Below are 111,760 nucleotides of genomic sequence, written 5' to 3' on the forward strand. Positions count from 1 at the left end.
CTTTCAGATGGATGGCGTCTTCATCGGGGCAACCTGGTCGGGGACGATGCGCAACATGATGCTGCTGTCCCTCGCCGTGTTCATAGCGGCCTATTATGTGCTCTTCCCGATCCTGGGAAATCACGGACTGTGGATCGCGCTGGAGCTCTTTCTGGGACTGCGTGGCATAAGCCTGCTTGCAGCCTGCCGGAAACGTGCTGACCGGACCTTTGCCGCTGCCTAGAAAGCAGCTGCCACCACTTGTCGGATTGGACACCCACCGCCCTTCCCGGTGCAATCCGGACAGGGTTGATGCATGGCCATCTTCTGGTGCTTCAACAGCGCTAAACTGCCTCGGATGCCCACGCTTCGACATTGACGTCCCGCGCCTCGCGCAAAGAACCCAGGCCGTGTTCGTCAAGTTTCGATGCCAATCCGGTAACAATCTCTTCGATTAAGGCCGGACCCTTGAAAACGAGTGACGAATAGAGCTGAAGCAGATCCGCGCCGGCCGTGATCTTGGTCCAGGCCGTTTCGGCACTATCGATGCCGCCCACTCCGATTATCGGCAAGTCCGGCCCGGCAAGCTTTCGGGCACGTGCCAGCATGATTGTCGACTTGCGGAACAAAGGGCGTCCTGACAATCCACCTGCTTCGGAAGCAGGTCCGGCCCCACTCAGACCTTCCCGGTCGATTGTCGTATTGGAAACGATCAGACCCTCGACATTCTTGGCGAGGACTTCCTCGACTATGTCATTCAGATCTTCATCCGCCACATCCGGCGCAATCTTCAACAAAACCGGCACGTGGCGGCCAAGCTTGCGGGTGCATTCGTCCCTGGCGGTGATTACTCCGGTGAGCAGTTCCGCAAGTGCCGACCGCCCCTGCAGATCTCTCAACCCGGGCGTGTTCGGTGATGAGATATTGACCGTGAAATACGACGCCATGTCGGCAAATTCATAGATACCGGAAACATAATCGGCCACCCGATCTTCCGCATCCTTGTTGGCCCCGACATTGATCCCAACGATACCAGTCAATCTGGCGCGAGCGTTCAGGCGGCGGCGCAGGGCCGCGTGCCCTTCATTGTTGAAACCGTATCGATTGATAACACCCTGATCGGCGGGAAGGCGAAACACGCGTGGTTTGGGGTTTCCGGGTTGGGGTCTTGGTGTCACTGACCCAACTTCTGTAAATCCAAATCCAAGATTGAGAAGCGCATCGGGAACTTCGCCATTTTTGTCGAACCCGGCAGCCATGCCGACGGGATTTGGAAATGTCAGGTCCCAGAGCTTGATCGAAAGGCGCGGATCTACCCCAGTTCCACTCCCAGGAAGCAGACCGGACTTCAGCGCCAGAACAGTCATTCGGTGCGCGGTTTCCGCATCCAGTTTCTGAAGACCCTTCAGGGCTGCGTTTTCAAGCCAGCGCAGTGTCATTGACCGAGCTCCGGAAAGAGGTGAGTTCCATCGCCGGATAACGGCAGGTCCTTCACCCATAATGCAGAGGCCGGATCCAGGTCGGCATATAAATGAGGAAACAGCGCGCCACCGCGAGATGGTTCCCACTTGAGCTGGTCTCCAAGGGCGCTGTCATCAAAAGCCGCAATCAGGAGGTCGGGAATGTTGGCAAAGTGCTTTGAGGCCGTCTCGCGCACCTGTTCAGCGCTGGAAAAATGAATGAACCCGTCTGCCAGATCGACCGGCGCTCCCTTGAACACACCTGCTTCAACAGCCTCCTGCCAGAGGGACCGTGGGACAATCTTAAAAATCAGGGTCATGTGTGCACTCAGTTCCAATCACTCGTCTATCCCGACCGACTGCTATTGATGCAGCCAGCGCCGAACTTGCGCGCTCACTACTACCCAAGAGGGTCACGTGGAACAAGTTGAGCAGCGCTTCTTTTGCGGAAGATTGACGATTTGGCAGGGAAAAATCGGCACAGCTTTGAATTGAACTCTCGGAATTCCAAACAACAGCCCGTATTATGTCGAAGAGCCAGCAAAGACGAGTGACCCCGCAATGAAGCTCCGGCCGCTTTTGGTGCCCGTAATTCTACTGACCGTCTCCTGCGGTCTTGTTGCCTGGCTGTTGCTGAGCGATCCACCTGAGCCCACCGATGAGAGCATCGCACAGGCAAAGCAGCCGGGAACGTTCGCGGAAACTGCGGTAGACGAAGAGGTACCCCACCCACCCAAATCCCAGAACCAGGAAACAGCCTCCGCTGCGCCCCTGCCCGGCAACATCCGCAATGTCTCGCCGGACGGTGTTTCGGCACCCAGGGTCACCGGCAACCTGAAGCGCATCGAACCTTCCAAGCGATACCAGGAACTGAAGGATCCACCCGTTGAGCCTATCCCGGACGGACCGCTTCACCTGCGCCGCGTGCAGGTTCTGGACAGTGGACACATAAAATCTGACAAACTGACGGTAACACTTGCCCATATCGTGCCGCTGGCACGTGAAGAAACCTGCGTTTCCCGGCTGGGCGGAACCTGGCCCTGTGGCGCGCGAGCGCAAACGTTTCTCAGAGGCCTGATCAGACAGTTCAAGGTGACCTGCAAGAAGATCGAGGAACTGGGTCCGCAGCACATACTTGCATCTTGCTGGAGAGGCAAATTCGACCTGAGCTCGCGACTGATCCGCTATGGCTGGGCCGATCCGACAGCTGACGCGCCTCAGGAGTTGGTAGAATTGGCGCTTGCCGCCAGGGAAAAGAAAATCGGCAAGTGGCAGTCAGAATGGCTCACGGAACTTCCTTCCTCCAGCTGGGACAGCGATCCCAACGCTCCCTTGCCAGGTCTTGAAGAGCTCGCTCCGGAGATCGTCGAATGGAGTCTGCAGACCGATCCCGAGCAGCCATCCGACGACGGGCTCAGCACAGATCCGGGGCTACTGCCCGGCTCACCGCTTCAATAGATCCGCGGCATTTGTAAGCTCAAAGCATCGTGCAATGGCAGCAACCTGACTGCTTTTGCACGTTGTTACGGCTTGCCCCTGCCACCACCAATACCAAAGTATACTAGGATTTATACGTATGAGTTTACTCAACTATTATTAGAAGTTTATTTACACAGCAGGCTCAAATTCAATCCACACCCCCCCACCCGCCTCACGAGCCACCCAAAATGCACGCAACTTATAATAAAAAAACAGTAGAAACCGACAATATTACAAAATATATCAAGTTTATGTCGGCAACTGGAAGTAATACCACGTCCGCACAGAAGGCCTGGAAGTCCCTGCAGCCCGCGCTTCCTGAAATTCTCAACCGCTTTTACGACGACCTTCTTTCGCTGGACGAGCTTCGTGAGAAGATGGGTCGCAACAGCCAAAATACTTCTCCGCTCAAAGGCGCCCAGACAAAGCATTGGGACTATATCTTCAACAACGAACCTGATCTGGAGTTCGTCGGACAGGCTGCTCGCATCGGACAGGCGCATGTTCGTATAGGACTGAAAGCGGAATGGCTGATGTCCGCTTTTGGCAGACTGCTGAACGAAGCCATCCCGGTGATCGTCAAGAAGCACCGGTTCTCTCAATCGGCGATGATCGACACGCTTCAGGCAGTTGTCACGCGTTTTTTCCTGGACATGATCCTGGCGCAACGGGCCTTTGAATCCGAGCAACGTCAGATCGAGGAAGTGGAAGAGCGCGAGACAGTCGGCCTGATCAATCTGCGCACCACCGCAAACACCATATGTGAGCTCAACGAGCTGGTCATGGCCATGGCACTGCTGTCCCGCAACACGAAGGAAGCCAACGCCAACAGCCAGTCGATCTCAACGGCGGCAGACGAGCTTGTGGCATCGATCGGACAGATTTCGGAAAACAGTGAAGGCGCTGCAGAGGAAGCGAATTCCACCAACGGCGCAGCCAAGGATGGGCTGACCAAGATGGCAGCCGTCTCCGAAGCGATCGGGGACATTGCGTCCACATCGCAGCAGACCTCCAGGAGCCTGACTGACCTGAACGCGGCTGCCTCGCAGATCAGCGAATTTCTCTCGGTCATCCAGTCCATCGCCGACCAGACCAATCTCCTGGCGCTGAACGCCACGATCGAGGCGGCGCGCGCGGGGGAAGCGGGCAAGGGATTTGCCGTCGTTGCCTCGGAAGTCAAGACGCTGGCATCGCAGACCGGCAAGGCTACGGAAGACATCGCGAAACGGATCGAAGCTTTGACCGAGGGCATGCAGACCATTCAGTCTGCGATCCACAGTTCGGAAAGTGCGATCAAGAACGGCGAAGATGCCATCGGGTCCGCCAACGAAATCATGCAGTCGATCGACGGCATGGTTGGCAACGTTTCGGAACGCGTGACCCAGATTACCGAGATCCTGCACCAGCAGAAGGAAGCCAGTCACGAAATTGCACAAAACGTGTCCAACGTGGCTGAATCCAACCGGAACACAGATCTCCAGCTCACCGACATGCAGAGAATTCTGCGTGAAAGCAACAACCATTTCGGCGAGAACGCAAAGACGTTCTACGACGAAGACTCCGACAAATCGCTGGTTGAGATGGCCCGGATCGACCACGTTCTGTTCAAGAAGCGAGTTGTCGATACCGTGACAGGCCACGATGACTGGACGTCGTCCGCCATGCCTGACCACCATCACTGCCGCCTCGGCAAGTGGTATGATGGTATCAAGAACGACAAGATCCGCTCTCACCCCGCATTCAAGAGCCTCGTTCAACCGCACAAGACGGTCCACGACGCCGGACACCGCGCCTTGAGCGCCGCAGAAGACGGCAGGCTGTCGGACGCGTTTGAAGCTCTCGCGGAGCTCGACAAGGCAAGCAACGTGGTCGTGGAAGGCCTCAAGCAGCTTTCTGTCGCGATGGACGAAGAACTCAAAGACGCGGAGCCCCGCCAGTCCCCAAGACATTCTGCTTCCGGCGCGGCGGAAGTGCACCTCAATGGCAGTTGCCAGACCGTGGAAGTGGAAAACGTGTCCCGAACCGGCATTGGTGTGAAGGGGCTGGAAGGCAGCGAACCGGGCAAGACCGTCAGCGTGAACTTTCAAGGCAAAGAGCGTCTTGGCCGTACGGTCTGGTCAGACGGTGACACCACCGGCGTTCAGTTCTTCGGCGACAGCAAATAGACCAAATCTGAACGCCACAAGGTGAATAAAGACCGCGTCCAATCGGATGCGGTCTTTTTTGCGTACCCAAGACAGCTTTTGGGTCCCGTCATTGTGACCGTTTGGAAATGACGAGACGGCGCCGATTGATCGGTTGCCTTTCCTGCCGAACCACATGTTTCATATCCCCGTAAAGCGGGATCGTCTAACGTTGCCTCGGGATGGTTGAAATCGGAGCAGGCTATGTCTGAAAATCTAAAGGTTGGAATTGTCGGTGGCACAGGTCAGCTTGGAAGCGCCTTGGCTCTCTGCTGGCTCGAGAGCGGCATCCTGGCGCAGGCAAACCTTTGGATTTCCAACAGATCGGGTCGGACGTCTGTCTTTGAAAAATGGCCCGAGGTGAATTGCACGTCGTCAAATCAAAAACTGGCAGACAACTGCGACGTGATCATTCTTTCTGTTCCACCGGCACTCTCCGGTTCTATTGGAATTACTGTTCCCGACAAACTCGTAATTTCAGTTATGGCCGGAGTTTCGCACGAGCAGATATCGGTATTGACGGGATCTCGGAAAGTGGTCAGAGCAATGTCCAGCCCTGCTGCCCGTAGGCGGCTGGCCTATTCTCCCTGGTTCTCACGATCTGAACTGTCCTTTGGGGACCGCGAACACGTTCGGTCATTGTTGTCAGCGGTGGGAGCCTCGGACGAGGTTCCGGAGGAAGATCAGATTGAAACCTTCACTGTTCTAACCGGTCCGGTTCCCGGATTCGCTGCTTTCTTTGCTGACTGCATGGTTCAATACGCGATCACACACAGCATAACTCCAGAAATTGCAGAAAAAGCCGTCAATCAGCTCCTTTTTGCAAGCAGCCAAATCATGTCGGCGGAAGAGCGGTCACCCGCCACATATGTTCAGGAAATGGTCGACTACAAGGGAACGACTGCAGCAGGACTGCTAAAGCTGAAGGATCTGGGTGTCGCCCAACTCATTGCCGAGGGACTCGAAGCCAGCGCCGACCGTGTACGCACCATCGCTTCAGATAACTGAACTGAAGCCGATAAAAAAATGAAGGCAGGGGCCTGCCCTGCCTTCATTCATTCGCATGAATGCGAGTTTCAGACAGCCAGCTCGCCGGCCAGAGCCTTGCGGATCATCTCGCGGGTCTCGGCGATGCCGTAGAGCGCAACGAAGGAACCGAAACGCGGTCCTTTTTCCTGACCGAGCAGCAGCTGATAGAGAGCGGAGAACCAGGCTACGGAAACACCCGGACCGCCGTCCGGACCCTTCTTTTTCGGGTCCTGATACCGTTCGATCGCGCGGGCAACGTCGAGGACGGCGTCCTGAATGGTCGCACCGTCCGCGTCCGCAGGCAGTTCCGCAAGCTTCGCATCAAGCTGTTCCAGAGCTGTCCGCTCGACATCGTCCGGCGTCTTGAAGGACTTCATCGGCTTGACGAAATCGTCGAAGTAGCGGATCGCATAGCCTACCAGCGCATCCAGTTCCGGATGGGTTTCAGCAGTTACACCCGGTGCATAGCGGGAAATGAACGCCCACAGAACGTCCTTGTTTTCCGCGTTCGACGCCGACACCAGGTTCAACAACATGGCAAACGGCACAGGCATATCGATCTTCGGAATGTTACCGGAGTGGATATGCCAGGCCGGGTTCTGCAGCTTCTGCTCAATCGGCATCTGATCGTATTTCTGGACAAAGGTGTAATATTCGTCCACCGCCTTCGGGATGACGTCGAAATAGAGCTTCTTGGCTGTTTTCGGCTTCTGGTAGTTATAAAGCGCGAGGCTCTCCGGCGCGGCATAGGTCAACCACTCATCGATGGTCAGGCCATTGCCTTTCGACTTGGAGATCTTCTCACCCTTCTCGTCCAGGAATAGCTCATAGACGTAGTGCTCCGGAGCCTTGCCGCCCAGAATGTTGCAGATCTTGTCGTAGATCGGCGCATTGGTCATGTGATCCTTGCCGAACATCTCGAAATCGACGTCAAGTGCAGCCCAACGCATGCCGAAATCCGGCTTCCACTGCAGCTTCACCTTGCCGCCGGTCACCGGCACCGTGATGTCCTCGCCAGTCTCATCCTCGAAGGTGATCGTTCCGTCCTTGGCATTCACATCCTTCATCGGCACGTAGAGCACACGTCCGGATGCCGGCGAGATCGGCAGGAACGGCGAATAGGTTGCCTGGCGCTCTTCCCCGAGGGTCGGCAGCATCACGTCCATGATCTTCTGGTACTTCTCGGTCGCCCGGATCAGCACATCATCGAATTTGCCGGACTTGTAGTACTCAGTTGCACTGGCAAACTCGTATTCGAAGCCAAACGTGTCCAGGAACCGGCGCAGCATGGCGTTGTTGTGCGCGGCAAAGCTGTCATAGTCGCCGCCGAACGGGTTCGGTACAGCGCTCAGCGGCATTTGCAGATAAGGCTCAAGCGCCGCGCGATCCGGAACGTTCTCCGGGATCTTGCGCATGCCGTCCATGTCGTCGGAGAAGCAGAGCAACCGGGTCGGGATTTTGTCTTCTGTCAGCAGGCGAAAGGCTGTCCGCACCATGGTCGTGCGCAGCACTTCGCCGAACGTGCCGATGTGCGGCAGGCCGGACGGCCCATAACCCGTTTCGAACAATACCGGTTTGCCCGGATCCCGTTTTTCGATCCGTTTGACCAGTTTTCGCGCTTCTTCAAACGGCCACGCTTTCGATTTTGTGGCCGCCTCGACAAAGTCTTGCGAAAGGTCAAGCGGAGGCAGGGATTGATCGGTCATGTTCGAATATCGTTCTGTTGATTTGAATGGAAACGAAGCAACACCGGCAGGTTTTCATGCCATTTGGCCGTATGCTGCGGCGCGACACTAGAAAAGCCGGAGCCCGCAGTCAATAAATTGTCGCAAGTCCGTGACTTGAAGCTTCAGCGTCAACCCTTTACACCGTTCGTTCAAATTGCCTTGAAACCGGCATAACTGGAGTTTGAATAGTGTCTAACAATGAGCCGATCAGCGTTCAGGAAGCGCTCATCTATGTCATGGTCATCGTATCTGCATCCGACAATTCAATGACCGACAACGAACTGGCCACTATCGGCGACATGATCAAGATGCTGCCTGTTTTCCAGAACTATGACGGCAACAAGATCATTCCGGCGGCCCAGCGCTGCGGCGACATCCTCCAGGAAGACAACGGTCTTTCCCTGGTGCTGGAGCTGGTTGGTGACGTCCTTCCGACGAAGCTTTACGACACGGCCTACGCGCTTGCGGTCGAGGTCGCTGCAGCGGACCTGCATGTCGAACAGGAAGAGCTTCGTATTCTTCAGTTGTTGCGCGACCGCTTCAGTCTCGACAAGCTGACGGTGGCTGCCATCGAGCGCGGTGCTATCGCACGTCACCGGACGGTTTGAACGAAATCCTGGGTGCCCTGCAGGCATCCGCAGGTTGAAGAAATCAGGCGGAGTTCGAGTTGAACTCCGCCTGATTTGCATTAGCGGAAGGTCATGCGGCTCATGACATCGTGGCCGTCGACCCATTTGTGCTTCACAACCGCTGCGATATGAACGACCGCCACGAACAGCATCAGGTATGCAAACAGTTCATGCAGAAGCTCTGATGCATCCTCGACGTTCAGTGTTCCCAACATTTCCATGGTTGGGAAGATCTTGGGCATTGCCACTCCAAACCAGTGCACGCCGTGGCCACCAAAGTCACTTTCCGCCCATCCGACGAGGATCACGAGGGCTGGCAGGAGATAGAGTGCAAAGTGCCCCAGATGCGCGCCAAGTTTTTCCCAAGCCGGAAACTCTGCCGGCAGCGCGGGCGGCGTGTTGAGCAACCTGATTCCGATCCGCAGGATCAGGAGAAACAAGAGCGTCACACCGATGGAAATATGCAGCCCGAACAGCTGCTCTTCCAGGGCAGTGTCTTCCGGGACGATATTGGCCATTGCAAAGCCACTCACCCACATGAACAAAAAGCCTACGGCCATAAGCCAGTGCAACACACGGGCCGAGAAAACGTAGCGATCCATTTGACCTCCAGTTGGTCGGTTGATTTTGAGCGAGAACTGGAGACTGCGTCTTGAAATGGCCACTCAAAATACGCCAAAGATCGGGCTACCGCGTGAGCGGAAGGTTTCAATTCGCGAATGGTCGCAGGTCGACCGTTCGCGAAGATGCTGGTAACTTCGAAAAATGATGACGAGCGATCCTTCATCAACCGGCCTTCACCGGCTGGCAGTGGTCAAAAACATTGCTCTGACGGCACTCGTCGGCACCTGTATCGCGATGGTGCTGGAGCCCGATCACACGGCCGGGCTGCCGATCCTCGTGGCTTTCGGATTGTGGTTCACACATTTCTTCTTTGCAGCCGGGCTTTATCTCGTCTCGGTGACGCTGGCCATGAAAGCGGGACTTACCGAGTTACGTGCGCTGATCGTGTCAGTACCGCTGTTGCCATTCCTGTTTGCTCCATTCTCCCTTCTCCTGGATCATGGTTTCGGGAATCCCGACGAAGAAGCTCTCACCTTGTCCAGCTTCCCGGCGCTTTATCTGGATGAAGTGGTTGCGATTGCTCCGCTGATCTTGCTGCTGGCGGTCATCGTGGCTTTCCTCTTCCGCCGGGAGGCCAGGCAAAATCCGGAAACCGTAAACGACGTCTCTGGAGCTTCCACCAACACAGTTCATCCGGCTCCGCCGAAACTGAGCGATCTGATGGAAGGTGTTTCAGCAGATCTTGGCGAGGACCTCATCAGGATGGCCGCGCAAGATCACTATGTTGAAATCGTCACTAGCCAGGGCCGCGCTCTCATAACCGAAAGATTTTCAGATTGCGTTGAAAAGCTTGAACATCTCAACGGTTTGCAGTGCCACCGTTCCCACTGGATCAATCTTTCGCACGTCAAGAATGTCGAGCGTTCGGGCAGTGCCTACAGCTGCCTGATGACCAACGGAGACCGGATACCGGTCAGCCGCCGTCGGTGGTCGGACCTGAAGAAGCAACGCGCAGCCGACAGCTTTTCTACGCCTCCAGCAAACCTGACGACAAATGCTGCACCAATTCGTTAAAATTTGAGTAACCTTTTTTCCGCTCCGTAAAGATTTGCCGCCCTATGACCATGCCGGGGAGCAGCGTCTCCAAAACTATCGAGTGTCGCAAACGCCGAACCTGGCGCTGCGGGGTGTGGAGACCGGGAATGAGCAATTCCTCTTTCGGAAGTCACGTCAGTGTGCGTTACCCGCTGAGGCGGCATCGACAGCAAGTCGCCATTCAGCAAAGGGCTGCGCAACGCGCCCGGCGCGTTATCAATGCCCCACAGCAGAAACCGGTGAATTGGGGTTTCCGCATGCTGATCGCACTCAGTGGATGGATGTTTGGCGTAATGGCCGATTCGCTCGTGATGTTTGCCGAGGATCATTTTCACCTCGCCAAGGACCGCGACCCTGATCTTTTTGCATGGGTGCTTGGTACGGGATTTGCCGGACACGCGATCTACGTGCTCTTTGCAGCGCTCTTTGTGACACTGCTTACGGCCTTTAATCGCCAGAAGTGGATTCTCTGGCTTCTCATTGGATTTGTCGGCGGCCTCGCGAGTATCTAAAGGCCCGCCGGCACTCTCAGTTCAGGCTGCGGATAGCATCCGGCAGATCAAGGGAAAAAGCCGGGATCATCACTTCGAAAAGCGTTCCGTCGGGCCGCTCCATGGAATAAGAGCCGGCCATGATGCCGTTGTCGGTTGAAAGCGGACAATGCGAAGAATATTCGTAAGTCTCGCCGGGCTCGATCACAGGCTGTTCACCGACGACCCCTTCCCCGCTCACGACTTCCGAGCGGCCGAGACCGTCGGTAATCTGCCAGTAGCGCGATTTCAGCTGCACAGGCTCGGAAGTGCCGTTATGGATCTCCACCATGTAGGCCCAAATGAACTCGCTTTCCTCCGGCTTCGATTCATCGTCCAGATAAAACGGTTCAACAGAGACTTCGATCCCATCGGTAGTGGCGCTATAACTGCCGGACACGGTTGTTCCTTTGCTTTCAGGCTGGAGCTTGTACGCTTCGATCCTGTTCTTTCAGGTGGGGCTTATAGGGCGAATGACGTAAGCGTGAAAGAGACTTACTTGTGATTTCCGGAAGGATTTTGCATGTACAGCGCTGAAATTTACCAGAACCAAGTGTCCAATCCATGCTCGATGCCTGTCTGCGCCCTCTGATAGACCCACCTTTGAACCGGATGGGGCGGCACCTGGCAAATGCCGGCATAAGCCCCAATAGTGTCACTCTGGTAGGATTTGTACTTGGTCTGGGAGCTGCAATCTCAATTGCCCTTGGTGAATTTCTGCTCGGATTTTTTCTGATTGCGCTGAACCGATTTGCGGACGGGCTGGACGGAGCGGTCGCAAGAGCCGTCGGGAAAACCGATCTCGGTGGCTACCTGGACATCACGCTCGACTTCTTCTTCTATGGTGCCATCCCGCTTGCCTTTGCAATCCAGAACCCGGAAGCCAATGCGCTGCCGGCAGCAGCGCTTCTTTGCAGTTTTTATGCAAACGGCTCCGCCTTCCTGGCCTTTGCGATCATGGCTGAAAGACGTGGCCTTTCCACTGACAGGCAAGGCAAGAAATCGCTCTACTATCTCGGCGGTCTTGCTGAGGGTACCGAGACCATTACCCTGTTTCTGCTGATGGCACTGTTTCCGGACTGGTTCGCGGTTCTTGCGTGGGTGTTCACTGTCGTCTGTCTGATTTCCGCCGCCTCGCGAGTGCTGATTGGCGTGAAATCTCTCGACCGGAACGACGGCTGATTTGAGAAAGCGCTAATAGTCGAAACGTGAGCAGAATTTCCAGAACCTATCCACTGCGGTTGACCTTGCGGATTTCTCCTTGCGAACAAACCCGATAGACCTCGGCGCTTCAGGGTGCAGCGGCAGGGCGCGATAGTTGCCCGACCCTTCCGGCAGAGCCAATTCCGCAATGACTGAAACGCCCAGTCCGGCCTCAACCAGCGCCAAAATCGAATTTATCTGAAGAACCGTGTGCACCGTTCGTGGTGCCTGACCTGCAGCGGCGAACCAACGTTCCACCAGCGGACCGCTGCCTCCCTTGGTGAGAATAAACGGATGAGCAGCCAATTCGGCAGCGCTTACGCTCGGTTTTTCAGCCAGTGGATGGCCGGTCTCCAGGATCGCGACAAGCTTGTCAGTCGCGACCGGAATGATGTCGAGCCCATCGTCCTGCGGAACCGTCATGATCGCCATATCGACAATTCCGTCCTCCAGCATCTGTTGCAACTCCCCATCGGGAAATTCAAGAATTTCAACCGAAATGCCCGGGTACCTCCGAGCGAACGCGGCCAACGTTTTCGGCAGAATCTGGAAGCTTGCGGAAGAGCCAAAGGACCCGAGGCGGACGGCGCCCAAACGGTTGTTTGCAGCTTCATCCAGGTTCTGGAGAACCTGTTTTTGCAACAATCCGGCTCGTTCGGCATAGTCGGCAAGCATTTGCCCTTCGTCCGTGAGGTTCAACGGTCTCGCCCCCCGCTGTAACAACGGCATTCCAAATCGTCTTTCCAACTGGGAAATCCCTTTGCTGATGGCAGGTTGGCTCACGTTGAGCGAACGCGCAGCCTCGGAAACGCTGCCCGTTTCCAGGATCAATTTGAGAGCGCGGGCGATTGTCAGGGGAATGTCGGTCTCATTCATGAAAGAACTCAACGTTATAACTTCAGGTTATTTTTTTATGTAACACATGTCTGAGAATTATCGCGCATCTTAATTCCCTCTCCTTCCGGATTCGCTTCATGTCTCTTGAAATCTGGCTCGCCTTCGTCGCAGCTTCCCTGATCCTGACCGTCACTCCCGGCCCCAGCATTCTTCTGGGGGTCGTTCACTCGCTCAACTACGGCACAAGGAAAACGCTGTTTACAGCTCTTGGCGACATCTTCGCCAACATGCTTCAGATGCTGCTCGTCGCAGTGGGGCTCGGTATCGTGATCGCCAGTTCCGAACTTGCATTTCAGGTGATCAAATGGGCAGGCGTTCTGACCCTGATCGACATGAGCCTACGCCTTTGGCGCTCGGAACCACGGCTGGATGGCTTGCAGACTGGCGCTGCAAATGCACGCCCGGTACGTTTATTCGCATCCGGTTTTCTCGTAGCATTCGGCAACCCTAAGGCACTGATTTTCTTTACTGCGTTTTTTCCGCAGTTTATCGATCCCTCAGCCAACCTCACGCATCAGTTGATGGTCATGTGTCCGACCATGGCCGTGCTGGATTTCACCTTCGTCATGCTTTACGCGGTCGGCGCCAAGCGGCTGCTCGGCTTTCTGCGCAGTCATCCCAAGGTCCTGAACAGATTGAGTGGCGCGGCCTTGATGAGTGCCGCCGGTTTCATGGGCACACTTGCCAGAGGCGGGTGACCGCCTGTCCGTTAAACGTTGCCTTCACGCAGCTCCATTGCAAACCTGTCAATCCACTCCCGGTTGGTCGCATCAGACAGTCTGGCCACAGGAGGCGCAATTCCCTGCGCCGCCTCGTGTTCAAAGCCAAGAGCATCGAAAATGCGTATCAGAACGGCTTCCGGGTCTGAAGAGAGTTCGTCATAGGTTATTCGCAAGGGATCAATCCGCTCTGCGGAAAACCAACGCGCCCACTCTTCTTCATAAGTGTTCATTTGCCGGAAGTGGCTGGCTATCTGCTCTGCGTCATAGACGGGATCCCGGGGCTCGGAAAGCCGTTCCAGTTCCGTGCCGTCGGCGGACCTGTGCCAAAGGCCGGATTGAGTGGCCTTCACAAAGGAGACTGCCTGGGCAATCTTGTCTTTGCGCGTCAGGTGAATGAACAGGGTCCTGCCAAAGGCCGCTTCGATCCGGGCACGATCGGTCGACAGTCCAGGATGCAGGATTTCCAGTTGCCTGGAAAAGAAGTCAAAGCTCTTTCTTTGCATCCTAAGGGCGAACATGCCCGTTCCGTTGGTTCCCAGCTCTTTCGCAGCCTTGAAGACCGCTTCCAACCGCTGAAGGTCACTGGAAAATTCCTCGGCAGAAAGGTCGTACGACTTCAGCCATTTGTCGAGCGAAGGTTCATGAAAATGAGAGTTCGGATTTCCCGCTTTTCCTGTTGCTGCAAGAAGCTTGCACAACAAGGTGCTGCCACTGCGCGGCGAAGTGCAGATCACCAATGACTGATAATTCGTCTCTGGTCCGGTCGAACTCACACCTTCTCTCCATCACCTATGGAAGCATAGGCTCTGTTTACAGAAACCATGCAGGCGAAATTCGAATGGCACAGCATTTTAGGGTTGCATAGCTTTAATCCGCGAACTCGACACATCAATGGGCGCTGAGTGGCGCAGGAGCAACAGTTCCGCGCCTCACCCGAAGGCCTGGACGTTGGTGCAGCGATGGTTCATCAAAGCAGAAACCCCGGCCACAGGGACCGGGGTTTGAGCTGCAATATTTCTGATTGATCAGATTGCGCTGAGTGCTTTTTCGACGTCTTCCAGAAGATCCTGCGGGTCTTCCAGGCCGACTGAGAGGCGCAGAATGCCATCGGAGATGCCGAGTTCTTCACGCGCTTCTTCGCCAATCGACTGGTGCGTTGTGGTTGCCGGATGGGTGATCAGGCTTTTCGCGTCACCGAGATTGTTGGAAATCCGGATGATTTCCAACGCGTTGGTGAAGCGGAAAGCAGCCTCCTTGCCCCCCTGCATTTCAAAGGCGACCATGGTGGACCCGCCGCACATCTGGCGTTTGGCGACGTCTGCCTGCGGATGATCGTCCCGCCCCGGATAGATCAAACGGGAGACTTTGGACTGGCCTGCCAGGAAGTCGGCAATCTGACCAGCGCTTTCGGTTTGGCGCGCGACACGTAGCGGCAGGGTTTCAAGGCCTTTCAACAGCACCCATGCACTGAAGGGGCTCATGTGGGGACCGGTGTGTTTGACGAAAGGCATGACTTCGTCTGTGATCCACTCTTCATCGGACAGCACGACGCCGCCGAGACATCTGCCCTGCCCGTCAATGTGCTTGGTGGCCGAGTAGACGACCACGTCGGCACCGAGCTCCAGCGGCGACTGATACAGTGGAGTGGCGAAGACATTGTCGATGATCAGGCGCGCGCCGATATTCCTGGAGATTTCGGCAACGGCCGCGATGTCGATAACCTCCAGCGTCGGGTTGGTCGGGCTTTCCAGGAACAGGGCCTTGGTGTTCGGCCGAACGGCTGCCTTCCACTGTTCGATGTCCGTGCCATCAACAAGGGTGCTTTCAACACCGAAGCGCGGCAGCAGTGTTTCGCAGATGTAGCGGCACGACCCGAACAGTGCCTTGGCGGCGATAACATGGTCACCGGCTTTCACGGAGGCCATAAGCGCAAGGTTGACGGCGGCCATGCCGCTGGCTGTCCCGCGCGCAGCTTCCGCGCCCTCAAGCGCTTTTATGCGGTCCTCGAACATGGCCACGGTCGGGTTGGCGTAACGGGAATAGACAAATCCCGGGTCCTCACCGTTGAAGCGGGCCTCAGCGGCTTCAGCGCCGTTATAGACGAAGCCCTGAGTAAGATAGAGTGCTTCCGAGGTCTCACCAAAGGGCGACCGCGTTGTGCCGCCATGGACCAATGTGGTTGCAGGGCGCCAGTTTTTGTTACCGGTCTTGGTGTTCTCAGTCATGTCTCGTTCGCTCCAAACGCAAAAAACCCCAGCCTGAAGACCGGGGTTCGCACCTCCGGCCTTTTTAGCAACTTGTTTAACGTGGCTGCAAGCCGGCCGGCCCAAATCACCACGAAGTGCGTTTCTCCTACGTGAAAACACCTCCAAGGTCAATTCATTTGGTGCTGATCGTCCTTCACAAAAGAACTTTGCGAACGAGAATGCCTGTTGGCTGGAGCCCCTGCATCCGTTAAGGACTTTATCTGAACAATTTGCAGGTTAACTCCATGAACGTGGCAGCGGGTCAGGTCTTGAACGGAAGCGCAACTCTTTCAGCCAGCGGCATCTTGCCGGAACGGATCATTCAGGCGATGTTCGCCGCCGGAGAGATTTCGGCCGCAGAACCACCTGTCACCGGCCAGATTCAACCCGCCAGCCTCGATCTGCGTCTCGGGCAGGTTGCCTATCGCGTGCGCGCCAGTTTTCTTCCCGGCCCCGACATCAAGGTTGCCGACCGGCTGGAGCAGCTGAAGCTGCACACGGTTGATCTGAAGGACGGCGCAGTTCTGGAGACCGGCTGTGTCTACATTGTTCCACTACAGGAAAGCCTTGCACTCGCGCCGGATATTTCGGCAACCGCGAACCCGAAAAGTTCAACGGGCCGCCTTGATGTCTTTACCCGCGTCATCACCGACAACGGCCTCGCCTTCGACACGGTTCCGGCGGGCTATACCGGACCGCTTTACGCAGAAATTTCGCCGCTGACCTTCCCGATCCTGGTGCGGACCGGTTCCCGGCTCAGCCAGATCCGCTTCCGCCGCGGGCAGTCCCTGATACCGGACAACGAGCTGGAGCACGTTCACAAGACACATACCTTGATGAGCGGTGGCAATGAGCGGATCGGAGGCGGTGTGCAGCTGTCTATCGACCTGGAGGGCGATGGCCCCGGCAGTCTGATCGGATATCGCGCCAAGCAGCATTCCGGCCTGATTGATGTCGACCTGGTCGGTGCGCAGGACCCGCTTGATTTCTGGGAGCCGATCTACCGGAGGCAGTCAGCGGAACTGATCCTTGATCCGGACGATTTCTACATCCTTGTCAGTCAGGAGGCGGTGCATGTACCGCCCGACTATGCTGCCGAGATGGTTCCGTTCGATCCGCTCGTCGGCGAATTCCGGGTGCATTACGCTGGCTTCTTCGATCCCGGCTTTGGGCATGTCGGCGCCGGTGGTGTCGGCTCGCGTGCCGTGCTGGAAGTCCGCTCACATGACGTTCCGTTCATCGTGGAACACGGACAGACCATCGGCCGTCTCGTCTACGAACATATGGCGGAGCGACCGGCGACGCTTTACGGCGAAGGGATCGGATCCAACTATCAGGGTCAAGCCCTGAAACTGTCCAAGCACTTCAAGGTTCCGTCCTGAAATCCGCATGGCCTTCAAGACAGTCACGCGTGAATTCGAAGGATATCTGGAAGACCGGAAGTCCCGCTTCCTCGCGTTTCTCGTACCGGTAAACGCCTTTGAAGGCCGGCTTGAAGAGCTGCGCAAAGAGCATCGAAAAGCAAATCACGTCGTCACGGCGCATCGAAGACTGCTGGAAGACGGGCGGATTGAAGAAAGCGGCAAGGATGACGGCGAGCCCGCAGGAACGTCCGGCATGCCGACCTTGCGCGTACTGCAAGGTGCAGAGCTGATCAACTGCGCTGTTTTGATCGTGCGCTATTTCGGCGGCACCAAGCTGGGTGGTGGAGGTCTGGCGCGCGCTTACTCGGGCGCCGCACAGGATGCCATCAACAATGCCGAACTGGTTCTCTTCCAGAAAATTTTGACCAAAAAGGTCAGCGCGGCATTTGCTTTGAGCTCGGATCTTGAGAGGCGTGTGGAAAGTTTGGGCCTGAAGGTCATTTCCCGGGATTACAATGAGACCGGGGTCGACCTGATTGTTGAAGGGCCGGAAGAGGTGCTTTCAGAGCTTTGAGCTGCGATCTCGACCGGTTTCAACGTCATCACTCAACGATCACCGCTGAACCTTCACGGCGATCATCTCCAATACTTGAAAATTGACCTGCACTGTCGACAGATACGGCATGCACACCACCGAAGAACATATTCTTTTCCGGCCAGATGCGATGGTCGGGGAACAGGCTCTTCAACTTCGTGATCCCGCCGTCGTTATCGGGCACCTCTACGTCCAGGTGACCGTTCTCGATGTGGAGCCGAGGCGCACGGACGGCTTCTTCAAGTTCGACCTGTTCCAGGCACATGTGCGCGACAACCTGAAAGATTGCCGAGCGGATCCGGTTGGAGCCGCCTGAACCGAGGGCAATCAAACGTCCGCCCGGTGCGTCGATCAAAGTCGGACACATCATGGACGCAAGTCTTGTATCCGTCGGCCAGTCTGCCGAACCGTGCGGATTTACGTCCTCTTCTCCGAGTATGTTGTTCAGCATGAAACCGTACCCGCCGACGATCTCACCGTTCCCCGTCCCGTTGGAAACGGTGACCGAACAGGCATTGCCCTGAGCGTCGACCACGGAAATATGGGTTGTCCCCTTCTGGCGCATTGGTCGATCCAGCAACTTGGCAAGGTCTCCACGCGCAGACAATCGTGCCTGATCAGTCAGGTGGAGCGCCTTGGCCATACCGGGCATATCGCAGCTGTCCAAATGTGTGAGCGCGTAGCGGATCAGCGTTCCGCAGGCAGCCGGCGGCGGGTTGAGGAACACTGACGCCCCGCCAAGGGTGACAAAAAGCGGCTCTCTCACCTCAACTTCGTAGCCTTCCAGGTCTTCGCGGGTGAGATGGCCGTCAACGCTCTGCTCGGCCAGCAGCTGGTCCGCTATTTCGGTCTGCAGCCAGTCCGCGCGGGCCAATTCGCAGTACATGTCGGCAAGTTCGGGATTGTAGAATGTCGATCCGACGGCAGGCAATTCGCCGGAAGGTGCGAACAGGTTTTTTGCGGGCCTGGTTGCCGTCAGGATCGGCCGGACCACCGTCGACAGATAATGCTGGTAACCGGTGACCCGGTGCCCGTTTCTACCGATATTGATCGCTGGAGCAAAAAGATCTGCAAGGGGCAATGTCCCACCCCTTTCATGAAGAGCCGTCAAACCGGCGAAAAAGCCCGGTGCGGCCACGGTTGCAGGTCCGATATGAAAAACCTGAGTAGCCGATCCGAAATCAGCTGTGATGCTGCGATATCCTCTGGAACAATCACCTCGCTTTTGCCGAGGCGTCTGCGGGAAGAAATCGAGCAGCGTCGATTGACCGCTCTGCCCGTTGCGGATCATGGCAAACCCACCGCCGCCGGGAGACGCGAGAACCGGCTCGCACACGCATGCCATGGCCAGCGCCGCAATCGCAGCATCAAAGGCGTTTCCGCCTTCACGCAGCATTTCAGCCCCCGCCTCTGCCGTAAGCCGATGCCCCGCTGCTATGGTGCCTTTTGGTTCCCGTGCCATATCTTCCGACAAATCATGCGCTTAACAAAAACGCAAGCGCTGCTGCCAGCCTATGCCTCACGTCGAACGTTCAACGACTTTGACACGCAGCTCCTGCAACTCGGCTCTCAGCGCCTTCACTTCCTCAAGAATCAGACCCGTATCGTCATGGATAGCCTGCCGGTTGGCATCGGCTTCGGCATCATGCTCCTCCTGCATCGCCGAGACGATGATACCGATGAAGAGGTTCAGAACGGTGAAGGCCGTGCACAGGATGAAGGGAACGAAGAACAGCCAGGACAGCGGATAGACTTCCATAACCGGGCGGACGATGCCCATGGACCAGCTTTCCAGTGTCATGATCTGGAAGAGCGTATAGAGCGAAGCCCCAAGATCGCCGAACCAGTCCGGAAAAGTTTCCCCGTAGAGTTTGGTCGCCATGACGGCAAAGACATAAAACACCAGGGCCATCAGCACCACAATCGACCCCATGCCCGGCAAGGCTGCGACCAGACCGCCAATGACACGTCGCAGGGACGGCACAACAGAAATGAGACGCAGCACACGCAAGATGCGCAACGAACGAAGCACCGTGAAGGCACCGCTGGCGGGCATCAGCGAAATTCCGACAATCAGAAAGTCGAAGATACTCCATGGATCCTTGAAGAAACGCAGGCCATGAGCGTAGAGCCGCAGGATCAGCTCAACGACGAAAATGCCGAGGATCACCCTGTCGAAAAACAGGAGAATTCCGCCGATCTGTTCCATGACCGCCGGACTGGTTTCAAGCCCCAGTGTCACCGCATTCAGAACGATTATGCTGATGATGCCGATTTCCCACCTGCGTGAGGTGACCAGCGCCTTGACCTGATTTCGCATTCAACTGACCTGGAGTTCAAACAATCCGATACGCGCACTCACGCGCCGGCGCGAACATGGCGATTTATCCCTCAAAGCGCAAGATCAAGAGCCGTGGGAAAACAGGTGTCCCCAGCTTGACAGTCATCGCAAGTCGGCGCAGAAAACAACCTGAGCCAAGCGGGTGTAGCTCAATGGTAGAGCAGAAGCTTCCCAAGCTTAAGACGAGGGTTCGATTCCCTTCACCCGCTCCAACGCCGGCCAATTTGACCGCCTCATGAGCTGATTAAATTACATAAAAACAGAAACTTGCGTGACGTCGCAGAACCCTTTGCGAACGAGTTCGTCTGCGCTTTGAACAGGGCAAGTATGACTGCCCCTTAAAAAAATGAAGTGGCGGAGAAAATCTCCGCCACCCTTAAATCGGCTAAACTCAGCCTTTATTGAAAAAAATGTCGCTTCCTGCCCGAGATTGCCTGGAAGCTAAAAGGGTTCGGGGCTTAAAAACGGCGCCCCAGTCTGAAACTTTGTGACGAATGATTTGAAACAGGAACCATCGCCGTTTTGAAAAAACTCAAACCGTTGGAAATCCGTCGATTACATTGCGATAAAAGGCAGCGATGTCCTTTGAGGCTTCCAGGTCCGGGTGAAGCTCATCCGTCCACCGGCCGCGAACCATGTTGCGAATGTCGACCACAACCACATTCGAGCTTTGCTGTTCGACCTCATCCAGCACAGCATAAAAGCGGTCGACCAGAAATTTCAGCACGACGGCAATCATCTCGCGATCGGTTTCAAAGTCGTAGTTTCGCTTCAAAAACGGTTTTCCGAACCAGGGACCGGCGGCGTGCGCGACCGGATAATCGTAGCCGTGAACGAGCACTTGCGTCAGCGGACACTTCGATCTCACATATTCCGCAATCTCCAGGTAGCCGTCCTTCAGCCTTTCCATCGTTGCTTCCAGGCGATCCATATCCAGCAGTTGCTCAGGATGAACTTGCTCCGCGCAAGTCTCTTTCGCTTTGAGCAACCTTGTCAGCGCAGAGCCACCGAGAAACTCACTGCCGCCACCTGAAAAGATGAAATAGTCGAACCGGCCGCTGTCGATGTAGATCTTGAATGGCTTTTCCTTGACGATCCGATCGACGGTGTGCCCGGGCCAGGCGGTGCTGACGGTCTGATAGTACCCCTCCAGAATGTCGAAGAAGGTCTTGTTGTATCCAAGGAAGCGGGAAACCTCGATCAGGATGTTGATCCAGGAATCGCCTCCGGCACAGATCCGGATCGGAGACTTTCTGACCCGCAAGGACTGTGTTTCTTCCCCCTTGCCAGACGCTGCCCATTCAACTGCAATCTGTTCCTGCGTCAGGGGAACGCGGTTGTCATCAAAGATGTGATAGTCGAGACACCTTTTTGGGTTTTTCTCGTATCTCGTATTGTTCAGCACAGTTGCTTCCAAAAGATCCGCAAACATGACGATCACCAGACGATTGAGTTGCATGAACGCGAGGAAGTGGAATTGCGGACCTCACTGGACACAGTCCAGAGTTTGGTCGATGGGGCTCACTTCCTCGAGGGAGGTTTCGGAAGACTGATCGGAAAATACCGGGTGCACTTGAAACGTCTTGGACAGATCTGAACTGATCTGATCTTTTGATCCACCTGATTAGATGTAAAATCTCTCAACCAGGTATTGCTCGCCCAAAACTTCTCTTCTGAAGGGGCGAATATTTCAGATCTTTGAAGTCAATTTTCTCGAAATAGCTGAATTATTTTTGCTTGTCTTCCCTTTAATTTGTGCACAGATCCAAATCACATGACATTTACCCTCGTTCGCTTTTCGATACACATGACTATATGAATTTCGGGACCGAAAAGCTCGTGAGAAAAGCGTGAATTCCGTTGCGGAAAAGAGCAAAAAAGAAGGGCCCGGATCGCTCCGGGCCCTTCTTCTTTCGTTCATTTCCAGTCACTTACAATACCAGGTGGCCACCGAGTCTTGCGTGTTCCTCATCTGTCAGGTCCGGCAATGCTATCGTCTCGATGATCGAGAGGTAATTGCCTGCCTCGGCGTTCTTGACCTCTTCCTCTGTCCGGCTTGCAAATGCCTCTGCAAGTCGTCTGGCAACCAGGGGAGCCGCAACGCTCGTGCCTTGGACCATGACATAAGACCCGCTTCGAGTACCCGCGCCGATGATGCCGGGATTGATATTCGAACGGTCCGCCGGCGCGGTACAATCGACCTTTCCGGCCGCCGCGCCCGATCCGGTTTTTCCCGCGGCACTGAATGTCGATGCGATCGGCTTTTCAACATCCCATTGCGTTTCAGCCGAAGGCATGCAACCGGAGACAGTCAGGGAGGTACCGCCGATCGCCATACCATTGATCGATCCGAACCGCCTTACATGACTGTCCGTCCCGTCGCTTTGCGCTTCACCTCCCCGATCATCAACGATCCGATAGTTGGGGTCGCTCAAGTAACTCTGCCTATTGCCTTTTCGAAATGCTTCCAGATCAACATCGCGCTGTATCCAGATATAAATTGGCAGATGATCCTGTGCAGCATCGGAGCCGCGCTTCAATGTGATCTTCCAGTCGCCCGAAGGAGCAGCCGGAAGGTCCGGCTCATCGGGCTCTGTAGGTGCCAGCGCGACAAGTACGCGCCAGCGGTTGCTTGAACGGTAGTTGTCGAGACTCAGCTGGCCGACAACAACTTTTCCAGTCTGCTTATCATGCTGAATTACCTGGAAATTTCGAGGATCGCCATCCTCATAATCCGGGTCCGGCTTGAGTGGCATTTCGGCTTTGGCGCTTTTGAAAGGGCCCTCAATCCCGACTGAATAATCACCTGGATCCAAGCCCTCGGGAAACCAGATTTCAAGATAGTTGGAGGTCCGATCGGTTGGCTGAACTCTCCACGTAAACTCGAACTCTCCCTTCTTGAAATCATTCGAAGAGATCTCGCCATGAAGGCGATTCTGGAAAGTGTTTCCCGAAGGAAGGACAATTGCTGTCGGGCGCCCAAGTTTGCGGCGTTCGCGCACGACCTCATCGATGGCTGCCTCCAAAACGGACGTTCCGCTATGTGGTCCTGCGGAGAAACCGTAACTGCAGTTTATGGTGACGCGAATGTTGTTCACGCCGTACCCGGCACCAATACGTTCAGCCCGTTCAAGAATGTAGTGCACAGCGGACAGCATATACATGTCTTTGCCGAAGCTGGACGTATCCCAGGGGTAAGTGTTGGGAAGCTGAACCGCTATGAGCCTGGTTTCTTCCACGGGCGCTTCCGATTTGTTCGGATCACAGCCGGCGGCGATATCCATGACATGCGCCCCATGTGTTGCAATCCGGTTGATCGCTGCCCCGGATCCGAACTGATCTGACGACGCACCTGCTGCTGCATAAAGAGCATCTTCGTCGTCGTAGTCCCGAATGAGCACTTCGATCTCTTTTCGTGTGTATTCCTGCCCGAACAGAACGCTTGCATCATCCGGTGCGGAATTTTTCGCAGCTGATTGCAGCCAGCAAAACTCCATTCTGGATCGCTCGCCGTCCGCGCTACGGAAATTTCTGTGCGCGAACGGAATTCCGTCATCGATCACCGCCAATACGTTGATCGTCTTTTCCGGCGGACAGCTCCCGGAAACCTTTGGATCAGGCGACCACTCGGGTTCGTCAGGGCAAGTCCCTGCTCCTTCGTGCATTGCCGAGGGTTCGACGGGAAAAGCAAGGCGAAACCGCGATTTCTCTATGCCTTCAGCAGGCAAGGCCTCATGCAAGTCGGTCCCCAAGCCCTCGAGCGCGATCTCTTTTCGTGACCGGTTTTCGACTACAATTGGCCAAAACCTAAGCGGGACGTTGTCGCTTCTCCCCCAAATTGTGGGGAACCACATTCGACGTTCCGACACATTGCCCGCGCCCGCTACAGCTTCTGCTGTCTTGGGCGATGGGTGTTCCGCGAGAGCGGTCAAGAACTGGATGTCTTCCCTGCGATACGCGGAAAACGCATAGGGTCTGCCGATGCCAAAATTCCAGGCTTCGTAGGGGCCGAGATAACTCTTGAGCGCAGCAGCGGCCAGGCCGCTGCTGTTGTCTGGGCTGAAGTCATTCATGACGTTTCATCCCTACTTACAGGTCAAATTCGTCGACAGCTCTGTCCCAGAGCCATTTGAAATTCGCACTTTCGGCAACCTGACAATTCTGAAGTTCACTTACACCGTGATCCTTCCAGTCAGGGTCCTTGTACATCGAAAGCATAAAGTCAGACTCGGCCTTGGCTTCATATTTCAAGCCGGTCATCACCTGCGAAATTCCGCATTTGTTCAGAATGATTTCACCGACCATCTTGCCGAGCAATGCGCCCGCCCAGCTGTCGACGGGATAATGAACACCGGCTACAGTACGGCTGACCGCAATCCTTTCCGCCTGCTTTCTGAGCAGCTTCTTGCGTTTATCCGGGTCCGGATAATGGGATTGTGATGCGTCCACCAGTCCCTCAAGCATACGAGTGACCGCAAAAGCCTCCGTTGCATGTGCGCTCGGGAAACTGCCATGACCTGGTGTTGGAATCATTGGCAGAACCGTGGCTCCGATCCGATCCGGTCGGCGGATCGCCAGATGATGTTTCACGATCATCGCGACATGGGCTGCCAGAACCTGGGTGACCGTAATCAGTTCCAGAGTTTTTTTGTTTCGTGCACCATTCAGACCCAAAATCATCGCGAAATATGGAGTTGGGAATCCAAGTTGCGTTACAATTTCAGGTGTCCGTTCAGGTCGTTGATCCATGTAGGATCGAACATACTTCAGTTGCTCTTCAAATACACTCGCATCAGGCCTTACGACTTCGTAAAATGGTTGCACATTTCCGCTTATTCGAGACCTTTGAGAAAGCACTACCGATTCAACGGGACGTGAAACAACATCCCAGTGAAGCTCACTCATGAAGTCACTCAAGTACAAAGACGCACGTACCCAATCGACCCATATGTCCAAATTCTCCGATGAAGAAAATGCCAACTCTCTGGAGGGGTGTGGGGTGGCGTTTCCGGCTGCGTGACTTATGGCCTGCACACTTGTTTGCAGACCCTGCACTGTCATTGGGTCAAGAGCTGCCCCTTCTCCGGCACCAAGCAGGCTTCCCATTCCCGAGGCGTTCAGATTGCCGTAGCCCCCATACCCCCCGTAGCCCCCATAACCACCATAGCCTCCATAACCGCCGTAACCGCCATAGCCACCCATGTAAGCCATATCGCTCTCCTGTATCTAAAATTACTATTTGAAACCAACTGCACGCAAAGCGCGTGCCACGTTTTGTCCGCCTTTGTACGCGCTTGCTGGATGCGCACGCAGGTATTCTTCCACGGAAAAGTTCGGTTGCCTGCGCCGCAACTCTTCGGCAACCACCATTGCTTCGTCAGTGCGGTCCAAAAAGTGCAACGCAGTGATTTTCGCACGCATTGTCGATAAATGACGAGAATTCAGCGCAAGAGAACTTTCGGAAAATTTCAATGCTTCTTCAAAATCTTCCGCTGATAGGTGAGCGGTCGCGCTAATACAATCATACAAGTACTTGAACGGATCAATTGGAGAAAGTAGTCGAGCTTTTCTTGAAGCATGTACAGCTTGGCTTCCCGCATCCTGGAATGCGAACAAAGCGCCATGAAGCAACCAAGAAAGCGACTCATTGGGGTTGTGCCCGATCGCTTTTTCATACCGGTCAGATGCAACATCCAGCCTGCGAAGCAAGTTGTTATGCGCGAACCCGTCTATCGTTAGGCAAAAGGCGTTTTCAGGGTCGATATCCAACGCTTTCGACGTGTTGCTGATAGCACCTTTCGTATCCTTAGCAGGATTAGAACTCCAACCATTGAAAACGCTCAAAACGTGCCACTTTCCACGCCAAGCATAAACTTCTGCGGAATGCGGCGCTCTCTTGACCACTTCTTCGAGCATTTCCCGAGATTTTGCGAATTCCCGTAGCGTGGGCCTATGCATCAGGCTGACGCTGGCCATTAGCAAGCGATGGTCAGCAATTTCGTTGATCGGTCGTCCGCGAATATAGCTCAGCGTATCAGACGCAATCGCACTTCCAATAGATTTGACGATATTGTCGAGACTGAATTCCGGATCGCTGACAAACTCCTGCAATGTGCCGCTGAACTGTCGCGTCCAGAGAATACGCCCTGTCTCCGCATCCAGAAAATCGACATCCGTCACAACCTGGTCGCCAAGCTGGCGGATGCTGCCGCATACACAGTAGTCGACACCAAGCTTCGTCCTGACAACCTCGATATCGACGCGTCGACCGGCCAGTGCGCGGCTCGAAAGATGCGAAATCACCGACAAAAGATTGGTGCGCGACAAGGAGCGGCAAATCTCCTCTGCGAACCAGTCTCCAAGCACAGAAAGCTCGGGATTGTTCTCGATGCTGAGCAACGGCATCACAGTTACGGTCGGAACCGGAGGCCTTGGCAGAGACGCGGACGGAGCCCGAAACAGCGCGTAAATCTGTTCAGGGCTGTTCCTGATGGAATCAACCCAGTCCAGAAATCTCGGCTCGAGAATATCCAGCCCCTCCAGAAACGTCCCCTGCCCGGGCTGTCCCGAGAAAGTCACGTTGCTCAGGTTGAGCGTGACCTCGGAATTGTTGGTTGTGATGAGTTCGGCAAAATAGGGGCCCATGGCCGATTTGATGTCGGAGAGCGCTCGGCGCAGGCTTTGCCTGCCGGTGTCATAGCAGGAAGCACCCCAAAGCGTTTCCTGAAGGAAGGTCCGGCTTCTGCAGCCATGCGGAGCCGTTGCCAGCAAAGCGAAGATGGCACGATGCTTCTTGCCCGTGATCTCGAACGCCCCCGGTTCAAGGGAGCGCACGATACACGATCCGAAAAGATTTATCTCCAATGTCCTAGCGCGCATGCCCCATCGCCTCGACAAAAATGCGTAGCGTAATAAAACAGCACTTCAACCTGACGTCCAAGTGGTTCACGCTTTTTTCACGCTCAAAGGACGCTGACTTCTCCTAAACTCGGATCATGGGTAAACAAGTCGTGAGCACCGCTTTGTCTGAAAGAAATACTGCCGTTGAAGACGTTACCGACGTGGTCGATTTCTTCCTGGCCTGGAACAATCACCGCGAAACCGTCCTGCAAGTTTCCGATCTCGAACAGCTGAATGATTCGCAGAAGAAGACATTGCTCTGGCTTGTGAAAATGGTGGACAGGATGAGTCTGGACGACCTGGCAAAGGACGACACCGGCTAAGCGGGATTTTCCACCTTCAGCAGCCGAAGTGCGTTGGCGACGACGGCAAGCGACACGCCGACGTCGGCTGCAATGGCGCCCCACATGGTTGCCATGCCAAGCGCCGTCAGCCCAACAAACAAAGCTTTGGTCACCAGTGCCACGGTGATGTTCTGCCGGATGATGGACATGGTGCGCCTGGAATGACCAACCAACCAGGGCAACTTCCCGATGTCATCGCTCATCAGGGCGATGTCCGCCGTTTCGATGGCAGCGTCCGAGCCTACCGCTCCCATCGCAATAGCGAAGTTCGCGCGGGCCATTGCCGGAGCATCATTCACCCCGTCGCCAACCATAGCCACGACTTCGTGCGTACGTGACAGTTCCTCTACAGCCAGCACCTTGTCGGCCGGCAGAAGTTCCGCCCTCACATCGTCGATACCGACTTCTCTGGCAACCGCACGCGCCGTCCGTTCGTTGTCCCCTGTCAGCATGACAATTTTTTCAACACCTGCAGCGTGCAGGCGCGCAATGACATCCCTCGCATCAGAGCGGATGCGATCCCGAAGTTCCAGAAGACCGAGCAAGCCGTTGTCAGTGCCAACGGCGACCAGGGTGCTGCCGGCCCCTTCGATCCGCTCTTTCAGATCTGCCGGGATCGCGACGCCCTTTTCGGCCGCGAAACGAACGGAACCAAGCCAGACCGCACGGCCATCGACCGTTCCCTCGACACCCCGCCCTGGGACCGTCCTTGTTTCCTCGGCCGGCACGACGTCCGCTGTCCGCGCCAGAATGGCCCTTGCCAATGGGTGCGACGAACGCGCTTCCAGCGCGGCAGCAATCGAGAGAAGTCCTGCTTCATCGGTTGCCAGAGGATAAGTTCCCGCAACCTCCGGCTCACCTTCTGTGATGGTTCCTGTCTTGTCCATGGCCAACGCCTTGAGACGGCTCGGGATTTCGACATAGGCACCGCCCTTGATGAGCACTCCACTGCGTGCGGAAGATGCCAACGCGGCAACGATAGAAACGGGCGTGGAGATAACCAGTGCACAAGGGCAGGCAATCACCAACAGAACAAGTGCGTTATAGAACCAGGCAGGCCACGCCGCCCCGAACAGGAGCGGAGGCAGGACCGCAATTGCCACGGCAAGCCCCATGATGATGGGGGTATAGACGCGTGCAAAGCCGGTCACCCACTGCTCCACCTGGGCACGACGGGAATGCGCTTCGCCGACCATGCGGGTGATCTTTGCAAGCACGGTATTGTTTGCCAGCTTGGTCGCCTGAACCGTCAGGGTTCCCTCGCCATTAATCGTGCCGGCAAAGACTTCATCGCCAGCCTCTTTGGCAACCAATGCGCTTTCTCCGGTAATCGGAGCCTGGTCAACAGCTCCGGAGCCGGAAACCACTTCGCCGTCCAGTGGAATTCTGTCACCGCCACGGATCACGAACCTGTCGCCGATTGCAACTTCCGCGGCCGGAACATCCTTCTCCGAACCGTTTGCTGAAATGACCCTTGCTGTCGGCGGCGCCAGATCAAGCAGGGCGGCAACCGCATTGCGCGCACGCCCCACGCTCCAGCTCTCCAAAGTCAGGGAAAGGGCAAAGAAAAATGCGACCGTGGCAGCTTCGAAATATTCTCCCAACGCAATCGCGCCCATAACCGCAATCATCATCAGAAGGTTCATGTCGGGAGCAAGCCGGCGAACAGCCGACCAGGCTTTCGGAGCAACAAGCCAGGCTCCAAAAACCACGGCGAGAAGGAAACTGCCCATTTCGAGCGGCGGCATGGCGCTGTCGCCATGACCTGAAAAGAGACCAACCGCCCCGGATAAGCCCGTTTCAACGATATGATAGCCAAATCCGATGGCCCAGAAACCTGCGGAAAGTGCCGTAAAACGCTTTTGACGTGCCAGGTGCGCGGCATGATCCGCTTCGGCGCTGTCAGCGTCCCAGATTTTTGCGGACATACCCGTTCCAGCGACCAGCTTGATGATTGCCTCGTCCGGCAATGGCGCAGCTGTATCCAGGATGGTCATACGGGCATTGATAGCGTCAAAGGCGAGATGTTCTTCACCTCCCAGCTTCGGCCCGAGCACCTTGTTCAAGATTGCAACTTCTTCAGCGCAATCCAGTCCGGTGACGCGAAAGCTGCGGCCTATGCCCACTTCCGGCGCCGGATTGGAAATGGATATTTTTGATCCACAGCAGCTGTTTTTTTCGCTGGAATCCCCTTCAGAGGAACACGTCTTGACCTGAACATCCTGCAACATCGACTGGCTCCAAAATCATGAGTCAGCTCATAGATAGGACCTCTAGTCACTATAGCTTCAAGTGAAAATTCAAACTTTTTTCTGACGGCGATTTGGCTCACTCGACTCGAGCCAAATCAGCAGCGATCTAGTCGCCCAGCGGCTGCGGACCGGTCCGTCCGTGATAGGCAGTCAGCGAAGAACGGATACGGCGCAGATTCTCGGTTGTCGCGTCCTTCGTTTCATAGGCAACGGACATGGCCAGCGCATCCAGTATGGCCAGATAGGCATGGCGCGAAGCGGTCGGCTTGAAGATGTCGGGATCTTCCGGCAAGTCGACTTCGATGGGAATCGATACGGTTTGCGAAAGCCGGGTATAGGGTTTTGAGATGCTGATTGTTTTTGCGCCATAGGCCGAAGCGACCTTTGCCGCCCCAACAATGGCGTCGGTTTCCCCGCTGGAGGAGAACAGCAATAGCGTGTCCTCCGGTCTCAATGTCGCCGATCGCATCTGAATGATGTAGCTGTCATTGACCGCGGTCGAGACGATGCCCAACCGGAAAAACCGGTTGGCAGCCTCCTGGGCAAGCATTGATGATCCACCACCGATCCCGGCAACCAGAAGCTGCCTGCTACCGATGATCGCCTCTTTTGCCTCTTCCAAACGTTCAGGGTTCAACTGCTTCCGCATGACGTTCGCCGTTGTATAAATCGCGCCCAGCACATGATCGAGAGCATGTTCAACGGTGGCCGGCTCTTCACTGACGTCGGCTTGAATGTATTGCAGGCTGACTGCGAGGTTCTGGGCGAGACGCAGCTTGAATTCCTTGAACCCATCACAGCCGAGAGACCGGCAAAACCGGATAACGGTCGGTGTGGACACATCCGCCGCCCCGGCCAGTTCGGCAATCGTCATTGTGCTGATGCTGTCGATATTGGCCTTCACGTAATCGGCGACCCTTTGCTCGCGCGTGGCAAGCTGCCCGTCCACACGTTCCAAGGCGGAAATCAGATCTGCCACCGCGGCCTGCCCCCGCTTGGGGAGTTCATTTTCGTCGCGACTGTCTTCACTCATTTCCTGCTCCTGACCACTTGAGGCATTTTGTAATTTAAGTACAAAAACCTATAAGATCCAGACTTAAGATACATATTTCGCTTGAGGAATGACCTGATATTTGTACTTTAGTTAGAAATTTTGCTTGATTTCGCGATTTTTCGTACTCATAGTGTACCTAAATTACATTCTTGGGGAGGATGGAATGCAAGCGTGGGCACGCATGGCTAGCGCGCGACTGAACACGGTTACCGAAGCCGTAGTCGCCTTATTGATGCTTCTACTGGTACTTGATGTCTGGCTCGGCGTTATCGACAGGTACTATTTTCACTGGCAACTGCCATGGCCTGAGGTGATGGCCCGCTACCTGATGATCTGGGCGGCCATGCTGGCGATTTCCTGCGGCATTGCGCACCGGGAGCATATCGGCCTCACGGCATTCCTCAACCTGTGGCCTCTGCCCGTCCAGCGCGTGGTGCTCATCGTGATGGATGTGCTGGCCCTGGCCCTCTTTCTTTACGTCCTGGGATACGGGCTCGGTTTCTCCGCCAGCGGGGCAACTCGCCAGGCCATGATTTTCGGACTGAGCCTGGAACCGTTCTATGCAGCTATTCCCGTCTCTGCCGCGCTTGCTTCCGTGCAGCTCGTGCTGGTGCTCATTCGCGATCTTGGAACCCATCTGGAAAACCCTGCTGAGGAGGGAGCTCAATAATGTGGGCGGGCCTGGTTTTTGTGCTTCTCATTCTGCTCGGCATGCCGATCGGCTTCGCCATCGGGGCAGCAGGTGTCGTCGGGTTGATCGACATGGGCGGAACCCAGTTCCTGTCCATCGGTCCCAGCAAGATCTTCAACGGGCTTAACATATTCCCGTTTCTGGCCATGCCGTTCTTCATCCTTGCCGGTGAAATCATGAACGGGATCGGCATTACCAACCGGTTGGTAAAACTGGCGCAGGTTCTGGTTGGCCGTTTTCGCGGAGGACTGGCGCATACCAACATGCTGGCCTCGGTCTTCTTTGCCGGCCTGACAGGATCGGCAACGGCAGATGCCGCCGCGTTCGGACGCACGCTCGTGCCCGCCATGGTCAAGGAAGGCTACAAGCGCGACTATGCCTGCGCAGTGACCGCGGCAGGATCCATTATCGGTCCGACCATCCCGCCCTCCGGTCTCATGGTGGTCTATGGCTCGCTGATGGGCGTTTCTATCGCCGGGCTCTTCGCGGCAGGCATTCTTCCCGGATTGGTGATCTGTCTGGTCTGCATGGCGGTGATTGTCATTGGCGGAAACCGTCAAAATCTGCCGAAAGCGCTTCGCGGCGCCACGCTTGGCGAAGTCTGGTCCACCTTTATCAGCTCACTGACTGCGCTCGCCATGCCGGTCATCATCCTTGGTGGCATTCTGGGAGGTGTCGTAACCCCGACGGAAGCAGCCTCCATCGCCGTCGCCTACGCGGTCTTCATCGGTGTCTTCGTTTATCGGACCCTGAAATTGAAGGCCTTCTACCAGATGCTTGTGCGCACTGCCCGGATCACCGGCGTGATCTTCGTCATCATTGCCTTTGCCGGAATTCTGGGTTGGTGGATGAGTTTCGAACGCATTCCGCAGCTGATTGCCGAAAGCGTTCTGAGCCTGAGCGACAACCGCTACGCCGTCATAGCCATCATCATCGGTCTGCTTCTGCTGGTGGGCATGGTGATGGACATTACCGCGATCCTGATCATCCTGGCGCCCGTTCTGGTTCCTTTGACCGAACAGGTGGGCCTGGAACCCATTCACGCCGGCATCATTTTCGTTCTGGCCCTGAATATCTCGCTGATGACGCCACCCGTCGGTGCCTGCCTGTTCGTGCTCTCTTCCGTCACGGGCGAGAAGCTGGAACGCATCTCGATCAAACTGATGCCGTTCCTGCTGGCCGAGATCGCCATCCTTTTCATCTTCGCGTTCTGGGAGGATGCGGCTCTTCTGCTGCCGCGCATCCTGGGATTTGCCAACTGACCTCAGACAAAACCAGAGAGGATTAGCAAATGAAACTTCTGACAACCGGACTGGCACTTGCCGCAGCAATGACCGCAAGCACAGCCCTCGCCGCAGGCGGCGTCATCAAATTCGGTCACGACAACAAGACCGATCCGTTCGAGAACCCGGCACATGCCTGTACTGCGGTGTTCTCAAACCTGGTCCAGTCCGGCACCAATGGCAGCGTCAAGGTGGAAGTGTTCGGCTCGAACCAGCTGGGTTCCGCTGCAGAGCATGTGCAGCAGGTACGCGACGGCCTGATCCAGGCAACCCTGACCTCCACCGGCGCTCTTGCAAGCTACTACCCGCGCGTTGACGTTCTGAACCTGCCGTTCGCCTTCGCGGGCAACGAAGCGACCTACAAGGTATTCGATGGCGACTTCGGCAAGGCACTTGCGGCCGATATCGAAGCGTCGCTGGGGGATGTGGTCGTTCTCGGCTTTCCGGACACAGGCGGTTTCTTTGCAGTGACGAACTCGCAAAAACCGATTGCAAACCTTGAAGATTTTTCCGGCATCCGCATTCGCACGATGACCCTGCCCTCGCACCAGAAGATCATCCAGGCACTCGGCGCCGAAGCCTATCCGCTTTCCTGGGGTGAGGTTTATTCCGGTTTGCAGACTGGCGTCATCGACGGGCAGATGAACCCGGTTCCGATCATCTCCTTCGCCAACTTTTCTGAAGTGCAGAAATACCTGACCCTGACCAACCATCTGTTCTCGCCCTACACGTTTATGATCAACCGGGCCTTCTACGAAGGATTGAGCGACGATGAACGGGCAACCTTGCACGCAGCGGCCGAAAACTGCGTGACGGCAAGTCGTGGCCTTTCCCGGATCATCGAATCTTCCGAACGCGGGCTAGCAGGCCTCATGGATGCAATGGAAGTCACCGCACTGGACGATGCCCAGCGGGAGGCAATGGCAGCAGCCACGCAGCCGGCCTTTGAAAGCCATGTGAACGAAAACCTCGATGAGAAAGCGGTCGAACTGCTGACCCTGTTCAAGGCTGAAGTCGCCAAGGCAAACGCCGAAACCTATCTGGACTGACCAATGGAACCGGCGGGCAACGGCCCGCCGGTTACCTGACCAACGCTCAAGAATTGCGCCCCTATTCCAAAACAGGACCCATCAATGCGCGTTTTCTGTGCATCCATCGCAACCGAGACGAACACATTCTCTCCGCTACGAACCGATCTGACCGACTTCAAGGAAAGCTTCTACGCAGCGCCCGGCGAACACCCGGACACACCGACATTGTGCACCGGTGTCTTTCCGGCACTGCGCAAGCGAGCCGCTGACGGCGAGATTGCATTGATCGAAGGAACGGCCACTTGGGCAGAGCCAGGTGGGCTGGTCAACAAATCAACATGGCATCATCTGCGTGACGAGGTTCTTCAACAGCTTCAGGCAGCTCTTCCGGTCGATGTGGTCATCCTCGGACTACACGGGGCGATGATCGCCGACGGTTGCGTCGATTGTGAAGGGGACCTGCTGGAGGCCGTACGACAGCTTGCCGGTCCTGACGCTAAGATCGGCGTTTCGTTCGACCCGCACAGCCACCTGAGCGAAAAGCGCGTTCAGAACGCCGATATCATCACGGTGTTCAAGGAATTTCCCCACACGGACTTTGCAGAAACCGGCGAAGCTTGCGTTGATCTCACTTTGCGTGCGGCGCGAGGAGAGATCACACCGATGCTCTCGGTTTTTGATGTGAGAATGATGGAAGTGCTGCCGACGAGCCGTCCGCCAATGCGGGGTTTCGTCAACAAAATGAAAGCCCTTGAGGCAACGGGAACCGCTCTGTCCGTTTCCGCAATCCACGGCTTCATGGCGGGAGACTCACCCGACCTTGGCGCAAAGCTCATTGTGATCACCGATGACGCAAAGCCTGCGGGAGACCAGTTGGCAAAGACACTGGGATTGGAGCTGTTTTCGTTTCGCGGCACGACACGGCCGGATTTCCTGACGCCGGGCGCTGCTCTGGCCAAGGCTGTCAGTCATCCAGGCGGCCCGGTGGTCATAGCAGACGTATGGGACAATCCGGGAGGTGGCGTTGCCGGCGATTCAACCATTCTTCTGCGCCGGGCGCTTTCTCTCGGGTTGAGTGACGTCGCATTCGGAACAATCTGGGACCCGATGGCGGTCCGCCTTTGTCACGCCGCCGGTGAGGGAGCGCACCTGAAGCTTCGCTTCGGTGGAAAGACCTCTGCTGTCGCAGGTGATCCTGTCGATGGTGACGTCCTTGTTCTCAAGACGCAAAAGAATGCGACCCAAAGTTTCGGTACATCCATTGTGCCGCTCGGCGACTGTGCCGTCATCAGGATCGACGACATCGATGTGGTCCTGAACTCAAACAGGGCACAAACATTTTCGCCGGACCTTTTCACCAATCTGGATATCGACATCGCCACGAAGAAGATCCTGATCGTAAAATCCACGAACCACTTTCACGGCGCGTTTGAACCTGTTGCGGCGGAAATCCTCTACTGCGCCGTGGAAGGTCCCTACCCGAATGACCCGCGGCGAAACGCATATACAAGGCTTGAGCGCCCAATCTGGCCTATCGTTGACCACCCTCACGGTAGCGAAGCCGCCTAACCTGCGGTCCCCGAACAGCATTGCCCCTTACCAAGATGGCGTTGCTCCAGCATTCCGGGCTGACAAGCAGCCCTGGAACACGATAATCTGTCATCGCAATTGATTTGGCGGCGTCCGGTACGGCAGGACGTCGCCGCCACTTCGGGAACACTGCGTGACAACTGGCCTAACCTTCGCAAGCGGCTTGATCCGCCTTCTGCTCTGCGCTTTTCTGGCAGCTCCTGCCTTGTTGTTGCCAGCTGAGGCACAGGACGCTGGCGTGCACGTACCGAATTTCTGGGATCCGAAAGCCGTTCACGACCGGCCGACTTCGATACCGGACAAGATCCAGTTCCTGGCAACCGACAGTTATCCGCCGTTCGTGTTCCGCGACCCGCAGGGTCGCCTCACGGGCTTCAACGTCGATCTTGCACGTGCGCTCTGCCAGGAGCTCGGCAGTTCCTGCGCACTTCGTATCAAGGATTTTGACGTTCTTTTGCCCGCTCTGGAAGAAGATGAAGGCGATGCGATCATTTCCGGACTTTCCAGGGGTTTGCCGGTCACGCGCCGGCTGAACTTCACCGAAGACTATCTGAAGCTGCCGGCAAGGTTCATCATTCGCGAGACCGAGATCGAAGCTTTCGATGAACAGGATCTGGCTGGCAAGAAAATCGCCGTTGAAGCGGGATCGCGGTTTGAAGCCTTCGCGAACCGTTTCTGGCCGGAAGCGAACGTTGAAACCTTCGAAACCGCTGCGCAGGCTCGAGAAGCCGTCAAGGCCGGTGACATGGACGCCCATTTCGGAGACGGTTTGAGTCTGTCTTTCTGGTTACCGAGTGAAGCAGCCGCGAATTGCTGCGCATTCGCCGGGGGCCCCTGGCTGGAAACCGGTTATTTTGACCAGGGCATGGCGATTGCCACCCGTCCAAATGACTCGGAACGAGCAGCCGCCCTCAACTACGCGCTCCGTCAGCTTTATCAAAAGGGCATCTATCAGGAGCTTTATCTGAGATATTTCCCGCTCAGTTTCTATTGAGACCCGTCAGCCTGCGCGCCACCTGCTACCACGCCCGGCTTTCCTCTCCTTGTTGTTCATGAAAGGAATGGCAAGACTAAACGGGAAGGAATGGGATTTTGGCGTCAGGGACGGTCCCAGCCCGATTTCCATCTTTTCATGCCCCTTTTCAGGCGCTTCGACATAGGTGCCAAACAACCGATCCCAGACAGACAGATAGAAACCATAGTTGGAATCGGTTTCCCGGCGGACAACCGAGTGATGGATCCTGTGCATGTCGGGCGTCACGATCAGCAACCTCAGCAGCCAGTCGAATTTAGAGGGAATGCGGACATTGGCGTGCCCGAACACAGCCGAGGCGTTCAGCACGATTTCAAAGATCAGCACAGCTTCCACCGGCCCACCGAGCAGAACAATCACCAGCCCCTTCCAGATAAAGGAAAGCAGGATTTCGATCGGGTGAAACCTCAAAGCGGTGGTGGCATCCATTTCACTGTCTGCGTGGTGAACACGATGGATGCGCCAGAAAATCGGGACCTTGTGCGACACAAGATGCTGGAACCAGACCGCAAGGTCGAGCACCAGAAAGGTGACAAGACCAGCAACCCATCCGGACCACCCAAGTGATCCGAACACTCCCCAACCACGTTCTTCAGCGAACAGCGCAAGACCGACGCCTCCGATCGGGAAGATCAACCGCACCAGAAGAGCGTCAAGCAGAATGAAACCCCAGTTGGTCGGCCAACGTTTCAATCGCCCTGTCTTGAGTTCCCGTCTCGGCAGCCCGACTTCCAGTAATGCCATAATCAAAAAGATGCCGGCAAAACACGCCATGCGTATCTGGTTGATGTCTAACTGTTCAAACATGCACTCTCGCGTTCATTCCGTTCCGAAGCTGCTTGCCAAGGGCGACTGGGCTCTATAGGGCATTGATAATCATACTCCTGTTTACCTCATTTTCCGCTGCGACAGATCACATCATCATGAGCACCTTTTTGTGGACCAGACCCGCATCCGAAACCACGGCAACCCTGTTGATGGCCCACGGGGCCGGTGCCCCAATGGATTCGGCATTCATGAACAAAATGGCCGACGTTCTTGCTGCTGAAGGGATCGCCGTAGCGCGTTTTGAATTCGCCTATATGGCCGGGCGCAGGACAGGCGGCCCCAAGAAGCCACCTCCTCGCGCCGACAAGTTGATTGGCGAGTTTCAGACGGCGCTTCAAACCCTGTTGAGCGAAACCGAAGGACCGATCCTCCTGGGTGGAAAATCCATGGGAGGACGGGTTGCCGCCATGCTCGGTGGTGGCGGATCCCTGCCCGGGCGTGTGGCAGGCATCTGCTGCTACGGCTATCCCTTTCATCCGACCGGCAAGCCCGATGCGGAATGGCGTCTGGCACCTCTTGAGGAAGCCAGGCGGCCGATCCAGATCCTGCAGGGTGACCGGGACCCTTTCGGCTCCAAAGCGGAACTGGACGAGGTCACACTCCCCGGCCATGTCTCGCTGGCCTATCTGGAGGACGGCAACCACGATTTCGGGCCACGTGGCAAATCTCCTGCTACCCTTGACGGCAACATTCAGGAAGCCGCCAGGCTGACTGCGGTTTTCGCTAGTTCGCTTTAGTCCTATTCCGCCGGAGTGATCCCTTGTCCGGGTGCAGGTGGTGCCCCGGCTCCCTTGTTCCTGCGTACCAGAACGAGGCCGGCAAGATCATTGCCGATCATGACGAGCGCGGGAACCAGGATCAACACAAGCGCGGTAGCCGTTGCGAGGCCGAATACGATTGTGATGGCCATCGGCAACAGAAACTGCGCCTGCAGACTGGTCTCGAACATCAATGGCATCAGGCCGCCGATTGTTGTCATTGACGTCAACAACACGGCCCGAAGGCGATCGCAACTGGACCCGATGGCAGCAGAGTCCAGGTCCTCTCCAAGCGCTCTGCGCTCTTCCAGCCGGGCAACAAGGATGATCGAGTTGTTGACCAGAATTCCGGAGAGGCCCAGCAAGCCGATCAGGCTCAAGATCGTCAGATTGAAGCCCATCAGGTAATGACCTGCAATCGCTCCGACGATGCCGAACGGGATGATCGACATCACGACGATCGGACGTGAATAGCTGGCAAAGATGGCGGCCAGGATGATGTAAATTCCGGCAACAGCCATCATCACACCGGTCAACAGGTCGGAGAACGCCGTTGACTGTTCTTCTGCCCGACCGGCAAAGGAATAGTCGAGCCCGTATTTCTGTGCGAGCGTCGGCAGGAATTCCTTGTTAAGTTCCGCGATGATTTCGTTATTGGACGTGACTGTACTGTCGACATCGGCAACCACGCTCACCACCGTCTTGCCGTCACGCCTCAGAATGACGGAAAAGCCTTGTGCGTCCTTGAGGTTCACAACTTCGGTCAGAGGCACGAACTCACCAGCAGGCGTTCGAAGCGACAGCTGCCGCAGAGCAGCCGTACCGTCCTTGTCGAAGATCTGCTGCACTCGGACGGCAACCTCTTCATCGCCCTCGGCGAACCGGCGCGCGATATTGCCTTCAAAGGCGTTTCGGATCTGGCGGGCGGCACTTTCCACAGTGAACCCGAGTGCCCGGCCGCGGGGCGTCAACTCGACCAGCAGCTCAGGTTTCCCATATGGAAGGTCGTCCTCGACACCACTGGTACCGGGAAAACCGGAAAGCTCCTGCTGCAATTCGTCTGCTGCGGCCTTTAGCTCTATCAGCGGCGCACCGGTCAACCGGATATCGAGATCGCGGCCCGGAGGACCACCCCTGCGCTCTGCGACGGCGATGCGGGAAATCCCTGGAATTGCCGGCAATGCATTTCGCCAGGCCTTGACGATCTCGGGTGTCCGGATCGTGCGTTCCTCGGACAACGTGAGCTGAACGGTGATGTTGGCGACATTGTCGCCGCGGTTGCGCCCCGCCTCTCCGAGGGTGGCATAGGTCGCGACCACGAGCTTCTGATCCGTACCTTCGGTCAGTCTTTCCTCGGCCTGCTTCAGGGCATCTTCGATGCGCATGATGCCGTCTATCGCTTCCGCTTCCGGTATTCCTGCATGGAAGAAGATTGACGCAGTCAGGTTTTCCGCCTCAGGAGACGGGAAGAATGTAAATCCGACCCGACCACCGCGAACCAGGCCGACGGCCAGAACCATCGCGGCAATCGCCACTGCAAGCGTCACGTAGCGCCAATGAACTGCGACTGAGACAAACGCCCGGAAGGGATAGTCGCGCACCCAGTTGAACCCGGCATCGAACCCGCGACGGAACCAGCTGGGCCTTTCTTCCGTGTGGGAACGTCTTTTGGCCTGACGCATGACCCGCAGAAGGCTTTCGACAACAAGGGCCAAACAGAAGCAGGCGAAGATGACGACCATCTGGAAGACAAACGTGCCTGTCGTGTCGCGAAGAGTTCGAAGCGGATCGTCAATTACGTCGAGATGTGGCGGCACGGCCATGTCCGGCTGGGAAACCAGTCCGACGAGGAAGAATGCGGGAGCACCTGCGAGCACAACGACGCGCCACCAGCTCCAGCCAGGCCGGCTGCCAAGCGCGTGCGAAAGGTGTCCGGGCAGAACGAGGAAACACTCGATCAACGAAGCAATGACAACTGCAACCACGACCACCGGCAATGTGCCCATGATCTGACCCAGCACATCACTCACAAGCAGGATCGGCAGAAACGCAGCAATGGTTGTCAGGCTGGCTGCAAAGATCGGCGCCAGCATCGTGTTGGCACCGTTGATCGCCGCTTCATCGGGACCATCGCCCATGCTTTGCCGCGTCGCCGTGTGTTCACCAACGACGATTGCATCGTCAACGATCACGCCAAGCATCATGATCAGAGCGAACATGGAGATCATGTTGATGCTCTCGCCCATGAGCCACATGATCCCCAAGGTGGCCATCATCGCGACAGGAATTCCTGCTGCGACCCATAGCGCAATCCGCGCATTCAGGAAAACGAAGAGAATTGCGACAACCAGCACCAACCCGGACAGACCGTTCTTGACCAGGAGATTGATGCGCCCTTTCACGGCGTCTGCGCGCACATCATATTTCAGAAGTTCGAGCGTCTTCGGCAGCTGAGGCGTGATCTCTGCGAGATAATCGTCGACAACCTGTGCGGCCTTGAGCGTGTCGGTTTTTTCCGTGCGCAGGATTTGCAGTTCAATCGCACGCGTTCCCTTGGAAAAGCCCTGGCTTTCGGTCGAATTGAAATCGCGAACGACCGTACCGATGTCGTCGACGACTGTCTTTTCACCCGAGGCAAACGATTTAACCTCAACCCGACCGACGGATTCCGGCGAACGCTGTTCGGAAAGAGCGCGGATCTGGCGTTCCACAGCACCGTCGAGGTTACCAGCAGGAAGATCAATGGTGTTGCCGGCGATCTGTCCGGCCACATCCGCAATCGTCAGGTCGAGACGACGCAGCTCACGTTCAGGAATTTCGACAAGATACTCTGGCGACCGATAGCCAAAGAGGTCCACCTTATCGATGCCACGGGCCAGCAGATCGTCACGGATCTTTCGCGCAAATACCTTCAGTGCCTGCTCGGAGAATGGTCCCCGCAAGGCAATCGTTGCCACGCCGTCGGTAAAGGCAGGTGCCGAGATCACGGGAGTTTCGGCGTCGACCGGTAGCGTTGTGACGTTGGAAATGGCCTGTTCCACATCGGAAAGCGCCACCTGCATGTTGGTGCCTTCCTTGAACTCCATGTGAACGGAGGCACTTCCCTCTCGTCCGTAAGAAGTGATTTCGTCGAGTCCATCAATGAAGCGCAACTCCGGCTCGATCACTTCCAGAATATTGGACTCGACATCTTCCGCGCTTGCACCAGGCCAATCGACCACTACGGAAATGATGTCGATTTTGACCGTCGGAAAAAACTGTGTGTTGAGCTTGGCCAGTCCATAGGCACCGAACAAAACCATGACGGCCATGATCAGATTGGCTGCATTGTGATGCCGGACGATAACTTCCAGCAAACTGCGGGATCTTCCTAACGTTGCCATAACGCTCTCCGTTACTGGTTTGCGTTATCGGTGCCGGCTACGTTTTGCCGCTCACCATCACGTTCCGCAGGGCTTGCCGAGTTGGCGTCCCGAACAAGCAGCCCTTCTCCGGCCTCAGGAATACGGGTGACCAGCAATGTTTCACCGGCTTCCAGAGCTCCATCCACCAGAATGAAGCCGTCGTCGATGGCCAGTGAGGTAACCTGGCGCGGCTGCAGGCGGTTATCCTTGACCACGTAGACCGTTCCCTCGCCGTAATAGGCCGTCTCGGGTATCCGGAAACTGTTTTCGTAAGTCTGATCGGGAATAGAAATTTCGACAAAGGCTCCGGGCCGCAATGGCACCCGGGCATCGGATGTTTCGATCGCAGCGATCAGATCGACGCCACCGCGCGTGCTGGCCACATCTGCCCCGATCCGGCTCACCGTTGCAGGATAGGAAACAGGCGAATTGCCAAGAAACCAGGTGACATCCACCGGTCTTCCGACCACGGTGCCGCTGTCTGCCAGCAACCGGCCGTACTGATTGTCGGACAGTATGAAACGAACCTCGAATTCATCGCTGCTGTACAGCGAAACCACTGCGTCGTTGACACTTACCAGGCGGCCGAGTTCGGCCGACTCCGTACGCACGATTGCGTCAAACGGTGCCCGCAGGATCGTGTTGTCCAACTGACGCTGCGCATTCTCCAGCCGCCATTCCAGACGCTTTATCGCAGCATTTTGCTGAACAACCTTGGCCTCTTCAAGCGCAAGGGTGTTTTGTGTCTGTTCGAGAGATTGCTGGCGCTGCGACACGAGCAGCTTGCGGTCATCGAGGGTCCGTTCCGTGACGGCCCCCTTGCCCAGGAGATCTTCCGCACGCACGAGATCGCGTTGGGCAAACTCCAGTTGTTCCCTGACCCGGATGACATTGGCTTTTTCCAGCTCCACCCGGCCTTCGCTTTCAACAAGGGCTGCCTGTGCTTCGGCAAGATTGGCCTCGGCCTCCGTCACGGCGCCTTCGTAGTCGAAACGATCGATGGCAACGAGCACTTCACCTTGCAAAACCTTGCCGCCAGCCTTCAGGTTGGGGTGAACTTCAATCACTTCCCCCGCGACAAGAGCCCGCAATTCAACTTCCCGGCCGGCGGTGGTTTCTCCAAAAACATTGATGTCTGGAGCAAAGTCGCCCTGGGAGACGGTTACCGTCTCGACCGCATAGCTTTGTTCCTGGATCGCCTGTTTGGGAACTTCCGGCTTGGTAGCGATCAGTGCATTCATGCCCATAACCGCCGCAACAAGAACGGCGAAGGCAAGGAGCGTTTGCAAAAGCGCTTTCAGAACCAGCTTCAATTTCCGAAATCCATCCGTTGCCCCCTCATCCTCAGGGGGCAGAACTTCGGAGATCTCTTTAGATCCGGTTTCTGATTGTAGAGACTGCAACATATTCAGCTCACCAAGCGCCAATCTTGTCTATTACCCGGGTAAACCTGCAATCAGGAAGGCGCACACGCCCCCATCTTGCCAAGTCCACGTCCGAAATAGGCATCGGCCAGGCAAAAGGCACGCTGAAAAGTGTAACAAAATATTTCTGAAGGGCCTAAACAGGCCCTCCAGACCGGTTCGAGATCAGGAATCGAACTCGTACTTGGTGCTGCAGAACTCGCAAGTCACGATGATCTTGCCGTCGACGGTCATCTCCTCGACCTCTTCGACGCTGAAGCCCGACAGGACACCTTCGATCTTCTCCCGCGAGCACCTGCACTTGTCACTCAAAGGCTGTGGTTCGTACAGGCGGACACCACGCTCGTGGAACAGACGGAACAACAGCATTTCGACGCTGACTTCTGGATCCGTCAGTTCGACATCCTTGACCGTGTCAACCAGAGCCTTGGCCTCCACCCAGGCGTCGTCCACTTCAATTTCGTGCGCCTGCGTGCCTTCCGGAGCATCACCTGGATCAATGTCGGCCTGCCGCATCCGCTCGGGAGATTCAGGCAGAAACTGAACCATGATGCCGCCGGCGGTCCAGGTCTTGGTATGCGCCTCTCCTTCCTTGCGGACATAGAGCTCCCCAACTGCCAGGCGAACTTCCGTCGGAAGCTGCTCGGACCGTTCGAAGTATCTGCGGGCCACTTCTTCCAAACCCACACCATCCAGCTCCACCAGTCCCTGGTAGCGCTGCATGTGTTTGCCCTGGTCGATGGTCATCGCAAGATGCCCCTGCCCGAGCAAGGCTTCAGGCGTGGCCTTCCCGGCTTCTATCAGTGCCTGAACCCGGTCCTCATCGAAGCTGGCACAGGCGCGCACGGCATCGGGCGAGGAAAAGTCCACAACCAGCATGGAAACCGGACCCTGGGTCTGGGTCTGCAAGGTAAAGCGGCCGTCGAACTTCAAGGATGTGCCCAACAGACTGGTCAGAACGATCGCCTCGGCCAACAGGCGCGAGACCGGTTCCGGGTATTCATGCCGGTCGAGGATTTGCTCCAGGACAGGACCCAGTGCGACAGCCCGGCCGCGCACATCGAGCCCTTCCACTGCAAAGGGCCGGACAGCGTCCAGCCCTGCGGGCGTAATGCCCAGTTCATCAAGATTTAGTGCCACGTTGGCTTTGCCTTAAGCTGCGCCGAAACACCAGGCCAGAATACCCTTCTGGGCATGGAGCCGGTTTTCGGCTTCGTCAAACACAACAGAGTTGGGACCGTCCATGACCTCGGAGGTGACTTCCTCACCCCGGTGGGCCGGCAGGCAATGCATGAACAGGGCGTCGTTGTTCGCCTCTGCCATCAGCCGCTGGTTCACCTGATAGGCGCTCAGAAGATTATGACGCGTTTCGGCATCATCATCCCCCATGGACACCCAGCAATCGGTAACGACACAGTCGGTCCCCTTGACCGCCTCATATGGGTCCGTTGTGACGATAATGGAACCACCCTTGGCGCGGGCGGCATCAATAAGGTCCTGCGGCGGCTTCAATTCGCCCGGCGTCGCGATGCGCAGTTCGAAGTCGAAGCGTGGAGCTGCATGAACCCATGAGGCCAGCACATTGTTGCTGTCCCCGGTCCAGGCAACGCTCTTTCCCTTGATTGATCCGCGATGCTCTTCAAATGTCATCAAATCTGCCATGATCTGGCAGGGATGCGAGATCTTGGTAAGACCGTTGATCACCGGAACGGTGGCATTTTCAGCAAGTTCAGCGAGTTGCTCGTGATCCAGGATACGGATCATGATCGCATCAACGAAACGCGACAGGACCCGCGCGGTGTCTGCAATGGTTTCCCCACGCCCGAGCTGCATTTCAGCACCCGTGAGCATCAGGGTCTCGCCACCAAGTTCGCGCATGCCAACGTCAAAGGAGATACGCGTCCGTGTAGAGGGCTGCTCGAAGATCATCGCCAGCACCTTGCCCGCCAACGGGCCTTCGCCCCGGCGCACGCCGTTACGTGTTGCCTTGATCTTCTTGCCGACTTCCAGAATGTCGCGAAGTTCTTCGCCCTCAAGTTCCGTCAGGTCCAGAAAATTCCTGTAGCTTCCGTTGGCGGTCATTCGGCCGCTCCTTCCACCAATTTTTCCTCAACAGCCTGGGCAGCCTGTTCAAGGCGCTCCAAGGCGGTCGCGATTTCATCCTCGGTCATTGTCAGCGGCGGCATGATGCGCACGACATTGTCCCCTGCCGGCACAGCCAGCAGACCGGCTTCCCGGGCCGCGGCAACATAATCACCAGCTGGAACGACACAGCGCAGCCCCAGCATCAGGCCGCTGCCGCGGACCTGGTCCAGAACCTTTGGATGAGCATCGACCAGACCAGCCAGCTTCTGTTTGAAGCTGAGGCCCTTTGCCTGCACGTCTTCCAGAAAACCATCGGCAAGGACGACGTCGAGAACCGCGTTGCCGACGGCCATGGCGAGCGGATTGCCGCCGAAAGTGGTGCCATGCGTTCCGGGCGACAGAGCCGCTGCGGTTTCTGCTGTTGCCAGACAGGCCCCCATCGGGAAGCCACCGCCGATCCCCTTGGCAATCGCCATGAGATCAGGCTCGACACCGGCCCATTGATAGGCAAACAGCTTGCCAGTGCGTCCGACGCCGGTCTGGATTTCGTCATAAATCAGCAGGATGCCGTTGTCGTCGCAGATTTTGCGCAACGACCGCAGGAATTCCGGCTGGATCTCGCGAATACCGCCCTCTCCCTGAATGGGCTCGATCGCCAGCGCCGCCGTCTGCGGACCGATCACCGCCTTCAAGGCGTCCAGGTCACCTGAAGGCACCTGGTCAAATCCGGGTGCCTTCGGTCCGAAACCTTCCAGATATTTCTCCTGACCACCTGCCGCGATGGTCGCGATCGTCCGGCCATGAAAAGCACCTTTGAAGGTTATGATCTGGTACCGCTCGGGCTGCCCGTTGTCATAATGGTAGCGGCGCGCGCACTTGATGGCAGCTTCCATCGCTTCCGCGCCGGAATTCACGAACAGGACCTTGTCGGCAAAAGTCGCATCGGCCAGGCGTTGCGCCAGCCTTTCGCCTTCCGGCATCTGGTGCAGATTGGACACGTGCCATAGCTTTGCCGCCTGATCCTGCAGCGCCTTCACCAGATGGGGATGGCTATGTCCAAGCGAATTGACGGCGATGCCGGAACCGCAATCGAGGAATCGTCGGCCGTCTTTCGTAACAAGCCAGACACCTTCCCCATGATCGAATGACAGGTTCGATCTTGCGTAATTTCCGAATAGCGCAGTCGCGGACATAACCTCTTTTAACTCCTTAAGAACGCTCTTTCCCGCGCTGGAGGGGCCTAGATCCTGCCCACACTCCAGAAGTGTGAAAGAGCCAAAACGCAACGTGCCGCCCCGATGAGGCGGCACGTCGCGGCTTCCTTATACACCTTCCGCACCGTTCCCTGTCAATGGGATTGGCAATTCCGGCGCTCAAACGGGGATTTTCTAAAATTCTCCATAACCTTGCCATAATTGGGGAAAAGTCCCTTCATCCCCAACTGGTTTGGGCCTGAAGCTTGCCTCATAAATTAACGTTATTGTAACCTCTTGGTAATCAAACACGAGATCTCGTGCGGCAAATCACTTAGAGGCACAAGATATGCCACCACTAGGCATGCGGACGTATGCTTAACACGAGGTTAATGGCCGTCAATCGGTCAAAATAAAGGGTGCGGCAATGAGTTGGACGAACGAACGGGTTGAGCTTCTCAAGAAGCTTTGGGGCGAAGGTCTGAGTGCAAGTCAGATTGCGGGCGAACTGGGCGGCGTCACTCGTAATGCGGTGATCGGTAAGGTGCACCGTCTCGGCCTGTCCGGCCGCGCGAAGTCCTCCACCGCCAGCGCCAAACCACGCCGGCCGCGGACCGCATCTCCTGCCGGAAATGCCGCACCAAAGAGACCCACACCACAACCGCAGACACATGGCGCGACAGCCCTCAAGGCCGACATCGCTCCGGCTCCGGTCATCGAAGCCAAGCCGCAAGTCGAGCCGATTGCCGAACTGGTCGTTCCCATTTCCCAGCGTGCGTCCATTCTCACGCTGACCGAGCGTACCTGCAAATGGCCGATCGGCGACCCGGCAACCGACGACTTCTATTTCTGCGGCCGTCAGTCCGATGCAGGCGTGCCTTACTGTGCGCATCACTGCAAGATTGCCTATCAGCCGGTGGCTGACCGACGCGCGCGCAAGGTCGTTGCCCAGGCATCCTGAGGCACACAAGACAGCGAAATCAAGAAACCCGCCAATCGGCGGGTTTTTTCATGCCAGATGCATCCTTATCGAAGAGCTCCTGTCAGCCCAAAGCATTTCGTGAAAGGGCTGGGCCACTGTTCGCAACCTGAAATCAGAGCATGCAACACCATCGGCACTGCAGCTTGTGTTGGGGTTTTCACGAAACGCTGTAACGGACCTGCTTGATATCATTGTAGACGGTTGCGCGGCTGACATTGAGAACACGCGCAACGTAGGAAGCGGCGTGTTTTTCCCGCAATCCGTCTGTACGGACGATTTCCCCCAGCAACTCCAGGCGATCTTCACGCGCCAGCGCGTCAGCGGTCTTGTTCCTGTCACGACACCAGTCGACGATGAACCTGTTCATCTTCTCGTGCCAATCATTCTTGAACAGATCATGCGGCTCTTCGGGGCTTACCGGCGCGCCGATCAGCGCGGTAATCGCATTCTGAGCAGCCATGATGTCGGAGAGATCGTAGTTGAAGCAGGCCAACGCAAAGGGTTTGCCGTCGTCATCTCGCAGGACCGCGCTGATTGAGCGGATGACGCGTCCGTCCCAGTTGACCCGCTCATGGGGACCGATCACATCCCGATCATCATTTTCGCGGAAGTCCAGTTCAGAAAGATAGGATGGATCGCCGATCTCGCGCTTTGAATAAGGATTGCAGATATAGACAACCGTTTCCGTTGCCAGAGAATGGATTACGATCTCAACATTCGAGCCCAAGAGTTTGGACAATGCGTCCGCAATCGGTATCGCGGTGCGAGCCACCAGTGCATCCTGGGTCATTCACTGCCTCTGACAATCAAACAATCTTGCACCCTCTCTTATCCCAGGCTTCCGCCCGAGGGCAATCTCAGTCAATCGGATGACCGATAACACTGAGGCAATCTCCGCGCCGGACAAGTCCCTGCCCGGCCACGCAAAACTGTATGCCACCAGTTCGTGCAAGCACCGGGACGGGTGGCGCCTCCACCCTGTCCGTCAGGTGCAATCGGCCCAGAACGTCGCCTTCCTTCACGTGTGCACCAAGGCCTGCAGTCGGTTCGAAAACACCCGTGTCATCTGCATAGGCATAGTGATGAAACCCATCGACATGCACTGTTACCGAAGAGCGCGGCCGGTCTTCGGTCTTTGTCTCGACGATCAGCCCCATATGCCGCATGACGCCTTCAATGCCACGCCGGGTCACAGCCAGCGTCTCACCCGTCACCAGTCCTGCTCCACCAAGCTCGGTCGCAAGGATCTTCTTTCCCTGACGTTCAACTTCGGTATCGATCATGGTTTCAACCTGTGGCTCGCGCAGGACAATTGTCATCGGAGCGTTGAAAGCCGACGCAATCCGGCGAATAGCCTGTGTCGCGGTATCGGTTTGCTGAACCGGGACAATTGTTGAAGGCACGAAGTTCAGCGACCGTCCGCCGGAATGCAGGTCGAGCACCACATCGGCACGCGAAATCAGCTCCCGGCTGACAAAGTCCGCTATCCGCTCGGTGGCGGTTCCCGTCGGATTTCCGGGAAAGGCCCGGTTCATGTTGCCATTGTCTATCGGCGACAGGCGCGAGCCGTTTTGCAACGCAGGCATGTTCAATGCAGGCACGATGATAACGCGCCCGCTGATGTCTTCGGCCTTCAGGTCACCATGCGCAAGGTTCGAAAGAACGATCGGCGCTTCATACTCGTCACCATGTGCGCCACCCAGCAACACCAGGGTCGGGCCACTGCCGTTTTTCAAACAGTAAATGGGAACGCGTTGATTGGACCAGGCACTCAGATCGAGAGACACCGGAACATCAATGTAGCCCTTTTGAAAGCCATCTTGATCGAGGTCGAGAGAGGTGGTCAGCATGGAAAGTCCGTTTGGTGAAGACTGCGCGGAACTTGCGGGAAGACGTGCGCCGCCTTCCCTCACTCAATGGCCGCTCAGGCGGACCTCAGAACGTCTTCAACGACCTCGTTGAGACGCCGTAGCCCTTCTTTCAGATGCGCCTCCGGAAGGGCGGAACTGAAACGGAAGTGATTTTCGACATGGAAACGACTGCCAGGAATGACAAGCACATCCTGCTCGCGCACCAACCGCATCGCCAGTGTTTCTGAATCGATCGGAAGATTGAAACGTACAAACGACATGGCGGAGGCATGCGGCGGCGCAACCGAGAAGACATTGTGGTGGATTGCAAGCGCTTCGGTGAGCGTCTCGAACCCGGTCCGGATAAGACGGCGTGCGCGCTCAACCAGTACCGTCCGCGCCGGTTCTGCCAGTGCTGCTTCCGCTAGCTTCATAGACATAACGCTGGTTGCTACCGATGCATATTCGTGGCGTCGCCAGCACGCGGTGATCGCATCCTGCGGCCCGACAAGCCAGCCAAGCCTCAATCCCGGCAACCCGTAGGCCTTGCTGGTTGAGTTCAGAACCATCACCTTGTCGTAGCTTCCCCAGAAGCTGGGTGTCGCTTCGTCTGTGTCACGCTCAGTGCCGATATAGACCTCATCAGCGACGATCCAGGCCCCAACCTTGGCAGCAGCGGCGATGATGCCTTCGCGCTCCCTTGCGCTCAGCACGCGCCCTGTCGGATTGTTCGGATTGATGACGTGGACCACCTTCGTTGTCTCGTCCACCGCTGCCATGACGGCAGCCGGATCTATCGCCCAGCCGTTGTCAGGATCCATGTCGACATAACGGACTTCCACTCCACGATTGCGCACATCACCGGTCAGCTGTTCGTAGATCGGCCTGAACGCCACCATGCTGTCACCCCGTTCCAGCAGAGTGTTTGCAATTAGCGTGTTTGCTTCCGTCGCCCCGACCGTCACAAGGATATTGTCCGGAGTGGATCCGGGATACATCGCCGAAATCTTCTCGCGCAGTAACGTGGTGCCGTTGACTTGCGGATAGTCGAGCATGGTGTTCCACAAGACATCGGGGTCCAGTCCAGCCAGTTCGACCAACTCCTTCAGCGTCATGGGATGCACACCGCTTTCGGAGTAGTTGTATTTTACGCCATGCTCCAGCTCGGACAGAAACTGTTCAACGTCAAACGGGTGAAACATTGGTTTTCCTCTCTCGTTCCTATGCAAGGCGTCGTTCAATCGCCGAATAGGACAGTGTCAGGATCATCGCCAGCGCGAGGTAGATCCCTCCCGCTGCAATGAAGGATTCAAAGGGGGCAAAATGCAGCGATGACAGTTTGCGAGCGACACCGGTGAGATCCATGATCGATATGGTACTCGCCAGCGCGGTGCCCTTGAGCATCAAAATCGTTTCGTTGCTGTAAGCCGGCAACGCGATGCGCAGCGCCTGGGGCCCGAGGACCAGGCGCGCGATTTGCAACCGGGAAAAGCCATAGGCTTCGGCTGCCTCGATCTGCCCGCGTTCGACGCCAAGGATGCCTCCACGCATGATCTCGGATGTGAATGCCGCTGAATTCAGTCCGAGCGCCAGAACCGCACAGAACCAGGCCTCCCGCAACAGCGGCCATGCAAAGCTTGAGCGAACAACCTCAAACTGCCCCAGGCCGTAATAGATCGCGAAAAGCTGTACGAGCAGCGGTGTGCCCCGAAAGAACAGAACATAGAAATCCGCCACTTGAGCAACACCCGGCACGCGGCGCATCCGTGCCCAGCAAAGCAAAGCTCCGAAAACGAGCCCGATTGCAAGGCTGCAGACCAGAATGCTCAGGGTAACCGGCAACCCTGCCAGCAATTTCGGAATGAAGGAGAGCAGAAGTTCCCAGTTCATCAGCTTGCCTCCTTCAGGGCAAACCGGGCTTCAGCCCGCTTGAACAGCCGTTCAGAGACAAAGGACACACATAGATAGATCAGGGCAGCGACAGCATAGAAGGTAAAGGGACGGTGGGTTGCTCCCGCGGCGACGCCGGCCTGCCGCATCAACTCGGCGACCGCCGTGAGCGATACAAGCGCCGTATCCTTGAGCATCACCAGCCAGACATTCCCCATGGCGGGCAGTGCAACGCGCAGCAATTGCGGCAATTCGATCAAGGTGAAACGCTTCACCGGCCCAAAGCCGTAGGCATCGGCCGCTTCCAACTGTCCCTTGGGAATGCTGTTGGCAGCTCCTCTGAAAGCCTCGGCCGCATAAGCGGTTGCGATCACCGCGAGGGCGAACACACCGAGTGCAAAGCCACTCAGATTGATCCTTTGCGTATACCCAAGGCTGGCGGCAACGGACTGGATGATCGTGCCGGTGCCGAAGAAGAAGAGATAAAGGACCAGAAGTTCCGGCACGCCGCGAAAAACGGTGACATAGCTCACCGCAATGTAACGTGAGATGGTCCCGCGACGCCGGAAAAGCATAAGCAACAGCCCAAAGAAGAGCCCGGCTGCAAACGCAAGAATGGCAAGGGCCATTGTGGTGACCAAGCCGGAGAAGAGTTCGTCCCCCCATCCCGATTTGCCGAATGAAAGCAATTCAAGCATTGCCTGTCGCCCTTGCCCATCTTTCCTGAAGAGGCCGCCACTTTGCGGTGACTTGCCTCTTCATCCTTTTGAGAACCGAGATCCCGCTGGACCTTACGGCGTGACGTCGTAACCGAACCACTTGTCCGAAGCCTTGGCGATCGTGCCATCGGCCAGAAGCTCCGCGATCGCCGTGTCGATCTTGGCTTTCAGTTCCTCATTCCCCTTGCCAATTCCCAGACCTATGCCATCACCGAGCTGCGGATATTCAGCATAGGTCAGCAACGGGCCGAACATTGTCAGATTGGCGTCCTTATCTGCCCCGCTGAACTCATCCCATGCAGAAACTTCCATGACAGCTGCATCGATGCGACCCGTCTTCAGATCAGCGATGATCTGGTCAGCCTGCTGGTAGGTTTTCACATCGGCTGACGGAAAATGCTCATTGACGACACGCTCAAAGATCGTGGAACCCTGCACGCCAACGGCCTTGCCTTCGAGCGAAGCCTGAAGCTGAGCCTTGTCCGTGAGTTCGCCAAACCCGTCGCCGACCGAACCGAAAGAGGCTGGTGCCTGCGCATAGGCAGTCGAAAAATCGATGCTTTTCTTGCGCTCTTCCGTGATGGAAATTGCAGACATGATCAGGTCGTACTGGCCCGCAACAAGCGCCGGCAGGAGACCGTCGTAAGCCTGGTTGGTCCATTCACATTCCATCTCGATTTTCGCGCAGATCGCGTTGCCGACATCAAGGTCAAAGCCAAGCATTTCGCCAGACGAGTTCACCGACTCCCAGGGCGGATAGTCCGCACTTGTCGCGATGCGCAGTGTCTCGGCCTTGGCGGGCAGGACGGTAAAAGCAGCCACGGCTGCGGCAACAACCAGTTTCTTCATTTCATTCCTCCTCATACTCACATTACCGATGCTAAAAACTGGGCGGCCCGTTCCGTTTTAGGGGCGCCAAATACCTCTTCGGGCGTTCCGCTCTCAGCCACGCGTCCCTTGTCGAGAAAGATCACGCGGTCAGAAACGTTGCGCGCAAAGCCCATCTCATGCGTCACCATGAGCATCGTGTTTCCTGCAGCGGCGAGTTCCTCGATGACCTTCAGGACTTCTCCAACCAGTTCCGGATCAAGCGCCGAGGTCGGCTCGTCAAAGAGAAGAGCCTGCGGCTCCATCGCCAGAGCTCGAGCAATCGCTGCGCGCTGCTGCTGACCGCCGGACAACTGATGAGGATAGAAGTTCATTCGCTCGGCGAGACCGACGCGAGCCAATAGTTCTTCTGCCCGCTCATTGGCTTCGGCTCGCGATTTTCCAAGCACGTGGATCGGAGCGATTGCCACGTTGTCGCGAACGCTGATATGCCGCCACAGATTGAAACTCTGGAACACCATGGGCAAAGAAGTTCGAAGCGCGCGGACCTCCCGCGTTACTTTCAGCCCATGTGCGTTGCAGGCAAAGGCGACTGGCTTACCATCCAGCTTGATCTCGCCTCCGTCCGGAACTTCCAGCAGATTGAGGCAGCGCAGGAACGTGCTTTTTCCCGATCCCGAAGATCCGATGATCGTGATCACCTGCCCCTGCTCGGCTGTCAGCGAGACGTCATGGAGAACGCGCAGCGACCCAAACGATTTGCTCAGGTTCTGAACCGACAAGCGAGGTGTTGCAGCTGACATGTGATACCTAACTGAACCGTGTTGACTTACGGGTGGGCCTTCGCTTCGAAAATGCGCTTTATCAGGGAGCGTTACCTTCGGCGGACTTCAATCCGGACCAGACAGACTTGGCGATGGCCGCATCCTGAACGGCCACACCTGTCAGATCGGCAATCGTGATGGCCTCGTCCGTACGACCCAGTCTGTTTTCAAGCAGGACCTGCCCGAGCGTGATCAGCCGATCGGACGAAATGTCGCCGGACGCAATCGCGTTGGCGGTTTCACCGTGTTCCGTACATTGACTGAGGGAGTCGACGATCACATGAGATGCTCTTGCAAAGAGCGCAGTGTCGAGTTCCTGCTTTCCGGGAGAGTCAGCGCCGACCGCCACGATGTGGGTGCCGGGCCGAACAAACTCAGATTTGACGATTGCCTCTCGTGACGCCGTTGCTGTGACAATGACATCCGCGTCGGCGCAAAGTGCTTCCACGCTTTCCGCATGCGCAACCGGAACACCTTCAAGCTCCATAGAAAGCTCCTGGACCAGCGTTGCAGCTTTCTCTTCCGACCGCCCCCAGACGGCAACCCGGGTGAAACCGAGAAGTTTGCAATAGAGCTGCGCTTGCAGACGGGCCTGGATACCGGTCCCGATCACGCCGAGTGCCTTGGCACCCTGCCGCGCGCCCATGCGACCTGCAATGACGCCCGCAAGTGCCGTGCGCAAATCGGTCAATGCGCCTTCATCCTGCAGGATTGCCAAGGGAGTTCCCGTCTCAGCCGAAATGACGGCCATGAAGCCGTTGCTGGAAGAAAGCCCCCTTTCCGGATTGTCATAGAACCCGGTGGCAAGCTTGACGGTAAAAACCTCGTCTTCACCGACGTGAGCGCATTTGATGTGGCACTCGCCATTTGCCTTTTGGAACGCCAGGTGGGTAACCGGCGCGACCTGGGCCTCGCCCCGAGCGAAAGACCTGAAGCCTTCTTCGATCTCCGCAAGTACCGCGCGCTCGTCAATCTGCGCCAAGATTTCCTGCTTATTCACCAGCCGCATCTGCATCTCTCTGTCAGAACGTCACCCAATTCGCGACCCATCTTGCGGGGTCGTTTCAGCGTTATAGACAAATTGTCTAATTTAGAATATTTTGTCAACACTCATTCTGAAGCCCTGTTTTCGAAACAGCCGAGAGACGGAAAAATGATGGTTGAGTTGGACGAGATTCATGCTGCGCAACAACGGATAGCGGGCTATGTGCGCCCCACTCCGCTGCGCAAATCTCATGCTCTGTCGACAGAGCTGAGCGCGTCGATCTGGCTGAAAATGGAAACGATGCACGATACCGGCGCCTTCAAGCTGCGCGGCGCGGCCAACAAGCTTCTGTCTCTCGACGAAACTCAGAAATCACGCGGTGTCATCACCGTATCAAGTGGCAATCACGGTCGTGCCGTCGCCTATATGGCAAGGCAGCTGAACATTCGTGCCGTCGTCTGTGTCACCGAAATCATACCTCCCGAAAAGATTGGCGGGCTGTACGATTTCGGGGCGGAAGTGATCGTTCACGGACAAACGCAGGATGACGCAGACGCGGAAGCGCGGCGCATTGCGGAACGAGACGGCCTTCTCTTTGTATCTCCTTTCGATGATCCGCATGTCATCGCCGGGCAAGGCACCATCGGCCTGGAGCTGCTGGCCGACCAGCCGGCCCTCGACATTGTCTTCGTTCAATTGAGCGGTGGCGGGCTCATGGCCGGAACCGCCAAGGCGCTGAAGAGCCTGAAGCCGGACATCAAGGTCATTGGGGTTTCCCTTGAGCATGGGGCCGCCATGATCGAAAGTATCAAGGTCGGCCATATCGTCGAGGTCGACGAAAAACCTTCCATCGCCGATGCCCTACCCGGCCCGATACCGGCCGACAACCAATACACCTTCGCCATGTGCAGGAAACTGGTAGACGACTTTGTTCAGGTGCCGGAGAGTGAAATTCTCGAAGCGATGAAGTTTATTCTCGCCAAGGAAAAATGCCTGGTGGAAGGCGGTGCAGCAGCCGGGGTTGCCGCCATGAGGCGGTATGGCTCGCTGCTTGAAGGGAAAAAAGCCGCAACTCTTCTCACCGGGAACAACATCTCTCTTGATCGAGCGTTGTCAGCGTTCGGGCTCAAGGATGCGCAGCAATCAGAAACGTTCTGGATAAGCTGACCGGAGCGGCCATGCGGCCGGACAACCGGTTCGGGCGGGTGAGCACTCCACCCTCCCGATGTTTTCAGCCGTAGTCAGCTTGCCATCGAAAACTGATCATTAAATGCGTAGCCGGCACCGCGCACCGTGCGGATCGGATCCTTGGCCTTGCCCTTGTTGAGCGCCTTGCGAAGTCGGCCGACATGGACGTCGACCGTGCGCTCGTCGACATAGACATCATGGCCCCATACGCCGTCCAACAGCTGCTCTCGAGAGAACACCCGGCCCGGGGAGGTCATCAGAAATTCCAGAAGGCGGAACTCGGTCGGCCCCAGGTGAATTTCCTTGGTATTGCGGCGCACCCGATGGGTTTCACGGTCAAGTTCGATGTCACCCGACCGAAGCATTGTGGAAACAACTTCCGGGCTTGCGCGGCGGAGGATCGCACGGACACGAGCCATCAGCTCAGGCACGGAAAACGGCTTGACGACGTAGTCATCTGCTCCGGTTGAAAGACCTCGAATGCGCTCGGCTTCTTCCCCGCGGGCCGTCAGCATGATGACAGGCAGACGCTCGGTATCTTCACGCGCGCGAAGCCGGCGGCATAGTTCAATGCCCGACAGCCCCGGCAACATCCAATCCAGAAGGAGGAGATCGGGCTGGGTTTCCCGCAACCGGATTTCAGCTTCATCACCACGTGCACAGGACTCGACCGAGTATCCTTCCGCTTCCAGGTTGTACCTCAACAGAAGGCTAAGTGGTTCTTCGTCCTCAACGATAAGCACCTTCGGCATACGTTCTCGCTCCAGTTTCGGCAGCAGATGCTGCCGTTCCGGTCACCAATTTCCAACCGGGTTCCAGCTGTCAGACCGCGTGGGTCGTCTCGTCCTGTTTTGCACGGTCTTCCGGCAGACGATCGCCAGTCACCATATAAAAGACGTTTTCAGCAATGTTGGTTGCATGATCGCCAATACGCTCGATGTTCTTGGCACAGAACAGAAGATGGACGCATTGAGTGATCACGCGGGGATCTTCCATCATGTAGGTCAACAGCTCCCGAAAGAGCGATGTGTAGATCGCATCGATTTCAGCGTCGGCTTCCTGAACGCGTCTCGCCGCTTCCGCGTCCTTGCGCGTATAGGCGTCCAGAACCTGCTTCAGCTGTGCAAGGGCCAATTCGGTCATGTGTTCCACACCGATGGCCAGTTTCTTGGACTGAAGATTGCTGTCGATCGCGATCGTCCGTTTGGCAACGTTCTTGGCCAAATCGCCAACACGTTCCAGATCGTTGGCAATGCGCGTCGCGGCGGTGATTTCCCGCAGGTCCTGCCCCATCGGCTGGCGACGGACAATCATTTCGATCAGCTTTGCTTCAATGTCCTGATGCAAGGCGTCCAAGCGTTCGTCCTGCTGAACCGTGACGCGTGCCAGTTCGATATCTTGCGAGACCAGTGCGGAAACAGCATCAGCAAACGCTTTTTCCGCCAGACCGCCCATTTCGGCGACCTTGCCGGCCATTGCGGTCAATTCGTCGTCATAGGCCGTGACTGTGTGTTCAGACATCCAGTGTCCCTTTCAGAATTCGCGTAGCCACTTAGCCGAAGCGGCCAGTGATATAGTCCTGCGTACGTTTGTCTTTCGGATTTGTGAAGATGTCTTCGGTCGGACCTTCTTCGACGAGAATGCCGAGATGGAAGAATGCGGTGCGCTGCGATACACGGGCTGCCTGTTGCATCGAGTGCGTCACGATCACGATCGTGTAGTTCTCGCGCAGCTCATCGATCAGCTCTTCGACCTTTGCCGTCGCAATCGGGTCGAGAGCCGAGCACGGCTCATCCATCAGGATCACTTCCGGGCTGACCGCAATGGCCCTGGCGATGCACAGGCGCTGCTGCTGACCGCCGGACATCCCGGTACCCGGCTCGTCCAGCCGGTTCTTCACTTCTTCCCAAAGACCGGCTTTCTGCAGGCTTGAGGAAACGATTTCGTCCAGATGCGCCTTGTTGCGGGCCAACCCGTGAATGCGCGGGCCGTAGGCAATGTTGTCGTAAATGGACTTGGGAAACGGGTTCGGTTTCTGGAACACCATACCAACCTTGGCGCGCAGTTGCACCGGGTCAACCTTGGGGTCGTAGATGTCCTCGCCGTCGATCCTGATCGACCCTTGCACGCGGCAGATATCGATCGTGTCGTTCATGCGGTTCAAGGTCCGCAGGAAAGTCGACTTGCCGCAACCGGACGGTCCGATGAAGGCGGTGACGGATCGCGGCTGGATTTCAATGTCCACATCTTTGATCGCATGCGTGTCACCGTAGTAGACCTGCACGTTCTTCGCGGAAATCTTGCTCTCGGTCATTTCCACCGACTGTTCAATATTCGACATCTCGTTCATCGGATCATTCCTTACCAGCGGCGCTCAAACCTGCGGCGCAGGATGATCGCGAGAATGTTCATTGTGAGGAGGAACACCAGAAGGACGATAATTCCACCCCATGCTTTTTCGTAAAATGCGTAGTCCGCGCGTGCCGCCCAGGTGTAGATCTGCGCCGGCATTGCGGAATTCGGCTCCGTGAACCCTGCGATGAAACCGTCCGGATATCCGCGCGCAACAAAGCCGACCATACCGATCAGGAGCAGCGGAGCCGTCTCACCCAAAGCCTGCGCAAGCCCGATGATGGTGCCTGTCAGGATACCCGGCATCGCAAGCGGAAGCACATGGTGGAAGGTTGCCTGCATTTTCGAGGCACCGATCCCCAGTGCGGCATCACGGATGCTCGGCGGTACAGCCTTCAGCGAAGCTCGCGTTGAAATGATGATCGTCGGCAGCGTCATCAGTGTCAGAACAAGGCCACCGACAAGCGGAGCCGACTGCGGCAGGTGCATGAACTGAATGAAGACCGCGAGACCAAGAATACCGAACACGATGGACGGAACGGCAGCCAAGTTGGAAATGTTCACCTCAATCAGGTCCGTGAACCGGTTCTGAGGCGCAAATTCCTCAAGGTAGATCGAAGCGGCCACGCCGATCGGCAGGGACAGGAACAGAACCACCAGCATCATGAAGAATGACCCGACCACGGATGCACCGATGCCTGCTCCACCCGGATTGTCCACGCCGGAATCGGCACCGGTGATGAAGTTCCAGTTGAACACAGTCTTGATGACCTTGGCCTCGACCAGAGCGTCAACAATGTCCAGATCGGACTTCTGCAGGAAGCGGCTGTCGGTAAGCGTCTCGCGGGTCACACGGCCGTTCATGTAACCGTCAACACGGGAGGCGGCTGCCAACTCAAAGCCGGTTTCCTTGCCAAGACTGTCCGGATTGGCCCGGAAGTGTTCGCGAATGGTGCCTCCGGTCTTGCCGACGATGCGCTGGATCGCAGCCGCATCGAACGGTGCGGAGACACCGCTTTCCGTCATCTGGCCATGCAGCGCATCAATGAAGAACTTTTCGTAGGCTTTCGTCTTGAAGAGCTCTTTTTCAGCTGCGTCGAACTGTTCCTGCGTGAGCGTAAATTCGACTTCGACTACAGTCCTGGTAAACGCCGGAATGCCCTGTGAGACGATCGACGTTGCCAGGACGACCAAGAAGAACAGGCCGATTGCAATCGCGGTTATGCCATAGGCCTTGAACCGCTTCTCGGCTGCGTTCCGCTTACGGGTCAGGTCATCGATGTGATAAAGGGACCTGGACTTCGCCGCAGCCTTGGCGGTGTCGGCAGCCGCTTCGGGAGTGAGTGTCGTATCGGTCATCAGTCATACTGCTCCCGGTATTTGCGCACGATGTAGAGCGCAACGATGTTGAGGCCCAAGGTCACCACGAAAAGCGTCATGCCGAGCGCGAACGCCACCAACGCGACAGGGGATGCGAAATCGGCATCACCGGTAAGCTGGCTGACGATCTTGGCCGTAACGGTGGTCATGGCTTCAAAAGGATTGAGACTTAGTCGAGCCGCCGCCCCTGCTCCGAGAACCACAATCATGGTTTCACCGATGGCACGCGAGGCTGCCAGCAGGATGGCACCGACGATCCCAGGCAGGGCAGCCGGCAGAATCACCTGCTTCACGGTTTCTGACTTGGTTGCACCAAGGCCGTAGGACCCGTCGCGCATGGCCTGTGGAACGGCATTGATGATGTCGTCCGACAGCGAACTCACGAACGGGATCAGCATGACCCCCATGACCAGGCCGGCTGTCATGACCGCGGTTCCCGCTTTCATGATGCCGATGCCATTGTCGCCAAAGACCGACAACAGAAGAGGTCCAACCGTCAGCAGCGCGAAGAGACCGTAAACAATGGTCGGGATACCGGCCAAAACCTCAAGAAGCGGTTTGGCAATGGCACGCACGCGCGGGCTTGCATATTCGGACAGGTAGATCGCAGCGAAAAGGCCGATCGGAACGGCAACCGCAAGTGCCACGAATGAAATGTAGAACGTGCCCCAAAGCAGAGGAATGATGCCCAGTTCCGAGTCGCCACCGCGTCCGGAGAAGCTTGGCGACCAAGTCAGGCCGAAAAAGAAGTCGGCCGCCGGATAAAGGCGGAAGAATTCCACTGTATTGAACACCAGGGACAACACGATGCCGATGGTGGTCAGGATCGCGATGGAGGCCGCACCGATCAAAATGGCCCTGATGCCCTTTTCAACCGTGTTGCGTGCCCAGAAATCTGCCCGTGTCTCTCTCAAGCCCCAAAGTGCACCGGCAATTGCCACCAGAATGACGGCAATCGTCATGTAGAGATTGCCGGTCGCAGACAGGACCCGGTACCGTTGCGCCGCGCGCAAGACAGGCTGGGTGATATCCGACGTCACGATCTGACCGGCTTCCTTGAGACGGGTGGTGACATCATTGAAGTCAGCCCTGGCACTGCGTGCAAACTCATCGGTCATCGCACCGCTGGCGACGGCATTGTCCAGCCCTCTTGCGGCACGCCGGACTTCAGCCAGAACCAGTCCGCGAGAGGAACCTTCGCTGATCGCACTGTCCGGGATCATTCCGGAGATTTCGCTGTTTACGTAAAAAGGCTGCGCGAGCAGCCAGACGATGAGAAGAATGAAAGCGGGCACTGCGGCTTTCATTGCCACGTTGGCCCCATAATAGGACGGAAGAGAATGCAGAACGTGCCGCTCTCCTCCAGCGCTGGACAGGGCCCGCGCCCGCCCCAGAACGTATCCTGCCACGGCAATGGCAAGTACGGTCAAGATGAGCCAGAACAGAGACATTTGCACCCCCGGGGGTCTTTGTAAAAAAGCACCAAAAAGGAAAAAGGGGCGGCGGAATATGCCGCCCCGTATTGAGCAGTAACTCGATTACTTCATGGTTTCTTCGTTCGAAATGGAAGCCTGTGTGGCTGCCAGCTCCGGATCGGAAACCAGACCGTACTGAGCCAGCGGGCCCTGCGGACCAGCGATCTCATCGGCGATGAAGAACTGAGCGTATTCCTTCAGACCCGGGATGACGCCGATGTGAGCCTTCTTGACGTAGAAGAACAGCGGGCGGGAAACGGGGTACTCGCCGGAAGCGATCGTCTCGGTGGACGGAGCGATACCGCCCATGGTGGCGACTTTCAGCTTGTCGGTGTTGTTCTCGTAGAACGCCAGACCGAAGATTCCGATGCCGTTTGCATTGGAGTCGATACGAGCCAGGGTTTCGGTGTAGTCACCGTCGATGTCAACGGACTTGCCGTCTGCACGAACGTTGATACAAGCTTTTTCAGCGGCTTTCTTCTTGGCCTTGTCGCTGTCGCCTTCGGCAGCTTCCAGGAATTTTTCGAAAGCGCCGGTGGCTTCACAACCAGCCAGAAGAACTTTGTCTTCAAAAACTTCACGGGTGCCGTGCTTGGTGCCCGGGATGAAAGCAGCGATTTCAACGTCCGGCAGTTCGGAGTTGAACTCGGCCCAGTTGTTGTACGGGTTGTCGACGAGCTCGCCGTCTTTCAGGACCTTGGAGCCGAGCGCGTTGAAGATGTCAGCCGGCTGGAACGCGTTGAAGGCCGGACCGCTCTTCTGAGAAGCGAAAACGATTCCGTCGTAGCCGATACGAACCTCGATGATGTCTTTGACACCAGCTTCCGCACAGGCCTTGATTTCCTTTTCGCGGATCTTGCGGGAAGCGTTTGCGACGTCGATGGTGTTTTCGCCAACACCTTCACAGAAGCGCTTCAGACCGGCAGAAGAACCACCGGACTCAACAACCGGGGTCGGGAAGTCGGTGTTTTCACCGAAAGCTTCGGCAACGATGGAAGCGTATGGCAGAACAGTTGAAGAACCGGCGATCTGTACCTGGTCGCGAGCCTGAGCAGCGCCAACGAATGCAGTGGAAGCAACAGCCAGAGCAGTTGCGCTAACGAGGGTCGTAAATTTCACTTGACCACTCCCTTTGAATGTCAAGGTTTGTAGATGATCACCACGCTTGAAGTTGCGTGAGCGATGCGGGGAACCTAGGCCCGATGGATGAGAGTTCTATGACAGTTATTTTTCAGTTTTGTGACAATTTAACTTATTGAAAAATATAGATAAATTCAGAACCTTGTAATTTCCCCGTCATATAAGACGGTGATTCCGGTCACATTGCGACTTCCGGTCTGGCAGGTCCCGGTAACGGACAGGGAGACAAATGCTATCCGTACCGCTGCAACACCCTGTTCAGTTCGGTTTGTTATCCGGCAGCTGGAAGCCCTGCCAGACATCAACCTGGCTGGCGGTCAATTGATTTTCAGGTGCGGGAACCGCAATTGAGCAGGCGGAACAAAAGGACTGTGACGTCTAAAACTTTAAGGGGGTCAAATTGCGCGCATCTTGTGCCTGCCGCTGCCGCTCTTCATGGGCAAGCGGTATCAGGCCCTTTTGTGCAAGATAGCCTTCATCTCCCCACGCCTCGTCACTGGTGAAAGCCTCGACATACTCCTCGAGGCCGGGAATCACTCCGACGTTCTGCTTCTTGACGTAAATGAAGAGCGGTCGGGAGACCGGATATTCACCAGATGCAATCTTCTCGAATGTGGGTTCGATACCGTTGACGCCAATGCTCTGGATCTTGTCCAGATTCTGCATCAGAAATGAGTATCCGAAAATTCCGACAGTCGCCGGGTTCGCCTCAAGGGCACCCACAATCAGATCATCGTTTTCGCCAGCTTCCACAAAGCTGCCATCGTGCCGGATGCGGGTACACTGCTCACCGGACAGTTCCGAAAAGGACTTGCACCCGGTTTCCATCACAAGTTCCTCGAATGCATCGCGTGTGCCCGAGGTCGGAGGCGGTCCAAGCACCTCTATCTTTTCATTCGGCAATCCGGGATCGATATCTGACCAGGACATGTTCGCGTTTGCCAGGACGCCCTCCTCGGAGGGCAGCGCTTCGGCCAGTGCCTGGAAGATCTGATCCACCGTCAGCTCGAGTTTCGGACCATGCCTGGAATTGGCAAGAACAATGCCGTCGTAGCCAATTTCCACTTCAACCGGCGTCACCCCGTTGGCCATGCAGGTCTCAAGCTCAGAAGGCTTCATTCTTCGGGAGGCATTGGTTATGTCGGGGGTGTTTTCTCCAACACCCTTGCAGAACAGCGAGAAACCGGCGCCGGATCCAGTTGATTCAACGATTGGGTGCTTCGAACCACCCTCCCCCATCTTTTCCGCCACTGCGGATGCAAACGGAAACACGGTGGACGATCCGACGATCAGGAGCCGGTCACGTGCCTCTGCAACGTGCGGGATCACTTGAAGGACAAGTCCGCAAAAAGCACTTACTGCCAATTTTCCTGCCACTTGAAATCCCCCAAATGAAAATTCTGATCCGAGCAGCCAACCGGCAAACATGAACCCCACGCTCTTTTGCCGGGTGTTAGCACGTTCCAATTTCAAGAATGCGACAAAAATCGACTTTTTTCGCGGGGTCTAATTCTTTGCTGAAATGTCTTCCGAATTTTCGAGCCCTGGAAGTTTCACCTTGAAGGTTGCTCCCTGCCCGGCCTCACTGTCGACATCCAGGCGGCCACGGTGTCGTGTCAGTATGTGTTTTACGATCGCCAATCCCAGACCGGTTCCCTTCATCGCCCGGCTCGATTCGGCGTCCACCCTGTAGAACCGTTCCGTCAGTCGGGGCAGATGCTCCCTCGGAATGCCTTCGCCATAGTCACGCACCTCCAGCAACCACGATTGCCCTTCTGTTGCCTCTTCCAGCCCGCTCAAAGTCACGTCTACATACTTGCCGCCATTTCCATATTTCAGAGCGTTCTCGACGAGGTTTTCGGTAACCTGGATCAGTTCATCGCGATCCCCGTTCAGCCTCACGGGCTCTTCCGGCATGTGCATGCGGATTTCTACATTCATCTCTGACGCCAGCGGCGACAGGGCGTCGGCGGTATGACGGACGATCTCGGACAGGTCGACGACATTTGCCGGGCGCACATGAGCCTTCAACTCGATACGAGATAACGAGAGAATGTCGTCAATCAGGCGCCGCATTCGGCCGGCCTGATCCAGCATAATCGACAGAAACCTGTCCTGGGCTTCCGGGTCATTGCGGGCGGGCCCCTGGATCGTTTCGATAAATCCGGTGAGCGAGGCTAGCGGAGTGCGCAGTTCGTGACTCGCATTGGCAACAAAATCCGTGCGCATGCGTTCCAGGCGCCGGTTTTCGGTGAGGTCCTGAATGACAACCAGTATGAAATCCGGGCGGCGTGTCCCCATCTCCTGACCGCCACTTCCCGGCATATAGATCGGCGCAATGTGGGCTTCGTACCAGGTTTCCGTCGGAACTTTCTCGATCCAGCTGATCCGCTCCGTTCCTGCGGTCGCGCAAACCCGGTCGAAGGCTTCCAGAAGAGACGGCGCCCTTAAAGAAAAGGACAGCGGATCACCAGGCTTCACCCCTTCATAGGCCGCTTGTGCGGACGCATTTACATACCTGGTGATGCCCCGACCATCCGCAACGAAACACGGTGTTGGCAGGGCATCAACCGTCACTTTCATTCCGGTGCCAGGCCACATCCGCCGTCTTTCCCGCTGGGTGCTGAGTTGCACCCGGCGCGCGGCCGCCCGGCGCGGAACAAAGGCGGCTGAGCCTGCAAGAAGTGCCACACCCAACGCAGCTGCCCAGACGGGCACCTGGTAAAGCAGGATCGCAACGACCGCAATGAAGGCGGCTGCGACCAGAATCCAACGCGATTCGCCCAGCCGTGTGAGAGGCGACGCAGCAGTTTGAGCCTCTGAAGGCTCCTCGAGTGGCGATGGGGTTGCGGTCATGGATGAGTTCTGTGTGCGGTTTCGGATGGCAGGTGCCGTCATCTGGAAATACTATTTCGACGTCTTAGTTTACACGCAAGACCAAATAAGGGGATTGGATTGGTGAAGGCCCTTAGCACGGCAAGCATGTCATCCCAACGACAGGCCGTTCACTTTGTTGCACTTCCAACGTTTCGACCTGCTACCGCCAGGTTGCCGCACGTGCTGCCTGTTGCAGATTCCTGATTATGCGCGGCCACCCGTCCGGCTGCCGCATGAGCTTTTGATAGTCGGCTCCATGTTCGCCATGCCTGAGAAACTCGGTATGAACGATTTCCAAGCGTGTTGCCTCGCCGGCCTGGCGAAAGTTGACCATCACTCTGCTTGCAGCGGAGGGATCGGCAATTTCCTCTCCGTCCTGCGAAACCCGCCAGGCTAGGCGAATGTACAATGGTGGCTCGATGGACAGCACGGTCCCCCAATTCCGCCTGCGGCCGTCGCCATCGATCTCGTAGCAGCTGCCGCCGACACAGGGCTCAATTCCGGCTTCTACCTTGCTGTCTCCCGGGCCTTCCGCCGGACTGGAAAAAGGGGATGACCACCAAAGCTCCGGCCGATCGACAAACAGCGAGAATGCCCTCTCTCGGGGCAAATCCAGCAAAACTTCAAACCGGCATTCCTGTTCCTGCGCCATCTACGACCTGCCCAAATAAATTCGTGCCAATCCCTGAGACAGTGTTTCATAGAAGCACCCGGATTGGCAAAACCGCGATTGCGTAACCGATTCTGGCGTCAAATAGATGACGTGTTTTCAAAACCTTCAAGTCGTCGGTTCCAAGTCTGCCCTTGGAGGGACGAAGACCCGTTGCCTTTCTGAACAAACTGGACGAGTTTCAGCGCACACGATTGCTCACAACAAATTCGATTGGCCATAGGAAATGAAGCACAACCGCGACTTTGATCCCGACTACGGTAATCCGGTTGAACTTGCGCCAGGCATTCGGCGGCTGACGGCCAACAATCCGGGACCATTCACTTTTCACGGAACCAACACCTACCTGCTTGGAGACCGGCGCCTGGCAGTTGTTGATCCGGGTCCTGCGGCGGCGGAACATATCGACGCCATTCTCAGAGCGTCGAAAGGCGCCACCATCGAGGCCATTCTGGTTACCCACACACACATGGATCATTCACCGGGCGCGAGGCTTCTCAAGGAAAAAACCGGCGCACCTGTCATGGGCTGCGGACCGCACAGAGCGGCACGTGCTCTCCTGGAAGATGAAATCAATCCCCTCGATTCAAGCGGCGACAAGAGCTACAGGCCGGATCGACATCTTGCCGACGGCGAAGTCATCAGTGTCGCCGGACTGGAAATTGAAACGGTGGAAACTCCTGGGCATACGGCAAACCACCTGTGTTTCGCATTGACCGGAGAAGACATCCTTCTTTCCGCCGACCACGTCATGGGATGGTCGACGTCCATCGTCGCACCGCCCGATGGCAGCATGCGTGACTACATGAGTTCCATTGACAAACTCCTCGACAGATCCGAGACAATTTACCTCCCGGGTCACGGTGCAGAAATCAGACAGGCAATCGCCTATGTGCAGGATCTGAAGCAGCATCGTCTGGATCGGGAGGCAGCTGTCCTGAAACAGCTGGCGGGAGGCGAGAGCACGATCCCCGAAGTTGTCGCAATGCTTTATGCCGACGTCGACCCAGCGCTGCATCCGGCGGCGGGCCTTTCCGTGTTTGCGCATCTTGAAGACCTTGCTCAGAAAGGGCTTGTCACCGCGGCCCCCGAGCTCTCGCTTAGCGCCGTTTATCAATTGGCCCGCGATGCACGCTAGCCCTCAAGATCCGTCAGCTCCAGATCTTCAACCACCGTGCCCTCTTCTTCGAAGTAGGGCTTGAACCCCGGCAAGGGGATGGTGTCCCTCGGGTCTTCCACAGGCTCAAGCTGCAGGTCCTCTTCTTCGAGGGCCCCTTCTTCAACGGACAATCGCGCAAGATCGCCGTAGGTCTCAAGCAATACCTGATCAATTTCGGCAAAGACAACGCGGATATGGTCGGCATTGTCCGACAGATCCTTCAAAGGCGTTCTGGAGCGCGAGCGGACATCCAGGAGCGCGCCGACGGCGTCCGGCCGAATACGCAGCGCCACGTCGTGCTTGAGACCCAGAACCCGCGTAACTCCCTCGGCCTGTAGCCTCGTAGGGGCGTCCAGCAAATCAGGCGGCAATTCGTCGACCACTGTCCACCCCAGTTCCTCCAGCGCCTTGGCTCCTGCTGCATGCAGCTGCGCCGGGGCGATCCGGTATCTGCGTGAAACGATGTCAGGATTGTCCGTTGCCCGATCGGTAATTCTGCTCTGGTCCTTTACGGAGAACTGTTTGAGATTGGGCCACAGATGGGCTTCCAGAACCTGGTTCATCCACGCAAGAACCGGTTGCTCGGCTTCGAGCGATTGCACGACAACTGCCGGTGGGTCCTGCCGGTCGGTGGACAGATCCTGGCTACCTGAATGAATGGTCAGCATGCCCAGGACAAGAGCCGGGGCAACGAGCGCCGCCGCGCCCAGGAGTATTCCGCTGAGGGCTGCCGGCAGTCCGCCGCCTCCGTAAGTCCAGATCCGATGCAGGCCGATGATCGCCAGCATGAGGGCCACAAGCGCAATTGCCGCCGCACCGATCAGCGACAGGACGAATACATCCGCGTCGATCACTCCGAATCGCTTCGCCAGAAATGCGATGACCGCGAGCATAAGCGCAACAGAGCCGACTGTGCGGCTTGCCGGTGCTGAAGCAGAACTGTAGGCGGCGTATCGCTTCATATTCTCTCAACTGTCCAAACGTCGGCGCCGTAACGACGCGACGACATACTGAATTTTTCTTTGTTTATGAGCAAATTGTCAAAAAATGAACTTCACTTGCGCAACAGGCTCATCATAAATTCAACTTAATCGAATGGCACCCGGCTGTACGCGACTTCGAGCATGGAACAGCCAAGTTTGTTCGGGAGGACCATGACGCGGCAAACCAGGAAAGAGCTCCGACCTTCCTTTGACGAAAATGAGCAAACGGGCTGAAAAAGACAAACGGACTTCCCACCATTCGCGTGGACGCCTGATCGGGCCCGGCCTCAGCAATATATGCCTGTGCTACATCCTGATCCTCTCCGCCTTGCTTTCCCCCATTGCCCTGCTGTTTGCGTTCCTCTTCGCCGAACCCGACGAGACACGCGTCTATGCACATTACTTTTACATCCGAACAACCGTCGCCCTTCTGGTCATCGGAGTTTGCATTGGCTGTCTGATGATTGTTCTGGGCGCAAGCATCTCTTCTTCGGTGATCCTTGCCGGTCTTGTTCTGTTGGCTCTGACGCTCGGTCTTACCGTCATCCGTTGCATTCGCGGATTTTTCAGCGCCATGCGCGGCAAAGCGCCGCAGAACTACAAAAGCTATTTCGTCTGATTTCCCGCTGCCTTGCGGACGTAAGGTAAGCTCTGACCGGAAACAGGTAAACAAACTCTTACTTATCTACTTCAAATTCCAACCGAATTCGTTACATCCTGTTATGGAATTTGACTGGCCGTTTCGCCTTTTGAGGCGCATGCTGTTTCCATCAAAAGCAGTAAATGTCAGCAACACCAGCTTGCTGCCCTGCGATTGCCTTAATTGGACACGACATGCACGCACGCTCGCAAAAAACCAAACTGAAATCCAGCCAGCGGGCACTGGACACCAACAACGGACCCGAAGAAATGTCTGAGCAAATTTCCCGCCCGGCTTCCAAAATTCCGGCCGGGGCAAGGCTAGAGAACCAGTACAAGCCAGTCGGCATTGCAGCGCTGAATGCTGCGGTGCTTTGCAAGAATGCCGGCGCTGCGACGAAAAAGCAGAAGTAAGCTGCCGGGCTACATGCAGGACCTTGTTTTAATGACGGTTCGACGGTCAGCGCCTCGCTGATGTTGCAGTAAAGCAAGTCGAGAACCTGCGTAGTTGCCGTGACCTGGTCTCTTGGGCAAACTGCCGCTGAGTCGGGCATTCATACCAACAACCGTAGGTATGAGGTGTCCATGCGGAGATTGCCCAGATGATCATTGCATATTGCCCCTCAGTCAAAGGCCTGGAGCGGATTGAACTGTCTCCCGGCGATGCTCTGCCGCCAACGTCGATCTGGATCGACCTGCTTTCACCAACGCAGGAAGAACAGAAGACCGCAGAAAAGCTGATGGGTGCCGAGATCCCGACCCGGGACGAAATTGCCTCTATCGAGACATCCGAACGGCTTTACCTGGAACCGGGGGCCGTCATCATGACCGCGCAGCTGCCGATGACAGCGCCAGTGATTGACCCTGCCCTCTCCTCGGTAACCTTTGCGCTCAATGCCAAGCGGTTGGTGACTGTGCGATATGGCGAACCCAAGTCGCTCAACATCTTTTCAAAGAAGGTGCAATCCGACCCGACCATTCCGCATGTCGGCCCGTCGATCCTTTTGGCGATGATGGATGTCATCGTCGACAGGTGTGCCGACGAAATGGAAGACGCTTCCAGACAGTATGACGAGCTGGCACTTCAGGTCTTCGGGGACGGTCTGAATACACGAAAGTTCGCAAGCTACCAGGTCGCCATCAAACGCCTCGGTCAAATCGGGCTGCAGGTCGCCAAGATGCATGACGTGTGTGCAAGCCTGTCAAGAATGCTGCTCTATATGAACTCGCACGCCAAGCGCCTGAATCTCAGCGATCAGCAATCCCTCGATTGCAGAACATTCGGCAGGGATATCCGCTCCATCAAGGAACACGGCGACGGGCTCGACAACAAGCTGAATTTTCTACTGGATGCCACGGTCGGACTGGTCACGCTGGAACAGAACCAGATCGCGAAAATCTTCACGGTGCTGGGATTGATTTTTCTGCCGCCGACCCTGATCGCTTCGATCTACGGCATGAATTTCGTCAACATGCCTGAACTCCATTGGGAACAGGGTTTCATGTTCTCGCTTGGGCTCATGCTTGTGTCGGTGGTCATCACCTTCATTTTCTTCAGATGGAAACGGTTGCTGTAATGCAGCCGCCTTCGCCATTGGCCGAATTATGGATAAAGCCGCTCCTTTGACCACGGCTTGTCAGGAGTTTCACGGGTAAACAGGATACGATCGTGAAGCCGGAACGGCCTGTCGTGCCAGAATTCGATCGATGTCGGCACCAGGCGCATACCTGACCAGTATTCCGGTCTTGGAATATCACTGATCCCGAACTTCGCGGTGTATTTCGCAACTTCCTTTTCGAGCGCAAACCGGCTTTCGAGCGGCCGGGACTGCTTTGAGGCCCAGGCCCCTATTCTGCTTCCGCGCGGCCGCGACTGATAGTATTCATCGGCTTCGTCCGCCGAGACCTCGACGACCGGGCCACGCACCCTCACCTGACGGCGCAGGGACTTCCAGTGAAAGCACATTGCAGCCTTGCCGGCGGACAGAAGCTCCTTGCCCTTCGTGCTTTCAAAATTTGTGTAAAAGACGAAACCGCGTTCATCGACACCTTTCAACAAAACCATGCGCACATTCGGCAGTCCGGTTTCGTCAACCGTGGCCAGAGACAGCGCATTCGGGTCGTTTGGCTCCGAAGCCTTGGCATCTTCAAGCCATTCACAGAAAAGATCAAATGGTTTCTTGACCTCCGTAAAGTCACCTTTTGTTAACTCTTCAGAAGGATGCTTGAGGTCTGTCATAAGAATACCCGTCGAAGAAATCGACTGCCCGCTACACGGCAAGTCACTGCCTATGTGGGAGGCCGTCTGGAAGATGTATCGTATGCGTTCATATACTCCTGCACACGGTAAGGTCCAACACTTTGTGGCGATCACCCTTTTGCTCGGCTTGACGCTTGGCGGATGCAGCCAGGTGAGTGTTCCCATGGGCAGTAACAACGTCGATACGCCGACCATTTTGACGGGGTCCATTTCGTCTTCCACGGACATCGCCTATTCGGACATCAACGCGAGCGACCGCAGTGTCATCGCGCAGAACCTTGATGCGGTCGGTTCCGAACTGGTTGCCAGCAACGACGTGCAGGGCCTCACCCTGCCCTGGCTCAATGATTCAAGCGGCAACTCCGGAACGCTGACGAATATCGACACCGGCCCCTTGTCCGAAACAGGATGTGTGTCCTTCCTGACCACGGCAAACACCATTGCGGGTATCAAGCTTTATTCCGGAACCGCCTGCCGTGACATCACACAGAAATTCACCGTGACCACTCTCAGTGTTGCTGACGCTTGATCGTCCGGCAAAAACCGCTACAAACAGAGTGTTTTCTTGACGGTGGCGAACGTCTGGAATTTTCAGTCGTCCATCCCGATATAGAGAACAAGTCCGGTCAAGCTTTGCCTCTGACAATCGCGCGCTTCGGAGCAGGTCATGTATCCGGAGCGTTTATGCGTGAGGTGGCGGGCCGGAAAATCTTAGAAACCTGGTGATACGAATGCGTGATCCCTATAGCGTTCTCGGGGTGGCAAAATCTGCCAGCGAGAGCGAAATAAAAAAGGCCTTTCGAAAACTGGCCAAGAAATACCATCCGGATCAGAACAAGGACGATCCGGGGGCGCAGCAGCGTTTTGCCGAAGTCAACCAAGCTTACGAGATCGTTGGCGACAAGGACAAGCGTGCCCAATTCGACCGCGGCGAAATCGACGCCGAGGGCAAACAGAAATTTAGCTCGCAAGGCTTTGAAGGCTTTTCAGGGTTTGAGGATTTCGGTGCGGCTGGTGGCGGTGGTGCGCGTGGTTTCAAGTCCTCCGGAGGCGGCGGAGGCTTTGACGATATCCTGAACGACATTTTCGGTGGCTTCGGCGGACGCGGCGGGCGTTCAAGAACCGGCGCGGGTGGCCCTGGAGCGGGTGCCGGCTTTGCCGGAGGCGGACCGCGCGCAAAAGCACCGCCCAAGATCAAGGGCAAGAATGCCGAGATCGTCGCTCGGGTAAGTCTGGAAGACATCGTCAACTCCGGAAAGACACAGGTGACGCTGCCCAACCGCAAGACGGTGAACGTCACCTTGCCCAAAGGTGTTGAAGACGGTGAAAAGATCCGACTGAAGGGTCAGGGCTACCCCGGTGAAAACGGTGGTCCTGCTGGCGATGCCATGGTCGAAGTGCGCATCAAGCCGCACAAGCTGTTCGAGATAAAGGGTTCGGATCTTCATCTGGACCTGCCTTTGACGCTTTATGAAGCCGTGCTTGGAGCCAAAGTCAGAACTCCGACCCTCTCCGGGGCGGTCAACCTGACGATCCCGGAAAATGCCTCAAGCGGAAAGACGATGCGGCTCAAGGGCAAAGGGCTCCCGACCAAGAATGGCGGGCATGGCGACCTTCTGGTCAAACTTCAGATCATCATGCCCCCCCACGGCGACGATGAACTGGAAACCCTGATGAAGGCCTGGAAGGAAATCACACCCTACCGGGCACGTGGCCCGGAGTTTGACTAACTTCGTTCCCCTCCCACGGATTGAAGAGTGCCGCCGAAGCAGCGGCACTTTTTGTCTGTGACGTGAAGGCGGATCAAGACCCCACAATCACGGCACCGCCGGTGACGGCAAGCGCTGCCCCCAGAACCGATTGGGAATTTGGCTTCTTGCCTTCCACCAGCCACAGGATCGGCAAAACGAAAAGCGGCGACAACGATCCCAATATGGTGGCAATCGCCGCTTCCATGTTCGCAAACGCATAGAGCAGGAGCGACGAGGCGATAACATAGCCGATGACACCTGGAACGATCGTTCTGAACAGCAGGTAAGGCGACACGCCACGATGAGACTGCTGGTTCTGCCTTGAACCGATAGAAGTCGGCAACGCTCCCATCAACACAACAAGCACCGCTGCCCCCGACAGACGAATAGCTGCTATCGCCACAGGTTCCGCGCCATTTTCAAGGGCGGGTTTCAATGCAACAAAGCCCAACCCCTGAAAGCCGGCCGCCATTCCACCCAGCATCAGGACCGGAAAAAGCTGGCGCCCCAAACCTTCGTGCCTTTGTCTGTCTTCGCCTCCAAACTGGATGGCAATGAGCAGCCCTGCGATGACAAACGCTCCCCCCAGCAAGTCACCTGGCCCAAGCACTTCTCCCATCCAGACATAAGCAAGAAAAGCGACAATGGGAGCCTTGAGGCACAAGAGCAGTTCGGTGATACGTGGTCCGCCCAACCGCAGACATTCAATCATTGCCAGATTTCCGAGGACGACGCCGACAGCTGAGCTGATCGCAAAGGCGGGCCAATATCCCCAATCAATGCTCTGCCAAAGGCCGAGTACGGACGACAACACCGTAACCAGCAGCGAACATGCAACCAGCTGGATGCGGGTGAAAGCAAATGCTCCAAGTGCCTTTGCCGGCATCTGTGCCAGAACGATTCCGGTTGCCCAACTGACGGAAGCCGTCAATGCCGCCAGAAACGGAAATACAACAAGCATTCGAAACTCCATCACGCTATCTTTTTCATAGCAATAATCTGCTACTAAAAAGATAGCAAGGAGTTCCATGCCTTCTTCGCCCCCGCAACCGGGACTGCCGGTACGTGGCTCCAGGTCCGGCAAACCGATCATGGCGCTTTTCGACCTGCTCGGCCGCAGCTGGTCGCTCGGAATACTTTGGCAATTGTCAGAAGGACCACTAACGTTTCGAGAACTGCAAAGCCGCTGCGAGAGCGTTTCACCCACGGTTCTCAATCAACGGCTCAAGGAGTTGCGCGCCTGCCTGCTGATCGATCACCGCCAACGCGGCTATGAGCTAACGGATATGGGATGGGAACTGTTCGGCCTACTTGAACCATTCGGACAATGGTCATTCAACTGGGCAGATCGTTTCAAACAAGATAGCCGTGACAACGAATGACTTCAGGGAATGGCAATTCGTTCAAAAGGCTTGATCATCATGCCAAAAGAGCTGGCGGGTGTACTGCCCGACAGCTCTTCTGTTTTCAGCGCTGCAATTCTGCCAGAAGTTCGGCCAGCAGCTCCATGCCCTTGCCCCACCCCTTGTCGAGACCGCTGACGGCTCCGGCGAAACATTCGATTTCCACTTCAGTTGCGTCATGGGGCGTCCAGACAAGACGGACGTCCGTATGGTCACCGTTTTGGGTAAAAGTAACCGTTGTCAGGAGAACTCGTGGCCAATCCGGCATCATCGGATTTGCAGCGATATCCCACGCATCATCTGAAACGGAATGGAGCCAGACCAGTTTTTCCGGTTCGACGACTTCGGTGTATTCCACCCTTTGATAATGCGACCCACCACCAAACTTCATTTCGTTCAGCCACAATCCGCCCGGGCGAACGTCAAGTTTGTGAATGATGGTTTCCACGCCCGGACCATACCATCGGGCCAACAGGTCTGGTTCGGTCCAGGTGCGCCAGACAAGTTCTCTTGGGGCATCAAAACGTCTGTCTAAAATGAATTCAGGTAAAGACACGGCGCTACTCCCATTTATCCGCGTTTTTCAAATCTTCAAGAAGTGCATCAAGCTGATCAAAGCTGGAGGCCCAGAATTCCTTGAACTCTTCAAGCCAGGCGATCGCATCTTTCATCGGTTCCGCATGCAGTTTTGCCGGCCGGCGCTGCCGGTCCGCACCGCGCGTGATCAGTCCAGCCCGCTCAAGCACTTTCAGATGCTTGGAAACTGCCGGCTGGCTCATCTCGAACGGCGCGGCGATTTCGTTCACCGAAGCCTCGCCAGCGGCGAGCCGCGTCAAAATTGCCCTGCGTGTCGGGTCGGCCAACGCGGAAAACACCGCATCTAGGTTGGTGGATTCACTTGTATAACCAACTTGTTCCATAACCAATTAGTTATCTCTTTTCGCACCCTGTGTCAACAAATCAGACTTGCAAATTACATGCCCTGTTATATATCTAGTTATGAAATTGGAGAGACGCATGGTGGAAGACGTTGTCCGCAGCCTGGGCTACGGCACCCTGGGAAGCAGGCTCAAACGCATTGGTGAAAGGCTTCAGGCGCAAACGCAGGAGGTGGCGGCGGAGCTGACTGAAACGGACCTGCCAACGCCACACTATCCGGTGCTCGCCGCGCTTGATCGGACCGGTCCCATGAGCATAGGTGACCTGGCCAAGGCGCTTGGGCAAACCCAGCCTGGCGTGACCCGCATGATCAACAAGATGAAGTCGTCTGGCCTCGTCGAGGCGAAGCAGGATGACAACGACAAGCGTGTCAGCAAGATCAAACTGACCCAAAAAGGCAAGGACAGGGTTGCCTATTTCAAGCAAGAACTGTGGCCGACAATTCTGCTGGCTGTGGAAGACGCATGTTCTGGTCTCAACGGCTCATTCCTGGATCAATTGGCGCAACTGGAAGACGCCCTGGCATCTGCTCCTTTGATGACCCGCCTGCCCGAGCACCCCGTGCCTGATTGGGACCACCTTACCGGAGCCAAGGAGACGAACTCATGATCAAGAGAATCTGGCATGGCTGGACCACATCCGAAAACGCCAACACTTATTGTGAGGTTTTGACGAAGTTGGTTATTCCGGGAATCGAAGCCAAAAAAATCCCCGGATATCTCGGAATTGAAGTGTTCAGGCGTGATTTGGGCGATGAAGTGGAATTCATGACAATCATGAGCTTTCAATCCCTGGAAAACATAGTTGCCTTTCAGGGGCCAGACTACGAACGCTGCTATGTGCCGGACGAAGCACAAAAGGTCTTGAAACGCTGGGACCAGACTGCCGCTCATTTCGAACAGAAAACGGCACGAAAGGCCGGATGAGACGCTCATGACCCAATTGTTCAACCGCATCGTATGGTCGGCTCTGACCTCGCGTCAGCAAGGTTTTGCCCGGAGCAACTCCCAGGCAGTCCGCTTCGATCCCGAAATCTCTCCTTTTGCAGCTTCGAAAAACAACTCTCCGGATGCGCTTCAGGCACTGGCTGACCTTATCGGGCCAGGCGATGACTATGTATATCTGCTTCAGAAAGAGACTATTTCGTTGCCGCCTAGCCTCGAAGCGGAATTCTCCGCGCTAGGCGTTCTGATGACAGAGCAAGCACCGTCCACTCCCCAGCCGAACGGTCCCGACATTCGTCCGCTCGTTGCCTCCGACATTCCGGAAATGGTTGCTTTGGCCGAACTCACAAAGCCCGGGCCTTTTAAACACCGAACACCGGAACTTGGCACCTTTTGGGGGGTCAAGATTGACGGACGACTGGCAGCGATGGCCGGGACACGTCTCAACCTGAATGGTTTCACGGAAGTCAGCGGCATCTGCACACATCCGGACTTCCAGGGGCGCGGGCTGGCAACTTCACTCTCCCGTCACGTCGCTTCAGAAATCAGAGCGCTCGGTGACACCCCATTTCTGCACGCATTTGCCGACAATCACGGAGCCATAGCGCTCTACCGGAAACTCGGGTTTGAGATCTGGAGCGAAGTCAACGTTGCCAAGGTACGCCAGCGTACTTGATCGCCAATTTGCCCAGCACATTTAAGACGGTTTTCGAAACGCCCTGTCTCGCTGCCGCAGATACTTTGCGGCCGATCTGTAGTGGCTGGGACCGGCAGCTTCCGCCCATCGGCCCGTGGTCCAGTGATTTTTGGCTCCCTTCATGGGCGCGTCATACAGCTCTTCGTTGGAAAGGCTCTCGAGGAGAGCCGTCAGCTCCTTGTGCTTTTCTGAGAGCTCAGCGCGCGCTGACACCCAGGAGAACCCGGCCTGCGCCTTCCGCAGATCAGCGTTGTAACGCCTGGTCTCATTCCATTTGTAGCCTTTGGCAGGAAAATGGACCTTTCGCCCTGCCTGTCCGTCGCGGTACCATCCCAAAAAGAGATCTATCCAGTGGGCACGATGGGCGACCACATCCTTTGGAGTAGTGCCTTCCTCATCTCTTTCAAGCCACAACTCTTCCGGCAATTCGTCCAGAAGGCCTTGCAGCTTGCTGAATTCCTTTTCCGAAGCAGTCAGAAGTTCATGTTTGGACGTCGCAGGCAAGTCGCTCTCCATTCCCTTGAAGGCACCATGAGGCCCAGGACAATGACCTACCTTGATCGAGCGCAAGAAGGCGTCAGATCAGGCGCCCAGTCCAGATCGTGCCATTGGATCCGTTTTGCAGATCCACACGCACCTGCTTGAACCCTCGCGCCGTCCAGAATTTCAATCCGGAATGGTTGGCTCCACTGACGCCGGCATGAACCGCGCAGACGCCCTGCTCCCTTGCAGCGTTGATCCAGCTGTCCAGAAGCGAAGATCCGACGCCTTTGCCCCGAGCCCGCTCAAACAGGTTCATATGGATATGGGCTGGATATTCACGCACGATATCATCAGGGACCGGTCTTGGATGATGAATGGTCTTTGCACGCGATTCATCGGGAGACAGGTTTGTTCGTTCGAGGCCGGGGTCCGGATAACGCTTCCTCAGATCCGGCCACCATTCTAGTTCCAGACGATTTTCAAATGCGCGTGTATCCACCGCTCCCGCAGCGTAGCCGACGATGCCTTCCCGGTCTTCCGCGACAAAACTGATCAGCCCGGGAAGCGCCACGTAGGGCGCGGCATAAATCTGGCCGATGAGCTCAGGATGATTGTAGAGCGAGGTTGCGTCTTTCCCTCCATCGCCTGTCTTGAGGCAGATCTCGTAGAGGGTTTCCAGGTCGCCTGCCTGACCTTTTCGTATCGCGAAGCCGTCTCTCATCCCTCACCTCTTCCAATCACCAGCCGGCAGTTTGAAACCTGACCCAACGTTACCTCAAAATCACTACAACCCATTGTTCAAAAATGCAAATTTGCAACACCTGCCAAGAATAAATACATCTGATTGACCACACCGATTGCCTAACCTCAGATTGAAACATATGACCGACGCACCAAAGATATTCGATAGGGGGCTATCATCCGCATACTCTTGAGCGCCTTGATTCTGATCGCAGTTTCAACCGTGACGCAGGCAGACACGATCCGCCGCACAATTCCTGCAAACAAAACCTCTGCTGTAGGCGCGCACGCGACCTATGGGCCGTTTTGCAAGGCTGGGGCAATACCGAAGATGAAGGTTACCAAGCAACCAGAACACGGCACGATCACCTTTAAGCAGGTATCCTACAAACTTAGCGAAGGCGCCGGTCGTTGCGCAGGGCAAAGCGTCAAGGGAACCGCGGTCGTCTACAAACCCAAGCGCGGATACCGGGGCAAGGATGTTTTCAAGGTCGGCTACGTCATGGACATGTACACCGCGGGCTCCGGCAAAATCCGCAACGTCGTCGACAAGTATGTCATCGAAGTGAAATAGGCAGCTGGCAGATGGCGGGACACCGGCATCTGCCTTATCTGTCCTTCCAGCCGTACAGCCAATAGGCCCCTTGCAGATAAAGCCGGCGGAACGCCGGGAACGGGAATTTCCTGAAAGGCTGCTGCAAAGGCATGGGAAGGTTCTGCGGCCTGATCGCACCAGTGATCAGGCCGGCGACTTTTTCTCCTGAAATCGATGCCATTGCGATACCGCTGCCGTGCCACCCCATCGCGGCAAAGACGCCTTCCATGCCTGGCACTTCGCCGACAAAAGGGGTCAGAGCACGAGCCAGACAGACATGGCCATGCCAGCTGAATTCCGTTTCTACATGCGCCCAAGCCGGAAACATCGACTGAAAGTCGGCTTTGGCGCGTTTTCGCATCGCCGCCAGCGCAGGCGCATTTTCAAATATGCCGCCACGTGTACCGAACAGGAAGCGCCGATCCGGCATCAGCCGAAAGTAATGCAACAAAATCCGGGTATCTGCGGCCATTGTGTCCGATGTCCACCCCTGGGCGGCCAACTCATCGTCACTCAAGGGCCGGGTCACCTGGATCGATGACATCACCGGCAATGTACGCCCGTGCAGCCACTTAGGTGCATCTTCACGCGCATACCCGTTTCCGGCCAACACCACTTTTTTCGCGCGGACAAAGCCGTGCTCGGTTTCCAGACACCAGCGGTCTGCATCCCGGCTTAAGTCCGTGACCACAGACTTGCCGAAAATCTTGCCGCCCGCATTCCTGACCTGTGCCGCCAAAGCCTGGACATACTTCATGGGATTGAGGGCGAAACCATAAGGCATATGCAGGCCGCCGTGGAAACCGGGACCACCATAGCCCTCTGCATCAAGGTCAGCCTTTGTCAGCACCCGCGCGCTGATACCGAAATTTTCCTTCAGAAACTCCGCTTCGGATTTCAGAGAAGAAAAGTCCCTCTTGCGATGCGCCAGAGAAATCTCGCCGTCCGAATGCCGATCCGCATCCAGCCCCCAGTTTTCAAGACGCTGCGCGACAAGATTGATGCCGGCAACCTGATAAGCCATGAATTTGCGAGCTTCCTCAAGGCCGTACTTGCGGATCAACTGGCGCTCATCGAGCTTTGTTCCACCAAGACAACAGAACCCGCCATTGCGTCCGGATGCACCATATCCGACATGCTCCGCTTCAAGCACGCACACCGACACGCCTGCCTGGGCAAGTTTCATGGCAGCGCTCAGTCCGGCAAAGCCCCCTCCGATGACAGCAACATCAAACGACGCGTTGCCGATCAGCTGTTTGTCTTGGCGCGGCTGGGGAATGCTGGCTTCCCAATAACTGTCTATGGTCTTTCTTGTGTCGGTACGAAGTTGCAACATCTTAAATTCCAAGCCGGTCGCGCAGCGAGAACCAGGTCATTGCCAGCACAAGCAATGGAAAACGAAGCTTGTCTCCACCTGGAAATGCCGGAATGTTCAGCTTTTCAAACACATCGAACCGCCCCTCGGTTCCCATGACAGCTTCTGCAAGGATCTGTCCACCCAGTGTTGCCATTGCAACCCCGTGTCCGGAATAACCGCTTGCCGTCAGCACGTTGGGAGCAAGTCGTGCGAAATAGGGCATGCGTTTCGGTGTGATCGCAAGTGTCCCTCCCCAGCCATAGTCGATATCCGTCTCCGCAAGTTGCGGGAAGATCTCCAACATGGGTTCGCGAACAAAGGACTTGATATCCTCCGGGAAACGATAGCCGTAGCTCTCACCGCCGCCGAAAAGCAAACGGCGATCAGCGGAGAGGCGAAAGTAGTTGATCACGAACTTGCTGTCCGCGACGGCAACCTTGTTCGGAATGATTTCTCGAGCTTCATCTTGTGAAAACGGTCTGGTTGCCACGATGAAGTTGTTGATCGGCATGACATGCGCGGCCGTCTGCCGCTCGAGGTCTCCCAGGTAACCATTGCATGCCAGGATCAGGTGGCTGGCCTTGACACTCCCCTGTTCGGTTTTGACCGTTACCTTCTCTCGTCCCTCACCTTCGATGCCTGTGACCCTGCTGGTCTCGAAGATCGTCGCTCCAGCACTTATCGCGGCGTCGCCAAGTCCCAGCGCGAAATTAAGTGGGTGCAGGTGGCCTGCCCCCATGTCGAGAGAGCCGCCGTAGTATCGCGGGCTGCCAACGTGGTTGCCTATCTCGTCGCCACTGATGAAACGGATGTCCTCGTAACCGTAGACCAGCCTGAGATGCTCAACATAATCGCGACTGTCTTCAACGAAGCTTTTCCGGTGATCGGCATGCAGAATGCCGGGCGTGTGGTCACACTTGATGTCATGTGCCGCGATCAGCGACTTAACCAGCGCCTTCGATTCCTCCGCCAACTGCCATAACAGTTTGGCATGTGCTGTGCCGTGGCGTTGTTCGAGTGCGGTCTGCTCGACCCGTTGGCCGGAACCGACTTGACCGCCATTGCGACCTGACGCTCCCCAGCCAATTCTGTTGGCCTCCAGAAGAACGACATTCAGCCCGCTTTTAGCCAAATGAAGCGCAGCCGATAGTCCTGTGTAGCCTCCGCCGACAATGCAGACATCGCATACAAGGGGGTCCTGAAGTGCGGGAAAAGAGGTCTGCTGATTGGCGGTCGCAGCGTAATATGAAGGCGCATGCTGACCGGGCGTATCGTTCGCCGTCAGAAGATCAAGGGCTGTCAGCATGACGTGTCGCCGGCTCCTCTCGATTTCGCTTTCGTTTGCAGCCTGGAAAGTGGCGCCACCTTCCCTTGAACAGCCGTGGGTTTCAAGGTGAAATCAGTTGGATTTGGCCAAATTTCGCTTGATTTTGCAGTCTCTTGAGGCTCCCCTAGCGGCAAACCCGTGCCACAGGTGCGGACCTGATGACTTACAAGAAGGGCGAAACTGTGTTTGGACCTGTTGAACATCCGTGGCTGGATCCGCTTTGGTGCCGGATCCTGCTCGTGGCTTTTTGCGCCGGCTGGACGGGTGTAGAGTATCTGACCGGCAGCACAACCTGGGTCTTTATCGCTGGAGGGATCTGTCTTTATGCTGCCTGGGCTTACCTTGTCACTTACAAGGGACCGGATGATCCAAGCCGGAAGACGCGCCCGCGCATGGACGATAACGAGGGATAGGCAGCCAATGCAGCAGGTCATCAGCAGTCAGTCGATGAATTCTCTTCATTCGCTCTGCCAAGGCTTGTTGCAACTTGTCCTACTGGCGCTGCTTCTGCTTACCTTTGACAGCACGAACACCTTTGCAACCGACACTGCTGTTTCGAGCACCCCGACCTCCATACAGGATGTCCTGAACAAACGCTGTGTAGTTTGCCATGGCTGCTACGACGCGCCCTGCCAACTGAAACTGTCTTCTTCTGACGGCTGGCAGCGCGGCGCAACCAAGGCAAGGGTCTACGATTCCTCACGGCTACAGGATGCGCCTATGACCCGCCTGGGCATTGATGCCAAGACTGTGCCGGAATGGCGGAAGAAAGGTTTCTTCTCTGTCACGCAAAGCGACGGTTCGCCCTCGGTTCTTGAGCAGATGCTGATGACCGGGCGCAAGAACACTTTTGCTCTGGGAGCGGCGCTTCCGGACACGATTGATATTGCCCCTTCCCGAAAAAACAGCTGTCCGGCGCCTGCGGAAATGAGCAATTACCTTTCCGATCATCCTCTTGGCGGCATGCCTTTCGCGACGGCCCCTCTGCCCAGGGACGACTATGAACGTCTGCTCGCCTGGGCGTCCGACGGAGCTCCGGCCGACCGAAGCTCGGCCGAAAGACCGGAGGCAATCACGCAACAGATCCGGGAAATCGAGGCTTTCTTCAATCAGGAAAGCCTGAAATCCAGACTGACCGCTCGCTATATCTTCGAGCATCTCTTCCTCGCGCATCTATATTTGGAAGGCGACAGCCCTGACCGGTTCTACCGGATCATCCGCTCCCGGACACCTTCAGGCATGCCACCTGATGAGATCCCGTCGCGTCGCCCATTCGATGATCCGGGCAGCTCATTTCACTACCGGATTATCCCGATAGACGGCACGATCCTGCACAAGGAACACATCGTTTATGAAATCGGTCCGGCGCGATTGAAGAGGTATCACGATCTCTTTCAGAGGCCGGATTGGACCGTAGATACGCTCCCTCCCTATTCGAACTCGGCGGGGGGTAATCCGCTCTCGACATTCCAGGCCATTCCGGCACGCAGCCGTTACCAGTTTTTGCTGGATAATGCGCTCTACTTCGTGCGCTCGTTCATCCGCGGCCCGGTCTGTTACGGCCAGGTTGCCGTTAATGTCATTCAGGACCGGTTCTGGGTCTCATTCCTTGCACCGGATTCAGACCTGTCCGTCACCGATCCGACATTCCTGGAAAATGCAATTCCACTGCTGGAACTCCCTGTTGCCGAAGCCGACGGCAAGCTCAAAGAGAGATTGAACAGTTTTCTGCTGGCAGGCCCGGTCAAATACCAGGCATTCAGGCGCGATCGCTATGCCGTAAGGGCGGATCAACAGGGCGGACTGGGTTATGGGGACGTCTGGAACGGCGACGGAACAAATGTCGACGCGCGCCTGACCATCTACCGCAATTTCTCATCGGCATCCGTTGTGACGGGCTACGAGGGTTCTGTTCCAGAAACCGCGTGGGTGATCGATTTCCCGCTGTTTGAACGGATCTACTACGATCTCGTTGCCGGGTTTGACGTTTTCGGCAATGTTGAGCATCAGCTGACGACACGGATCTACATGGATAGCCTGCGCCGGGAAGGCGAGCGCATGTTCTTGAATTTCATGCCGCCGAAAGTCCGCCGCCCGATGCATGACAGTTGGTACCGCGGTCCTTTCGTCAATCTTGTCGATCTTTGGAAAGAGACACCGCTTGATACCACCTCCCCGACCGGCGTGACGTTCGAAACAGGCCAACCGAAAGCCGAGTTCCTGACACGGCTGCTGAACATCGAGCCCATGCTCTGGCCCGTCAGCGACCCGATCAATCGATGTGAAGGTGATGTATGCGCTCCGCCTGAAACGATCGCAGGACAGCTTCGCCCGCTTACCGTGACGCCTGCCCCCTTCGCGAAATATCTGCCGGATGTTTCCGTGCTGGTGGTGGAAACCGACACGGCTCAGGAAGTGTTTACGCTGGCGCATGACAAGGCACACAGCAACGTCGCATTCATTTTCAACGAGGATCTGCGCCGTGAACCGGACAAGGACACACTCACAATCGTTCCGGGCCAGTTCGGCAGCTATCCGAATTTCGTGTTCAAGGTGGACTCGCAAGACTTGCCCGCCTTTGTGCAAGCGCTGAGTGAGATGGGCAGTCAGGATGCTTATGTGGACGTCGTCGACCGGTTCGGCATCAGGCGAACCCATCCGGACTTCTGGTCCACCTATGATCTCGTGCAGGCTCACATGAATGCACAAAGTGCTGTTCAGGCAGGTCTTCTGGATTTGAACCGCTATGTCGATCCCAAGCCATCGGATCCGATCGAGCGACTGTTCGAGTACACTTTCTCGCTGGACTGACCGAACACCGGAAACGTCTCAATCGGTTCCCAGTTCCTGGATCATCCAGTCACAGAAGATCTGTGCGTCAGGACCGAGTGCCTGTCGCGGCCTGTCGGTCACAAGATAGTAGCTGTGCCGGCTCTTGAGTTTGCGTTCGCAGGATCGGATCAATCTGCCACTTTCAAGATAAGGGGCTGCCAGGGTCTGAAGAACCAGCGCGTGACCGTGGCCCAGTGCGGCCAGTTCCAATGCGGACAAAGTCTGGTCGACCTGCAATCCATTGCGAGGCGGGACGGAGCGTCCAAAGTTCCGAAAGAAGTTTTCCCAGGTGTCGACAACGCCCATTATGTCCAGACGCGTTGCCTTGCCGAGCGACACAAGATCATTTCCTCCGGCAGGCAAAGCCTGGTCCGGATGACAGACAGGGATGATCGGATCGTTCAGCAGGAATTCCACCGCTCCGTCGGCCCAGCTGCCGTTTCCGAACCGAACATCAATATCAAAGAGTTCAGGGCTCAACGTTTCTGCCCAGGACGCCGAGATCATCTGCAATTCGATACCCGGATGCGCCTCCTGAAAGGACTTGATCCTCGGGATCATCCAGAGCTGACCGAAGCTGTTCAGACACCGAAATCGAACGGGCTGACGATCACGTTCACCAAACACGGAAACCGTTGCAATAGACAGATCGGAAAAAGCCTTTTCGACCGTCGGCAGGTAAGTTTGTCCGAGACGCGTGAGCATCAGTTCCCGGTGCGCCCTTTCGAACAGCGGATATCCAAGATGCTGCTCCAATTGACGGACCTGATAACTGACTGCTGCCGGTGTGATCAGCAATTCCTCTGCCGCCCGTGTGAAATTGCCGAGCCGGGCGGCTGCCTCGAAAGACCGCAACCACGGCAAAGGGGGAAGATTGTACGCCATTCGATCACACGGCTCCGAGTTTGCCAGATTGAAGGAGGTTGAAAGCCAACCAACCTTTACTATCAATACTCTCCTTCAAATTTTTTCAATGTTAGGCCAAACAATTTTTCACTTCAGAATTCCCGATACGTCGCGGACACTGAGTTCAGAGTGACCACTTCAGGATCCGCTGTGAATGAGAGAAGTCGATTACATAATTGTCGGTGCGGGCTCTGCCGGTTGTATATTGGCGGAACGGTTGAGCAAGGATCCAAACACGACTGTTCTTCTGCTGGAAGCAGGAGGCTCGGATGCTTCTCCCTGGGTGTCACTGCCGCTCGGCTACGGCAAACTCAACTCCGATCCCAAACGCACCTGGCAGTTCCGGACCGAACCGGATGAAGGGCTCGGCGGACGCAGCGCCTTCTGGCCACGTGGCAGGCTTCTGGGTGGATCTGGCTCGATCAATGCCATGGTCTATTGCCGAGGATTGCCTGGCGACTTTGAAGACTGGGAAACGTCCGGTGCTGCAGGCTGGGGCTGGCAGAATGTCAAAGCAACCTTCGAGCGCCTTGAAACCAAAGTGACACCTCATGGCGACCATATTGGCAGAGGGGCTATCCGGGTTCAGGACGTGACTGACCGGGTGCACAAGCTGAACCGTCACTTCTTCGACGCGATCAGGGAAGTCGGTCTTCCCTGGACAGAGGATTTCAACGGAGACAATCCGGAAGGCGGCGGCGTCTACCAGATCAATACAAGCAATGGAATTCGATGTTCTTCTGCCCGTGCCTTCCTGCGCCCCGCCCTGAAGCGCAAAAACCTGATCGTGCGGAAAAACGCCCAGGTCAGACGCATTCTTCTGAAGAACAGGAAAACGGAAGGTATCGAGCTGGCCAACGGTGAGAGCGTTTTCGCCCGGCACGAAGTGATCCTGTCGGCAGGCGCGATCGGCTCACCGCAACTGCTTCAGGTCTCGGGAATAGGTCCAGGGGCGTTGCTGCAGACCCTCGGAATTGAAGTGGCCTGTGCGAATGACAATGTCGGCGGGAACCTGCAGGACCATCTGGCGGCCAACTTCACCTTCGTTGCGAAAGAGCCCACGCTGAACGCAGTGCTGCGTCCACTTTGGGGACAGGCGCTGGCGGCGTTTCAATATGCCCTTACGCGAAAAGGCCCGCTGTCCTTGTCGGTCAACCAGTGTGGTGGCTTTGTTCGCTCCACTCCCGGCTTGAGCCGTCCGGACCAGCAACTCTATTTCAATCCGATCAGCTATCGGCTGACACCTCATAACGACAGATCAAGGCTTGCGATCGATCCCTTCAACGGCTTCATCATCTGCGCCCAGCCTGCCCGACCGACCAGCCGTGGCCGGGTGGACATAAAAAGCAGCGACGCAAGCGTCGCGCCCAGTATCCGACCGAACTCCCTCTCAACCGAGGAGGACTTGAGGTCCGTGGTTGACGGGGGGCGGCTTTGCCAGAAGCTCATGGCCAGCAAGGCGCTGAGCAGTCTTGTCGAGACCTCGGTCTCCCCTCACCTTGCCAGTCTGGACGATGACGGCCTCCTGGCCGACTTTCGCGAGCGGGCCTCGACCGTCTTTCACCCCGTCTCCACCTGCCGCATGGGGGATGACAGGATGACAGCCGTGGTGGACAGCCGCCTGAAAGTCCATGGTATCGAAAAGCTGCGGGTCATCGATGCCTCAGCCTTCCCAAACATCACCTCAGGCAATACCAATGCCCCAACAATGATGCTGGCCCTCAGAGGGGCAGACCTCGTTCTTGAAGACCGGAAAAGAGCATAAGATGACAGCCCAGGAAATCGCACAAGACTACCTGAGAACCGGCAGGCTCGGCACCCTGCCCGACGGTCATTTCATCGATGGAAAGGCGCTGCCTCCTTCCCATCGCAAGATGGAAAGCCTGGACCCGGGCCGCGCCGAGGCTTTTGCCGAGTTTTCTCTCGGTGACGACACTGAAATGGACCGGGCGATCGAAGCGGCGGAGCGCGCGGCAAAGCATTGGCGCCAGGTAACACCGGGTGAGCGATGCCGCATCCTCAACAACGTCGCCAGGGTCTTCCGGGACAACGCGGATCGTCTGTCCGTCATTGAAGTGATTGATAGCGGCAAGACGCTTGCCGAAGCTCAGGGTGATGTTCAATCCTCGGCTCGCCTGTTTGAGTATTATGCAGGTGCAGCCGACAAGCTGGACGGCCGATCGGTCAATCTGGGTTCTGACTACACGGCCTTCACAGTCCGCGAACCTGTCGGTGTCACAGGACACATCATCCCGTGGAACTACCCGACATCGACCTTTGCGCGTGGTGTTGCGCCAGCTCTGGCTGCCGGGTGTTCGGTGGTCGCCAAACCTGCGGAGACGACACCTTTCACGGCGCTGATAATGGCCGAACTGCTGTGCGAAGCAGGCGTGCCGGAGGGGCTCGTAAATGTCGTCACAGGACTGGGGTCCGATGTCGGAGCCAAGATGGCTCGCGATCCGCGCATCAAGCAACTGATTTTCACCGGCTCGGTCTCCACGGGTGTCAATGTCGCGCAGATGGCGGCTCCGAACGTCACCCGGCTGACGCTGGAACTTGGTGGCAAGTCACCTTTGATCGCGTTTGAAGATGCCGACCCGGAGAAAGTCGCCGATGGTGCCTATTGGGCCATTTTCTCCAACTCCGGCCAGATCTGCTCGGCTGGCTCGCGGCTGATCCTGCACAAGTCGATCAGGGACGAGGTTCTTGATATTCTGAAAGCACGTGCGGCAGCAATCAGGGTCGGCCATGGTCTGACTTCCCCCGATATGGGAGCAATCAACTCAGAACTGCATCTGTCGCGTATCAAGGCTCATGTGGATGCCGCCAAGGCACGCGGTGCGAACCTGCTCACAGGTGGCGATGTGACTACGGACGCTGACACCGGCAAGGGTTGGTTTTTCCAGCCCACCATTCTTGCCGACCTGGCGCCGAATGACCCGGCCGTTCAGGACGAGATTTTCGGTCCGGTTCTCTCCGTCCAGAATTTCGAGACGGAAGACGAAGCGGTTGCGTTGGCCAACGGTACAGAGTTCGGCCTGATCGCCAGCGTCTATACCCGCGATGTTGGCAGGTCCATGCGCGTTGCTTCCGCGATGGACTGTGGCCAGGTTTCGATCAATGATTACTGGGCGGGCGGTCTGGAACTGCCATTCGGCGGCAACAAGAAATCCGGATACGGCCGCGAAAAGGGTTGGGAAGGGCTGGATGCCTATACCAAGGTCAAATCGATTACCATCAGCAACGCAAGTTAGGCGGTTTTCCCATGAAGCTCGACCAGATCGAGACCTTTGTCGTTGAAAATGCACCACCGCGACACGGCGGCCGGTATTTCATTTTCGTCAAGTTGGTCACGGCTTGCGGGATCGTCGGCTATGGCGAGATTTACAATGCCACGTTCGGTCCTCATCTGGTCGCCGAGATGGCCAAGGACGTCTTCCGTCGGCAGTTCGAAGGCGAAGATCCGCACCACATCGAGAAGCTCTGGCACAAGACGTACGGCGCCGGGTACACCCAGCGCCCTGATATCTCCGTGATGGGCGTTCTGTCAGGTCTGGAGATGGCGTGCTGGGACATTATCGGCAAGGCGGCCGGCAAACCGGCCTATGAGCTTCTTGGGGGCAAGGTCCACGAGCGGCTCCGCTCTTACACATACCTCTACCCCGCTGATGGAGATGTTTATCCGGATCCGAACGTACCCAATGTCTACAACGATGCCGACATTGCCGCAGAAGCTGCTGCAAAGGCCGTCGCTCAGGGCTTCACCGCGGTCAAATTCGATCCTGCCGGACCCTACACCATCTACGATGGCCACCAGCCCAGTCTTGAGGATCTCGAGCGGTCGGAACATTTCTGCAAAGCCATCCGCGAAGCGGTTGGGACCCGAGCCGATCTGTTGTTCGGCACACATGGCCAGTTTACCGTGTCGGGGGCCAAGCGCATGGCCCGGCGACTGGAAGTCTACGACCCCCTCTGGTTTGAAGAACCGGTTCCGCCCGAGAAACCGGAAGACATGGCAGAAGTTGCACGCAGCACTTCCATTCCGGTGGCCACCGGCGAGCGTCTTTGCACCAAGTACGAGTTTTCACGGGTTCTGGAAACACGCGCTGCCAGCATCCTGCAGATGAACCTCGGACGTGTCGGCGGATTGCTTGAAGCCAAGAAGATCGCGGCGATGGCAGAATGCCATTCTGCGCAGGTCGCGCCACACCTTTATTGTGGTCCTCTTGTCGCTCTTGCCAACATTCAACTGGCCACCTGCAGTCCGAATTTTCTGGTTCTGGAATCCATTCGGACTTTTGATGGTTTCTATGCCGATCTCCTGACAACGCCGATCCGCTGGAAAGAAGGCTACGTCATTCCTTCATCGGAACCCGGTCTTGGCCATGATCTCAATGAGGACCTTGCCCGGGCTCATCCTTATCAAGGCGACGAGTTGCATCTCGGCTTTCAGGAAAGTCCCGCAGCACCGCTTTGATACAAGGTCTGGAAGTGGTCAACCTCCCGGGCATTCGCAATCAGGCAGGTTTTGACTGCAGCTACGGTCTATTCCGGAGACTGCGTCACCCAACGCAATGATTGGCAACACTCAGCTTTTTGAACAAGTGCGGCTTGGCCACCGCGCTTGGCGGATAGGCGTCAATCCGGCGCTGAAACTCCGGATGGGTGAAAGCGTTTCGGAAACTTTCGACATCCTGCCAAACCGCGTAGTTGATGAATGTCGAGCTGCCCGCGATGCCCTTGTGGAGCTGAGTTGAGATGTATCCAGGCTGCGCTTTCATGAAATCAGCATCGTGGGACCAAGCTTTCAGGAGTGCGCCCTCTTCGTGAGAGTCCACCGTGAAGACATTTATCAATACGATCGGGCCGTCTTCAGTTTCCATTTGATCGGCCAACGAGACGATCGGGTCGAGTTCTTCAAAAACAGGCATCAGTTTCTCCATGCATCAATCAATATAGCGAGCTATGTAATATACATAGCGAACTATTCAAGGGCCTGGGAACCCTTTTTTGACTTCTCGCGCAATTTCACGGAGAAGCGAACCCCAAAGAAACCCGCTTTTCATTGAATTGGGTTTCTGGTCCCCCCGACGCCGAAGACCTCACCCCTTGTGAAACGTGCGAATTACCCGTTGCATGGTGCCAATGAATTGCTCCCGTTCATCGGGAGACAAATCGGCCAGAGCCATTTCATTTACCGTTGAAGCGGCATGATACGCATCATCCCGAATAGAGATCGCTTTTGGTGTCAGCCAGATAGTTTTTGCTCGTCCATCAGTCGGATGATCCTTCCGCAGGATCAGCCCATCCCGCTCCATCCTGTTGAGCGTGTTGGCCATGGTAGCCTGTTCAATATCAAGCTTTTCGACCAGTTCCTTTTGAGTCTGGCCGTCCTTTTGCCACAGCGCCAATAGCGCTGGAAATTGCCCCGGAACTATGCCCAAAGGCTCTATCCGCTTGCGAAGGCCTTCAAAAAACAGACGCGCCACGTGGTTGATGAGATATCCGGCTGAAGTGTTGTGATCAAATTCCATACCTTCCTTTTATAATTGCATAGCTTGGAATGCAATGATATATAGCTAGCTATTAATAAGCGCGATAGTTCTCGAAACTACGAGCTCCGCATTGAAGGGACGACCCGGTGATAACCCGTATTCATGATGCAGCCGGTGGCCTCGGTTTCCTGACAATTCTGCTGTTTTGGACTTCGACTGTGGTCTCGGAACTTTTCGCTTCAGAAACGGATGTTGCCGCGGTCAAATCCGCCATCTTGTGGGGCATGTTTGCATTGATACCTATGCTGATAGTCGCAGGCGGTTCAGGTATGGCAATGGGTAGATCCAGAACCGATTTGCTCGCAGTGGCCAAGAAAAGGCGAATGCCCGTCATAGCTGGAAACGGGCTTTTTCTCCTGATCCCATGTGCTTTCTTTTTGCAAGGCAAAGCATCAGCGGGTCAATTGGACACTGTGTTCTATACCGTGCAGGCTATCGAGCTTGTGGCGGGCGCACTGAACTTGAGCCTGATGGGTCTAAACATTCGCGACGGCATGCGAATGACCGGCAGGCTGAGCAATAGCCATCCAGCCTCGGATCAACCTGCATCGATAGGTGAAATTCCCAATGGTCCGCTCATGGTCAAGAACCTTCCCAGATTGACCGGGTCGGATGGCGAGGTCATTCCTGTTGAGAAATCCATGGTTCTTTGCCGCTGCGGCGCTTCAAAGTCCAAACCATTTTGCGACTATTCACATACCGATATCGGTTTCAACTCAGATGTATCCAACGATCGGACGTCTGACAGGCTGATCGCCTACGAAGGTCACGAGACCACAATCTATTACAATCGCCTCGTTTGCACTCATGCTGGAGAGTGCGGTCACCGTTTGAAGTCTGTTTTCGACTCCGCAAGGAAACCCTGGATCGATCCTGACCAGGGTGGAGCAGCCGCAATACAAGCTGTCGTGTCGGCCTGTCCCTCAGGGGCGTTGTCCTGGAGCAAGCCTGGCGGGACCCCTGAACACATAGACAACGATATCCCAGGTATCAGAATTGAACGCAACGGTCCGTTTCTTGTGAGCAACATCGACCTGACAGACGCTAATTGGGCAGAGGGAGCTTCTCCCAAAAAGTATGCTCTATGTCGCTGCGGAGCATCGAAGAACAAACCGTACTGCGATGGTTCGCACGCCAAGATCGGCTGGACGGAAGCAGCTGACTGACCCCCTCCTCTCATCGAGTTATTGCCATGAAAAGCACCTCTACCACTTACGGGACAGTTGCCGTGTCCATTCATTGGCTCAGTGCTATCCTGATCATCGCGCTCCTCATCTCAGGATTTCGCGCCGCCACTCTCGATGCGGAAACCCTCAAAGTGAGCGTCCTTGCCATACACGCTCCAATGGGGATTGCGGTTCTGTTGCTCACTTTGTTCCGTATACTTTGGTGGGGCTTGGTGGACCGGAAACCAGCCAAACACGGAAACAGTCCGATCTGGCAGGTACGGACAGCAATACTGGTTCATGTGCTGCTTTACATCGTGACGCTGGGAATGGTCGCCAGTGGCATTGGCATGATGGCTCTTTCAGGTGCCGGAAAGGTGATTTTCGGTGGGTCGAGTTCCTCCCTGCCGGACTTTTGGGACTTCAAACCTCGTGTTCCGCATGGGATTGGAGCGCGTGTGCTTCTTTTATTGCTGGCGCTGCATGTCGGAGCGGCGCTTTATCATCAGTTTATCAAGAAGGACGGGTCTTTCAGGCGGATTTGGTTCAATTGATGTAAGTCGCGTGACTGAATGATGTTGCGAAAGCTATAAGCCAGTTCTGCCGTTTTCTCAGTTTGCTTCAAACGCACGTATCGCCTTTGAAATCAATGCGATAATCTGTTCCCTTTCAGAATTGCTGAGCCCGGCAAGCGCAGACTTGTTTTGCGCCATTGCAATCGCCAGTGTCGGGTCTTTCAAGGCCCGCCCACTTTCTGTCAGCCATGTGTGCCGGATTCTACCGTCCTTGGGATCTCGCCGCCGACACACCAGCCCATCCCGCTCCATCCTTGCCAACGTATTAGCCATGGTTGCCTGTTCGATCCCCACCCGTTCAATGAGTTCCTTCTGCGTTAGACCGTCTCTCTCCCAAAGATGGATCATGATTGGAAAGGCGCCGGTCGAGAGTCCCAAAGGCTTTATCCTTTCCTGCAGGGCGTTCGCGAACAACCGAGCAAGGTGGTTGATGAGGTAACCGGGAGAGGTTTCTCGTGAAAATGTCATGCGGTTCTCGAAATTTTTACATTGCAGGCTATTTAAATTAAATATAGCCTGCTATATAAACGATGGCAACGAGCTGTTTTCACGACACGCCACGCAAATAAACATAGCTTGCTATTCATCTAATCAAAAGGAATGTCCCATGCCAAAGATTATTCACCCGATCGCAGGAGCAGTTGCCTTCCTCACCATAGCTACGTTCTGGCTTTCAACAGTGACAGTCGAACTGATTGGCACTGAAGCACAGGTCACAGCCGTCAAAACCGCCATACCGTGGGGTTTGCTTGTTCTTGTTCCCGCCATGATTGCCGTCGGCGGATCCGGTTTCTTTCTTGCCGGAAAGCGACGTGGAGGTGTCCTCGGTCTCAAGGCAAGGCGGATGCCGATAATTGGAGCCAATGGTGTTCTGGTCCTGGTCCCGGCAGCCCTCTTCCTTGCCTTCAAAGCCAATGCCGGTGAATTCGACAGCACCTTCTATACCGTTCAGGCTCTTGAACTGATTGCGGGTGCCACAAACCTCACGCTTATGGGTCTGAGCATGCGCGATGGCTTCAAGTTGTCGGGACGTTTCCGTCGCAGGGAGACACGCTCATGAGGGGTCGAAGCGCTTCTGAGGCCAGAACCGTCACCAGTCTCGTTCGCGGCCCGGTCCAGGCCCTCACTATTGTCTCCTCGGGCATGTTTGCAGGCGTGATGTTCTTCATCGGAAACTCGCTTGGTGGATACTGGCAGAGTCTTGACGCGCAGCAGTTCCTGAATTGGTTCGCAGCGAACAACGGCTTCATTCAGAACACGATCCCTTTGGTCACTTTGCCAACTCTTGTCGGCACTCTTCTTTGCAGCATTCTGTTCTGGCGTCTCCCTTCTCGCCACTGGTGGATAGCGGCGACCCTGTCCTGGACCGGCGTTGCGATTCTGACCTTCAGCTTCTTCGTACCGGCGAACTCCGCCTTCGCATCCGGGACCTTCCAGGCCGCCGATGTCGCCCCAGCGCTGGCGCTCTGGCTTCAGATCCATTGGATCCGGGTGATCCTTGGAATTGCCGGGACCGCATTTGCCTATCTGGCGGTGAGCCGTGCTTGAGAAAACGTCCTCAAATCAACAACCGAGACCAAAACCATGAACAGATCACTCATTCTTGCGGCACTGCTGCCACTCGTCACGACGGCTTGTGGCGCCTTTGAACGAGCAACCGTGCAGTCTGCAAAGACTTCCTTGCACGGTGCACCTGCCGAACAACTGGAAACCTGTATTGGCGAGCCGGCAAAGCTGGTCACACAGGGGCATCAGACTGTTGTCAAATATAGCTCCGCCCAACAACGTGCTCCAAACGGTCTGACCCTGGCAACACCGGGTGCGACCGACGATCCCAAAGCCTGTGTTTTTACATTCACCGTTGAAAACGGCTTGATCCGGCACATTACCAGCGAAAACCGGGCTGGATGGGGCGGAGGCGGCATCAAGAACTGCTCGGCAATCGTCAAAAACTGCACCTTCAACCAGCAATAAGAGGATTTTGCAATGTTCAGTTGGAACGCACCGCTGATCAAACACGCTTTCACAACCTTCGCACTCATGCTGGTGTGTGGCACCCAGGCACAGGCAGATGCCGGCACTTTCCAATCTGTTTGCGCCGAATGCCACACCGGCGGCTTCAAAGGCTTCATTTCTGGCGCCCCGAACGTCAACAAACCCTCCTCCTGGCAGAAGTATCTCAAACGGGACACCGTAACAAAAATGCAGGAAATTGTTTTGTTTAGCTCCAAAGATCACAAGCCAAAAGGTGGCTGCCCCACGTGCTCGGACCAACAGATCCTTGAGGCCCTGGACTACATAATGACCAGAGTGAAATGACCATGAAACGCCATCCCCCTCTTCTCGTGGCCTTGCACTGGCTGTCGGCATTTCTGGTCATTGTGACTCTGATTTCCGGAGGCATTGCACCGCTGGGCTTTCATATGGCAAGCGGAGCGCTGATTTTTGCGATTTTCCTTCTTCGAACAACCGTGAAGCTCAAGACGCATGTTCCTTCCTCCAAAGGGACACAAACTCAGATAGCGCGAGTGATGCACATGTCACTCTACGGACTGGTTTTCGCAGTTGTTGCCTCTGGTCTCGGCATCGCAATTGAGGCGAACTTGCTTGAGGTCTTTCAGGGAAATGCGATGTTGCCTGCCGATCTCTCAGAAAGTCCGATGTATGCCGCTCATGCCCTGCTGACCGACTTTCTGCTGGCGGCAATCATGGTACATACAGCCGCCGCCCTTTGGCACCAGGTCATTCTAAGAGATCGACTGTTCTCAAGAATGTGGTTCGGAAACAAACCTGAGGCCGATTTCCCTCAGAACTGACGGTTTTCGGTCCGAGATGGGGTCATTCAGACCGAATGGCCTGTTCCAGCCCCGCTGTTCGGCCTCTGGATACTCAGGTCGCTGAACAGAGGCCAGACGTGTCTGGCGAGTTTTCCGGCGACTTTCAACATTCACCATTGAGGTACCAAGATGCTCTTTTTCCTGCTGAAATTTATCCATCTAATGGGGGTACTGTTGGTAGCGGTCGGATTTATGGCTGTGCTCACACAGGATCTCTTCACCCGCTACTCGACAGCGCAGCATTGCCACATCGGTCGATCCGCAGCGCAGTATGGCCGCGTTGTCGCTCTTCAACTGATGTCGAACTGTTACAGTTTCGTTGCCCTGCCCGGCGCCATAATCGTTGTTGTCTCTGGTGGTGGATTGGTCGCGAGTTATTATCACCCGACTGAAATCCTGAACCTTCCCTGGCTCGCGGGGATGGTTGGTCTATTCTCCATCGGCCTTTTAGTCAGCGTCACATATTCCAGACGCCATCTGCACAATCTCATCGCAATAGCCTGGGCTGATCGTTCGATGGCGGTATTTGCAAGGCTTCGAGACAAAAGTTTGCCTGTTCTGGTTCGTGGGCTCGAAGTTCCATTCCTGGTCTTGATCATCGCTATTGGCGTTTTTCGACCTGAGACGTGGGCGATGTTGATTACCGGGATTGGTTTCGCGCTCCAGGGCTCCCTGTTCCTGGTCCTGCTGATTTTCAGATTGTCGGATGAGGCAAGCTTCAGCGAACATCCAATCGAATCCGCTTAATGAGCAAGATCTGTCTTAGGGCAAAGATGATTGCGACAATTGCATCTGCCTTTCGACACGGGCTGCGTCTCAACCCGTTGCAGTTCTCTGGATGTCCCCGTCAGTTCTGCTGATCTCGAGAACAGCCTATTGCGCTCGTTGTTGCCTTGCCTCGCCTGTTTGTATTCAGACACTCATTTCGGACGGGTGGCTATGGTAAGGTTCCAGGCGTATTCCGGTTCAGTCACTCTCCGCAATTTCCGGCGAACCGACGGATGCGCGTTGACTTGCAAGCCCCTCCCTTAGAGCGGAAATCCGTTCGAGAACCGCGTCCCTGCGTGCATCGAGATCAGCTCGAAGTCTTTCAATATGCTCGAGTTTTTCCATCAATCGATCGATGCCATCTTCGCATGGTCCGGCACCGTCATCTGAAAGACAAGCACTCATGGCGCGGATTTCACGCGTGGAAAAACCGGTCGCAATGAAATCCCGAACGCGCCCCGCCCGGCGCAAGTCCGCATCGCTGTAGATGCGATAACCGTTCCCGGTCCGGCGAACCTCCAGCAATCCGGCTTTTTCGTAGTGGCGCAACATACGCTGCGTGATCCCCAGCCTTTCGGCGGCTTCCTTTGCCTGCATGCGATTTCCTATCCTGACACCCTGACACATATGTTAGGGCTGAATTCAAAGATCAATGGTGTCGGGCGGAAGTTGCGTATCCGCCCGACCGGAACTGAAACATCAGGTTCGAAGCGTCCAGCCACCATCGACTGTCAGAACCTGTCCTGTCAGCCACTCATTGTCCGAACTGCCCAGTTGCAAGATCCAGGGCACGATATCGGCGGTAACCCCACGCCGCCCCAGAGGAATCTGGGCCTCTTCTTGCGCCTCGATCTGCTGCGCCATCTCTTCCGGCAACCCCATCATGCCTGTCAACGCACCTGACTTCACCGGCCCTGGCGCGATCGCATTGACCCTTATGCCGTCACCTGCCAGTTCAACAGCCCAAGAACGGGTGAGATGCTCCAGCGCGGTCTTTGTTGCCGCGTAGTGGGCCACCATGGGTACCGCATTCCGTGATACCGCAGACCCGATATTTACAATGGCGCCCCGGGTTTTGCGTAAGGCTGCATGGCCTTCCTTCACAAGGAGCGAAGGTGCAATGATGTTCACCGCTGACATTTTTGCGATCAGATCAGCGTCATAGGCCGTCATTGGGAGTGGCTGCCCGGCGCCTGAGTTGTTGACGATCAGATCCAGTCGCCCCCACCTGGTTTGAACCGCTTCAATGATGCGCGCAGCGCTGGCGGGATCAGCACTGTCAGCCTGTAACGTGTCAATTGCCTCGCCAATCGCAGCCACATCAGCCAGTCTCGCCGTATCGCGACCGGTGACCAGCACCCGAGCGCCCTGTTCTGACAGCGCCAACGCTGTGGCTCTCCCAATGCCGGAGCTGCCTCCAGTGACAATCGCGACCTTGTCCTGCCAAGTATTTTTCCGTGTCATTTCGCGTCGAATCCTTTCCTCAAAAGCTGCGCAATTTGATGCGGGACCACGCTTAGCGGATTGACACTAGTGTCAGGGTCAAGCCGCTTCTGCTTTGGGAGCGGAGCGAAATTTAAGTCTATCGAATTGGATCCTGGGCCGAGAGCGATGTCCCGAAGGAAGGAGGAAAGGCCAGCCACAAGAGCGCTTTCCGTTACCAGGCGGGCGGTGAAGATCGCAGATTGGCCAGAACAGAAGGCGTAACTTTCGGCACAGCCTGCCTGAACCAGTCATTGCTGCCGAACGTCCAAATGAAAAGCTTACGGCTTTGGCCATGAGCACAACAAGAAGATAGCGAGCGCTCTCCCTCAGCGGGGAGACGAATTGCATCCCGGCAGTCCGAAAGACATCACTGTCCGCTTTGTGAATACCTGGTTCACTGGACATCCAGTCCTGGTTTCAAAATGAGAGCGAGCTGTTGGCTGTCTTTTTCAGCAGTGGTCAGCGCCGAGGACATGTCCTTCCGTCAATTACATATCCGGGTCGTCAAGTGTGGCCATGACCGAATGCCATGAGCGACCTTCGGTCGATCTCTGGGCGACCGCACTCACCGCATCTTGCAGGGACAGTGCATGCCTCTGAAGCCATACGGTGAATGACACAGTCCAAGGAGTTAAGACGTGGCTTAACCCCTTGGGGACCGTTGGATCCGATTTTATTCAGGGACTGAAGGGTATTTCATTCCGGCAACTTCCTGCATCAGCCGGATCACCTGGGTGCTGTATCCCGCCTCATTGTCATACCAGACGTAAAGAACGAGGCGGTTGCCATCGACGATCGTGGCCTGGCTGTCGACCACACCGGCATGGGTGGAGCCGACCAGATCGGACGAGACCAGCTCGGTCGAAGCCGTGTAATCGATCTGGTCCTGCATCGGGGATTGTACGGAAACCCCTCGCAGGTAATCGTTCATTTCCGCGTCCGACGTCTCACGCTTAAGGTTCAGGTTCAGGATTGCCATGGAGACATTGGGAACCGGTACCCGTACCGCGTTGCCGGTCAACTTGCCTTTCATTTCGGGCAAGCACTTTGCCACGGCACTTGCCGCGCCTGTGCTCGTCAACACCATGTTCAAAGGTGCGGAGCGGCCGCGACGATCTCCCTTGTGGTAGTTGTCGATCAGGTTCTGGTCGTTGGTAAAGGCGTGGATGGTTTCCACATGACCGTTCTCAATCCCGAATTCATCGTTGATCACCTTGAGCACCGGCGTGATCGCGTTGGTGGTGCACGAAGCGGCGCTCAGAATGTCGTCGCTCTCGGTAATGTCACCATGGTTTACGCCATAGACGACATTCTTGATGTTACCTTTTCCCGGCGCGGTCAGAATGACCTTCGACGTGCCCGGACATTTCAGATGTTGGCCAAGCCCTTCCTCGTCGCGCCAGATTCCGGTGTTATCGACCACCAACGCATTTTGGATGCCGTACTTGGTGTAGTCCACCTCGGCGGGCGAGTTGGCGTAGATCACCTGAATGTAATTGCCGTTGGCGATAATTGCGTTCTGTTCTTCGTCGACTGTGATCGATCCTCTGAACGCGCCATGGACGGAATCCCGTCGCAACAGGCTGGAGCGCTTCTTGAGATCACCATCCTTGCCACCGCGCACGACAATTGCACGAAGGCGCATTTTGTTGCCAGCACCGACACGCTCAATCAGCATGCGGGCGAGTAGACGGCCAATGCGCCCGAAACCGTAAAGGACAACGTCTTGCGGTTCTTGCAGAATAGAGGTCTTGCCGGTGTTGATGCTGGCAAGCTGCTCCTGCACAAAGCTCGAAACATCACCGCCCTTTTCCATATAACGATAGCAGAGCTTGCCGAGATCGACGCGGGACGCGGCGAGGTCCATCTCGAGCATTGCCTTGACGATTTCGAGACTTTTGGCGACTTCCAGCTCCTGTCCGGTAATTTGCAGGGCATAACGGTGTGCCTTGATGATCTCGATTGCGGAGTTGTTCAGCAGACGGCGTCCAAAAATCCGGATGTTGATACCGTAATCCCGGTAGAGATGGCCAACCAGCGGGATCATCTGCTCGGCGGCGGACTGTTGTTCCTTCCAGTTATCGAAGTGATTATCCATAGCCGCCATTTCCAACAACTCCCTTATGGTGTTTCCAGCGCAAAGATTGGCAGGTCTTGGGCCTGCGCCCGGTGTTTAGCTCCTGCGCAAACGCAATGTCCATATGCAGTTTGAAGATTAATCGATTGAAATAGGAGGAGGCGTTTCAAGCCGCGTCCCGACCACCGGAAATGTGACATCAGGAACCTTACCGATGACCGGAATTCAACTCAGAGAGACTTGGTACGATCGGGAATTGGAGGGCCGTTGCCGGCCGCTCGCGGACATCACAGGATGTAGCTGCTAAAGCCCGCTTCGGCCCCGAGCGGTCACTCTTTCAAGTCGCGGCCGACGACGGTTTTCCGTCCAGCTTTGAATTGAGCGCGGTTGCGATGGATGTCGGCCTTCGGATGTGAAGCCTCCCGTCCAATGGCGCAATGCGGGTATTCATCGAACAGTTCAGCAATGCCCAAGGATGAGACCAACATCTGCTGAGTGAGATTTTCAAGCATGCCCGAACCCTGTGAATCCCAAAGGACAAAGGGTCCGGACTATTTTTTACATGCGCCCGTTAGCGGTTTGACGCGAGAGCCATCTGCCTGATCAGGCGACCTTTGCCTTGAACTCGATCCGGCGGCGATGAAGGACAGGTTCAGTGTAGCCGTTCGGTTGCTGCGTGCCTTCAAAGACCAGTTCGCAAGCTGCCTGGAATGCAACCGAGTTGTCGAAGTCGTCCGCCATCGGACGGTATGCCGGGTCACCGGCATTCTGCCCGTCTACAACGGCAGCCATACGTTTCATGGTCTCCATCACTTGATCCTGGCTGACAACTTCATGATGCAGCCAGTTGGCGATGTGCTGGGAGGATATGCGCAAGGTCGCGCGGTCTTCCATCAGGCCGACATTATTGATGTCGGGCACCTTGGAACAGCCAATACCTTGCTCAACCCAACGAACGACATAACCGAGAATGCCCTGCGCGTTGTTGTCGAGTTCTGCCTGAATGTCCTCCGGAGCCCAGTTCGGACGCGCTGCGACCGGGATGGACAGGATATCCTCCAGTTTCGCAGCGTCGCGTGACTTCAGCTCTGCCTGGCGGTTTGCGACAGATACCTTGTAATAATGCAGAGCATGCAGAGTTGCAGCCGTCGGGGACGGAACCCAGGCGGTGTTGGCACCGGACATCGGATGTCCGATTTTCTGCTCAAGCATCGCCTGCATCAGATCCGGCATTGCCCACATGCCCTTGCCGATCTGGGCGTGTCCGGGCAGACCACAGGCGAGGCCGACGTCAACGTTGTTGTTCTCGTAAGCGCCGATCCAGGTCGCGGCCTTCATGTCACCCTTGCGGATCATCGGTCCGGCATCCATGGAAGTGTGCATTTCGTCGCCGGTGCGATCAAGGAAGCCGGTGTTGATGAAGAACACACGGTCTTTTGCCTGGCGAATGCACTCCTGAAGGTTCACCGTGGTGCGGCGCTCCTCGTCCATGATACCCATCTTGAGCGTGTTGCGCTCCATGCCAAGCGCGTCTTCCACGCGGTTGAAAATCTCACAGGCAAACGCGACTTCTTCAGGGCCGTGCATCTTCGGCTTGACGATGTAGGTAGACCCGGCCCGGCTGTTCGTTCCACGGCCGTTCGCACCAATATCATGCAAGGAGATCAGGGCGGTGATCATGCCATCGAGAAGGCCTTCAGGCACTTCGTTGCCGTCCTTGTCCAGAACCGCATCAATAGTCATCAGATGGCCGACGTTGCGCACCAGCAGAAGGGAGCGGCCATGAAGGGCCAGGGCGTTGCCGTCGGGAGCTGTGTAGTTGCGATCGCCGTTCATGCGCCGGGTGATGGTCTCGCCGCCCTTTTCAAACGTCTCTTCCAGATCCCCCCTCATCAGACCGAGCCAGTTGGTGTAGACAACGACCTTGTCTTCGGCATCGACAGCAGCCACGGAATCTTCGCAATCCATGATGGTCGACATGGCAGATTCCAAAACAACGTCAGAGATATTCGCCTTGTCGGCACGGCCGATCGGATGCTGACTGTCGACATTGATTTCCAGATGGAGACCGTTCTTGACCAGAAGAACCTTGTAAGGCGCAGACGGATCGCCGGCATAGCCTGCGAACTGTGCCTTGTCGGCAAGCGACGCCGTGCCGCTTTCCGTTGAGACCTGAAGCGCTTCGTCCTGTACCGCAAAACCGGTCACGTCCGACCAGTTCGCGCCCTCAAGCGGCACGGCTTCATCGAGAACCTTGCGGGCGTAGGCGATCACCTCGGCGCCCCGTGCTTCATCAAAACCGCCCCGTTGCGGCTTGGAGCCCATGGCGTCGGTGCCATAAAGCGCATCGTAGAGCGACCCCCAACGCGCGTTGGCAGCGTTTAGCGCATAGCGTGCGTTCATCACCGGCACCACGAGCTGCGGACCGGCGACCTGGCCGATTTCCGGATCCACGTTCCGGGTTCCTACTGAGAAATCTTCGCCCTTCGGCACCAGGTAACCGATATCACTCAGAAACGACTTGTAGGTCTCCATGTCCGGAGTACCCGGGTTGGCCTTGTGCCAGGCGTTGATCTTTTCCTGCAGGGCTGCCCGTTTTTCCAGAAGTTCCCTGTTCCTGGGCGCAAGGTCATGAACCAGTTCCGAAAGGCTCTTCCAGAAATGCTCCTGATCGACACCGGTTTCCGGCAGAGCCCTTTCGTTGACAAAATCATAAAGAACTTCTGCAACCTGCAATCCATAGGCGTCGATACGGCCTGTCATACTCAAATCTCCGATAATTCACTTCGTCCGCGGACTTTTACCCGGTGTTTTGGGGGCAAACCGGCCGATCGTCAATTGTTCGACCGCTCCCATGACTTTTTCCATTTTGGAAAAGATCCAGATCATTATCTCTAACAGTATAGGTCGGTATACAAAAAGAATGGGCTTTGCTCGGCGCCAATCATCGATTACCGATGGCTTTCAATTCTCCTATTGCGCAGAAAGATTTCGATGTACGCGCTCGCAAAACGTTTCGGCGGCCTGACCTACGGCAACGCTTTCCTGATGCTGGGTCTGACAACCCTGTTCTGGGGCGGCAACACCGTTGCCGGGCGCCTGGCCGTGGGTGAAGTTTCGCCCATGATGGTCGTGTTTTTGCGCTGGGTGATCGTGGCCGCCATTCTATTGCCTCTGCGGTGGACGCGCATTCAGACCGAGTGGCCGGCAATGCGTCCCCGCATTGTGCTGATGGTACTGATGGCCGTCTTTGGCTTTGTCGGCTTCAATACACTCTTCTACATAGCGGCAACCGAGACAACGGCAGTCAATCTCGGTATCATCCAGGGGTCGATGCCGATCCTGGTGTTGATCGGATCGGTTATTGCCTTCGGAACAAAGGCACGCGCACTCCAGGTCTTCGGCATTCTTCTGACCCTTGCCGGCGTGACCATTATTGCCGCACAAGGCAGCCTCGAGACCCTGCTGGCTCTTGCTGTGAACCCGGGTGACGGGATCATGCTGATCGCATGCGTACTTTACTCAGGCTACACACTGTCGCTCAGGAACCGGCCGCAGGTATCCAGCCTGACTTTCTTTGCAGTCCTGTCCGGTATATCGGTGGTGGCGTCCGTACCCGGCTTTTTGTTTGAACTCTCAACGCAAACCGCGCAGTGGCCGACGCTGCAGGGTTGGCTGGTGGTTCTTTATATCGCGCTGTTTCCGTCCTGCCTGGCACAGATCTTCTTCATGCGTGGCGTGGAACTGATCGGCCCGGCGCGGGCGGGTGTCTTCATCAACCTGGTTCCGATTTTTGCCGCAGCGCTGGCGGTCTCGATCCTGGGAGAGCCCTTCGAGTGGCATCACGGCACAGCGCTTTTACTGGTCCTGGGAGGTATCTGGCTGTCGGAAAGAAAGGCCGGAAGCCTATAATCTGGAGACAGCAGGAGACGGGAAGCGGCTGAAAACACAAAACCCGTTGCGGTTTATTCGCCTGCGAATTTGAAATCGCCGCATTCGCAGGGCACATTGCAACTATGGAAACACCTTTAATTACAGGCGCCTTTGCGCTGTTGCTGGTTACGATTTCTCTACTGCAGCCGCTGGCGCGGCGGCTGGGGCTTGCCCCCAGCGTGCTGCTTGCCATGGTCGGCACCATGATCGGTATCCTGGCAACGTATCTGCTCTACACACCGCGAACGGATGCCTTCAATACCATTGCCAACGTCTTTGTGAATCCCCCCGTGGATTCGGAGATGATCCTTTACATCTTTCTGCCTCTTCTTTTGTTTCATACCTCGCTTACGCTGGACATTCGGCGCATCCTGGAAGATATCGGCCCGATTCTGGTGATGGCAGTCGTCGCGGTGTTCGTCGCCACAGGGTTCATCGGCTTCGCCCTTTATCCCCTTGCCGGTGTTTCGCTTGTCGCCTGCCTTTTGCTTGGGTCCATCGTTGCAACGACGGACCCGGTTGCCGTTGTCGCAATTTTCCGGGATATCGGTGCCCCGGCCAGACTGGGGCGGATCGTGGAAGGCGAGAGCCTGCTGAACGATGCAGCCGCCATCGTGATCTTCGTCATTCTCCTGGGCATTCTGACCGGCCACCAGGCGCTCACACTAAGCGAAGCCTTTATCGCATTCGGACGATCGTTCGTCGGCGGGTTGGTTATCGGCACGGTACTGGCAAGACTTGCCGTCAGCGTTCTGCCCCTGATGCGCGACCTTCCGCTTGCACAGGTGACGCTCAGTCTGGCTCTGCCATATGGAACTTATGTTTTAAGCGATCAGTTCGTTGATGTCTCAGCTGTTGTTGCCGTCGTATGCGCCGGAACGGTGTTCAATCTGTACGGGCCAGCCCGCATTCATCCGTCCAACTGGCAGTTTCTGCATTCGGTCTGGGAGCAACTGTCCTATTGGGCGGCATCCCTGATCTTCTTGCTGTCAGCTATTCTGATCCCCAAGTTCGTCGAAGGGTTCACCCCCATCGATATTCTGCTGTTGCTGGTTGTCATCCTCGCTGCGCTCGCCGCGCGGGCGGTGGTGATATTCGGCCTGCTGCCAATCCTGAGCACAATCGGTGCAGGCCAAAGGGTCAACAGCAAATACAAAACAGTCATTCTATGGGGTGGAATGCGCGGCGCTGTTACCCTGACGCTCGCCCTCAGTGTTTCCGAACACGCCGGACTGCATCACGAGGTTTCCGGTTTCATCACCAAGCTCGCAACGGGCTTCGTCCTGTTTACGCTGCTTGTTTACGGCACCAGCCTGAAACCCCTGATCCGCCTGCTCGGTCTGGATCGCCTCAATGCACGCGACGAAGCCCTGAGAACGCAGTTTCTCTCGCTTGCCCTGTCCGATGTCCGCCAGGAGCTCGAAACCGCCGCCAAGGACTATCACATTGACGAACGGGTGACCGGAAAGGTTCTGAAGGACTATGAGGAACGCGCTGCAGCGGCCGCTTCGGAAACCAACAAGCTGGAAGAGTTGAAAGACTGGGACCGCGTCCGTATTGGCCTGATCGCACTTGCGGACCGAGAGCAGCAGCTCGTGCTGGAACACTTCCACGAAAAAACCATTTCCGGGCGTTCGGTTTCGAAATTTCTGACGCTTACGGGCCGTATCGGCGACCTGACACGCAGTGAAGGCCGCGCCGGCTACATCAAGGCAACTCGGCAACCCCTGAAATTCGAACTGGGTTTCCGGTTTTCGCAAACCCTTCAACGCCGGTTGCGGATCACACGCCCGCTTGCAAACAGGCTCGCCGACAGATTCGAGTTCCTGCTGGTCTACCGCATCCTTGCCGACGAACTCGTCGACTTCAACAATCAACGCATTCGCCCTCTGTTGGGCGATCGTGTTGCCGACATTCTGGAAGATGTCCTGTGCAACCGCCAGGACGAAACCATTCAGGCGATCGATGCACTGCGTCTGCAATATCCGGAATATGCCGACGCACTGGAAAGCCAGTTCCTGCGCAAGGCAGGAGCCCGACTTGAAGAAACAGCCTACGACGAAGCCAAGGGCCAGATGCTGATCGGTACGGAACTGCATCAGGATCTGCTCAAGGACATCGAAAGGGTCAGAAAAGCCAGTTACGAGCGACCGAGGCTCGATCTGGGATTGAAGACCAGCGACCTGGTGAGTGCACATCCTCTCTTCACCGATTTGCCGCGAAAGCAGCAAAAGGCCATCAGGCGAATGATGCGGCCGCAATTCGCGACGCCGCGCGAGAAACTGATCCGCAAGGGTGACAGAGGCGACGCGGCCTATTTCATCGCCTCAGGCGCTGTCGAGGTGCGCGCGCCGGCACAAAACATCCGGCTCGGGCGTGGAGATGTTTTCGGAGAGATTGCGCTGATGACCGGTGGACGCCGCAGTGCCGATGTGGTCGCCCTTGGCTATTGCCAGCTCCTGAGCCTGCGGGCGCAGGACTTCAAAGCGCTGATGGAGCAAAATCCCGACGTACGCGAGCACGTTATCCAGCTTGCGGAAAAACGCCAGTTGATGAACACGGACAAACCGGAACACGAAATCGAGGATCCGGTTGTTCCGCAATTCAAGGAAGAAACGCCCGCGGAAGACCTGCTGCAGGAAGAAGACGGTTCGGTCGAACAGAACGGAGCAACATCCGATACGGAGCACGCCGATCAGAACTCCGTCGCAGTCGAAAAGATCTCGGTCGAGGTCAAGGTCACTGACGAAATCTGCCTGACCGACACCGCGCCTGCAAATGACGAGAACGCCCCTGCCCGGCCTTCAGAAGAAGAACAGGTCGACCGCGAACCGACGGATACAAAAAAGGGGACGGCGTCAAGCTGACGGCCCTCCCCTTCAAATTTTGAATAATCTGCTTATCCGGCTTTCTTGATCTCGACCGTATGCGGGTACGGAATGGAGATGCCACCTGCGTCGAAAGCTTCTTTCACGGACTTGAGCATGTGGAATTTCAGCTCCCAATAGTCGCCTGCGTCACACCAAAGGCGAACGCCGAGGTCAACGGAACTGTCACCCAGGTTAGTTACGCGCACCCAGGCTTCCGGGTCTTTGTGGACCCGTTCATCGGCGCTGGCGACATCCAGGATAATCTGCGTGGCCTTGTCAGCGTCGTCGCCATAATCGATGCCGAACGTCAGATCGAGCCGACGGGTTTCATGCGCCGAGAAATTGGTCACGACCGTTCCCCAGGCCTTGCCGTTCGGCATGATGATCTGAACGTTGTCAGGCGTAACCAGCTCGGTCACGAAGAGATTGAGGTCCTTGACCGTGCCGGACGTGCCGCCGATATCTACGAACTGGCCAATCTTGTAGGGCCTGAAAATTATCAGCATCACACCGGCGGCAATGTCGCTCAAGGTCCCCTGCAACGCGAGACCGACGGCCAGAGTGCCGGCACCCAGGACGGCAACAAGACTTGTTGCTTCGATGCCGAACAGCTGCATGACTGCGATCACCGTGACCAGCAGCACCAGCCAGCGAACGATCGACGCTGCAAACCCGCCAATCGTGTCGTCTATACGGGGATGACTGACGATCCTTCTTCTCGTTACTCCGGAAAGAATGCCAGCCAGCAGCCAGCCTATGACCAAAACGATGACGGCCTTCACCGCATTGATGACCAGCGGCATATAGGCAGCGGCCTGATCCATTGCGTTTTCCATGAGAACCCCTTCCAAACAGAACACTTTAAATCTGCAATGGCTCAGTTCTAGCAGCGGAAGTTTGTACTGACCAGCAAGGCTGGAAGCCGGATTGGTGAAAGCCCCGAAGTACAGACCGTCCTCGGGGCCTTGGAGCTGCTGCAGGTGCCCTCCTGGGACTATAGTTCGGTGTCCTGCCAGCTTTCCAGGAAGTGCGCCATTTCCTCGTTACCGCATCCCGTCACGAATTGCGGATAAAGAACGCTTCCGGCCTCCAACAGCAGCCGGGCGCAGGCAACGTGATCAGCTTCGGGTTTTCGAGGGGCGAACTCCGAACCATGGATCACAGTATCAAGTGCATCCCCGCCATATCCGTTCTTGCGTGTCAGGTCCGGTCCAAGCGAAAGAAAGAAGGCTGTCTCGGAGACCAGGCCGTTCCAGCCGGCAACATGAAACGGTGGCAGCCCCATGCTGTCCGTCGCGTCGGGATCAAGCCCCGCAGCCACCAGAGCCTTGATCTGCGCGAGCCTCCCCGGTTCGGCGGCGATTGTGGTCAGCAGGCTCCTGTCTTCAGCACTCAGCTTTTCCAGCTCAAGTTTTCCCGGACGCTCCACGCCTTCAGCACAGGCGGCAAGGATCTGCTCATTGGACGACAGCGGGTTCGCATGACCCTTCGATTTCAGAAATCCAGCAGCTGACTGATTGCCGTAAATCCGGGCCATCGCATAAGCCGTATGCCCTTCCCAGATCGCATCCGGATCTGCCCCGTGTTTCAAGAGCAACTCTATGATGGCGACCGACCTTCCGCGCCGAACAGCCTGGTGAAGAGACGGAATGGTGTTCATGGGCTGACCACTCGGATGGTCGGGCACCGAGATGTTCGGGTCTGCTCCCGCTTCCAGCAGCAGTCGCACCATCTCGACATTCTCGAAGTCCAGCGCACGCGGCAAGGCATTGGTCCCGTCCGGTTTGGCCCCATGCTGAAGCAGGATCGCCAACGCGCGCGTCCTGTTGAGTTCAGTGCTGTGATAAAGGCTCTCGTCGTCGTTCGGATCGGCTCCCTTTTCCAGAAGCCATTTGCCCAACTCGAAATTGTCTGCGTGACACATCGCTCCATAGAGCGCGGAAAGCTTGTGGTCAGATCCAGGTTCAGCCGGATATCCATCATCCACATCGGCACCATTGGCTACGAGCAGCTCAGCGATGGCTATCATATCCTGCGCCTTGTCTGATGAGCGATGGATCTCCTTGGAAAAAGCCAGATGCAGAAGCGGTGAACGAACGCCAATGATACGGGTTGCGGCCTCGGGATTTTCGGCGAGCGCCGAGCGGACTGCGGCGAGGTCGTAGAGCGCAATCTGGAGCCCCAGGTTCTCATCCTTCAGGCCCGGGTCATCCTTGAGCAGTTTTTCGATCACCCAGTTCTGACCGAAATAGAGGGCAACTTTCAGCCGCTCCGCCCGCTCATCCCGGTTCATCGCTGCACTTTCGAGGGAGAACTTCAGTTTCGGCCAACTCTCGTAGCCTTCTTCGCGAGCGATCACATGCAGAAAGTCGGCATGTTTGAGTGCTTTTGCCTCCGCAACGTGTTCCGCAACACGGGAAATGGCAGTCGCGTCTCCCTTCGCATAAGCCCTACGAAGGTTGCGGGCGGCTTTTTTATGAATTTCGAGACTTTGAGCAATGCCGTCAGACATGGCTTTTCTCCTGATTCAGATGCCCGGGCGATCCGCTTTTGTCGGGCGCAGGTGAAAAACCGGCATTGGTTATCAGGTGTCAGGGTGCTTTCGCTTTCCGCGGATCCGGCTGCCGCCCTCATCGGCACCGGAAACGTGCCGGAACGGGCTTCAAATTGCAACCCCGTTCCAGCGCATCTCATCCGTCAGCCTTTGACAGGCCCCATGTCGCAAGGAGCCTTGCTGTCATCGGGAACAAAGAAATCCGGGGCAAGGGCCAGGCTTGGGTCGACACGATACTGATCGAAATCGCTTACACCACGGCTTGCGAGGAACGTATCATCGATCAGGAACTGGCCACTGAACTCCTTGGCCGGTGATGTGAAAATCTCATAGGCGGCATCGGCTAGAATGTCCGGTGTGCGGCTCTGCTGCATCATCTTGTCGCCACCGATGATGTTCTTGATCGCAGCAGTTGCAATGGTCGTTCGCGGCCAGAGCGCGTTCACAGCAATTCCCTTGGATCGCAATTCTCCTGCGAGCCCCAGCACAACAAGGCTCATGCCATATTTGGCGATCGAGTATGGCGTGAAAGGAGCGAACCACTTCTCCTGCATGTCGAGCGGCGGCGACAACATCAGAATATGCGGATTGTCGGAATTCTTGAGATGATCGATGGCGTGTTTGGAGCAGGCCATGGTGCCACGCGTGTTGATCTGATGCATCAAGTCAAAGCGCTTCATGTCCGTTTGCGCCAAAGGTGTCAGCTGGATCGCACTTGCGTTGTTGACCAGAATATCGAGACCGCCGAAATGCGCTGCAGTCTGATCGATTGCCGCCTTGACGGCCTCGTCGTCCCGCACGTCCAGAACGATCGGCAAAGCCTTGCCACCAGCAGCTTCAATTTCCTCCGCCGCGGTGAAGATCGTTCCTTCCAGCTTCGGATGAGGTTCGGCGGTCTTGGCAGCGACCGCAACATTTGCCCCGTCTCTCGCAGCCCGCAACGCAATAGCCTTGCCGATCCCGCGGGACGCGCCTGTGACAAAGAGTGTTTTGCCCTTCAGGGACATGCTTGTTCTCCTCCAAGAGGTTCGGGATCAGGGTCCCGGCTTGATTATGAGGCTCTGCCAATTGCATGACAGAAGTCGATTTCCGCAGCTTTCAGACCGTTTTATTAGTCGGCTAATTTTTTGCCTTTTTCGCCATGAATGCCTGGAATGCCGCGATGGTTTCCGGCGCACTCAATCGGCTAGCAAAGATCTTGATTTCTTCTTCCACGCGTTCGGAGAGCGCCCTGGTGTCGCCTCGCAAAAGCCTGCGGGACAAGGCAAGTGCCTCTGGCGGTTTTTGAGCGATTTCAGAGGCGCAGGCCATGGCAGCCTCATCAACACCCTCCTCGATAATCTCGTTGACGAAACCCGCCTGCATTGCTCTTTCGGCGGAAAACGCCTTGCCGAGACACAAAAGTTCGAAGGCTCGCGCATGTCCCATGAGCTGCGGGCCAAGCAGACTTGAGCCGGCCTCGGGAACAAGTCCCAAATCGACAAAGGGCGAGCGGATCAACGCCCGCGGACTTGCGAACACCATATCGCAATGCATGAGCAGCGTCGTTCCAACCCCGATGGCGATGCCGTCAACGGAGGCGACAAGGGGCTTCTGATTGTTGACCAGTGCGCGCAGGAACCTGACGACGGGCGTCTCCGAGACACCCGATTTGCCCGCATATTGCAGGAAGTCGCCAATATCGTTTCCAGCCGTGAAGATTTCCGGCTGCCCGCAAATCAGATGGCAGCGAACCGCGTCATCGCCGTTACCTCTCTCCAGCGCTTCTGCCAGATCAGTATACATGGCACCGGTCAGGGCATTCTTTTTCTCCGGCCGGTCCAGACGCAGGGTCTGAACGCCGTTTTCCAGGCTCATGCGGATCATCAATCGACTCCAATCAAGCTGTTCAGGACGCGAGGGCTTCGGCGTCAAACGCCTGAATGGCTTCGGCGGACAAGAGGATATCCGATTTCAAGCCAGCCGTTTCTCCCATGGTTGTTTCGCAAAAACTGCGCGCCAACAGGGTTCGTTCTGCAAAGCGCTTTGCGTTTTGTGGATCTGAACGAAGCGCTCCTTTGGCAAGCAGCGCTCCACCAAGTGCAAGACCCGCGAGCCGAAGATATGGTGTTGCCCCGGAAAGGGCATCCGCGACCCGGCCCTCGGCTTGCGCCGTCAGCATGTAGTCGGTTGCCTCTTCCAGATCCCGGATCGAAGCGCTCAAACGATCCGCCGTTGCACCGAATTCGGGCCGGTTGGATGCTGAGACCTGCGCGGCTATTGTCTTGAGCTCCAGAATGAACCCCTTGATGTGCTCGCCGCCCGAGAGCGGAAGTTTCCGCATGACGAGGTCTATGGACTGGATGCCGTTGGTGCCTTCATAGATCGGCGCGATACGGGCATCGCGCAAATGCTGGGCAGCACCTGTCTCTTCAATGAAGCCCATTCCCCCATGGATCTGAACACCCAGGGAGGCGACCTCGACCCCGAAATCGGTAGAAAGCGCTTTTGCGATCGGCGTCAGAAGACTGGCCCGTTCGCTCCAGAAAGTCCGCGTCTCTCCGTCTTCGCTGATGTTTGCCATGTCGATGGCGTGAGCGCAGGCATAGCAAATGGCCCGTGAGACCTGGGTTCGGGACTTCATGCCGACGAGCATGCGCTTGATGTCAGGATGACGCGCTATCGGGCTCATGCCTTCACCCTTGTCTCCTGGCGCCCTTCCCTGCTTGCGCTCCAGCGCATAGGACAAGGCGTGCTGATAAGCACGTTCCGCCACGCCCAATCCCTGGATGCCGACCGCAAGACGGGCGTTGTTCATCATCGTGAACATGCAGGCAAGGCCGCGGTTTTCCTCGCCGATCAGCCAACCGATCGCTCCACCTTCATCCCCATAGGCCATTGTGCAGGTTGGAGAACCGTGGATGCCCATCTTGTGCTCAACCCCGGCAACGCGAACGTCGTTGCGGTCACCGAGCGAGCCATCATCATTGACGAGGAACTTGGGCACCAGGAACAGAGAGATGCCTTTTGTGCCCGCCGGAGCATCCGGCAGGCGAGCCAGCACCATGTGAATGATATTGTCCGTCAGATCATGGTCACCATAGGTGATGAATATCTTCTGGCCGAAAATTCTGTAGGTTCCGTCTTCGCGTCTTTCCGCCCTTGCCTTGAGCGCATTCAGATCAGAGCCGGCCTGAGGCTCGGTGAGGTTCATCGTGCCCATCCACTCTCCCGAAACCAGTTTCTCAAGATACTTGGCCTTGAGCTCTTCGGAAGCGTGCTTTTCCATCGCTTCAACGGCACCGATAGTCAAAGTGGGACCGATGGCAAAGGCCATGGAGCCTGAATTCCACATCTCCAGGGCGGCGGCTGAAAGCATTTGCGGCAGCCCCTGTCCTCCGGCTTCCTGCCCTGCAGACAGACCGTTCCAGCCACCTTCGATCCAGTTGTGATAAAGCTCGCGCCAGCCGGGAGGCGTCGAAACTTCGCCGTTTTCGAAAGGCGTTCCGTAGTTGTCGGCAACGCTGTTGAGCGGGGCAATCTCCTCGCTCGCGAACCGCCCTGCTTCATTCAGAATGGCGTCAACCAGATCGTCGCCCAGTTCAGAATGATGGGCATTTGCCTGCACATCTCCCAGTCCGCAGACATGTTTCAGAGTGAAGCTAATCTCATCAACAGGGGCGCGATACATTCAGGTCCTCCCAGGAGCCGGCCAGCTTGGTGAAGGCCGGCATTTCAAGGTTTTCGCTGTTCAAAGCTTGACGGCGGCAAGGCTTGTCCGCAAAAGGCGCATGTGACAGCGGTTTGACAGGACAATAGCCCTGTTGACGTTAACGTCAACCCGTATCGCAACGGCAGGTGATAGTCTTTTT

108 protein-coding genes, 1 tRNA gene and 1 riboswitch (1 of these 110 only partly in view) are annotated in these 111,760 nt (G+C 56.3%); of the genes, 47 read left to right on the plus strand and 62 right to left on the minus strand.

The genetic code is table 11. The annotated features are described in order from the left end of the window. On the plus strand, positions 1-223 hold the end of the coding sequence (locus ABLO27_RS07855) for an MATE family efflux transporter (RefSeq protein WP_353031857.1). It extends 1,130 nt beyond the left edge of the window; 223 of the gene's 1,353 nt are visible here — the last part of the coding sequence; its start codon lies beyond the left edge, outside the window; its stop codon occupies positions 221-223. A 100-nt stretch (positions 224-323) separates the two neighbouring features. Here the strand turns inward: ABLO27_RS07855 and ABLO27_RS07860 are convergent, their stop codons facing one another. Together ABLO27_RS07860 and ABLO27_RS07865 are read right to left on the minus strand one after the other, a co-directional pair. Next, positions 324-1,418 carry a quinone-dependent dihydroorotate dehydrogenase gene (locus ABLO27_RS07860; protein WP_353031858.1) on the minus strand — a complete coding sequence of 365 codons (1,095 nt, stop codon included), beginning with the start codon at positions 1,416-1,418 and terminating at the stop codon, positions 324-326. After that, on the minus strand, positions 1,415-1,759 hold the full coding sequence (locus tag ABLO27_RS07865) for a DUF952 domain-containing protein (protein ID WP_353031859.1): 345 nt from the start codon (positions 1,757-1,759) through the stop codon (positions 1,415-1,417). Before ABLO27_RS07865 ends, ABLO27_RS07860 begins: the two co-directional genes overlap by 4 nt. 241 nt (positions 1,760-2,000) lie before the next feature. Between ABLO27_RS07865 and ABLO27_RS07870 the strand changes: the two genes are divergently transcribed. The 3 genes from ABLO27_RS07870 to ABLO27_RS07880 all read left to right on the plus strand — a co-directional run bounded on the left by ABLO27_RS07870 (position 2,001) and on the right by ABLO27_RS07880 (position 6,109). Further along, positions 2,001-2,897 carry a hypothetical protein gene (locus ABLO27_RS07870; protein ID WP_353031860.1) on the plus strand — a complete coding sequence of 299 codons (897 nt, stop codon included), beginning with the start codon at positions 2,001-2,003 and terminating at the stop codon, positions 2,895-2,897. Between the two features lie 209 nt (positions 2,898-3,106). Next, a complete protein-coding gene (locus tag ABLO27_RS07875) occupies positions 3,107-5,083 on the plus strand; it encodes a methyl-accepting chemotaxis protein (protein WP_353031861.1) in 1,977 nt (658 codons plus the stop codon). Positions 5,084-5,305: 222 nt separating this feature from the next. After that, positions 5,306-6,109, plus strand: coding sequence for a pyrroline-5-carboxylate reductase family protein (locus ABLO27_RS07880; protein ID WP_353031862.1), 804 nt, complete (start codon positions 5,306-5,308; stop codon positions 6,107-6,109). 68 nt (positions 6,110-6,177) lie between these two features. Here ABLO27_RS07880 and ABLO27_RS07885 read toward each other — a convergent pair whose 3' ends face one another. After that, a complete protein-coding gene (locus ABLO27_RS07885; RefSeq protein ID WP_353031863.1) occupies positions 6,178-7,836 on the minus strand; it encodes a lysine--tRNA ligase in 1,659 nt (552 codons plus the stop codon). A 257-nt stretch (positions 7,837-8,093) separates the two neighbouring features. Between ABLO27_RS07885 and ABLO27_RS07890 the strand changes: the two genes are divergently transcribed. Beyond that, the gene (locus ABLO27_RS07890) at positions 8,094-8,465 is read left to right on the plus strand and encodes a tellurite resistance TerB family protein (protein ID WP_353033491.1); all 372 of its coding nucleotides are present in this window, start codon (positions 8,094-8,096) and stop codon (positions 8,463-8,465) included. An 80-nt stretch (positions 8,466-8,545) separates the two neighbouring features. On the opposite strand, the gene ABLO27_RS07895 is transcribed toward ABLO27_RS07890, so the two are convergent. Beyond that, positions 8,546-9,088 (minus strand): cytochrome b, encoded by a 543-nt coding sequence (locus ABLO27_RS07895; RefSeq protein ID WP_353031864.1) that lies wholly within the window; start codon positions 9,086-9,088, stop codon positions 8,546-8,548. Positions 9,089-9,251: 163 nt separating this feature from the next. Here ABLO27_RS07895 and ABLO27_RS07900 point away from each other — a divergent pair, with 163 nt between their 5' ends. After that, a complete protein-coding gene (locus ABLO27_RS07900; protein WP_353031865.1) occupies positions 9,252-10,124 on the plus strand; it encodes a LytTR family DNA-binding domain-containing protein in 873 nt (290 codons plus the stop codon). A 128-nt stretch (positions 10,125-10,252) separates the two neighbouring features. After that, positions 10,253-10,657, plus strand: coding sequence for a hypothetical protein (locus ABLO27_RS07905; RefSeq protein ID WP_353031866.1), 405 nt, complete (start codon positions 10,253-10,255; stop codon positions 10,655-10,657). A 16-nt stretch (positions 10,658-10,673) separates the two neighbouring features. On the opposite strand, the gene apaG is transcribed toward ABLO27_RS07905, so the two are convergent. After that, positions 10,674-11,075: a Co2+/Mg2+ efflux protein ApaG gene (gene apaG, locus ABLO27_RS07910; protein WP_353031867.1), complete on the minus strand. Its 402-nt coding sequence runs from the start codon at positions 11,073-11,075 to the stop codon at positions 10,674-10,676. Positions 11,076-11,239: 164 nt separating this feature from the next. Between apaG and ABLO27_RS07915 the strand changes: the two genes are divergently transcribed. Further along, positions 11,240-11,857, plus strand: a complete 618-nt coding sequence (locus ABLO27_RS07915) for a CDP-alcohol phosphatidyltransferase family protein (protein WP_353031869.1) — start codon at positions 11,240-11,242, stop codon at positions 11,855-11,857. Between the two features lie 12 nt (positions 11,858-11,869). Here ABLO27_RS07915 and ABLO27_RS07920 read toward each other — a convergent pair whose 3' ends face one another. Next, the gene (locus ABLO27_RS07920; RefSeq protein WP_353031870.1) at positions 11,870-12,754 is read right to left on the minus strand and encodes a LysR family transcriptional regulator; all 885 of its coding nucleotides are present in this window, start codon (positions 12,752-12,754) and stop codon (positions 11,870-11,872) included. A 98-nt stretch (positions 12,755-12,852) separates the two neighbouring features. Between ABLO27_RS07920 and ABLO27_RS07925 the strand changes: the two genes are divergently transcribed. Beyond that, positions 12,853-13,473, plus strand: a complete 621-nt coding sequence (locus tag ABLO27_RS07925; RefSeq protein ID WP_353031871.1) for a LysE family translocator — start codon at positions 12,853-12,855, stop codon at positions 13,471-13,473. An 11-nt stretch (positions 13,474-13,484) separates the two neighbouring features. Here the strand turns inward: ABLO27_RS07925 and ABLO27_RS07930 are convergent, their stop codons facing one another. Next, positions 13,485-14,270, minus strand: a complete 786-nt coding sequence (locus ABLO27_RS07930) for a Stf0 family sulfotransferase (protein WP_353031872.1) — start codon at positions 14,268-14,270, stop codon at positions 13,485-13,487. A 252-nt stretch (positions 14,271-14,522) separates the two neighbouring features. Beyond that, positions 14,523-15,722, minus strand: a complete 1,200-nt coding sequence (locus tag ABLO27_RS07935; RefSeq protein WP_353031874.1) for an O-succinylhomoserine sulfhydrylase — start codon at positions 15,720-15,722, stop codon at positions 14,523-14,525. A gap of 43 nt (positions 15,723-15,765) precedes the next feature. Further along, a riboswitch (SAM riboswitch) is annotated at positions 15,766-15,845 on the minus strand. A gap of 143 nt (positions 15,846-15,988) precedes the next feature. On the opposite strand from ABLO27_RS07935, the gene ABLO27_RS07940 reads away from it, so the two are divergent. Together ABLO27_RS07940 and ABLO27_RS07945 are read left to right on the plus strand one after the other, a co-directional pair. Continuing rightward, a complete protein-coding gene (locus tag ABLO27_RS07940; RefSeq protein WP_353031875.1) occupies positions 15,989-17,125 on the plus strand; it encodes a 2'-deoxycytidine 5'-triphosphate deaminase in 1,137 nt (378 codons plus the stop codon). A gap of 7 nt (positions 17,126-17,132) precedes the next feature. Next, positions 17,133-17,681, plus strand: coding sequence for an IMPACT family protein (locus ABLO27_RS07945; RefSeq protein WP_353031876.1), 549 nt, complete (start codon positions 17,133-17,135; stop codon positions 17,679-17,681). Between the two features lie 28 nt (positions 17,682-17,709). Here the strand turns inward: ABLO27_RS07945 and ABLO27_RS07950 are convergent, their stop codons facing one another. Together ABLO27_RS07950 and ABLO27_RS07955 are read right to left on the minus strand one after the other, a co-directional pair. Next, positions 17,710-19,164 carry a gamma-glutamyltransferase gene (locus ABLO27_RS07950; protein ID WP_353031877.1) on the minus strand — a complete coding sequence of 485 codons (1,455 nt, stop codon included), beginning with the start codon at positions 19,162-19,164 and terminating at the stop codon, positions 17,710-17,712. Between the two features lie 57 nt (positions 19,165-19,221). Beyond that, on the minus strand, positions 19,222-20,022 hold the full coding sequence (locus ABLO27_RS07955) for an ion transporter (protein ID WP_353031878.1): 801 nt from the start codon (positions 20,020-20,022) through the stop codon (positions 19,222-19,224). 159 nt (positions 20,023-20,181) lie between these two features. Between ABLO27_RS07955 and ABLO27_RS07960 the strand changes: the two genes are divergently transcribed. Beyond that, positions 20,182-20,255 (plus strand) — tRNA-Gly (locus tag ABLO27_RS07960). 320 nt (positions 20,256-20,575) lie between these two features. Here the strand turns inward: ABLO27_RS07960 and ABLO27_RS07965 are convergent. The 4 genes from ABLO27_RS07965 to ABLO27_RS07980 form a co-directional block, all read right to left on the minus strand. Further along, on the minus strand, positions 20,576-21,475 hold the full coding sequence (locus ABLO27_RS07965) for a hypothetical protein (protein WP_353031879.1): 900 nt from the start codon (positions 21,473-21,475) through the stop codon (positions 20,576-20,578). A gap of 499 nt (positions 21,476-21,974) precedes the next feature. Next, complete coding sequence (locus tag ABLO27_RS07970; protein WP_353031880.1) at positions 21,975-24,116, minus strand: hypothetical protein; 2,142 nt, start codon at positions 24,114-24,116, stop codon at positions 21,975-21,977. Positions 24,117-24,132: 16 nt separating this feature from the next. Continuing rightward, a complete protein-coding gene (locus ABLO27_RS07975) occupies positions 24,133-25,254 on the minus strand; it encodes a phosphatase PAP2 family protein (protein ID WP_353031882.1) in 1,122 nt (373 codons plus the stop codon). 24 nt (positions 25,255-25,278) lie between these two features. Then, positions 25,279-26,688: a tetratricopeptide repeat protein gene (locus ABLO27_RS07980; RefSeq protein ID WP_353031883.1), complete on the minus strand. Its 1,410-nt coding sequence runs from the start codon at positions 26,686-26,688 to the stop codon at positions 25,279-25,281. A 365-nt stretch (positions 26,689-27,053) separates the two neighbouring features. Between ABLO27_RS07980 and ABLO27_RS07985 the strand changes: the two genes are divergently transcribed. Further along, complete coding sequence (locus ABLO27_RS07985) at positions 27,054-27,266, plus strand: hypothetical protein (RefSeq protein ID WP_353031884.1); 213 nt, start codon at positions 27,054-27,056, stop codon at positions 27,264-27,266. Here the strand turns inward: ABLO27_RS07985 and ABLO27_RS07990 are convergent. Both ABLO27_RS07990 and ABLO27_RS07995 read right to left on the minus strand, forming a co-directional pair. Beyond that, positions 27,263-29,518: a heavy metal translocating P-type ATPase gene (locus ABLO27_RS07990; protein WP_353031885.1), complete on the minus strand. Its 2,256-nt coding sequence runs from the start codon at positions 29,516-29,518 to the stop codon at positions 27,263-27,265. The genes ABLO27_RS07985 and ABLO27_RS07990 overlap by 4 nt on opposite strands. A 127-nt stretch (positions 29,519-29,645) precedes the next feature. After that, complete coding sequence (locus tag ABLO27_RS07995) at positions 29,646-30,572, minus strand: MurR/RpiR family transcriptional regulator (RefSeq protein ID WP_353031887.1); 927 nt, start codon at positions 30,570-30,572, stop codon at positions 29,646-29,648. Between the two features lie 184 nt (positions 30,573-30,756). Here ABLO27_RS07995 and ABLO27_RS08000 point away from each other — a divergent pair, with 184 nt between their 5' ends. The 5 genes from ABLO27_RS08000 (at position 30,757) to ABLO27_RS08020 (ending at position 36,182) form a co-directional block, all read left to right on the plus strand. Beyond that, complete coding sequence (locus tag ABLO27_RS08000) at positions 30,757-31,263, plus strand: TRAP transporter small permease (RefSeq protein WP_353031888.1); 507 nt, start codon at positions 30,757-30,759, stop codon at positions 31,261-31,263. Continuing rightward, on the plus strand, positions 31,263-32,546 hold the full coding sequence (locus tag ABLO27_RS08005; RefSeq protein WP_353031889.1) for a TRAP transporter large permease: 1,284 nt from the start codon (positions 31,263-31,265) through the stop codon (positions 32,544-32,546). Before ABLO27_RS08000 ends, ABLO27_RS08005 begins: the two co-directional genes overlap by 1 nt. Positions 32,547-32,575: 29 nt before the next feature. Continuing rightward, a complete protein-coding gene (locus tag ABLO27_RS08010; protein ID WP_353031890.1) occupies positions 32,576-33,616 on the plus strand; it encodes a DctP family TRAP transporter solute-binding subunit in 1,041 nt (346 codons plus the stop codon). A gap of 84 nt (positions 33,617-33,700) precedes the next feature. Further along, complete coding sequence (locus ABLO27_RS08015) at positions 33,701-35,167, plus strand: M81 family metallopeptidase (RefSeq protein WP_353031891.1); 1,467 nt, start codon at positions 33,701-33,703, stop codon at positions 35,165-35,167. 154 nt (positions 35,168-35,321) lie between these two features. Then, positions 35,322-36,182 carry a transporter substrate-binding domain-containing protein gene (locus tag ABLO27_RS08020; RefSeq protein WP_353031892.1) on the plus strand — a complete coding sequence of 287 codons (861 nt, stop codon included), beginning with the start codon at positions 35,322-35,324 and terminating at the stop codon, positions 36,180-36,182. A 6-nt stretch (positions 36,183-36,188) separates the two neighbouring features. Here the strand turns inward: ABLO27_RS08020 and ABLO27_RS08025 are convergent, their stop codons facing one another. Continuing rightward, a complete protein-coding gene (locus ABLO27_RS08025; RefSeq protein ID WP_353031893.1) occupies positions 36,189-37,028 on the minus strand; it encodes a sterol desaturase family protein in 840 nt (279 codons plus the stop codon). A gap of 116 nt (positions 37,029-37,144) precedes the next feature. Between ABLO27_RS08025 and ABLO27_RS08030 the strand changes: the two genes are divergently transcribed. Then, positions 37,145-37,786: an alpha/beta family hydrolase gene (locus ABLO27_RS08030; RefSeq protein WP_353031894.1), complete on the plus strand. Its 642-nt coding sequence runs from the start codon at positions 37,145-37,147 to the stop codon at positions 37,784-37,786. 2 nt (positions 37,787-37,788) lie between these two features. Here ABLO27_RS08030 and ABLO27_RS08035 read toward each other — a convergent pair whose 3' ends face one another. The 5 genes from ABLO27_RS08035 to ABLO27_RS08055 form a co-directional block, all read right to left on the minus strand. Continuing rightward, positions 37,789-41,190 carry an efflux RND transporter permease subunit gene (locus tag ABLO27_RS08035; RefSeq protein WP_353031895.1) on the minus strand — a complete coding sequence of 1,134 codons (3,402 nt, stop codon included), beginning with the start codon at positions 41,188-41,190 and terminating at the stop codon, positions 37,789-37,791. 11 nt (positions 41,191-41,201) lie between these two features. Then, on the minus strand, positions 41,202-42,617 hold the full coding sequence (locus ABLO27_RS08040) for an efflux RND transporter periplasmic adaptor subunit (RefSeq protein ID WP_353031896.1): 1,416 nt from the start codon (positions 42,615-42,617) through the stop codon (positions 41,202-41,204). Between the two features lie 183 nt (positions 42,618-42,800). Beyond that, positions 42,801-43,775, minus strand: a complete 975-nt coding sequence (locus ABLO27_RS08045) for an Hsp33 family molecular chaperone (protein WP_353031898.1) — start codon at positions 43,773-43,775, stop codon at positions 42,801-42,803. A gap of 12 nt (positions 43,776-43,787) precedes the next feature. Then, on the minus strand, positions 43,788-44,717 hold the full coding sequence (gene argF / locus ABLO27_RS08050) for an ornithine carbamoyltransferase (protein ID WP_353031899.1): 930 nt from the start codon (positions 44,715-44,717) through the stop codon (positions 43,788-43,790). Further along, positions 44,714-45,913 (minus strand): aspartate aminotransferase family protein, encoded by a 1,200-nt coding sequence (locus tag ABLO27_RS08055; protein ID WP_353031900.1) that lies wholly within the window; start codon positions 45,911-45,913, stop codon positions 44,714-44,716. The genes argF and ABLO27_RS08055 overlap by 4 nt, the downstream gene beginning before the upstream one ends. A 427-nt stretch (positions 45,914-46,340) precedes the next feature. Here ABLO27_RS08055 and ABLO27_RS08060 point away from each other — a divergent pair, with 427 nt between their 5' ends. Next, the gene (locus ABLO27_RS08060) at positions 46,341-46,874 is read left to right on the plus strand and encodes a GcrA family cell cycle regulator (RefSeq protein WP_353031901.1); all 534 of its coding nucleotides are present in this window, start codon (positions 46,341-46,343) and stop codon (positions 46,872-46,874) included. Positions 46,875-47,052: 178 nt separating this feature from the next. Here ABLO27_RS08060 and ABLO27_RS08065 read toward each other — a convergent pair whose 3' ends face one another. From ABLO27_RS08065 to ABLO27_RS08100, 8 genes are all read right to left on the minus strand, one after another. Further along, entirely contained in the window at positions 47,053-47,685 is a 633-nt protein-coding gene (locus ABLO27_RS08065) for a helix-turn-helix transcriptional regulator (protein ID WP_353031902.1), read from the minus strand. 67 nt (positions 47,686-47,752) lie between these two features. After that, positions 47,753-48,745 carry a succinylglutamate desuccinylase/aspartoacylase domain-containing protein gene (locus ABLO27_RS08070; protein ID WP_353031903.1) on the minus strand — a complete coding sequence of 331 codons (993 nt, stop codon included), beginning with the start codon at positions 48,743-48,745 and terminating at the stop codon, positions 47,753-47,755. Between the two features lie 74 nt (positions 48,746-48,819). Continuing rightward, positions 48,820-49,947, minus strand: coding sequence for an aminotransferase class I/II-fold pyridoxal phosphate-dependent enzyme (locus ABLO27_RS08075; RefSeq protein WP_353031904.1), 1,128 nt, complete (start codon positions 49,945-49,947; stop codon positions 48,820-48,822). Positions 49,948-49,966: 19 nt separating this feature from the next. After that, complete coding sequence (locus ABLO27_RS08080; RefSeq protein ID WP_353031906.1) at positions 49,967-50,635, minus strand: ABC transporter permease; 669 nt, start codon at positions 50,633-50,635, stop codon at positions 49,967-49,969. Then, complete coding sequence (locus ABLO27_RS08085; protein WP_353031908.1) at positions 50,635-51,333, minus strand: ABC transporter permease; 699 nt, start codon at positions 51,331-51,333, stop codon at positions 50,635-50,637. Before ABLO27_RS08085 ends, ABLO27_RS08080 begins: the two co-directional genes overlap by 1 nt. 93 nt (positions 51,334-51,426) lie before the next feature. Continuing rightward, entirely contained in the window at positions 51,427-52,203 is a 777-nt protein-coding gene (locus ABLO27_RS08090) for a transporter substrate-binding domain-containing protein (RefSeq protein WP_353031909.1), read from the minus strand. Positions 52,204-52,220: 17 nt separating this feature from the next. Next, positions 52,221-52,985 carry an amino acid ABC transporter ATP-binding protein gene (locus ABLO27_RS08095; protein ID WP_353031910.1) on the minus strand — a complete coding sequence of 255 codons (765 nt, stop codon included), beginning with the start codon at positions 52,983-52,985 and terminating at the stop codon, positions 52,221-52,223. 61 nt (positions 52,986-53,046) lie between these two features. After that, entirely contained in the window at positions 53,047-54,015 is a 969-nt protein-coding gene (locus ABLO27_RS08100) for an ornithine cyclodeaminase family protein (RefSeq protein ID WP_353031911.1), read from the minus strand. 144 nt (positions 54,016-54,159) lie between these two features. Between ABLO27_RS08100 and ABLO27_RS08105 the strand changes: the two genes are divergently transcribed. Then, entirely contained in the window at positions 54,160-55,158 is a 999-nt protein-coding gene (locus tag ABLO27_RS08105; protein ID WP_353031912.1) for a threonine ammonia-lyase, read from the plus strand. Between the two features lie 74 nt (positions 55,159-55,232). Here ABLO27_RS08105 and phoB read toward each other — a convergent pair whose 3' ends face one another. From phoB to ABLO27_RS08150, 9 genes are all read right to left on the minus strand, one after another. Then, entirely contained in the window at positions 55,233-55,931 is a 699-nt protein-coding gene (phoB, locus tag ABLO27_RS08110) for a phosphate regulon transcriptional regulator PhoB (RefSeq protein ID WP_353031913.1), read from the minus strand. A 70-nt stretch (positions 55,932-56,001) separates the two neighbouring features. Further along, complete coding sequence (gene phoU, locus ABLO27_RS08115; RefSeq protein WP_353031914.1) at positions 56,002-56,700, minus strand: phosphate signaling complex protein PhoU; 699 nt, start codon at positions 56,698-56,700, stop codon at positions 56,002-56,004. 31 nt (positions 56,701-56,731) lie between these two features. Beyond that, positions 56,732-57,529, minus strand: coding sequence for a phosphate ABC transporter ATP-binding protein PstB (pstB, locus tag ABLO27_RS08120; RefSeq protein WP_353031915.1), 798 nt, complete (start codon positions 57,527-57,529; stop codon positions 56,732-56,734). 11 nt (positions 57,530-57,540) lie between these two features. Next, entirely contained in the window at positions 57,541-58,890 is a 1,350-nt protein-coding gene (gene pstA, locus ABLO27_RS08125; protein ID WP_353031917.1) for a phosphate ABC transporter permease PstA, read from the minus strand. Further along, entirely contained in the window at positions 58,890-60,362 is a 1,473-nt protein-coding gene (gene pstC, locus ABLO27_RS08130) for a phosphate ABC transporter permease subunit PstC (RefSeq protein ID WP_353031919.1), read from the minus strand. The genes pstA and pstC overlap by 1 nt, the downstream gene beginning before the upstream one ends. Before the next feature lie 87 nt (positions 60,363-60,449). After that, positions 60,450-61,505, minus strand: coding sequence for a substrate-binding domain-containing protein (locus tag ABLO27_RS08135; RefSeq protein WP_353031920.1), 1,056 nt, complete (start codon positions 61,503-61,505; stop codon positions 60,450-60,452). Positions 61,506-61,904: 399 nt separating this feature from the next. Beyond that, positions 61,905-62,903 (minus strand): substrate-binding domain-containing protein, encoded by a 999-nt coding sequence (locus ABLO27_RS08140; RefSeq protein WP_353031922.1) that lies wholly within the window; start codon positions 62,901-62,903, stop codon positions 61,905-61,907. Positions 62,904-63,032: 129 nt separating this feature from the next. Then, complete coding sequence (locus ABLO27_RS08145) at positions 63,033-64,382, minus strand: ATP-binding protein (RefSeq protein ID WP_353031924.1); 1,350 nt, start codon at positions 64,380-64,382, stop codon at positions 63,033-63,035. A gap of 181 nt (positions 64,383-64,563) precedes the next feature. Continuing rightward, positions 64,564-65,055, minus strand: coding sequence for an SRPBCC family protein (locus tag ABLO27_RS08150; protein WP_353031926.1), 492 nt, complete (start codon positions 65,053-65,055; stop codon positions 64,564-64,566). 244 nt (positions 65,056-65,299) lie between these two features. Between ABLO27_RS08150 and ABLO27_RS08155 the strand changes: the two genes are divergently transcribed. Continuing rightward, on the plus strand, positions 65,300-66,211 hold the full coding sequence (locus ABLO27_RS08155) for an MBL fold metallo-hydrolase (protein ID WP_353031928.1): 912 nt from the start codon (positions 65,300-65,302) through the stop codon (positions 66,209-66,211). On the opposite strand, the gene ABLO27_RS08160 is transcribed toward ABLO27_RS08155, so the two are convergent. Then, entirely contained in the window at positions 66,208-67,194 is a 987-nt protein-coding gene (locus ABLO27_RS08160; RefSeq protein WP_353031929.1) for a DUF1499 domain-containing protein, read from the minus strand. The genes ABLO27_RS08155 and ABLO27_RS08160 overlap by 4 nt on opposite strands. A 238-nt stretch (positions 67,195-67,432) precedes the next feature. Between ABLO27_RS08160 and ABLO27_RS08165 the strand changes: the two genes are divergently transcribed. The 3 genes from ABLO27_RS08165 to ABLO27_RS08175 all read left to right on the plus strand — a co-directional run bounded on the left by ABLO27_RS08165 (position 67,433) and on the right by ABLO27_RS08175 (position 69,431). Beyond that, positions 67,433-67,834: a hypothetical protein gene (locus ABLO27_RS08165; protein WP_353031930.1), complete on the plus strand. Its 402-nt coding sequence runs from the start codon at positions 67,433-67,435 to the stop codon at positions 67,832-67,834. A 215-nt stretch (positions 67,835-68,049) separates the two neighbouring features. Beyond that, complete coding sequence (locus tag ABLO27_RS08170) at positions 68,050-68,268, plus strand: hypothetical protein (protein WP_353031932.1); 219 nt, start codon at positions 68,050-68,052, stop codon at positions 68,266-68,268. Between the two features lie 188 nt (positions 68,269-68,456). Then, positions 68,457-69,431: a magnesium transporter CorA family protein gene (locus tag ABLO27_RS08175; RefSeq protein WP_353031933.1), complete on the plus strand. Its 975-nt coding sequence runs from the start codon at positions 68,457-68,459 to the stop codon at positions 69,429-69,431. A gap of 26 nt (positions 69,432-69,457) precedes the next feature. Here the strand turns inward: ABLO27_RS08175 and pdxH are convergent, their stop codons facing one another. After that, on the minus strand, positions 69,458-70,093 hold the full coding sequence (gene pdxH, locus ABLO27_RS08180) for a pyridoxamine 5'-phosphate oxidase (RefSeq protein ID WP_353031934.1): 636 nt from the start codon (positions 70,091-70,093) through the stop codon (positions 69,458-69,460). An 82-nt stretch (positions 70,094-70,175) separates the two neighbouring features. On the opposite strand from pdxH, the gene ABLO27_RS08185 reads away from it, so the two are divergent. Then, a complete protein-coding gene (locus tag ABLO27_RS08185; RefSeq protein WP_353031936.1) occupies positions 70,176-70,643 on the plus strand; it encodes an RT0821/Lpp0805 family surface protein in 468 nt (155 codons plus the stop codon). Positions 70,644-70,845: 202 nt separating this feature from the next. Next, positions 70,846-71,844, plus strand: a complete 999-nt coding sequence (locus tag ABLO27_RS08190; protein ID WP_353031938.1) for a J domain-containing protein — start codon at positions 70,846-70,848, stop codon at positions 71,842-71,844. Positions 71,845-71,917: 73 nt separating this feature from the next. On the opposite strand, the gene ABLO27_RS08195 is transcribed toward ABLO27_RS08190, so the two are convergent. Beyond that, a complete protein-coding gene (locus ABLO27_RS08195; protein WP_353031939.1) occupies positions 71,918-72,826 on the minus strand; it encodes a DMT family transporter in 909 nt (302 codons plus the stop codon). A gap of 67 nt (positions 72,827-72,893) precedes the next feature. On the opposite strand from ABLO27_RS08195, the gene ABLO27_RS08200 reads away from it, so the two are divergent. Beyond that, the gene (locus ABLO27_RS08200) at positions 72,894-73,247 is read left to right on the plus strand and encodes a winged helix-turn-helix transcriptional regulator (RefSeq protein WP_353031940.1); all 354 of its coding nucleotides are present in this window, start codon (positions 72,894-72,896) and stop codon (positions 73,245-73,247) included. A gap of 85 nt (positions 73,248-73,332) precedes the next feature. Here ABLO27_RS08200 and ABLO27_RS08205 read toward each other — a convergent pair whose 3' ends face one another. Both ABLO27_RS08205 and ABLO27_RS08210 read right to left on the minus strand, forming a co-directional pair. After that, positions 73,333-73,824, minus strand: coding sequence for an SRPBCC family protein (locus tag ABLO27_RS08205; protein ID WP_353031941.1), 492 nt, complete (start codon positions 73,822-73,824; stop codon positions 73,333-73,335). 4 nt (positions 73,825-73,828) lie between these two features. Continuing rightward, the gene (locus ABLO27_RS08210) at positions 73,829-74,188 is read right to left on the minus strand and encodes an ArsR/SmtB family transcription factor (protein ID WP_353031942.1); all 360 of its coding nucleotides are present in this window, start codon (positions 74,186-74,188) and stop codon (positions 73,829-73,831) included. Between the two features lie 97 nt (positions 74,189-74,285). Between ABLO27_RS08210 and ABLO27_RS08215 the strand changes: the two genes are divergently transcribed. From ABLO27_RS08215 to ABLO27_RS08225, 3 genes are read left to right on the plus strand one after another with little or no spacing between them, the layout of a single operon-like run. Then, positions 74,286-74,816, plus strand: a complete 531-nt coding sequence (locus ABLO27_RS08215) for a MarR family winged helix-turn-helix transcriptional regulator (protein ID WP_353031943.1) — start codon at positions 74,286-74,288, stop codon at positions 74,814-74,816. After that, the gene (locus tag ABLO27_RS08220) at positions 74,813-75,133 is read left to right on the plus strand and encodes an antibiotic biosynthesis monooxygenase (RefSeq protein WP_353031945.1); all 321 of its coding nucleotides are present in this window, start codon (positions 74,813-74,815) and stop codon (positions 75,131-75,133) included. The genes ABLO27_RS08215 and ABLO27_RS08220 overlap by 4 nt, the downstream gene beginning before the upstream one ends. Before the next feature lie 7 nt (positions 75,134-75,140). Beyond that, complete coding sequence (locus tag ABLO27_RS08225) at positions 75,141-75,827, plus strand: GNAT family N-acetyltransferase (protein ID WP_353031947.1); 687 nt, start codon at positions 75,141-75,143, stop codon at positions 75,825-75,827. A gap of 21 nt (positions 75,828-75,848) precedes the next feature. On the opposite strand, the gene ABLO27_RS08230 is transcribed toward ABLO27_RS08225, so the two are convergent. Continuing rightward, positions 75,849-76,352, minus strand: coding sequence for a ClbS/DfsB family four-helix bundle protein (locus tag ABLO27_RS08230; protein ID WP_353031949.1), 504 nt, complete (start codon positions 76,350-76,352; stop codon positions 75,849-75,851). Positions 76,353-76,425: 73 nt separating this feature from the next. Beyond that, positions 76,426-77,052 (minus strand): GNAT family N-acetyltransferase, encoded by a 627-nt coding sequence (locus ABLO27_RS08235; RefSeq protein WP_353031950.1) that lies wholly within the window; start codon positions 77,050-77,052, stop codon positions 76,426-76,428. Positions 77,053-77,262: 210 nt separating this feature from the next. Here ABLO27_RS08235 and ABLO27_RS08240 point away from each other — a divergent pair, with 210 nt between their 5' ends. After that, a complete protein-coding gene (locus ABLO27_RS08240) occupies positions 77,263-77,646 on the plus strand; it encodes a hypothetical protein (RefSeq protein ID WP_353031951.1) in 384 nt (127 codons plus the stop codon). Between the two features lie 34 nt (positions 77,647-77,680). Here the strand turns inward: ABLO27_RS08240 and ABLO27_RS08245 are convergent, their stop codons facing one another. Together ABLO27_RS08245 and ABLO27_RS08250 are read right to left on the minus strand one after the other, a co-directional pair. After that, positions 77,681-79,003, minus strand: a complete 1,323-nt coding sequence (locus tag ABLO27_RS08245) for an NAD(P)/FAD-dependent oxidoreductase (protein WP_353031953.1) — start codon at positions 79,001-79,003, stop codon at positions 77,681-77,683. Between the two features lies 1 nt (position 79,004). Then, a complete protein-coding gene (locus tag ABLO27_RS08250; protein WP_353031955.1) occupies positions 79,005-80,330 on the minus strand; it encodes an NAD(P)/FAD-dependent oxidoreductase in 1,326 nt (441 codons plus the stop codon). A 179-nt stretch (positions 80,331-80,509) separates the two neighbouring features. Between ABLO27_RS08250 and ABLO27_RS08255 the strand changes: the two genes are divergently transcribed. Both ABLO27_RS08255 and ABLO27_RS08260 read left to right on the plus strand, forming a co-directional pair. Further along, complete coding sequence (locus ABLO27_RS08255; protein WP_353031957.1) at positions 80,510-80,764, plus strand: hypothetical protein; 255 nt, start codon at positions 80,510-80,512, stop codon at positions 80,762-80,764. Between the two features lie 7 nt (positions 80,765-80,771). Continuing rightward, positions 80,772-83,162, plus strand: a complete 2,391-nt coding sequence (locus ABLO27_RS08260; protein ID WP_353031959.1) for a fatty acid cis/trans isomerase — start codon at positions 80,772-80,774, stop codon at positions 83,160-83,162. 18 nt (positions 83,163-83,180) lie between these two features. On the opposite strand, the gene ABLO27_RS08265 is transcribed toward ABLO27_RS08260, so the two are convergent. Further along, a complete protein-coding gene (locus tag ABLO27_RS08265) occupies positions 83,181-84,068 on the minus strand; it encodes a LysR substrate-binding domain-containing protein (protein WP_353031961.1) in 888 nt (295 codons plus the stop codon). Between the two features lie 175 nt (positions 84,069-84,243). Here ABLO27_RS08265 and ABLO27_RS08270 point away from each other — a divergent pair, with 175 nt between their 5' ends. From ABLO27_RS08270 to ABLO27_RS08280, 3 genes are read left to right on the plus strand one after another with little or no spacing between them, the layout of a single operon-like run. Next, positions 84,244-85,854: a GMC family oxidoreductase gene (locus ABLO27_RS08270; protein WP_353031963.1), complete on the plus strand. Its 1,611-nt coding sequence runs from the start codon at positions 84,244-84,246 to the stop codon at positions 85,852-85,854. A 1-nt stretch (position 85,855) separates the two neighbouring features. Continuing rightward, positions 85,856-87,343 carry an aldehyde dehydrogenase family protein gene (locus tag ABLO27_RS08275; protein WP_353031965.1) on the plus strand — a complete coding sequence of 496 codons (1,488 nt, stop codon included), beginning with the start codon at positions 85,856-85,858 and terminating at the stop codon, positions 87,341-87,343. Positions 87,344-87,354: 11 nt separating this feature from the next. Next, a complete protein-coding gene (locus tag ABLO27_RS08280; RefSeq protein WP_353031967.1) occupies positions 87,355-88,566 on the plus strand; it encodes a mandelate racemase/muconate lactonizing enzyme family protein in 1,212 nt (403 codons plus the stop codon). Between the two features lie 85 nt (positions 88,567-88,651). On the opposite strand, the gene ABLO27_RS08285 is transcribed toward ABLO27_RS08280, so the two are convergent. Both ABLO27_RS08285 and ABLO27_RS08290 read right to left on the minus strand, forming a co-directional pair. Beyond that, entirely contained in the window at positions 88,652-89,020 is a 369-nt protein-coding gene (locus ABLO27_RS08285; RefSeq protein WP_353031969.1) for an antibiotic biosynthesis monooxygenase family protein, read from the minus strand. Positions 89,021-89,191: 171 nt separating this feature from the next. Beyond that, positions 89,192-89,623 carry a MarR family winged helix-turn-helix transcriptional regulator gene (locus tag ABLO27_RS08290; protein WP_353031971.1) on the minus strand — a complete coding sequence of 144 codons (432 nt, stop codon included), beginning with the start codon at positions 89,621-89,623 and terminating at the stop codon, positions 89,192-89,194. Positions 89,624-89,730: 107 nt separating this feature from the next. Here ABLO27_RS08290 and ABLO27_RS08295 point away from each other — a divergent pair, with 107 nt between their 5' ends. Further along, the gene (locus ABLO27_RS08295) at positions 89,731-90,810 is read left to right on the plus strand and encodes a CDGSH iron-sulfur domain-containing protein (RefSeq protein WP_353031973.1); all 1,080 of its coding nucleotides are present in this window, start codon (positions 89,731-89,733) and stop codon (positions 90,808-90,810) included. Positions 90,811-90,836: 26 nt separating this feature from the next. Beyond that, positions 90,837-91,364 (plus strand): cytochrome b, encoded by a 528-nt coding sequence (locus tag ABLO27_RS08300; protein WP_353031975.1) that lies wholly within the window; start codon positions 90,837-90,839, stop codon positions 91,362-91,364. 57 nt (positions 91,365-91,421) lie between these two features. Here the strand turns inward: ABLO27_RS08300 and ABLO27_RS08305 are convergent, their stop codons facing one another. After that, positions 91,422-91,853, minus strand: coding sequence for a MarR family winged helix-turn-helix transcriptional regulator (locus ABLO27_RS08305; protein WP_353031976.1), 432 nt, complete (start codon positions 91,851-91,853; stop codon positions 91,422-91,424). 139 nt (positions 91,854-91,992) lie between these two features. Between ABLO27_RS08305 and ABLO27_RS08310 the strand changes: the two genes are divergently transcribed. From ABLO27_RS08310 to ABLO27_RS08335, 6 genes are all read left to right on the plus strand, one after another. Further along, the gene (locus ABLO27_RS08310) at positions 91,993-92,445 is read left to right on the plus strand and encodes a hypothetical protein (protein WP_353031977.1); all 453 of its coding nucleotides are present in this window, start codon (positions 91,993-91,995) and stop codon (positions 92,443-92,445) included. Beyond that, entirely contained in the window at positions 92,442-92,933 is a 492-nt protein-coding gene (locus tag ABLO27_RS08315) for a DUF1772 domain-containing protein (RefSeq protein WP_353031979.1), read from the plus strand. Before ABLO27_RS08310 ends, ABLO27_RS08315 begins: the two co-directional genes overlap by 4 nt. A gap of 36 nt (positions 92,934-92,969) precedes the next feature. Continuing rightward, complete coding sequence (locus ABLO27_RS08320; protein ID WP_353031980.1) at positions 92,970-93,359, plus strand: hypothetical protein; 390 nt, start codon at positions 92,970-92,972, stop codon at positions 93,357-93,359. A 66-nt stretch (positions 93,360-93,425) separates the two neighbouring features. Beyond that, complete coding sequence (locus tag ABLO27_RS08325; protein WP_353033492.1) at positions 93,426-93,704, plus strand: c-type cytochrome; 279 nt, start codon at positions 93,426-93,428, stop codon at positions 93,702-93,704. A 2-nt stretch (positions 93,705-93,706) separates the two neighbouring features. Continuing rightward, the gene (locus ABLO27_RS08330) at positions 93,707-94,201 is read left to right on the plus strand and encodes a cytochrome b (RefSeq protein WP_353031982.1); all 495 of its coding nucleotides are present in this window, start codon (positions 93,707-93,709) and stop codon (positions 94,199-94,201) included. Between the two features lie 213 nt (positions 94,202-94,414). Continuing rightward, positions 94,415-94,969 carry a hypothetical protein gene (locus tag ABLO27_RS08335; RefSeq protein WP_353031984.1) on the plus strand — a complete coding sequence of 185 codons (555 nt, stop codon included), beginning with the start codon at positions 94,415-94,417 and terminating at the stop codon, positions 94,967-94,969. Between the two features lie 219 nt (positions 94,970-95,188). Here the strand turns inward: ABLO27_RS08335 and ABLO27_RS08340 are convergent, their stop codons facing one another. The 5 genes from ABLO27_RS08340 to ABLO27_RS08360 all read right to left on the minus strand — a co-directional run bounded on the left by ABLO27_RS08340 (position 95,189) and on the right by ABLO27_RS08360 (position 101,315). Further along, positions 95,189-95,587 (minus strand): MerR family transcriptional regulator, encoded by a 399-nt coding sequence (locus ABLO27_RS08340; RefSeq protein WP_353031986.1) that lies wholly within the window; start codon positions 95,585-95,587, stop codon positions 95,189-95,191. 102 nt (positions 95,588-95,689) lie between these two features. Beyond that, a complete protein-coding gene (locus tag ABLO27_RS08345) occupies positions 95,690-96,454 on the minus strand; it encodes an SDR family NAD(P)-dependent oxidoreductase (RefSeq protein WP_353031988.1) in 765 nt (254 codons plus the stop codon). A gap of 694 nt (positions 96,455-97,148) precedes the next feature. Further along, complete coding sequence (locus ABLO27_RS08350) at positions 97,149-98,582, minus strand: glyceraldehyde-3-phosphate dehydrogenase (RefSeq protein ID WP_353031990.1); 1,434 nt, start codon at positions 98,580-98,582, stop codon at positions 97,149-97,151. A 299-nt stretch (positions 98,583-98,881) separates the two neighbouring features. After that, entirely contained in the window at positions 98,882-99,064 is a 183-nt protein-coding gene (locus tag ABLO27_RS08355) for a hypothetical protein (protein WP_353031992.1), read from the minus strand. Between the two features lie 91 nt (positions 99,065-99,155). Next, positions 99,156-101,315, minus strand: coding sequence for a malate synthase G (locus ABLO27_RS08360; RefSeq protein ID WP_353031994.1), 2,160 nt, complete (start codon positions 101,313-101,315; stop codon positions 99,156-99,158). Between the two features lie 231 nt (positions 101,316-101,546). Here ABLO27_RS08360 and ABLO27_RS08365 point away from each other — a divergent pair, with 231 nt between their 5' ends. Together ABLO27_RS08365 and ABLO27_RS08370 are read left to right on the plus strand one after the other, a co-directional pair. Next, positions 101,547-102,464: a DMT family transporter gene (locus ABLO27_RS08365; RefSeq protein ID WP_353031995.1), complete on the plus strand. Its 918-nt coding sequence runs from the start codon at positions 101,547-101,549 to the stop codon at positions 102,462-102,464. 104 nt (positions 102,465-102,568) lie between these two features. Further along, positions 102,569-105,352, plus strand: a complete 2,784-nt coding sequence (locus ABLO27_RS08370; RefSeq protein WP_353031996.1) for a cation:proton antiporter — start codon at positions 102,569-102,571, stop codon at positions 105,350-105,352. Positions 105,353-105,384: 32 nt separating this feature from the next. Here the strand turns inward: ABLO27_RS08370 and ABLO27_RS08375 are convergent, their stop codons facing one another. The 5 genes from ABLO27_RS08375 to ABLO27_RS08395 all read right to left on the minus strand — a co-directional run bounded on the left by ABLO27_RS08375 (position 105,385) and on the right by ABLO27_RS08395 (position 111,579). Continuing rightward, on the minus strand, positions 105,385-106,191 hold the full coding sequence (locus ABLO27_RS08375) for a mechanosensitive ion channel family protein (RefSeq protein WP_353031997.1): 807 nt from the start codon (positions 106,189-106,191) through the stop codon (positions 105,385-105,387). 158 nt (positions 106,192-106,349) lie between these two features. After that, positions 106,350-107,867, minus strand: a complete 1,518-nt coding sequence (locus tag ABLO27_RS08380) for an ankyrin repeat domain-containing protein (RefSeq protein ID WP_353031999.1) — start codon at positions 107,865-107,867, stop codon at positions 106,350-106,352. 185 nt (positions 107,868-108,052) lie between these two features. Continuing rightward, on the minus strand, positions 108,053-108,916 hold the full coding sequence (locus tag ABLO27_RS08385) for an SDR family oxidoreductase (RefSeq protein ID WP_353032000.1): 864 nt from the start codon (positions 108,914-108,916) through the stop codon (positions 108,053-108,055). Positions 108,917-109,028: 112 nt separating this feature from the next. After that, a complete protein-coding gene (locus tag ABLO27_RS08390) occupies positions 109,029-109,775 on the minus strand; it encodes a crotonase/enoyl-CoA hydratase family protein (protein WP_353032002.1) in 747 nt (248 codons plus the stop codon). Positions 109,776-109,797: 22 nt separating this feature from the next. Continuing rightward, the gene (locus ABLO27_RS08395) at positions 109,798-111,579 is read right to left on the minus strand and encodes an acyl-CoA dehydrogenase (RefSeq protein WP_353032003.1); all 1,782 of its coding nucleotides are present in this window, start codon (positions 111,577-111,579) and stop codon (positions 109,798-109,800) included. Between the last annotated feature and the right edge of the window lie 181 nt (positions 111,580-111,760).

The organism is Roseibium sp. SCP15 (assembly GCF_040329435.1).
GTDB lineage: Bacteria > Pseudomonadota > Alphaproteobacteria > Rhizobiales > Stappiaceae > Roseibium.

What these genes read in the sequence shown, in the direction of transcription:
- ABLO27_RS08250 (WP_353031955.1), bottom strand. Translation starts at nt 80,330, where the DNA reads ATGCTGACAGCCCTTGATCTTCTGACGGCGAACGATACGCCCGGTCAG.
- pdxH (WP_353031934.1), bottom strand. Translation starts at nt 70,093, where the DNA reads ATGACAGACCTCAAGCATCCTTCTGAAGAGTTAACAAAAGGTGACTTT.
- ABLO27_RS08330 (WP_353031982.1), top strand. Translation starts at nt 93,707, where the DNA reads ATGAAACGCCATCCCCCTCTTCTCGTGGCCTTGCACTGGCTGTCGGCA.
- ABLO27_RS07975 (WP_353031882.1), bottom strand. Translation starts at nt 25,254, where the DNA reads ATGGCTTACATGGGTGGCTATGGCGGTTACGGCGGTTATGGAGGCTAT.
- ABLO27_RS08015 (WP_353031891.1), top strand. Translation starts at nt 33,701, where the DNA reads ATGCGCGTTTTCTGTGCATCCATCGCAACCGAGACGAACACATTCTCT.
- ABLO27_RS08060 (WP_353031901.1), top strand. Translation starts at nt 46,341, where the DNA reads ATGAGTTGGACGAACGAACGGGTTGAGCTTCTCAAGAAGCTTTGGGGC.
- ABLO27_RS07885 (WP_353031863.1), bottom strand. Translation starts at nt 7,836, where the DNA reads ATGACCGATCAATCCCTGCCTCCGCTTGACCTTTCGCAAGACTTTGTC.
- ABLO27_RS08190 (WP_353031938.1), top strand. Translation starts at nt 70,846, where the DNA reads ATGCGTGATCCCTATAGCGTTCTCGGGGTGGCAAAATCTGCCAGCGAG.
- ABLO27_RS08255 (WP_353031957.1), top strand. Translation starts at nt 80,510, where the DNA reads ATGACTTACAAGAAGGGCGAAACTGTGTTTGGACCTGTTGAACATCCG.
- ABLO27_RS08225 (WP_353031947.1), top strand. Translation starts at nt 75,141, where the DNA reads ATGACCCAATTGTTCAACCGCATCGTATGGTCGGCTCTGACCTCGCGT.
- ABLO27_RS08095 (WP_353031910.1), bottom strand. Translation starts at nt 52,985, where the DNA reads ATGTCAGCTGCAACACCTCGCTTGTCGGTTCAGAACCTGAGCAAATCG.
- ABLO27_RS08245 (WP_353031953.1), bottom strand. Translation starts at nt 79,003, where the DNA reads ATGTTGCAACTTCGTACCGACACAAGAAAGACCATAGACAGTTATTGG.
- ABLO27_RS08370 (WP_353031996.1), top strand. Translation starts at nt 102,569, where the DNA reads ATGGAAACACCTTTAATTACAGGCGCCTTTGCGCTGTTGCTGGTTACG.
- ABLO27_RS08175 (WP_353031933.1), top strand. Translation starts at nt 68,457, where the DNA reads ATGATCATTGCATATTGCCCCTCAGTCAAAGGCCTGGAGCGGATTGAA.
- ABLO27_RS07935 (WP_353031874.1), bottom strand. Translation starts at nt 15,722, where the DNA reads ATGACTGAGAACACCAAGACCGGTAACAAAAACTGGCGCCCTGCAACC.
- ABLO27_RS08150 (WP_353031926.1), bottom strand. Translation starts at nt 65,055, where the DNA reads ATGGCGCAGGAACAGGAATGCCGGTTTGAAGTTTTGCTGGATTTGCCC.
- ABLO27_RS07915 (WP_353031869.1), top strand. Translation starts at nt 11,240, where the DNA reads ATGCTCGATGCCTGTCTGCGCCCTCTGATAGACCCACCTTTGAACCGG.
- ABLO27_RS08280 (WP_353031967.1), top strand. Translation starts at nt 87,355, where the DNA reads ATGAAGCTCGACCAGATCGAGACCTTTGTCGTTGAAAATGCACCACCG.
- ABLO27_RS07865 (WP_353031859.1), bottom strand. Translation starts at nt 1,759, where the DNA reads ATGACCCTGATTTTTAAGATTGTCCCACGGTCCCTCTGGCAGGAGGCT.
- ABLO27_RS08065 (WP_353031902.1), bottom strand. Translation starts at nt 47,685, where the DNA reads ATGACCCAGGATGCACTGGTGGCTCGCACCGCGATACCGATTGCGGAC.
- phoU (WP_353031914.1), bottom strand. Translation starts at nt 56,700, where the DNA reads ATGTCTGAACACACAGTCACGGCCTATGACGACGAATTGACCGCAATG.
- ABLO27_RS08375 (WP_353031997.1), bottom strand. Translation starts at nt 106,191, where the DNA reads ATGGAAAACGCAATGGATCAGGCCGCTGCCTATATGCCGCTGGTCATC.
- ABLO27_RS08320 (WP_353031980.1), top strand. Translation starts at nt 92,970, where the DNA reads ATGAACAGATCACTCATTCTTGCGGCACTGCTGCCACTCGTCACGACG.
- ABLO27_RS08010 (WP_353031890.1), top strand. Translation starts at nt 32,576, where the DNA reads ATGAAACTTCTGACAACCGGACTGGCACTTGCCGCAGCAATGACCGCA.
- ABLO27_RS07995 (WP_353031887.1), bottom strand. Translation starts at nt 30,572, where the DNA reads ATGAGTGAAGACAGTCGCGACGAAAATGAACTCCCCAAGCGGGGGCAG.
- ABLO27_RS08025 (WP_353031893.1), bottom strand. Translation starts at nt 37,028, where the DNA reads ATGTTTGAACAGTTAGACATCAACCAGATACGCATGGCGTGTTTTGCC.
- ABLO27_RS08185 (WP_353031936.1), top strand. Translation starts at nt 70,176, where the DNA reads ATGCGTTCATATACTCCTGCACACGGTAAGGTCCAACACTTTGTGGCG.
- ABLO27_RS08260 (WP_353031959.1), top strand. Translation starts at nt 80,772, where the DNA reads ATGCAGCAGGTCATCAGCAGTCAGTCGATGAATTCTCTTCATTCGCTC.
- ABLO27_RS08035 (WP_353031895.1), bottom strand. Translation starts at nt 41,190, where the DNA reads ATGGCAACGTTAGGAAGATCCCGCAGTTTGCTGGAAGTTATCGTCCGG.
- ABLO27_RS08385 (WP_353032000.1), bottom strand. Translation starts at nt 108,916, where the DNA reads ATGTCCCTGAAGGGCAAAACACTCTTTGTCACAGGCGCGTCCCGCGGG.
- ABLO27_RS07860 (WP_353031858.1), bottom strand. Translation starts at nt 1,418, where the DNA reads ATGACACTGCGCTGGCTTGAAAACGCAGCCCTGAAGGGTCTTCAGAAA.
- ABLO27_RS07920 (WP_353031870.1), bottom strand. Translation starts at nt 12,754, where the DNA reads ATGAATGAGACCGACATTCCCCTGACAATCGCCCGCGCTCTCAAATTG.
- ABLO27_RS08235 (WP_353031950.1), bottom strand. Translation starts at nt 77,052, where the DNA reads ATGAGAGACGGCTTCGCGATACGAAAAGGTCAGGCAGGCGACCTGGAA.
- ABLO27_RS08145 (WP_353031924.1), bottom strand. Translation starts at nt 64,382, where the DNA reads ATGACCGCAACCCCATCGCCACTCGAGGAGCCTTCAGAGGCTCAAACT.
- ABLO27_RS08285 (WP_353031969.1), bottom strand. Translation starts at nt 89,020, where the DNA reads ATGCCTGTTTTTGAAGAACTCGACCCGATCGTCTCGTTGGCCGATCAA.
- ABLO27_RS07940 (WP_353031875.1), top strand. Translation starts at nt 15,989, where the DNA reads ATGAACGTGGCAGCGGGTCAGGTCTTGAACGGAAGCGCAACTCTTTCA.
- ABLO27_RS08085 (WP_353031908.1), bottom strand. Translation starts at nt 51,333, where the DNA reads ATGCTTGAATTGCTTTCATTCGGCAAATCGGGATGGGGGGACGAACTC.
- ABLO27_RS07970 (WP_353031880.1), bottom strand. Translation starts at nt 24,116, where the DNA reads ATGAATGACTTCAGCCCAGACAACAGCAGCGGCCTGGCCGCTGCTGCG.
- pstC (WP_353031919.1), bottom strand. Translation starts at nt 60,362, where the DNA reads ATGTCTCTGTTCTGGCTCATCTTGACCGTACTTGCCATTGCCGTGGCA.
- ABLO27_RS08070 (WP_353031903.1), bottom strand. Translation starts at nt 48,745, where the DNA reads ATGCTGACCACCTCTCTCGACCTCGATCAAGATGGCTTTCAAAAGGGC.
- ABLO27_RS08335 (WP_353031984.1), top strand. Translation starts at nt 94,415, where the DNA reads ATGGCTGTGCTCACACAGGATCTCTTCACCCGCTACTCGACAGCGCAG.
- ABLO27_RS08040 (WP_353031896.1), bottom strand. Translation starts at nt 42,617, where the DNA reads ATGTTGCAGTCTCTACAATCAGAAACCGGATCTAAAGAGATCTCCGAA.
- ABLO27_RS08220 (WP_353031945.1), top strand. Translation starts at nt 74,813, where the DNA reads ATGATCAAGAGAATCTGGCATGGCTGGACCACATCCGAAAACGCCAAC.
- ABLO27_RS08005 (WP_353031889.1), top strand. Translation starts at nt 31,263, where the DNA reads ATGTGGGCGGGCCTGGTTTTTGTGCTTCTCATTCTGCTCGGCATGCCG.
- ABLO27_RS08355 (WP_353031992.1), bottom strand. Translation starts at nt 99,064, where the DNA reads ATGCTTGAAAATCTCACTCAGCAGATGTTGGTCTCATCCTTGGGCATT.
- ABLO27_RS08195 (WP_353031939.1), bottom strand. Translation starts at nt 72,826, where the DNA reads ATGCTTGTTGTATTTCCGTTTCTGGCGGCATTGACGGCTTCCGTCAGT.
- ABLO27_RS07990 (WP_353031885.1), bottom strand. Translation starts at nt 29,518, where the DNA reads ATGTTGCAGGATGTTCAGGTCAAGACGTGTTCCTCTGAAGGGGATTCC.
- argF (WP_353031899.1), bottom strand. Translation starts at nt 44,717, where the DNA reads ATGACCGCCAACGGAAGCTACAGGAATTTTCTGGACCTGACGGAACTT.
- ABLO27_RS07870 (WP_353031860.1), top strand. Translation starts at nt 2,001, where the DNA reads ATGAAGCTCCGGCCGCTTTTGGTGCCCGTAATTCTACTGACCGTCTCC.
- ABLO27_RS08360 (WP_353031994.1), bottom strand. Translation starts at nt 101,315, where the DNA reads ATGACAGGCCGTATCGACGCCTATGGATTGCAGGTTGCAGAAGTTCTT.
- ABLO27_RS08350 (WP_353031990.1), bottom strand. Translation starts at nt 98,582, where the DNA reads ATGGCGGCTATGGATAATCACTTCGATAACTGGAAGGAACAACAGTCC.
- ABLO27_RS07900 (WP_353031865.1), top strand. Translation starts at nt 9,252, where the DNA reads ATGATGACGAGCGATCCTTCATCAACCGGCCTTCACCGGCTGGCAGTG.
- phoB (WP_353031913.1), bottom strand. Translation starts at nt 55,931, where the DNA reads ATGCCGAAGGTGCTTATCGTTGAGGACGAAGAACCACTTAGCCTTCTG.
- pstB (WP_353031915.1), bottom strand. Translation starts at nt 57,529, where the DNA reads ATGAACGAGATGTCGAATATTGAACAGTCGGTGGAAATGACCGAGAGC.
- ABLO27_RS08305 (WP_353031976.1), bottom strand. Translation starts at nt 91,853, where the DNA reads ATGACATTTTCACGAGAAACCTCTCCCGGTTACCTCATCAACCACCTT.
- ABLO27_RS08170 (WP_353031932.1), top strand. Translation starts at nt 68,050, where the DNA reads ATGCACGCACGCTCGCAAAAAACCAAACTGAAATCCAGCCAGCGGGCA.
- ABLO27_RS07890 (WP_353033491.1), top strand. Translation starts at nt 8,094, where the DNA reads ATGGTCATCGTATCTGCATCCGACAATTCAATGACCGACAACGAACTG.
- ABLO27_RS08000 (WP_353031888.1), top strand. Translation starts at nt 30,757, where the DNA reads ATGCAAGCGTGGGCACGCATGGCTAGCGCGCGACTGAACACGGTTACC.
- ABLO27_RS08215 (WP_353031943.1), top strand. Translation starts at nt 74,286, where the DNA reads ATGGTGGAAGACGTTGTCCGCAGCCTGGGCTACGGCACCCTGGGAAGC.
- ABLO27_RS08055 (WP_353031900.1), bottom strand. Translation starts at nt 45,913, where the DNA reads ATGTCCGCGACTGCGCTATTCGGAAATTACGCAAGATCGAACCTGTCA.
- ABLO27_RS08310 (WP_353031977.1), top strand. Translation starts at nt 91,993, where the DNA reads ATGCCAAAGATTATTCACCCGATCGCAGGAGCAGTTGCCTTCCTCACC.
- ABLO27_RS08315 (WP_353031979.1), top strand. Translation starts at nt 92,442, where the DNA reads ATGAGGGGTCGAAGCGCTTCTGAGGCCAGAACCGTCACCAGTCTCGTT.
- ABLO27_RS08030 (WP_353031894.1), top strand. Translation starts at nt 37,145, where the DNA reads ATGAGCACCTTTTTGTGGACCAGACCCGCATCCGAAACCACGGCAACC.
- ABLO27_RS08300 (WP_353031975.1), top strand. Translation starts at nt 90,837, where the DNA reads ATGAAAAGCACCTCTACCACTTACGGGACAGTTGCCGTGTCCATTCAT.
- ABLO27_RS08090 (WP_353031909.1), bottom strand. Translation starts at nt 52,203, where the DNA reads ATGAAGAAACTGGTTGTTGCCGCAGCCGTGGCTGCTTTTACCGTCCTG.
- ABLO27_RS08210 (WP_353031942.1), bottom strand. Translation starts at nt 74,188, where the DNA reads ATGGAACAAGTTGGTTATACAAGTGAATCCACCAACCTAGATGCGGTG.
- ABLO27_RS08075 (WP_353031904.1), bottom strand. Translation starts at nt 49,947, where the DNA reads ATGTTTCACCCGTTTGACGTTGAACAGTTTCTGTCCGAGCTGGAGCAT.
- ABLO27_RS07895 (WP_353031864.1), bottom strand. Translation starts at nt 9,088, where the DNA reads ATGGATCGCTACGTTTTCTCGGCCCGTGTGTTGCACTGGCTTATGGCC.
- ABLO27_RS08345 (WP_353031988.1), bottom strand. Translation starts at nt 96,454, where the DNA reads ATGACACGGAAAAATACTTGGCAGGACAAGGTCGCGATTGTCACTGGA.
- ABLO27_RS08155 (WP_353031928.1), top strand. Translation starts at nt 65,300, where the DNA reads ATGAAGCACAACCGCGACTTTGATCCCGACTACGGTAATCCGGTTGAA.
- ABLO27_RS08100 (WP_353031911.1), bottom strand. Translation starts at nt 54,015, where the DNA reads ATGCGGCTGGTGAATAAGCAGGAAATCTTGGCGCAGATTGACGAGCGC.
- ABLO27_RS07955 (WP_353031878.1), bottom strand. Translation starts at nt 20,022, where the DNA reads ATGCGAAATCAGGTCAAGGCGCTGGTCACCTCACGCAGGTGGGAAATC.
- ABLO27_RS08275 (WP_353031965.1), top strand. Translation starts at nt 85,856, where the DNA reads ATGACAGCCCAGGAAATCGCACAAGACTACCTGAGAACCGGCAGGCTC.
- ABLO27_RS07980 (WP_353031883.1), bottom strand. Translation starts at nt 26,688, where the DNA reads ATGGGCCCCTATTTTGCCGAACTCATCACAACCAACAATTCCGAGGTC.
- ABLO27_RS08160 (WP_353031929.1), bottom strand. Translation starts at nt 67,194, where the DNA reads ATGAAGCGATACGCCGCCTACAGTTCTGCTTCAGCACCGGCAAGCCGC.
- ABLO27_RS08080 (WP_353031906.1), bottom strand. Translation starts at nt 50,635, where the DNA reads ATGAACTGGGAACTTCTGCTCTCCTTCATTCCGAAATTGCTGGCAGGG.
- ABLO27_RS08270 (WP_353031963.1), top strand. Translation starts at nt 84,244, where the DNA reads ATGAGAGAAGTCGATTACATAATTGTCGGTGCGGGCTCTGCCGGTTGT.
- ABLO27_RS08200 (WP_353031940.1), top strand. Translation starts at nt 72,894, where the DNA reads ATGCCTTCTTCGCCCCCGCAACCGGGACTGCCGGTACGTGGCTCCAGG.
- ABLO27_RS07945 (WP_353031876.1), top strand. Translation starts at nt 17,133, where the DNA reads ATGGCCTTCAAGACAGTCACGCGTGAATTCGAAGGATATCTGGAAGAC.
- ABLO27_RS08265 (WP_353031961.1), bottom strand. Translation starts at nt 84,068, where the DNA reads ATGGCGTACAATCTTCCCCCTTTGCCGTGGTTGCGGTCTTTCGAGGCA.
- ABLO27_RS08380 (WP_353031999.1), bottom strand. Translation starts at nt 107,867, where the DNA reads ATGTCTGACGGCATTGCTCAAAGTCTCGAAATTCATAAAAAAGCCGCC.
- ABLO27_RS08165 (WP_353031930.1), top strand. Translation starts at nt 67,433, where the DNA reads ATGAGCAAACGGGCTGAAAAAGACAAACGGACTTCCCACCATTCGCGT.
- ABLO27_RS08395 (WP_353032003.1), bottom strand. Translation starts at nt 111,579, where the DNA reads ATGTATCGCGCCCCTGTTGATGAGATTAGCTTCACTCTGAAACATGTC.
- ABLO27_RS07950 (WP_353031877.1), bottom strand. Translation starts at nt 19,164, where the DNA reads ATGGCACGGGAACCAAAAGGCACCATAGCAGCGGGGCATCGGCTTACG.
- ABLO27_RS07925 (WP_353031871.1), top strand. Translation starts at nt 12,853, where the DNA reads ATGTCTCTTGAAATCTGGCTCGCCTTCGTCGCAGCTTCCCTGATCCTG.
- pstA (WP_353031917.1), bottom strand. Translation starts at nt 58,890, where the DNA reads ATGACCGATACGACACTCACTCCCGAAGCGGCTGCCGACACCGCCAAG.
- ABLO27_RS08340 (WP_353031986.1), bottom strand. Translation starts at nt 95,587, where the DNA reads ATGCAGGCAAAGGAAGCCGCCGAAAGGCTGGGGATCACGCAGCGTATG.
- ABLO27_RS07875 (WP_353031861.1), top strand. Translation starts at nt 3,107, where the DNA reads ATGCACGCAACTTATAATAAAAAAACAGTAGAAACCGACAATATTACA.
- ABLO27_RS07905 (WP_353031866.1), top strand. Translation starts at nt 10,253, where the DNA reads ATGAGCAATTCCTCTTTCGGAAGTCACGTCAGTGTGCGTTACCCGCTG.
- ABLO27_RS08290 (WP_353031971.1), bottom strand. Translation starts at nt 89,623, where the DNA reads ATGGAATTTGATCACAACACTTCAGCCGGATATCTCATCAACCACGTG.
- ABLO27_RS07965 (WP_353031879.1), bottom strand. Translation starts at nt 21,475, where the DNA reads ATGTTTGCGGATCTTTTGGAAGCAACTGTGCTGAACAATACGAGATAC.
- ABLO27_RS08325 (WP_353033492.1), top strand. Translation starts at nt 93,426, where the DNA reads ATGCTGGTGTGTGGCACCCAGGCACAGGCAGATGCCGGCACTTTCCAA.
- ABLO27_RS08390 (WP_353032002.1), bottom strand. Translation starts at nt 109,775, where the DNA reads ATGATCCGCATGAGCCTGGAAAACGGCGTTCAGACCCTGCGTCTGGAC.
- ABLO27_RS07880 (WP_353031862.1), top strand. Translation starts at nt 5,306, where the DNA reads ATGTCTGAAAATCTAAAGGTTGGAATTGTCGGTGGCACAGGTCAGCTT.
- ABLO27_RS08105 (WP_353031912.1), top strand. Translation starts at nt 54,160, where the DNA reads ATGATGGTTGAGTTGGACGAGATTCATGCTGCGCAACAACGGATAGCG.
- ABLO27_RS08365 (WP_353031995.1), top strand. Translation starts at nt 101,547, where the DNA reads ATGTACGCGCTCGCAAAACGTTTCGGCGGCCTGACCTACGGCAACGCT.